This window comes from Chromobacterium sp. (genome assembly GCF_041912965.1).
Lineage (GTDB): Bacteria > Pseudomonadota > Gammaproteobacteria > Burkholderiales > Chromobacteriaceae > Chromobacterium > Chromobacterium aquaticum.
Window position 1 is genome coordinate 1 of record NZ_JAYSGF010000006.1, and the last position, 112965, is coordinate 112965.

97 protein-coding genes and 1 pseudogene (1 of these 98 only partly in view) are annotated in these 112965 nt (G+C 63.3%); 60 read left to right on the forward strand and 38 right to left on the reverse strand.

The annotated features are described in order from the left end of the window. Positions 1-366 precede the first annotated feature (366 nt). The 13 genes from ACE3QM_RS04520 (at position 367) to ACE3QM_RS04580 (ending at position 13067) form a co-directional block, all read left to right on the forward strand. Complete coding sequence (locus ACE3QM_RS04520; RefSeq protein ID WP_374420552.1) at positions 367-2376, forward strand: M13 family metallopeptidase; 2010 nt, start codon at positions 367-369, stop codon at positions 2374-2376. Positions 2377-2571: 195 nt separating this feature from the next. Beyond that, a complete protein-coding gene (locus ACE3QM_RS04525) occupies positions 2572-3837 on the forward strand; it encodes a nitronate monooxygenase (protein WP_374420553.1) in 1266 nt (421 codons plus the stop codon). Between the two features lie 638 nt (positions 3838-4475). Next, positions 4476-4745 carry a colicin immunity domain-containing protein gene (locus ACE3QM_RS04530; protein ID WP_374420555.1) on the forward strand — a complete coding sequence of 90 codons (270 nt, stop codon included), beginning with the start codon at positions 4476-4478 and terminating at the stop codon, positions 4743-4745. 445 nt (positions 4746-5190) lie between these two features. Beyond that, the gene (locus ACE3QM_RS04535; RefSeq protein ID WP_374420557.1) at positions 5191-5670 is read left to right on the forward strand and encodes a hypothetical protein; all 480 of its coding nucleotides are present in this window, start codon (positions 5191-5193) and stop codon (positions 5668-5670) included. Between the two features lie 634 nt (positions 5671-6304). Beyond that, positions 6305-6922: a hypothetical protein gene (locus ACE3QM_RS04540; RefSeq protein WP_374420559.1), complete on the forward strand. Its 618-nt coding sequence runs from the start codon at positions 6305-6307 to the stop codon at positions 6920-6922. A 126-nt stretch (positions 6923-7048) separates the two neighbouring features. Further along, on the forward strand, positions 7049-7528 hold the full coding sequence (locus ACE3QM_RS04545) for a hypothetical protein (protein WP_374420561.1): 480 nt from the start codon (positions 7049-7051) through the stop codon (positions 7526-7528). 12 nt (positions 7529-7540) lie between these two features. After that, entirely contained in the window at positions 7541-7939 is a 399-nt protein-coding gene (locus ACE3QM_RS04550) for a hypothetical protein (RefSeq protein ID WP_374420563.1), read from the forward strand. Positions 7940-8250: 311 nt separating this feature from the next. Then, entirely contained in the window at positions 8251-8445 is a 195-nt protein-coding gene (locus tag ACE3QM_RS04555; RefSeq protein ID WP_374420565.1) for a hypothetical protein, read from the forward strand. A 574-nt stretch (positions 8446-9019) separates the two neighbouring features. Continuing rightward, positions 9020-9487 carry a hypothetical protein gene (locus tag ACE3QM_RS04560; protein ID WP_374420567.1) on the forward strand — a complete coding sequence of 156 codons (468 nt, stop codon included), beginning with the start codon at positions 9020-9022 and terminating at the stop codon, positions 9485-9487. Between the two features lie 645 nt (positions 9488-10132). Then, entirely contained in the window at positions 10133-10669 is a 537-nt protein-coding gene (locus tag ACE3QM_RS04565; protein ID WP_374420569.1) for a hypothetical protein, read from the forward strand. Between the two features lie 113 nt (positions 10670-10782). After that, complete coding sequence (locus ACE3QM_RS04570; protein WP_374420571.1) at positions 10783-11286, forward strand: hypothetical protein; 504 nt, start codon at positions 10783-10785, stop codon at positions 11284-11286. A gap of 864 nt (positions 11287-12150) precedes the next feature. Then, a complete protein-coding gene (locus ACE3QM_RS04575; protein WP_374420573.1) occupies positions 12151-12558 on the forward strand; it encodes a toxin-antitoxin system YwqK family antitoxin in 408 nt (135 codons plus the stop codon). Between the two features lie 104 nt (positions 12559-12662). After that, positions 12663-13067, forward strand: coding sequence for a hypothetical protein (locus tag ACE3QM_RS04580; protein WP_374420575.1), 405 nt, complete (start codon positions 12663-12665; stop codon positions 13065-13067). Positions 13068-13148: 81 nt separating this feature from the next. Here ACE3QM_RS04580 and ACE3QM_RS04585 read toward each other — a convergent pair whose 3' ends face one another. Then, positions 13149-13583, reverse strand: coding sequence for a hypothetical protein (locus ACE3QM_RS04585; RefSeq protein ID WP_374420577.1), 435 nt, complete (start codon positions 13581-13583; stop codon positions 13149-13151). A 340-nt stretch (positions 13584-13923) separates the two neighbouring features. Here ACE3QM_RS04585 and ACE3QM_RS04590 point away from each other — a divergent pair, with 340 nt between their 5' ends. Then, the gene (locus ACE3QM_RS04590; RefSeq protein WP_374420579.1) at positions 13924-14472 is read left to right on the forward strand and encodes an ankyrin repeat domain-containing protein; all 549 of its coding nucleotides are present in this window, start codon (positions 13924-13926) and stop codon (positions 14470-14472) included. Between the two features lie 193 nt (positions 14473-14665). Here the strand turns inward: ACE3QM_RS04590 and ACE3QM_RS04595 are convergent, their stop codons facing one another. Together ACE3QM_RS04595 and ACE3QM_RS04600 are read right to left on the reverse strand one after the other, a co-directional pair. Further along, positions 14666-15502, reverse strand: a complete 837-nt coding sequence (locus tag ACE3QM_RS04595) for a hypothetical protein (protein WP_374420581.1) — start codon at positions 15500-15502, stop codon at positions 14666-14668. Between the two features lie 117 nt (positions 15503-15619). After that, a complete protein-coding gene (locus tag ACE3QM_RS04600) occupies positions 15620-16399 on the reverse strand; it encodes a helix-turn-helix transcriptional regulator (RefSeq protein WP_048411463.1) in 780 nt (259 codons plus the stop codon). A gap of 170 nt (positions 16400-16569) precedes the next feature. Between ACE3QM_RS04600 and leuC the strand changes: the two genes are divergently transcribed. The 15 genes from leuC (at position 16570) to accD (ending at position 33377) form a co-directional block, all read left to right on the forward strand. After that, on the forward strand, positions 16570-17976 hold the full coding sequence (gene leuC / locus ACE3QM_RS04605; RefSeq protein WP_374420583.1) for a 3-isopropylmalate dehydratase large subunit: 1407 nt from the start codon (positions 16570-16572) through the stop codon (positions 17974-17976). Between the two features lie 19 nt (positions 17977-17995). Further along, positions 17996-18133 (forward strand): entericidin A/B family lipoprotein, encoded by a 138-nt coding sequence (locus tag ACE3QM_RS04610; RefSeq protein WP_081544472.1) that lies wholly within the window; start codon positions 17996-17998, stop codon positions 18131-18133. A gap of 92 nt (positions 18134-18225) precedes the next feature. Continuing rightward, entirely contained in the window at positions 18226-18864 is a 639-nt protein-coding gene (leuD, locus tag ACE3QM_RS04615) for a 3-isopropylmalate dehydratase small subunit (RefSeq protein WP_048411465.1), read from the forward strand. A 13-nt stretch (positions 18865-18877) separates the two neighbouring features. Next, entirely contained in the window at positions 18878-19657 is a 780-nt protein-coding gene (locus ACE3QM_RS04620; RefSeq protein ID WP_374420585.1) for a class I SAM-dependent methyltransferase, read from the forward strand. Next, positions 19654-19962 carry a hypothetical protein gene (locus ACE3QM_RS04625; RefSeq protein ID WP_374420587.1) on the forward strand — a complete coding sequence of 103 codons (309 nt, stop codon included), beginning with the start codon at positions 19654-19656 and terminating at the stop codon, positions 19960-19962. Before ACE3QM_RS04620 ends, ACE3QM_RS04625 begins: the two co-directional genes overlap by 4 nt. Positions 19963-19975: 13 nt before the next feature. Then, a complete protein-coding gene (leuB, locus tag ACE3QM_RS04630) occupies positions 19976-21040 on the forward strand; it encodes a 3-isopropylmalate dehydrogenase (protein ID WP_374420589.1) in 1065 nt (354 codons plus the stop codon). A gap of 180 nt (positions 21041-21220) precedes the next feature. Then, positions 21221-22333: an aspartate-semialdehyde dehydrogenase gene (gene asd / locus ACE3QM_RS04635; RefSeq protein WP_048411469.1), complete on the forward strand. Its 1113-nt coding sequence runs from the start codon at positions 21221-21223 to the stop codon at positions 22331-22333. A 153-nt stretch (positions 22334-22486) separates the two neighbouring features. Next, the gene (locus ACE3QM_RS04640) at positions 22487-23497 is read left to right on the forward strand and encodes an aspartate-semialdehyde dehydrogenase (protein ID WP_374420592.1); all 1011 of its coding nucleotides are present in this window, start codon (positions 22487-22489) and stop codon (positions 23495-23497) included. A 406-nt stretch (positions 23498-23903) separates the two neighbouring features. Beyond that, positions 23904-26072: a FimV/HubP family polar landmark protein gene (locus ACE3QM_RS04645; RefSeq protein ID WP_374420721.1), complete on the forward strand. Its 2169-nt coding sequence runs from the start codon at positions 23904-23906 to the stop codon at positions 26070-26072. A 278-nt stretch (positions 26073-26350) separates the two neighbouring features. After that, positions 26351-28759: a FimV family protein gene (locus tag ACE3QM_RS04650; RefSeq protein WP_374420594.1), complete on the forward strand. Its 2409-nt coding sequence runs from the start codon at positions 26351-26353 to the stop codon at positions 28757-28759. Between the two features lie 263 nt (positions 28760-29022). Then, positions 29023-29814, forward strand: coding sequence for a tRNA pseudouridine(38-40) synthase TruA (gene truA, locus ACE3QM_RS04655; protein ID WP_048411472.1), 792 nt, complete (start codon positions 29023-29025; stop codon positions 29812-29814). Positions 29815-29816: 2 nt separating this feature from the next. Further along, complete coding sequence (locus ACE3QM_RS04660) at positions 29817-30446, forward strand: phosphoribosylanthranilate isomerase (protein WP_231461218.1); 630 nt, start codon at positions 29817-29819, stop codon at positions 30444-30446. Next, entirely contained in the window at positions 30433-31635 is a 1203-nt protein-coding gene (gene trpB, locus ACE3QM_RS04665; RefSeq protein ID WP_048411474.1) for a tryptophan synthase subunit beta, read from the forward strand. The genes ACE3QM_RS04660 and trpB overlap by 14 nt, the downstream gene beginning before the upstream one ends. 9 nt (positions 31636-31644) lie before the next feature. Beyond that, the gene (trpA, locus tag ACE3QM_RS04670) at positions 31645-32433 is read left to right on the forward strand and encodes a tryptophan synthase subunit alpha (RefSeq protein ID WP_374420597.1); all 789 of its coding nucleotides are present in this window, start codon (positions 31645-31647) and stop codon (positions 32431-32433) included. Positions 32434-32507: 74 nt separating this feature from the next. Next, positions 32508-33377, forward strand: coding sequence for an acetyl-CoA carboxylase, carboxyltransferase subunit beta (accD, locus tag ACE3QM_RS04675; protein WP_231461220.1), 870 nt, complete (start codon positions 32508-32510; stop codon positions 33375-33377). Between the two features lie 49 nt (positions 33378-33426). Here accD and ACE3QM_RS04680 read toward each other — a convergent pair whose 3' ends face one another. The 3 genes from ACE3QM_RS04680 to tsaD all read right to left on the reverse strand — a co-directional run bounded on the left by ACE3QM_RS04680 (position 33427) and on the right by tsaD (position 37379). Continuing rightward, entirely contained in the window at positions 33427-34101 is a 675-nt protein-coding gene (locus tag ACE3QM_RS04680; RefSeq protein WP_374420599.1) for a substrate-binding periplasmic protein, read from the reverse strand. 292 nt (positions 34102-34393) lie between these two features. Further along, positions 34394-36298: an ATP-binding cassette domain-containing protein gene (locus ACE3QM_RS04685; RefSeq protein ID WP_374420601.1), complete on the reverse strand. Its 1905-nt coding sequence runs from the start codon at positions 36296-36298 to the stop codon at positions 34394-34396. Positions 36299-36353: 55 nt separating this feature from the next. After that, positions 36354-37379 (reverse strand): tRNA (adenosine(37)-N6)-threonylcarbamoyltransferase complex transferase subunit TsaD, encoded by a 1026-nt coding sequence (gene tsaD, locus ACE3QM_RS04690; protein WP_374420603.1) that lies wholly within the window; start codon positions 37377-37379, stop codon positions 36354-36356. A 121-nt stretch (positions 37380-37500) separates the two neighbouring features. On the opposite strand from tsaD, the gene ACE3QM_RS04695 reads away from it, so the two are divergent. After that, a complete protein-coding gene (locus tag ACE3QM_RS04695; protein ID WP_048411480.1) occupies positions 37501-37917 on the forward strand; it encodes an OsmC family protein in 417 nt (138 codons plus the stop codon). Here the strand turns inward: ACE3QM_RS04695 and ACE3QM_RS04700 are convergent. After that, positions 37886-38344: a hypothetical protein gene (locus ACE3QM_RS04700; RefSeq protein ID WP_231461225.1), complete on the reverse strand. Its 459-nt coding sequence runs from the start codon at positions 38342-38344 to the stop codon at positions 37886-37888. The genes ACE3QM_RS04695 and ACE3QM_RS04700 overlap by 32 nt on opposite strands. Before the next feature lie 192 nt (positions 38345-38536). On the opposite strand from ACE3QM_RS04700, the gene ACE3QM_RS04705 reads away from it, so the two are divergent. From ACE3QM_RS04705 to ACE3QM_RS04715, 3 genes are all read left to right on the forward strand, one after another. Next, the gene (locus ACE3QM_RS04705) at positions 38537-39133 is read left to right on the forward strand and encodes an MFS transporter (protein WP_048411482.1); all 597 of its coding nucleotides are present in this window, start codon (positions 38537-38539) and stop codon (positions 39131-39133) included. Beyond that, the gene (hslO, locus tag ACE3QM_RS04710) at positions 39130-40011 is read left to right on the forward strand and encodes an Hsp33 family molecular chaperone HslO (protein ID WP_374420606.1); all 882 of its coding nucleotides are present in this window, start codon (positions 39130-39132) and stop codon (positions 40009-40011) included. Before ACE3QM_RS04705 ends, hslO begins: the two co-directional genes overlap by 4 nt. Before the next feature lie 223 nt (positions 40012-40234). Continuing rightward, a complete protein-coding gene (locus ACE3QM_RS04715) occupies positions 40235-42901 on the forward strand; it encodes a collagenase (protein ID WP_374420608.1) in 2667 nt (888 codons plus the stop codon). Between the two features lie 54 nt (positions 42902-42955). On the opposite strand, the gene ACE3QM_RS04720 is transcribed toward ACE3QM_RS04715, so the two are convergent. Continuing rightward, positions 42956-44104 carry a hypothetical protein gene (locus ACE3QM_RS04720; protein ID WP_374420610.1) on the reverse strand — a complete coding sequence of 383 codons (1149 nt, stop codon included), beginning with the start codon at positions 44102-44104 and terminating at the stop codon, positions 42956-42958. A gap of 38 nt (positions 44105-44142) precedes the next feature. On the opposite strand from ACE3QM_RS04720, the gene ACE3QM_RS04725 reads away from it, so the two are divergent. Continuing rightward, positions 44143-44868, forward strand: coding sequence for a GAF domain-containing protein (locus ACE3QM_RS04725; protein WP_231461230.1), 726 nt, complete (start codon positions 44143-44145; stop codon positions 44866-44868). A gap of 96 nt (positions 44869-44964) precedes the next feature. Then, on the forward strand, positions 44965-45546 hold the full coding sequence (gene ribA / locus ACE3QM_RS04730) for a GTP cyclohydrolase II (RefSeq protein WP_048411485.1): 582 nt from the start codon (positions 44965-44967) through the stop codon (positions 45544-45546). A gap of 61 nt (positions 45547-45607) precedes the next feature. Here the strand turns inward: ribA and ACE3QM_RS04735 are convergent, their stop codons facing one another. The 5 genes from ACE3QM_RS04735 to lptF form a co-directional block, all read right to left on the reverse strand. Beyond that, on the reverse strand, positions 45608-46252 hold the full coding sequence (locus ACE3QM_RS04735) for a HugZ family protein (protein ID WP_374420612.1): 645 nt from the start codon (positions 46250-46252) through the stop codon (positions 45608-45610). Positions 46253-46351: 99 nt separating this feature from the next. After that, on the reverse strand, positions 46352-47980 hold the full coding sequence (locus tag ACE3QM_RS04740) for a protease pro-enzyme activation domain-containing protein (protein WP_374420614.1): 1629 nt from the start codon (positions 47978-47980) through the stop codon (positions 46352-46354). Positions 47981-48422: 442 nt separating this feature from the next. Further along, a complete protein-coding gene (locus ACE3QM_RS04745) occupies positions 48423-50996 on the reverse strand; it encodes a [protein-PII] uridylyltransferase (protein WP_374420616.1) in 2574 nt (857 codons plus the stop codon). 1 nt (position 50997) lies between these two features. After that, on the reverse strand, positions 50998-52074 hold the full coding sequence (lptG, locus tag ACE3QM_RS04750) for an LPS export ABC transporter permease LptG (protein WP_231461234.1): 1077 nt from the start codon (positions 52072-52074) through the stop codon (positions 50998-51000). A 7-nt stretch (positions 52075-52081) separates the two neighbouring features. Continuing rightward, positions 52082-53182, reverse strand: coding sequence for an LPS export ABC transporter permease LptF (gene lptF / locus ACE3QM_RS04755; protein ID WP_048411490.1), 1101 nt, complete (start codon positions 53180-53182; stop codon positions 52082-52084). Positions 53183-53383: 201 nt separating this feature from the next. On the opposite strand from lptF, the gene ACE3QM_RS04760 reads away from it, so the two are divergent. The 4 genes from ACE3QM_RS04760 to ACE3QM_RS04775 are packed head-to-tail and all read left to right on the forward strand — an operon-like array spanning position 53384 to position 58211. Beyond that, positions 53384-54949, forward strand: a complete 1566-nt coding sequence (locus ACE3QM_RS04760) for a leucyl aminopeptidase (protein ID WP_048411491.1) — start codon at positions 53384-53386, stop codon at positions 54947-54949. After that, complete coding sequence (locus tag ACE3QM_RS04765; protein ID WP_048411492.1) at positions 54936-55358, forward strand: DNA polymerase III subunit chi; 423 nt, start codon at positions 54936-54938, stop codon at positions 55356-55358. The genes ACE3QM_RS04760 and ACE3QM_RS04765 overlap by 14 nt, the downstream gene beginning before the upstream one ends. 2 nt (positions 55359-55360) lie before the next feature. Further along, positions 55361-57658 (forward strand): hypothetical protein, encoded by a 2298-nt coding sequence (locus ACE3QM_RS04770; RefSeq protein WP_374420619.1) that lies wholly within the window; start codon positions 55361-55363, stop codon positions 57656-57658. After that, positions 57651-58211, forward strand: a complete 561-nt coding sequence (locus tag ACE3QM_RS04775) for a cob(I)yrinic acid a,c-diamide adenosyltransferase (RefSeq protein ID WP_048408591.1) — start codon at positions 57651-57653, stop codon at positions 58209-58211. The genes ACE3QM_RS04770 and ACE3QM_RS04775 overlap by 8 nt, the downstream gene beginning before the upstream one ends. A gap of 75 nt (positions 58212-58286) precedes the next feature. Here the strand turns inward: ACE3QM_RS04775 and ACE3QM_RS04780 are convergent, their stop codons facing one another. The 6 genes from ACE3QM_RS04780 to glnE all read right to left on the reverse strand — a co-directional run bounded on the left by ACE3QM_RS04780 (position 58287) and on the right by glnE (position 64779). Next, the gene (locus ACE3QM_RS04780) at positions 58287-58898 is read right to left on the reverse strand and encodes a hypothetical protein (protein WP_374420621.1); all 612 of its coding nucleotides are present in this window, start codon (positions 58896-58898) and stop codon (positions 58287-58289) included. Between the two features lie 123 nt (positions 58899-59021). Continuing rightward, on the reverse strand, positions 59022-59570 hold the full coding sequence (locus ACE3QM_RS04785) for a TetR/AcrR family transcriptional regulator (RefSeq protein WP_231580953.1): 549 nt from the start codon (positions 59568-59570) through the stop codon (positions 59022-59024). 82 nt (positions 59571-59652) lie between these two features. Then, the gene (waaF, locus tag ACE3QM_RS04790; protein WP_374420622.1) at positions 59653-60666 is read right to left on the reverse strand and encodes a lipopolysaccharide heptosyltransferase II; all 1014 of its coding nucleotides are present in this window, start codon (positions 60664-60666) and stop codon (positions 59653-59655) included. A 138-nt stretch (positions 60667-60804) separates the two neighbouring features. Continuing rightward, the gene (locus ACE3QM_RS04795; RefSeq protein WP_048408587.1) at positions 60805-61005 is read right to left on the reverse strand and encodes a zinc-finger domain-containing protein; all 201 of its coding nucleotides are present in this window, start codon (positions 61003-61005) and stop codon (positions 60805-60807) included. Between the two features lie 48 nt (positions 61006-61053). Then, positions 61054-61977 (reverse strand): branched-chain amino acid transaminase, encoded by a 924-nt coding sequence (locus tag ACE3QM_RS04800; RefSeq protein WP_374420624.1) that lies wholly within the window; start codon positions 61975-61977, stop codon positions 61054-61056. A gap of 105 nt (positions 61978-62082) precedes the next feature. After that, positions 62083-64779 (reverse strand): bifunctional [glutamate--ammonia ligase]-adenylyl-L-tyrosine phosphorylase/[glutamate--ammonia-ligase] adenylyltransferase, encoded by a 2697-nt coding sequence (glnE, locus tag ACE3QM_RS04805; protein ID WP_374420626.1) that lies wholly within the window; start codon positions 64777-64779, stop codon positions 62083-62085. Between the two features lie 57 nt (positions 64780-64836). Between glnE and ACE3QM_RS04810 the strand changes: the two genes are divergently transcribed. The 6 genes from ACE3QM_RS04810 (at position 64837) to ACE3QM_RS04835 (ending at position 73516) form a co-directional block, all read left to right on the forward strand. After that, on the forward strand, positions 64837-68697 hold the full coding sequence (locus ACE3QM_RS04810; RefSeq protein ID WP_374420628.1) for a YhdP family protein: 3861 nt from the start codon (positions 64837-64839) through the stop codon (positions 68695-68697). Then, positions 68694-69503, forward strand: a complete 810-nt coding sequence (locus ACE3QM_RS04815) for a carbon-nitrogen hydrolase family protein (protein ID WP_374420630.1) — start codon at positions 68694-68696, stop codon at positions 69501-69503. Before ACE3QM_RS04810 ends, ACE3QM_RS04815 begins: the two co-directional genes overlap by 4 nt. Before the next feature lie 14 nt (positions 69504-69517). Continuing rightward, complete coding sequence (tldD, locus tag ACE3QM_RS04820) at positions 69518-70960, forward strand: metalloprotease TldD (RefSeq protein WP_048408583.1); 1443 nt, start codon at positions 69518-69520, stop codon at positions 70958-70960. 329 nt (positions 70961-71289) lie between these two features. Then, positions 71290-71814 carry an ester cyclase gene (locus ACE3QM_RS04825; RefSeq protein ID WP_374420632.1) on the forward strand — a complete coding sequence of 175 codons (525 nt, stop codon included), beginning with the start codon at positions 71290-71292 and terminating at the stop codon, positions 71812-71814. Next, complete coding sequence (locus ACE3QM_RS04830; protein ID WP_374420634.1) at positions 71811-72518, forward strand: SDR family oxidoreductase; 708 nt, start codon at positions 71811-71813, stop codon at positions 72516-72518. Before ACE3QM_RS04825 ends, ACE3QM_RS04830 begins: the two co-directional genes overlap by 4 nt. Positions 72519-72544: 26 nt before the next feature. Beyond that, positions 72545-73516, forward strand: a complete 972-nt coding sequence (locus ACE3QM_RS04835) for a polysaccharide deacetylase family protein (RefSeq protein WP_374420636.1) — start codon at positions 72545-72547, stop codon at positions 73514-73516. Positions 73517-73715: 199 nt separating this feature from the next. Here the strand turns inward: ACE3QM_RS04835 and ACE3QM_RS04840 are convergent, their stop codons facing one another. Further along, on the reverse strand, positions 73716-74648 hold the full coding sequence (locus ACE3QM_RS04840) for a LysR family transcriptional regulator (RefSeq protein ID WP_048410846.1): 933 nt from the start codon (positions 74646-74648) through the stop codon (positions 73716-73718). 40 nt (positions 74649-74688) lie between these two features. After that, positions 74689-76476, reverse strand: coding sequence for a M24 family metallopeptidase (locus ACE3QM_RS04845; protein WP_374420724.1), 1788 nt, complete (start codon positions 76474-76476; stop codon positions 74689-74691). Between the two features lie 129 nt (positions 76477-76605). Here ACE3QM_RS04845 and ACE3QM_RS04850 point away from each other — a divergent pair, with 129 nt between their 5' ends. Both ACE3QM_RS04850 and ACE3QM_RS04855 read left to right on the forward strand, forming a co-directional pair. Next, a complete protein-coding gene (locus ACE3QM_RS04850) occupies positions 76606-76800 on the forward strand; it encodes a hypothetical protein (RefSeq protein ID WP_231461246.1) in 195 nt (64 codons plus the stop codon). Between the two features lie 296 nt (positions 76801-77096). Then, positions 77097-77462 carry a DOPA 4,5-dioxygenase family protein gene (locus ACE3QM_RS04855; protein WP_048410823.1) on the forward strand — a complete coding sequence of 122 codons (366 nt, stop codon included), beginning with the start codon at positions 77097-77099 and terminating at the stop codon, positions 77460-77462. 71 nt (positions 77463-77533) lie between these two features. On the opposite strand, the gene ACE3QM_RS04860 is transcribed toward ACE3QM_RS04855, so the two are convergent. Both ACE3QM_RS04860 and ACE3QM_RS04865 read right to left on the reverse strand, forming a co-directional pair. Beyond that, a complete protein-coding gene (locus ACE3QM_RS04860; RefSeq protein ID WP_231461247.1) occupies positions 77534-78712 on the reverse strand; it encodes an acetyl-CoA C-acetyltransferase in 1179 nt (392 codons plus the stop codon). A 312-nt stretch (positions 78713-79024) separates the two neighbouring features. Next, positions 79025-80725 carry a PHA/PHB synthase family protein gene (locus tag ACE3QM_RS04865; RefSeq protein WP_374420726.1) on the reverse strand — a complete coding sequence of 567 codons (1701 nt, stop codon included), beginning with the start codon at positions 80723-80725 and terminating at the stop codon, positions 79025-79027. A 343-nt stretch (positions 80726-81068) separates the two neighbouring features. Here ACE3QM_RS04865 and ACE3QM_RS04870 point away from each other — a divergent pair, with 343 nt between their 5' ends. The 3 genes from ACE3QM_RS04870 (at position 81069) to ACE3QM_RS04880 (ending at position 83379) form a co-directional block, all read left to right on the forward strand. Then, the gene (locus tag ACE3QM_RS04870) at positions 81069-81725 is read left to right on the forward strand and encodes a fumarylacetoacetate hydrolase family protein (protein WP_374420639.1); all 657 of its coding nucleotides are present in this window, start codon (positions 81069-81071) and stop codon (positions 81723-81725) included. Continuing rightward, a complete protein-coding gene (locus ACE3QM_RS04875; RefSeq protein ID WP_197081500.1) occupies positions 81710-82126 on the forward strand; it encodes an RNA-binding S4 domain-containing protein in 417 nt (138 codons plus the stop codon). The genes ACE3QM_RS04870 and ACE3QM_RS04875 overlap by 16 nt, the downstream gene beginning before the upstream one ends. Positions 82127-82206: 80 nt before the next feature. After that, positions 82207-83379 carry an MFS transporter gene (locus ACE3QM_RS04880; RefSeq protein WP_374420641.1) on the forward strand — a complete coding sequence of 391 codons (1173 nt, stop codon included), beginning with the start codon at positions 82207-82209 and terminating at the stop codon, positions 83377-83379. On the opposite strand, the gene ACE3QM_RS04885 is transcribed toward ACE3QM_RS04880, so the two are convergent. From ACE3QM_RS04885 to ACE3QM_RS04895, 3 genes are all read right to left on the reverse strand, one after another. Next, the gene (locus ACE3QM_RS04885; RefSeq protein ID WP_048410816.1) at positions 83367-83897 is read right to left on the reverse strand and encodes a GNAT family N-acetyltransferase; all 531 of its coding nucleotides are present in this window, start codon (positions 83895-83897) and stop codon (positions 83367-83369) included. The two genes, ACE3QM_RS04880 and ACE3QM_RS04885, sit on opposite strands and share 13 nt — an antisense overlap. An 85-nt stretch (positions 83898-83982) precedes the next feature. Further along, positions 83983-85383 (reverse strand): L-serine ammonia-lyase, encoded by a 1401-nt coding sequence (locus tag ACE3QM_RS04890; protein ID WP_374420644.1) that lies wholly within the window; start codon positions 85381-85383, stop codon positions 83983-83985. Positions 85384-85711: 328 nt separating this feature from the next. Beyond that, complete coding sequence (locus ACE3QM_RS04895; RefSeq protein WP_374420646.1) at positions 85712-86356, reverse strand: NAD(P)-dependent oxidoreductase; 645 nt, start codon at positions 86354-86356, stop codon at positions 85712-85714. A gap of 115 nt (positions 86357-86471) precedes the next feature. Between ACE3QM_RS04895 and ACE3QM_RS04900 the strand changes: the two genes are divergently transcribed. Beyond that, on the forward strand, positions 86472-87356 hold the full coding sequence (locus tag ACE3QM_RS04900; RefSeq protein ID WP_048410813.1) for a LysR family transcriptional regulator: 885 nt from the start codon (positions 86472-86474) through the stop codon (positions 87354-87356). Between the two features lie 332 nt (positions 87357-87688). On the opposite strand, the gene ACE3QM_RS04905 is transcribed toward ACE3QM_RS04900, so the two are convergent. The 4 genes and pseudogenes from ACE3QM_RS04905 to dinG all read right to left on the reverse strand — a co-directional run bounded on the left by ACE3QM_RS04905 (position 87689) and on the right by dinG (position 93085). Next, positions 87689-88837, reverse strand: coding sequence for a porin (locus ACE3QM_RS04905; protein ID WP_374420649.1), 1149 nt, complete (start codon positions 88835-88837; stop codon positions 87689-87691). A gap of 315 nt (positions 88838-89152) precedes the next feature. Continuing rightward, entirely contained in the window at positions 89153-90340 is a 1188-nt protein-coding gene (locus ACE3QM_RS04910) for a porin (RefSeq protein WP_231461255.1), read from the reverse strand. Between the two features lie 207 nt (positions 90341-90547). Further along, positions 90548-90832 (reverse strand): annotated as a pseudogene (locus ACE3QM_RS04915) (DUF3579 domain-containing protein); the annotation flags it as partial. A gap of 126 nt (positions 90833-90958) precedes the next feature. Next, complete coding sequence (dinG, locus tag ACE3QM_RS04920; protein ID WP_374420653.1) at positions 90959-93085, reverse strand: ATP-dependent DNA helicase DinG; 2127 nt, start codon at positions 93083-93085, stop codon at positions 90959-90961. 203 nt (positions 93086-93288) lie between these two features. Here dinG and ACE3QM_RS04925 point away from each other — a divergent pair, with 203 nt between their 5' ends. The 6 genes from ACE3QM_RS04925 to ACE3QM_RS04950 all read left to right on the forward strand — a co-directional run bounded on the left by ACE3QM_RS04925 (position 93289) and on the right by ACE3QM_RS04950 (position 101263). Further along, positions 93289-95247 carry an aminotransferase class I/II-fold pyridoxal phosphate-dependent enzyme gene (locus ACE3QM_RS04925; protein WP_231461257.1) on the forward strand — a complete coding sequence of 653 codons (1959 nt, stop codon included), beginning with the start codon at positions 93289-93291 and terminating at the stop codon, positions 95245-95247. A gap of 192 nt (positions 95248-95439) precedes the next feature. Continuing rightward, positions 95440-96363 carry an ornithine carbamoyltransferase gene (argF, locus tag ACE3QM_RS04930; RefSeq protein WP_048410808.1) on the forward strand — a complete coding sequence of 308 codons (924 nt, stop codon included), beginning with the start codon at positions 95440-95442 and terminating at the stop codon, positions 96361-96363. A 99-nt stretch (positions 96364-96462) separates the two neighbouring features. Then, entirely contained in the window at positions 96463-97689 is a 1227-nt protein-coding gene (locus ACE3QM_RS04935; protein ID WP_048410844.1) for an argininosuccinate synthase, read from the forward strand. A 56-nt stretch (positions 97690-97745) separates the two neighbouring features. Next, a complete protein-coding gene (locus ACE3QM_RS04940) occupies positions 97746-98633 on the forward strand; it encodes a DMT family transporter (protein ID WP_374420656.1) in 888 nt (295 codons plus the stop codon). Between the two features lie 118 nt (positions 98634-98751). Continuing rightward, on the forward strand, positions 98752-100950 hold the full coding sequence (locus tag ACE3QM_RS04945; RefSeq protein ID WP_374420657.1) for a TonB-dependent receptor: 2199 nt from the start codon (positions 98752-98754) through the stop codon (positions 100948-100950). A 109-nt stretch (positions 100951-101059) separates the two neighbouring features. Then, positions 101060-101263 carry a DUF2788 domain-containing protein gene (locus ACE3QM_RS04950; protein WP_019099892.1) on the forward strand — a complete coding sequence of 68 codons (204 nt, stop codon included), beginning with the start codon at positions 101060-101062 and terminating at the stop codon, positions 101261-101263. A 74-nt stretch (positions 101264-101337) separates the two neighbouring features. On the opposite strand, the gene ACE3QM_RS04955 is transcribed toward ACE3QM_RS04950, so the two are convergent. The 6 genes from ACE3QM_RS04955 to ACE3QM_RS04980 all read right to left on the reverse strand — a co-directional run bounded on the left by ACE3QM_RS04955 (position 101338) and on the right by ACE3QM_RS04980 (position 108358). Further along, positions 101338-101976 (reverse strand): LysE family translocator, encoded by a 639-nt coding sequence (locus tag ACE3QM_RS04955; RefSeq protein ID WP_374420659.1) that lies wholly within the window; start codon positions 101974-101976, stop codon positions 101338-101340. 99 nt (positions 101977-102075) lie between these two features. Further along, on the reverse strand, positions 102076-103614 hold the full coding sequence (locus ACE3QM_RS04960) for an amino acid permease (protein WP_374420661.1): 1539 nt from the start codon (positions 103612-103614) through the stop codon (positions 102076-102078). A gap of 145 nt (positions 103615-103759) precedes the next feature. Then, the gene (locus ACE3QM_RS04965) at positions 103760-104470 is read right to left on the reverse strand and encodes a gamma-glutamyl-gamma-aminobutyrate hydrolase family protein (protein ID WP_107799420.1); all 711 of its coding nucleotides are present in this window, start codon (positions 104468-104470) and stop codon (positions 103760-103762) included. After that, positions 104470-105630, reverse strand: coding sequence for an iron-containing alcohol dehydrogenase (locus tag ACE3QM_RS04970; protein ID WP_374420664.1), 1161 nt, complete (start codon positions 105628-105630; stop codon positions 104470-104472). The genes ACE3QM_RS04965 and ACE3QM_RS04970 overlap by 1 nt, the downstream gene beginning before the upstream one ends. A gap of 4 nt (positions 105631-105634) precedes the next feature. After that, the gene (locus tag ACE3QM_RS04975) at positions 105635-107020 is read right to left on the reverse strand and encodes an aldehyde dehydrogenase family protein (protein WP_374420666.1); all 1386 of its coding nucleotides are present in this window, start codon (positions 107018-107020) and stop codon (positions 105635-105637) included. Further along, entirely contained in the window at positions 107021-108358 is a 1338-nt protein-coding gene (locus ACE3QM_RS04980) for a glutamine synthetase family protein (RefSeq protein WP_374420668.1), read from the reverse strand. A 332-nt stretch (positions 108359-108690) separates the two neighbouring features. Between ACE3QM_RS04980 and ACE3QM_RS04985 the strand changes: the two genes are divergently transcribed. Together ACE3QM_RS04985 and ACE3QM_RS04990 are read left to right on the forward strand one after the other, a co-directional pair. Then, a complete protein-coding gene (locus tag ACE3QM_RS04985) occupies positions 108691-109572 on the forward strand; it encodes a MurR/RpiR family transcriptional regulator (RefSeq protein WP_158274281.1) in 882 nt (293 codons plus the stop codon). 55 nt (positions 109573-109627) lie between these two features. After that, positions 109628-110128, forward strand: a complete 501-nt coding sequence (locus ACE3QM_RS04990) for a YajQ family cyclic di-GMP-binding protein (RefSeq protein WP_019099884.1) — start codon at positions 109628-109630, stop codon at positions 110126-110128. Between the two features lie 76 nt (positions 110129-110204). On the opposite strand, the gene dapA is transcribed toward ACE3QM_RS04990, so the two are convergent. Together dapA and ACE3QM_RS05000 are read right to left on the reverse strand one after the other, a co-directional pair. Beyond that, the gene (dapA, locus tag ACE3QM_RS04995; protein WP_374420672.1) at positions 110205-111107 is read right to left on the reverse strand and encodes a 4-hydroxy-tetrahydrodipicolinate synthase; all 903 of its coding nucleotides are present in this window, start codon (positions 111105-111107) and stop codon (positions 110205-110207) included. A gap of 82 nt (positions 111108-111189) precedes the next feature. Further along, the gene (locus ACE3QM_RS05000) at positions 111190-111834 is read right to left on the reverse strand and encodes a TetR family transcriptional regulator (RefSeq protein ID WP_374420674.1); all 645 of its coding nucleotides are present in this window, start codon (positions 111832-111834) and stop codon (positions 111190-111192) included. Between the two features lie 57 nt (positions 111835-111891). Between ACE3QM_RS05000 and ACE3QM_RS05005 the strand changes: the two genes are divergently transcribed. Continuing rightward, positions 111892-112965: the 5' portion of an acyl-CoA dehydrogenase family protein gene (locus ACE3QM_RS05005; RefSeq protein WP_374420675.1), read on the forward strand. It continues 573 nt past the right edge of the window; the window shows 1074 of its 1647 coding nt (coding positions 1-1074); the start codon lies at positions 111892-111894; the stop codon falls past the right edge of the window.

Genomic DNA, 112965 nt, shown 5'->3' on the forward strand with positions numbered 1-112965 from the left:
CAGCGTTTGGGGGTGACCAAGCTGGGGATTGTAGGGTCGGAACAATTCGTGCAATAAGAGCGGCTAACCAAACTCCTGATGCTGCGTTGCGCCGACTTGCCGTACTCAATGTACTGTCTGTGTCGGCGCGCCTTGCCTCAGCCGTAAAACTGAGTTTTGTTAGCCACTCTAAGCCCCTCTAGGTCAGATCCTTTATAAGCTTGCGCATAAAGTTGTCTTTGTCATGAAAAGTGATACTGGACCGCTTTTTTGAAAAGGCAGCCCGCGGGCTGCCTTTGTTTTGCACCTGTGAGCCGGTCCCAACTTTCCGCCGGAACCAAAATAAGGAAAACAGGGCCGCAGAGAAATAGAGAGAAAGGAAACAACATGAAAATGAAGTTAGCCCTGCTTGCCGCCAGCCTGCTGCTGGCCTGGCAGGCGCAGGCCGGCGTTGCCACCGGCATCGACAAGCAGCATTTCGACAGCGCGGTGCGAGCGCAGGACGATATCTATCACGCGGTCAACGGCAACTGGGTCAAGCACGCGGTGTTGCCGGCGTCGGAAGACAACGACGGCGCCTTCAAGCAATTGCGCGACCTGAGCCTGGAGCGCAGCCGCAAGCTGATAGAAAGCGCCGCGGCTCAGCCGGGTGCTTCGCCGGAGGCGCAGAAGATAGGCGATCTGTATCACAGCTTCATGGACGAGGCCGCGCTGAACAAGCTGGGCCTGGTGCCGTTGCGCGGCGAGTTGGCGGAAATCGCCGCCTTGAAGGACAAGCGCGCGCTGGCGGCCTGGATGGGTTCGGCGCAAAGCCTGGGCGTGCAGCAGCCCCTGGCCTTCTATGTGGAAGCGGACGCCAAGGACGCGCGCCAGTACCTGGCCGGGCTGTACCAGAACGGCCTGAGCCTGCCGGACCGCGATTACTACCTGGGCAAGGACGCGCGCTTCGAGAAGGCGCGCCAGGCTTATCGCGGCTATCTGCTGAAGCTGTTCAAGCTGGGCGGCTATAGCGAGCCGGAGCGGCGCGCCCAACGCGTGTTCGCGCTGGAAACCAAGTTGGCGGAAGCGCAATGGAGCAAGGTGCAGAACCGCGATCCGCAGAAGACTTACAACAAGATGAGCGTGGTCGAGCTGAAAAAACAGGCGCCGGGCTTCGATTGGCAGGCCTTCCTGGACGCGGCCGAGGCCGGCGGCATCAGCGAGGTCAACGTCAACCAGCCCAGCTATGCGCAGGCCTGGGCCAAGCTGGCGGCGGAGCTGCCGCTGCAAGACTGGCAGGACTATCTGACGGTGCAGACGCTGGACGCTTACGCGCCTTATCTGGACGACACCCTGGCCCAGACCCGCTTCGACTTCCACGGCAAGGCGCTGGCCGGCACCCTGGAACAGCAGCCGCGCTGGAAGCGCGGCGTGAAGGCGGTGGAGGGCAATCTGGGCGAGGCGTTGGGCAAGCTCTATGTGCAAGCCTACTTCCCGCCGGAATCCAAGGCCAAGATGGAAGTGCTGGTGGGCAATCTGATGAAGGCTTACGCCCAGAGCATAGACACGCTCAGCTGGATGAGCCCGGCCACCAAGAAGGCCGCGCAGGACAAGCTGTCCAAATACATGCTGAAGATAGGCTACCCCAATAAGTGGCGCGACTACGGCGGCCTGGAGATCAAGCGCGACGATCTGGCGGGCAATATCAAGCGCGGCTCGATTTTTGAATACCGCCGCATGCTGGCCAGGCTGGGCAAACCGGTGGACCGCGAGGAGTGGGGCATGACGCCGCAGACCGTCAACGCCTACTACAACCCTTCGCTGAACGAAATCGTGTTCCCGGCCGCCATTCTGCAGCCGCCGTTCTTTGACGCCAAGGCCGACGACGCGGTCAACTACGGCGGCATCGGCGCGGTGATCGGCCATGAAATCAGCCACGGTTTCGATGATCAGGGCAGTCAGTTCGACGGCGATGGCAATATGCGCAACTGGTGGACGGCGGAAGACCGCGCTCGCTTCGACCAACTGACTGGCAAGCTGGTGGCGCAGTACAACGCCTACGAGCCGCTGCCGGGCAAGCACATCAACGGCGAGCTGACCTTGGGCGAAAACATTGCCGACAACGCCGGCCTGCAAATCGCCTACAAGGCCTACCAGCTGTCATTGGGCGGCAAGAGCGCGCCGGTGCTGGACGGCATGAACGGCGATCAGCGCTTCTTCTACGGCTTCGCCCAGGTGTGGCGCACCAAGATCCGAGACGAAGCCTTGCTGTCGCGCCTAGTGACCGACCCGCACTCGCCGGGCGAATTCCGCGCCATCGGCGCGGCGAGCAATAGCGATGCCTTCGTCGAAACCTTCGAAGTCAAACCGGGCGACAAGATGTTCAAGCCGCAGGATGAGCGCATCCGTATCTGGTAAGCGCGGAACCCAGGCAAGCCGGGGCATGCCCCGGCTTTTGCGCTGGGTCCTGCGTGTAGCGTGGCTGCAATCTGGCTGGGGCATAGTGCTTTGAGTCCGGCTTGGGTCCTCGGAGCAAAAACTCTAAAAAAATGGATTTTCCAAAGAGGCAGGCGGATAATGCCCGCCAGCATTCAGGAGAGATAGGCTGATTTAATGAAGTGCGTTGACGATTTCAGACTGCGGCTAGGCACGCAGGAACTGGTGCCCATCATGATAGGCGGCATGGGCGTGGACATCTCCACCTCGGCGCTGGCGCTGGAAGCGGCCAGGCTGGGTGGCGTGGGCCATATTTCCGACGCCATGGTGCCCACGGTGACCGACCGCCGCTTCAACACCAAATACGTCAAAGACAAGCTCAAGCAGTACAAATTCAATGTCGAGAACAGCGACAAGTCCGTCGTGCAGTTCGACTTGGGCCTGTTGGCCGAAGCCACCCGCATGCATGTGGGCAAGACCATGGAAGCCAAGCGCGGCGACGGCCTGGTCTTCATCAACTGCATGGAAAAGCTGACCATGAACGCGCCCAAGGACACCTTGCGCACGCGCATGCACGCCGCGCTGGACGCGGGCATCGACGGCATCACCCTGGCCGCCGGCCTGCACCTGGGTTCCTTCGCGCTGATGGAAGACCATCCGCGCTTTCGAGACGCCAAGCTTGGCATCATCGTCTCCTCCTTGCGCGCGCTGCAGCTATTCCTGAAAAAGAGCGCGCGCAGCAATCGCCTGCCGGACTACGTGGTGGTGGAAGGCCCGCTGGCCGGCGGCCACCTCGGCTTCGGCATGGACTGGGCGCAATACGACCTGGCCGCCATCGTCGTGGAAATCCGCGATTGGTTGCGGGCGGAGCAACTGGACATCCCCTTGATTCCGGCTGGTGGCGTGTTCACCGGCAGCGATGCGACCAACTTCCTGGAAATGGGTGCCGGCGCGGTGCAAGTGGCCACCCGCTTCACCGTGGCGCGCGAATGCGGCCTGCCGGAGAAAGTGCAGCAGGAATACTTCAAGGCCAATGAGGACGATATCGAAGTCAACCAGCTGTCTCCCACCGGCTATCCGATGCGGATGATCAAGCACTGCCCGGCCATCGGCGACGGCATCCGTCCCAACTGCGAGGCCTATGGCTATCTGCTGGATGCCAAGGGCGGCTGTTCCTATATCGATGCCTACAACCGCGAAGTGGCCGCCCATCCAGGCGAGCGTCGCATCAAGGTATGGGACAAGACCTGTCTGTGCACGCAGATGCGCAATTTCGATTGCTGGACCTGTGGCCACAATGCCTACCGTCTCAAGGACACCACAGTCCGGCGCGATGACGGCGGCTATCAACTGCTCAGCGCCGAGCACGTGTTCCACGACTACCAATACAGCAAGGATCACAAAATTGCCTTGCCGGAGCTGGAGAGCACAGTAATCGCATAAGTAGAGTAGTTTCAAGCAAAAGACGGGAGCATGTGCTCCCGTCTTTTTTTATTCATTACTAAGTGTTTGTACGTAGCTCATTACCAAGTATTTTTATTTAAAATCCAGATTGAATTGTATGTAAATAATTTAAAATAAACGCTCTAACTTGTCTCTTGATGCAGAAGGACTTGATTGCCGCCGCTACTGGCGGCTTTGTATTGCCTAGCGTTTAGACCCGCTAACAAAATCCCTGATCCTGCGTTGCGCCTCCTTATCGTACTACTGGTACTGCCTGCGTCGGCATGCCTTGTCCCGGGTGCGCTGCGCAGTTTTGTTAGCGGCTCTTAGGATGTCCACCTATCTGATTGTGTTCAAATCAATGGCTTAGAAGGTAATAGTGGCAGTTGAAGCGACAGCGACAAGGGGTGGGCAGCCGAATGCCATTCTCTTCCATTGCCCCTACGGTTAAGCCGAAAATTATCTAACAATTTTGGCAATAGAAGATATTACGTTCCCGTGCGAGGCTGTACGCGGGGTAGTGAACGGCGGATAGGCGTGGTTTGCTTGATATATATAGTATATTTTTCATGAGCGTTAATGCATGCTTGCCCTATTTTATAAATCTTATGGGAGCGTACAGGTGGTGGGGTTTTAGGATGAGTCTTTTGATATTAAGGTTTGCAAAGTCGTTTTTAAATGAAAGGCTGTCAGCGGCTGAGTTTGTTCCAGCCTATATGGAGCTATGGAGATTGGAAAGGGATGGTGGTGAAATCTTACAGGATGAGTTTAAACTTTCAGAGTGTTTGTCTAGCATATTTTGCCTGGCAGATCTCTATAACCCTGAAGCAGAAAAAGAAAACTATGAGTTTGATGAGCTGGAACTGCGCTGTAAAGTAGCTGACTTGGTTGGAAAGTTGGGGTATTGATTGGCGCTGGTTTATTCTGTTTGAAGCTTATTAGGATGGCTTGTGCTGAGATGGTTGGAGATTCGAGAGATAGTTTCGCTTTGCTTGGAGGCATATTTTTGATTAATAGGTAGGGGTGTGAAATTAATTTTAAGGGTCGTGTTGGAGAATTGTGGTGGGTAAGATATGTTGCATAGAAGATAATTTGATTGATGCGTATATTGTAATTTTGGTTTGTATGGTGAGTATTAATATTATGGCCTGCTTTATGCTTTGATTGTTGGGCTCTATGTTTCTATAAGTTCAAAAGAATATGGCGTTCTGGCTAAGTTGGGGCGTGTGGAAATAGTATTGTTTTAAGAGATAAATATTGAGTGGGAGGGGCTGGCTTTACTGTCATATAAGTCGAAAGGTGACTTTGTTGATGCAGTGAAGGGGCGGATGACTAGCTTTTCAAGGAGATAATGTGTTTGCCATGTCGTGTTTGGATGGCTTGTTAGGGGAAGATGTATACCTTTTTTCTGGGAGGCCGGTAGTGTATCTTGCTGCTGTTAAATTTTGTAATGACATTTTTGATTCGGAGTGGAGGTTGGCAGAACGAGACACTTATACGCCAGATCAGGTAAGCCATATATTTTGGTGGGTAATGAATGAGGCTTGGGACGTTTACTGCCAAGTTAACGCGAATCTTCCGGTTGCATGGTTGTCTATCGCCAAAAAAGCCTTGGAGTGGGACCACGTACCAATCAATTTTCACCCGTGGGCCTTGGCGATATTGGAGCACTTTGATCTGGAACGTTACCATGCGGCCTATCATTTGCCACGGGATGAGTACGAGGCGATTACTCGTGATTTGCCGGTTGTGTTGGAAGGTCTGCGCAACTATCCGGTGGAAAAGCTGGCTGCGCCGATAGATGAGGATAACTGGGGCTATATCGATTATTAGAGGCTGAAGTCTCTGGTCGTGAAAGAGGGATGCCAATCCGGTACGCCGCTTTTTTACAGCTTAGCTTTTGATTTGGCTAGCGATATGATGAGAGATGCCTCTGGAGGCTGGTGCCCATGTGTTCCTGCCGGCTACTAGACGGGTCTGGCCGAAAGGGTTAAAAATGGGGGTGTAAAGTGAGTAATAAAATAATTGAAGAATCATTTGGAATGGATTGTGTAACATCCGGAGAGACATCATTGGCAAGTTGGTGGTGCTGCGTACTTTTTGGTGAAGTTGTTGGCGAAGCATGGGAAGGTTTTAGCTGATTTTCTCAATAAATAGCTAGGGTTAGAGGCAAGGTGTTGGCTTGTGAATGGAAACATTTGTTGGCGAGATTGAAAGTAAACTATGCGGCTTTTATTTTGCTTAAAAATAAGAGGTGGAATGATCGCTAGATGAGGTTGTTTTGTGCGAAATCATTTTGGGTTGGATTTAGGTTGACTGTATTATGTTATGTGTGGACCGTTCCAGCTTAGGTTTCAATATGCCGTGCAAATTACAATAAATTAGGTAGAGCTTGCTTAGCTATGAGGGGCGACTGGTTGTAGTCGTCAATGTTTCACAGGGGTAGGCTTGATGGTGGAGAAGGCTTTTGAAACGGTTTACTTGGGATGCGCCAGTTATTCCATTTCAATCTTTGGCTGGAATTAAGTTGAGCACTCCGGTTGATGTTTTTGAGAGGGGTCTTGAACAATGTCGTTTGGGTGGCAGTGATAGGTTTCAGTTTGATCATGGTCCAGTGTTAAGGTTGGAGAAGTCGGGCTCTTATGTTTTTTATGTGGAGGAATCATTTGGTGACTATGAAAGCCTAGATATTCTTTTGTTTGTGGCTGTTGAGCAAGGTGTAATTGGTTGTGTGGAGGCAAGGCTGCCTAGTGTTTGTGGGGAGGAGGGAGTTAATCCTGTCGCTGAAGCGGTTTGCTATAAAGGAAAATGGTTTGACTGTGGATTCGGCGAGGGTGTGCAGAAAATTGTTGATCATTGTGAGTTGTACTACGATTCGGCTGACGAGTCACATGTGCCAGACTCTAGTGTAGGTGGGGTGTCTATTATGACCAATTTTTTAGCTAATGTAGATCTGTATCCTGATCAATATGTGACCAGAATCTCGGTTTTCAAAGAAGCAATCAATGAAGGTTGGCTGGAGGGGGCTAAAGAAGAGAAAAGGAGAATTCGGGAAAGTCAAGAGTGGAAGTGGCCAGGGGAGTGATGGTGTTACATGGTTAATCCTGGTAAGAATAGTTTCATTTGATTTGGTGGAAATAAAGGGTGTGTAATTTAGCTGGGTAGCGTCGGTGTGTGAGGTGTTTGCGGTGATTGCAATGATGGGGTGCTTATGTTTCCAGAGGTAAGGCTTAGTGATGTATTGATTGATCAGGTTTATAATTTTCCTGGTAGGAAATCACTTTATATTGAGTTTTTACAGTATTTTATTGACCTGTATGACTATCCAAGGGCGATAGCAATCTGGAACCAGTCCAGCGCTGAAGAAAGAAGTGGCAGATTGTGGTGGGTTATTAATGAGGCATGGGAGTCATATTGTAAGGTCAATGAAAATCTCCCTGTTATATGGTTGGCTACCGCAAAAAAAGCTTTGGAGTGGGACCACGTGCCGATCAATTTTCACCCGTGGGCCTTGGCGATATTGAAGCGCTTTGATCTGGAACGTTACCATGCGGCCTATCATTTGCCACGGGACGAGTATGAGGCGATTGCTAGCGATTTGCCGGTAGTGTTGGAAGGTCTGCGCAACTATCCGGTGGCAAAGCTGACTGCGCCGATAGATGAAGATAACTGGGGTTATATTGATTATTGATGTGGGGGTGGCGTGAATATTCTGTTGACAGAGTGTATGAATATTCTGGGTGCTGAAAGTGCAGTTGCATCAGAACGGGAGTCTCAGCAAATTTTAGAGGGTGTTCAAAATGGGTTTTTGTTTTCTGCTGCGGGTAGATTGTTGAAGGGGGCCATGGGCGAATGTGAGAAGATTGATGTTGAGATGGCTTTGGGGGCGTTTGATCCGGATGAGAGGGTTGCTCTGTTCTGGGATGATGCAAGAGTGCCAATTGTTTTTACTAGCTTGAGAAGAATCCGTGATGGATTGTTTGATGTTTTGGCTGTGGGTTTTTATGCCTATATATATTCAAAAGAACGCGGCTTTCTAATGGAGCTAACTGGCAGTGGAAGGGCTGTTGTTTGTAAGAATAAGAGTAGTGGTGGGGAGTGAACGTTAAGGGTGCTATTGTTAGTCAGGGGGGGAAGTGAAAGAATATGGTTTTTTAGAGAAAAAGGCTTTGAATTACGGTGTCGTGCTGATCGATGTGGTTGACTCTCCACGGCCTCAAGTCTTGAAAGCTAAGGTTGAGAAGGTTTACTCGGCTAGACACGGCGTTGAGCATGGTTTTTTTAAGTAGAGAAATTGAATTTGTCTGCTCACCTGGAACTTGGGGGAATGTTTCATTAGTTGTGGGGGAGCGTGCGATCTTGTTTATTTAAAAAATCCATAACGTGCTGTATGAGGATTCTTGGCGCGGGCATATGGTAGTGGAGGAGATTGATGCTGTTCAATATGCTATCTTCCCTCATAAAGAATTGTGGTTGAGCGAAGAAGTTCCACTTGAGATTCGAGGTGGTTCACGGCAAGATCCCAGTCGCCCCTATGCGACGGCAATAAGCCTTGATGTTGTTGAGTGTTACCTGCTTAAGCTGATTGAGAGAACTGAGGTCAAGTGATTTATGAATGAAGTGATGGTTTGTGTTTTATTTAGCTGAATTTTTGAAGAGATGATTAGGTGGAGTAAAGTTGGATTTGCCACCTTCTTTAAGTGTATGAGAAGGTTGGTATCTCAGTGGGTATGGGGAATGTGTTTTGAACTTCTTCATAATTTGGGAATAGCGCACTAGTCCGGTGCGCCTTTTTTTTGCTCAAATTATTGAGGTCGAGTGTTTTGTTTTTTTGCTTGGGTTTGATAAATTGCGTATTTTGTAGCGCATGCACGTGCTGGTGCACATGCAGCATCATCCGCTGTTGAAGATATTTGCCAAGCTGCTACTGGAGCATTGGGCGGGTGCCGATACTGAAGGAGTATGAAGCCAGGTCTTGGCTTGATCACAATAAGCGATATCAAAGATGTTGAAGGTGGCCATATCTGCAGCAAATAAGCTTGTTCGTCATGAGGATGGCCAGAAGAGATTAATTTTAGCTTGGTAGCTTACTCGCTGGCAATTTTGAAGGGTTCTGTGAAAGAAAGGCCATTTTTTAATTGTTGTAGTTGGCTAATGGTTTTTCTAAAAGGAGGTGGGCGGAGTGGTGCTGAATATTGATTGGATACCTGGGTTCGGTTCAGTATTTACCTGGTTTTGCATGGATAAGTATGGCCGGATAGCTATGATGGTTAATAATGGGTTTGGAAACTTGCCCAGGAGCTTGCTGCAGCTAGATAATGTAGAAAGTCGCTTGGATGAACTGAATGAGTTGGTTTGGGGGGGGTCGGAGAAATTTCAGCACGGCTTTCATCGTCCTGAAGCAAATTATGAGTTGGTTTTTTATTCTAAGTACAACAATAGAGGATTGGCTGATAGGGCTCAGGTGGAGGCGAGCCTGTTGCAGTCATTTGGCAGGGTTCCGGAAGGCTCGGATTTGAGTGTTCCAATCAAGCATGGGTTTTATCTTTATCATGCGGTTGAGGGTAGTTTTCAGGGGGGGATTTTCCCGTCGGCTACCAAGGTGCAGTTGAGATGGGGGATTGCTTTAAATTTCTGGCGCCGACAGTGAGCTCCTCAATTGAAGATCTACCCTTTGAGTTGAGGAGTGTTGTTTGTGTTTCCGATATGTTGGATTTTGAAGTTGAAAATATGCTGAGCAATGTTGAGATTAATGATTTTTTTGTTCGGCAGTATTGTTAGCGGCTTTTAATTAAAAGGAGCTTGCTCCTGATGTTGAGTTTTTATTGTGTTTGAGTTTGAGAAATGTGGGGGCAATATTAGGTGATGCTGTCAAGGAGTGGGTGAAGGCCTGACCAGAAAGTGGCGCTCTAACTGTTGTAATTGAGTAAGAGGTAGTGGTTTTGTTTGATAGGTCTCTTGGGAGGGAAAGTGAAGACAAAATTGTTATTGCCATCAGCAAGTGAGGACGAAATTTTCTTGTTTGAGCGGATTGTTCTTCAGTTGCAGGAGGACTATGGGTGTTCTGAGGGGTACGCGCTTGATCTGGTAAAGGGGTATTGTAGAAAATTTACTGACCCAGTGTTTTGCGCGAAATATGATTTATCCGTTCAAACAGTTGAATTTTTTTGCAGGGAAGAGTCTTTGTTAATGGCGGATAGGGTTCAATTTTATGAGGCTTTGGGCCATGAGCCTGACGAGAGGGCATTTACTCAATGGCATAGGGTGCAACGTTCTAAATAAAATGGAGTGATTGATGGCAGTATTAATTGAAGGTATATCGGTAGTTATTCGTTGTCGATCGATTGTTGAGAAGGTGCCTGGGGGTATTGCGTATTTTATGCGGATGCTCCCAAATAAAACACTCCGCTCGGATGGTGAACTGGCATGCGTTCACTTTGTGAGTCCTCATGAGACGCGAAGTTATGTAGAAGCTCTAAGCGGAATGGGCTTGAGGTACAAGGGCGATGATGGAGCCGCTGTGGATCTTGTGGTTGTTGATCAAATGCATGGGCCGATGGTTTCTTGTGACTGGTTAGGGTTCGGTTGTGCGGATTGGGATGATGATCCAAGGCAACCCGTTGCAGTTTGCTTTGCGCCTCCGGCTGTTAAAGCAAAAGTCATGGCGCCAGAAGGATGGCGTTATGCTGACTCTTTGAGTGCCAATGGCAAATTTGTGGCTGGTGTTGATGCTTCATCAAATTTGGTGTTTTTGCGACAAGATGATGGTGTGGATGTGTTTGTAGATAGAGAAACAGGAAAGGAGTTTTTTCTTCCAAAACTTAAAAGGTAGCTGTGTGCATGATCTGAATTTTGAGTGGCCGAAGATTGTTTACATAAAAATAGTCCGTGAGGATTTGAATGTGATTCGCTACTTTTTACGCCTTGGCAGAAGAGAGTGAACTGTTGAAAATAATAGGATTGAAACGAGACGAGAAGGTGGTCGCTGAATTTGGAGACTATCTTCCATTTAAATTTGATTTGACTGATGGAGAGAGTTGTAATTGTGTTTATTGGAGGCTGGGTAATTTTAAGAGTTCATTAATTGAAATAGGGGTTGATCGAAAAAGTGGGGTGGTGGCCAGCTTTTCTTTGGTGATTTTTGATTGTTTTGAGCGTGGTGTTCCTGAGCTGAGTACTTCATTGCGAGCAGAGGTTGGAGTGCCATGTTTTTCAGTTGATTGCTGGCATGAAGAGATGCTTTTGGATGAGAGGGCTGAGGTTCGGGTTTTCTATGATTCAAATAAGATAATGATTGCTTGGGCTGATGTTGACACGACGGAGTGGATTGTCGTGTCTGATTGTGTTGAATTTGGAATTGGATTTTCAGGAAGACTTTGCTGGGTTTTTGTAAGAGGGTTGCCCGAGGAAAGTATTAGCGGTTTGTCTTTGCTTCAGAGCACAAAGTAGTTTGTGAATTTATTGTGGGGCCTGGCTGCGGACGTGATAATTTTCATGGCGGCTTTAGGAGGGATCTTGGTGTTTTTGTAAGTGATGAAAGTGATATGTGTTGCCGGTGTGCAACGCTTTTATTTTAACCATTGGATGCTCATTTTTTTGTGGTGCAGTGGGGGTGAATGTTAAGGAGGGCCTTGGTTTGCTCATTATTGAATTTTTGCGGATGGTAAGTGTTTTTTGAGCCGCTTATTTCTAAAGTGCTAGTGGCACAGGTGTCGTTGATGCACGATCCTGGGGCTTGGCGCTTGCATGAGCCGAATGCTCTAAACTTTTATGTCCCACAAATTCAAAAAGGAGGGTTTTAGAGTGGATGGGTTCAGTTATCTGGAAGAGGAAAGAGCGTCGCAGGTTTTTAAGCGTCTGCTTGAGACAATAACCGTGAGGGGGTGGTTTTGCTCTGGGCCGTATGTGAAAGGAATTGATCAAGTATTATTTGTGTCATTTCATGTTCACCCGGATGATGCGACCCATATGTATGATTTGATTTCAGTGGCGGCAAAGGAAGAGTGTGCCGGTGTTTTTTGGAATTTTAAAAGAGTAATGCAGAATAGATTTTTTTGTGCCATGATATATTGAGCCATGCTTATGAAGTAACGGGTGAGTTTGGCTTGCTTGAAGAGGAAGTGTTGAAACAGCACCCGGATCTGGGTGTTCGTGCAGCCCAGAGCCTGAAGTTGCTGAGTAAAAAAATATATTCAGATTTTAAAAAATCAGGTAGGTCGCCTTTTGATTGTGTTGAGCGAGTGTGAATTGTTTCTGCGAGTTGTTCAGGTCTTGTTGTTTTGTAAGCGGATAAGGTTCGGAGAGGTGGGGTAAATGTTGAGGGTTGATGAGGGTGAGTTGGACTATTCGGTTGAGCAAATTTGTATTTATGCCGGCGTGCCTTTTAGTGGTGTGGCATATGAAGAGGTGGCGGGGGGTTTAATCAGCGAGGCTATGTATGTGGATGGTCTGCTAGATGGGACGGTCAAGATCTGGTATTCCTCTGGCAAGCCGTTTAAAGAAGAGTCGTATCGCAGGAATTATTTGCATGGATGCTGCGTTGAGTGGTTTGAGCATGGCGGGGTGAAGATCGCTTGTAGCTATGAGTGTGGAATTTTGATTAAAAGAAAAGAGTGGGATGTGATGGGGGGCTTGATTGGCGAATATGGCTTGACTCCATCTGCGGAAGGTTATGAATTGCTGGAGATTCGTCGGCATATGTGGAGCGAGGGCCGGCGCTAAGTTGGATATGTGGTGTGAGCCAGCATGTTGTAGGTAAGTGGAAGGGTGAGGGAGTGTGTCTTAGGGTGGTGCTACCTATTGAGGTGCCGCAGGAATGATTGATTTTGCAATGGGAAGCCGTGATGCCAGAAAAAAAGGCGGATTTTGAGTGTTATCGTACTTATGCAGCAGTGTTAAAGACAGTTGACTCTGAGTTTTCAAGAGGTGCTAGTTTTGGTTACGATCTTGGGCAGCAGTTTGCGTATGCTTATGATGAACTAGAGAGGCCGTGTAAACTTGGGTCACAATTTAGAAAGGTGGCTATTTATACTGCATTGTTTAAGCAGGTGAGAAGTATAAGTGATGGATTTACAGTGAATGATCCATTTGATCGGGATGTGTTGCATGAACTCAAGGATATTTATATTGGTGTGGGTGAGCAGTTTTTTGAAGCCTACCATGAAGAGGCGGATGGGCTGAGGGAGGATATGGAGTTGATTAGAGAAGTGTTTTTAACAAAGTTGGGCTGATTGAATTGCTGGGATTGAGGTTTTTAAATGGATGGGAATTTGAAAGCGGCGCGCCAATCTGGCGCGCCGCTTTTTTACGCCTTAGCTATTGCGGCCGGGCGTCTTGCCTTCCAGTTCGGTTTTGGCGATTAACGCGCGTTGCAGCGCGTGCACGCTGTCCACGTGCTGGAAGACGTCGCAGCGCAGCGCGCCCAACACCATCAACTGCTCCGCGTAGTTGAAGAAACCCACCCAATAGCCGCGGGCATGGTGAGGGTCACGGAAGTCGATGTCGTAGGCGATCTTGCCGAGCAGGCCCCTGTTGTGGCGTTCCAGATTGTCTTTCAGGTACTGGGCCAGGTGGGCGGCGCATTCACGGCCGTAGGCGCAGGCGTCGACGTAGTCGTCGGCGGGCGGCATCTGCCAATGGTGGGGCTGACCGCGTTGCGGCAGGTAGCGGACGAAGGGCAGTTGCGTGGCCTGGGTTTCGTGAGGCTTAGGCCGGTAATGACGGCGCGGGGGAAGTTCATGAGACATTTGCTATCTCCTTGAAGATACTAAGTTACCCGTTATCCGGTTCCAGTCGGGTGGCGGGAGCGAGATCACAGGCTGGAACTCCGGCTCTTCAAGAAACCGGTACGGCGTTGGCCGCACCTATGATCCGCCCCCGCCGTACAGGCGCGCGCGTCTCATCGGCATTGCCTGTTGCGGGCAATGCCTGTTCTCGAAGATCCATGGGGTTCCAGTCCCAGTGCCGGATGTAGGCCGGCACGCGGATGATTGTGGCGGCGCGGGCCGGTCGGGTCAAGGGCGCGGGGATGCCAAGCGGCGGGCTTGCGCTTATAGTGGCGGCTTTTAGCTGATTGGGAGGGGAGCCATGCGATTGAGAGGCTTGGCCGGCGTGGCGCTGGCCTTGTTCTGCGCGCAGGCGTCGGCGGCGTGCTCGGAGCAGGACTGGAAGACGGTGCTGCGCGGTTCGGAGCAGGCGATTGTCGAATATGCGCGGCAGCATCATTGTGATTTGAACCAGGGCCTGGACAACGGCGCCAGTTCGGCCATGGTGTACGCGATCCAGAGCGGCCGTCCGGCGGCGGTGGCGGCCTTGTTGGCGGCCGGCGCGGATGTGAACGCGGATGTCTACGACGGCAAGACGCCGCTGTTCTACGCGGCGGAGGCGCGCAATGCGCCGGCGGCGAAGCTGCTGCTGGAGCATGGCGCGGATGTGAATGTGTCGACGCGCTTTTCGCAGATGTCGCTGCTGATGGCGGCGGTGTTGAGCGGCGCGCCGCAGCTGGTGGCCGATCTGCTCAAGCACGGCGCCTCGCTGGAGGACAGGGACAAATACGATCAGTCGGCGCGGGACTATGTGGCCAAGCTGCCCAAGGCCCAACGACCGGCGATGTTGCGGGCCTTGGGCGGAGCGTGAACGCGGTTTGGGTCACCTGTTCAAAGCCCGCTGCGCGTCGTGAGAACCTGTCCATAGTCTGCCGCGCTTCGGCGATACGGCGTTGAAAACACCTTCGAAATGCTCATGTACCGTATGTACATTCCGCTTTCTCTGTTGTTTTCGCCTTGTTTCGCTCTTGCTCGCGAGACTTTGAACAGGCTCTGGGCCGCGCTTAAGCCGCGGAGCCGGTCATCCGTCTGAAGTTGATCTGGCGCGAATCGCGGTGAGACTGGAAGCGCTTGCTCTTGCCGCGTCGGAGGATGGCTTCGGCCTGCGGTAGCGGGGCGAGGCGGTCCTGTTCCGGCTTGGGCGCGGCGTGTTCGGACATGGCGTGCTCGGGCGCGTGGCTGCGCAGGTAGTCGCAGCGGGCTTGTTCCAGGGTGTCGCGCAGCGTCAGCGGGCTGAGCTGTTGCAGGCTGTTGGAGAGCTGGACGGCGCAGTGTTCGACCAGTTGTTTCAGCGCCGCCTGGTGTTGCGGGTTTTTGTCGTTCAGCCCGGCCTTGGTGCTGATGGCCCTGAGGTGGTTGTTGAGCAGGCTGGGGCCGGCTTGCTTGCGGAAGTATTCCGCCTGGCTGGGGAAGCGCGCGGCGGCGCTGTCTATGATGAAGGCACGGTAGTGCTTGGCCTGCTCCGCCAAGCGACTGCTGGGCGCCTGGGGCAGGCATTGCTTGACGGTGGCTTCGGCGCTGCTGTCGATATGGTCGTGCACCATGGAGGTGTAGTAGTTGCGCAGCAGGTTGTGGGCGTCTTCCTGCGTCCGGCCGGCCAGCCACAGGCTGAACTGGCGCTGCGATTGAGCCAGAGCGGCTTGCAGGGTGTCCGGGGCCAGGCGGCGCAGCGCTTCGGCCGGCTGCGCGCCGCGCGGGCTGGCGCGGCCGATGCTGGACGGGCGTTCGCTATTATTGACCGCGCTGCGGATGTCCGCGGCCAGCGCGGTTTGCGGCGGGGTGTCCGGATCGGCACAGCCGCGGGGGTGGATGCGGCTGAGCATGTCGTTGCTTATTTTCATTGGGCGTTCCTGAGCAAGGGCGGTGGCGTGCGCCGCCGCCGTGGTTGGGATGCGGCGCAGTGTGCCCAAGCCCGGGAAAGCTCAATATAAAGAATTGGTCATGTCGCCGGCATGGCGTCACAGCAGCATCACCAGTTTGTACTCCGGCGCCTGGGCCAGTTTGAGGGTGATTTGCTGGTGCTCGATGCGGCCGGCGCTGGGGTGGTGGAACACGCGGCTGCCGCCTTCGCGCTCCTGCACGTCTTGTTGCTGCCAGTATTGGCGGAATTCCGGGCTGCGCGTTTCCAAGGCGGCAATCATCGCGGCGACGGCGGGTTGGCCCAGCCGCGGGCTGATGTCGGCGCGCAGTTCAGCGACGATGCGGCTGGCGCGTTGCGGCCATTGGTCGATGAAGTGGCGGGCTTCCGGGGTGAGGAAGATGAAGTCCAGTAGGCTGCGGCTGGCGTCCGGCCGGCCCAGCCAGTCGCGGAACAGGCGTTCGGCCGGCGGGTTCCAGGCCACGGCGCGCCATTCGGCGTCCAGCACGTAGGCGGGGGAGTCGATATGGGCGGTGGCTTGCTTCAACAGGGCCTTGGCCTGTTCGGACGGGCCGCGCCATTCCGGCTCCGGATCTTTGAGGCCGGCCAGGTTAAACAGGTAGTCGCGCTCGGCGGCGGTGAGGCGCAGCGCCTCGGCCAGCCGGGCCAGGGTGGGCGCGGACACGGATTGGGTGCGGCCTTGTTCTATCCAGGTCAGCCAGGTGGTGCTGATATCGCACAAGGCGGCCACTTCTTCGCGGCGCAGGCCTTTGGCGCGGCGGCGCTGGCCGGGCGGCAGGCCGGCTTGTTCCGGGCTCAGCCGTTCGCGGTGGGCGCGGATGAATTGGCCCAGCGGCGCGCTGTCTTTGCTGGCGGTCATGGGCGTAGGGTTCTGGGTATTAGTATCGCTACTAGTATAAGCAACTGTCTTGTTGCCGGGAAAATTTGCTTCCAAGATAGCTTCACGGAACAGAGCCTTGTGGCTGGCGCGCGGAAACCCGCGGCGCCGGTGGCAGTCTGATATTGAGCAACCGGATTCGAGCAAAGACCATGACCGCACAGACCTTGTACGACAAATTATGGAATAGCCACGTGGTGCGCCAGGAGGCGGACGGCACGGCGCTGCTGTATATCGACCGCCACCTGGTGCACGAGGTGACCAGCCCGCAGGCGTTCGAGGGGTTGAAACTGGCGGGCCGCCCGCTGTGGCGGGTGGATTCGGTGGTGTCCACCGCGGACCACAACACGCCCACCGATCATTGGGACGAGGGCATCAAGGACCCGATCTCGCGCCAGCAGGTGGAAACGCTGGACGCCAATATCAAGGCCTTCGGCGCGCTGGCGTATTTCCCGTTCAAGGACAAGGGTCAGGGCATCGTGCATGTGATGGGGCCGGAGCAGGGCGCCACGCTGCCGGGCATGACCGTGGTGTGCGGCGACAGCCACACCTCCACCCACGGCGCTTTCGCCGCGCTGGCGCACGGCATCGGCACCTCCGAGGTGGAGCATGTGATGGCCACCCAGTGTCTGGTGGCCAAGAAATCCAAGAATATGCTGGTGCGGGTGGACGGCCAATTGGGCCGCGGCATCACCGGCAAGGATGTGGCGCTGGCCATCATCGGCAAGATCGGCACCGCCGGCGGCACCGGCTATGCGATCGAGTTCGCCGGCGCGGCGATCGAGAGCCTGTCGATGGAAGGCCGCATGAGCTTGTGCAATATGGCGATCGAGGCCGGCGCGCGCTCGGGCATGGTGGCGGTGGATCAGAAGACCATCGATTATGTAAAAGGCCGGCCGTTCGCGCCCAAGGGCGAGCAGTGGGAGCGGGCGGTGGCGTATTGGCGCACTTTGCGTTCCGATCCGGGCGCCGCGTTCGACGCGGAAGTGGTGCTGCGCGCCGAGGACATCCTGCCGCAGGTGACCTGGGGCACTTCGCCGGAGATGGTGGTGGATATCGACGGCGCGGTGCCGGACCCGGCGCGGGAAAGCGATCCGGTGAAGAAAAGCGGCATCGAGCGCGCGCTCAGCTATATGGGCTTGCAGGCCAATACCCCCATCCACGACATCGCGGTGGACATCGTGTTCATCGGTTCCTGTACCAATAGCCGCATCGAGGATTTGCGCGAGGCCGCCAGCGTGGCCAAGGGCCGCCACAAGGCCGCCAATGTGAAGCAGGTGCTGGTGGTGCCGGGCTCCGGCCTGGTGAAGGCGCAGGCGGAGGCCGAGGGCCTGGATCAAGTGTTCCTGGCCGCCGGCTTCGAGTGGCGCGAGCCGGGCTGCTCGATGTGCCTGGCGATGAACGCGGACCGCCTGCAGCCGGGCGAACGTTGCGCGTCCACTTCCAACCGCAATTTCGAAGGCCGCCAGGGTCAGGGCGGCCGCACCCATCTGGTCAGCCCGGCGATGGCGGCAGCCGCCGCCGTGGCCGGTCATTTCGTCGATGTGCGTTCGTTGTAACCGTTTCAAGGAGAGAAACATGCAAAAACTGTTGTTGCTGGTACTGGCCGCGCTGACCCTGAGCGCTTGCAATACGGTGAAGGGCGTGGGCCAGGATGTGTCCAAGGGCGGGCAGGCGATTGAAAACGCCGCCAAGGACGTGTCCAACAAAATGTGATGCGGCGGCCCGCCCCCGGCGTCCGCCGGGGCGGTTGTCTCCTCGCACTCTCTAATGAAGGCGGGCGCTAGCGCCCGGAAACGGCATTGACGATGAAAGCATTTACCACCCTGACCGGTTTGGCCTGTCCCTTGGACCGCGCCAATGTGGATACCGACGCCATCATTCCCAAGCAGTTCTTGAAATCGATCAAGCGCTCGGGCTTCGGCCCCAATCTGTTCGACGAATGGCGTTACCTGGACCACGGCGAGCCGGGCATGGACAACAGCAAGCGGCCGCTGAATCCGGACTTCGTGCTCAATCTGCCGCGCTATCAGGGCGCGCAGGTATTGCTGGCGCGCGAGAACTTCGGTTGCGGCTCCAGCCGCGAGCACGCGCCGTGGGCGCTGGACGACCAGGGCTTCCGCGTGGTGATCGCGCCCAGTTTCGCCGACATCTTCTTCAATAATTGCTACAAGAACGGCCTGCTGCCCATCGTGCTGGCGGCGGACGCGGTGGATCAGTTGTTCCGCGAATGCGCGGCCGCCGAAGGCTATCAGCTGACCGTGGACCTGGCGGCGCAGACGGTGAGCACGCCGGCCGGGCAGGTGTTCTCCTTCGACATCACCGAGCACCGCAAGCACTGCCTGCTGGGTGGCCTGGACGAGATCGGCCTGACCTTGCAGCACGCGGACGAGATCAAGGCTTTTGAAGCCAAGCGTCGCGGCGAGCAGCCGTGGCTGTTCGCCTGAACGGCGGCCGGCGATGAGCGCGCTACAGCAGGGCGGCCACGCGCATAAGCAGCACGTGGAGCAGCAGTTCGGCGGCCAGGCCGCCGCCTATCTGAGCAGCCAGGTGCATGCGGAGGGCGCGGAGTTCGCCGAGCTGCGCCAGGCCGCGGCGGAGCATGGCGCGGCGCGGGTGCTGGACCTGGGCTGCGGCGCCGGCCATGTCGGCTTTCAGGTGGCGGAGGCGGCAAGGGAGGTGGTGGCTTATGATCTGTCGGCGGCCATGTTGGAAGTGGTGGCGGCGGAAGCGGCCCGGCGCGGCCTGGACAATCTGGGCACGCGCCAGGGCGCGGCGGAGCGGCTGCCTTTCGCCGATGGCGACTTCGATCTGGTGTTCAGCCGCTATTCCGCCCATCACTGGGGTGATGTCGGCCTGGCGCTGCGCGAGGCGCGGCGGGTGTTGAGGCCGGGCGGCCGGCTGGCGCTGATAGATGTGATGTCGCCGGGACAGCCGCTGCTGGACACTTATTTGCAGGCGATGGAAGTGCTGCGCGATTCCAGCCATGTGCGCGATTACAGCGCCGGAGAATGGCTGGCGATGCTGGCCGAGGCTGGCTTCGCGGTGGATAGCCTGCGCCGCCAGCGGCTGCGGCTGGACTTCGACACCTGGATTGCGCGCATGCGCACGCCGCCGGAGATGGCCGCGGCCATCCGCCTGCTGCAACAGCGCATGGGGAAAGAGGTGCGCGATTATTTCGCCATCGAGGCGGACGGCAGTTTCTGCGCCGACGTGATGGTGCTGTGGGCCAGCACATGAACGCCGCTGGCGAGGGCAGGCGCGGCGCGATGGCCTGGCTGCATCGCCACCCCTGCTGGGCCTTCACGCTGCTGGGCTTGAGCTTTCTGGTGTTCGGCGCCGGCACGGTCAATCTGGCTCTGTTATTGCAATTGAATTTCAAGCTGTGGCTGGACGCGGGCTGGCAGGCGGCGATGGACGGCGCGTTGCGCCAGTTGCTGGAACTGCTGGCGTCCGGCTATGCCGCGATGGCGGCTTATATCGTATTCAAATGCTGCGAGCGGGCGCTGGTGGAGCGGCTGACCCGGCGCGGTGATCAAGACTGAAAAGGAAAACAGTATGAAAATCGCCATTCTGCCGGGTGACGGCATCGGTCCGGAAATCGTTGCCCAGGCGCAGCGCGTGCTGGAAGTGCTGCGCAAGGACGGCCTGCCCATCGAAACCGAACAGGCGCCCTTGGGCGGCGCCGGCTACGACGCTTTCGGCCAGCCCTATCCGGAATTCACCCAGAAGCTGTGCCGCGAATCCGACGCGGTGCTGCTGGGCGCGGTAGGCGGCCCGGCCTATGACAAGCTGGAGCGTCCGCTGCGGCCGGAGCGCGGCCTGCTGGCCATTCGCAAGGATTTGAACCTGTTCGCCAATCTGCGGCCGGCCATTCTGTACCCGGAGCTGGCCAATGCCTCCACGCTGAAGCCGGAAGTGGTGTCCGGCCTGGACATCATGATCGTGCGCGAACTGACCGGCGACATTTACTTTGGCCAGCCACGTGGCATCGCCGTCAACGAGCTGGGCGAGCGCGAGGCCTACAACACCATGCGCTATAGCGAAGGCGAGGTGCGCCGCATCGCCCACGTCGCCTTCGGCATCGCGATGAAGCGCAACAAGCGCTTGTGCTCGGTGGACAAGGCCAATGTGCTGGAAACCACCGAGTTCTGGAAAGAGGTGATGATAGACGTGGCCAAGGAGTACCCGCAGGTGGAGTTGTCCCATATGTACGTGGACAACGCGGCGATGCAACTGGTGCGCAATCCCAAGCAGTTCGACGTGATGGTGACCGGCAATATCTTCGGCGACATCCTGTCGGACGAGGCCTCGATGCTGACCGGCTCCATCGGCATGCTGCCGTCGGCCTCGCTGGATGAAAACAACAAGGGTCTGTATGAGCCCTCGCATGGCTCGGCGCCGGACATCGCCGGCCAGAATCTGGCCAATCCGCTGGCCACCATCCTGTCCGCGGCGATGATGCTGCGCTACACCTTTGGCCGGGAAGACGCGGCGCAGCGGGTGGAGGACGCGGTGAAAACCGTGCTGGCGCGCGGCCTGCGCACCGCCGACATTTACGAGGCCGGCTGCGAGAAGGTCAGCTGCTCGGCGATGGGGGATGCGGTGGTATCGGCGCTGTAAATGGCAGTGCTTCGCCCGGCTCGCGCCGGGCGAACCCTCTGTTCTGGTTTGAATACAATAAAAACGAAATACCCCATTGCCTGACGCTTTATCGCGCTGCACAATGGGGTGACAACATTACAGCCGCCCGCCGCCATGGCGGGCGCGACGATTTGACAGACAGATACCAGGAGAAACCCAGTGAGAGTAGGTTTTGTTGGCTGGCGCGGCATGGTGGGTTCCGTGCTGATGCAGCGCATGCGCGAAGAGAACGATTTTGCGGCGATCGCCGAGCCGGTGTTCTTCACCACCTCCAATGTGGGCGGCAAGGCTCCCGACATCGGCCGCGACACCCCCGCCTTGAAGGACGCGAAGGACATCGCCGAACTCAAGACCATGGATGTGATCGTCACCTGCCAGGGCGGCGATTACACCAATGCCGTCTATCCGCAGCTGCGCGCCGCCGGCTGGAGCGGCTACTGGGTGGATGCGGCGTCCGCGCTGCGCATGGAAGACAATGCCATCATTATCCTGGATCCGGTGAATAAGGCGGTGATCGAGCAGGGTCTGGCGCGCGGCGTCAAGGACTACGTCGGCGGCAACTGTACCGTGTCGCTGATGCTGATGGCGCTGGGCGGCTTGTTCCAGAACGATCTGGTGGAGTGGACCACCTCCATGACCTACCAGGCCGCCTCCGGCGCCGGCGCGCAGAATATGCGCGAATTGCTGTCCGGCATGGGCGCGATCAACGCCCAGGTGTCCGGCCTGCTGGCCGATCCGGCCTCCGCCATTCTCGACATCGACCGCCGCGTGTCGGACTTCCTGCGTTCCGACGCCTTCCCCAGCCAGAACTTCGGCGTGCCGCTGGCCGGCAGCCTGATTCCGTGGATAGACAAGGATCTGGGCAACGGCCAGTCCAAGGAAGAATGGAAGGGCGGCGCGGAAACCAACAAGATCCTGGGTCGCTCCGCCAATCCGGTGCCGGTGGACGGCTTGTGCGTGCGCGTGGGCGCGATGCGCTGCCACAGTCAGGCCTTGACCATCAAGCTCAAGCGCGATGTGCCGCTGGACGAGATCGAATCCATGCTGGCTGCCGCCAATCCCTGGGCCAAGGTGGTACCCAATACCCGCGAGGCCTCGATGGCCGAGCTGACCCCGGCGGCGGTGACCGGCACGCTGAGCACCCCGGTGGGACGTCTGCGCAAAATGGCGATGGGCGGCGAATACCTGTCCGCCTTCACCGTGGGCGACCAACTGCTGTGGGGCGCGGCCGAGCCGCTGCGCCGCATGTTGCGTATCCTGATCGAGCGCTGACAGGGTAGAATGGCGGCAGCCTGGGATTCGCGTTGGCGGGTTCCTACTGCCAAAGCCGCGCGCTCGGCGCGCGGCCTAGCAAAAAAGGGCACGATGGTGCCCTTTTTTGCGTGCGGTCTTCTGTTTGCAATGATTGATTGAGAAAGTAAAGCGATGTCGAACTCTATTCAGCTTGCCGTAGTCGGCGCCACCAGCCTGGTGGGCCAGGCGGTACTGGAACTGCTGGCCCAGCGCCAGTTGCCCGTGGGCCGGGTCTTTGCCGTGGACGCGGCGGACAAGGAAGGCGAAACCGCCGCCTATGGCAATCTGGAGCTGGACGTGCATCCCATCGACGGCTTTGCCTTCGAAAACGTGGCCTTGGCCATCTTCGCCGCCGGCAGCGAACTGGCGCGCGAGTACGCGCCGCAGGCGCGCGCGGCCGGCGCGGCGGTGGTGGATTTCAGCTCCGCCTTCCGCAACGACGACAGCGTGCCGCTGGTGATCCCCGCCATCAACGGCGCCTTACTGGCGGATGCCGGCGAAGCCGCGCTGGTCTCGGTGCCCAATTGCACGGTGACGCCGCTGGCGCTGGCGCTGGCCGCCCTGCGCCCGCTGGGCTTGCAACGGGTGTCGGTGGCCACTTATCAATCGGTGTCCGGCAGTGGCCAGGCGGCGATGGAAGAGTTGGCGGACCAGACCACGGCGCTGTTCTCCCAGCGCGAAACCGAGAGCAGGGTCTACGACAAGCGCATCGCCTTCAATGTGCTGCCGCAGATCGGCGCGTTGGACGCGGACGGTGTGTCCGAGGAAGAGCGCTCGGTGGAGAGCGAGCTCACGCGGCTGCTGGATCTGCCGCAGCTGCAAGTGGAGGCCACTTGTGTGCGGGTGCCGGTATTCTTCGGCCATGCCTGGGCGGTGAACGTGGCATTCGAACATGAATTTGACATGGAGCAAGCCCGCAAGCGCCTGCTTGCGGCAGGCTTGCAAGTGGTGGCCGCGGACAAGCTGGGTGGCTATGTGACGCCGATGGAAGCCACCGGCAACGAGGCTGTATGGGTCAGCCGCCTGCGCGGCAAGGGCCGGACGCTGAGTTTCTGGCTGGCGGCCGATAATGTGAAAGCCGGCGCGGCGCTCAATTGCGTGAATATCGCCGAGGCGCTGCTAAAGCAAAATGGCTTGATTTAAACAAAGGGAGTATTCCGGGGAGATTCCCGTGTTCTCCTGCCGGCGCGGCTTAGAACGGCACGCCGGCGCAGGGGGATGGGGCGCGCTTGGCGCGTCGCCATCCCCCTTAATTATTTACCGGCTCGTTTAAACATTGCGGATAGGCTTGTCATTATGAAATCTAGCTAAAAACTGCGACAAGGCCTAAGATTGCAACAGTTACCGACTGAGCTCCCCGCGAGCCAGCGCAAATAAGATCAAGATAAACCGTGCCGGAAGGTTGACAGTGACAAATCAGGCAAAAATCAGAATCGGCGTCCTGGCGGTGGCTTTGGCCTGCTGCGCCAACGCTTGGGCGGGACTGGGGAAAATCAATGTCAGGTCTAATCTGGGCGAACCATTCCGCGCCGATATTGAATTGACCGGAGTGCGGTCGGCGGAGCTGGAAAGCGCCAGAATAGGGCTGGCCGGCGCCGATACCTTCCAGGATTTGAATGTCGATTACGCCACGGTGCTCAGCATGCTGCGCTTCAGCGTGGCGCCAAGCTCGCGCGGCGCGATGATACGCATCAGCTCTTCCGGCCCGATCAACGATCCCTATCTGCGCTTCGTGGTGGAGGCCAAGACCTCCTCTGGCCGCGCGGTGCGCGAATACACGGTGTTGCTGGACCCTAGCAATTATTCGATGGCCTCGCCGTCCGCCAACATCGTGCAGGACGTGCCCAGCTACGCCGACAACAATCTTTCCAGCCGCTACCGCGGCAATGCCGCGCCCATCGCGCGGCCGCAACCCGGCATTCTCAAGGTGAAGTCCGGCTCCACCCTGCGTGGCCTGGCCGGCAAGGTGCGGCCGCGCGGCGCCACGCTGGACCAGACCATGGCGGCGCTGGCCCAGGCCAACCCGGATGCCTTCGTCGATGGCGACGTCAGCCGCCTCAAGCTGGGCGCGGTGCTGAAAGTGCCGACCAGCCGCAAGATCAAATCGCTGAGCGCCTCCCAGGTGGCCAGTATCCTGGGCGGGCAGCCGGCGGCGCCAGCGGCCGAGGCCAAGGCCGGCGCCGATGTGCTCAAGCTGGTGCCCAGTGAGGCTGGCGGCGGCAATGCCAAGCTATCGGATCTGGAACAACAGGTGGCGGCGCGCGAGCAGGCCTTGAAGAGCGCGGAAGCGCGCATCTCCGCCCTGGAAGATCAATTGAAGGCCTTGCAAGCCGGCAAACCGCTGCCGGCCATGACCAGTCCCAGCTCCGCGCCGGCGGCTGTGCCGGCCGCTGCCAGCGCTCCCGTTGCCGCCGCCAGCGCGCCGGCGGCGGAAGCCGCGCCCAAGCCGGCGCCGGCCGAGCACAAGCCCGCGCCTAAACCGGCTGCGCCGCCGCCCCCGCCGGCGCCGTCGCTGCTGGACAAGATCATAGATCACCTGCCGCTGATTGGCGGCGGCGTGGCAGGAGTGGGCTTGCTGGGCGCGCTGGGCCTGCTGCTGGCGCGTCGACGCAAGGGCGGCGCATCGCTGGCCTTGTCCGCCAGCAATACCAGCATGGCGCTGAGCCGCGGCGCTTCGTCGGGCATGGATGCGCCCTCGGTAGGCGCCGGCCATTCCTTCATGAGCAACTTCACCCAGGCGGCCGGCGCCATCGACGCGGCCGAGGTCGACCCGGTGGCGGAGGCCGAGGTGTACATCGCCTATGGCCGCGACGTGCAGGCCGAGGACATCCTCAAGGATGCGCTGGCCAAGGATCCATCGCGTCAGGAAGTGCGCTTGAAGTTGATGGAAATCTACGCCGCCAGGCCTGACGTCGCCAGCTTCGAGAAGCTGGCGCGGGAGATGCACGCGACCTTCGACGGCCATGGTCCGATCTGGGCCAAGGCCGCGGCGATGGGGCGTTCCATCGATCCGACCAACTCTCTGTATCTGTCCGATGGCGAGGGCGAGGAAATCGAGGCCGCCGCGGCGCCGGCTGCAGCCGCGGGCGAGGGCGAGGGCGGCATCGATCTGGATCAAGAGCTGTTCGGCGCGCAAAACGCTGACTTGCCGGCCGCGGCAGAGGCCGCCGCGCCAGCCGTCGAGCCGGCCGCGCCGCCGGAAGCGCCGCAGGACGACCCGTTGGCCGCTCTGTTGGAAGAGCCAAAGCCGGAGCCCGCGGCGGCGGCGGAGAGCAATCTGCTCGATTTCGACCTGGACGCCGAATTGACGCCGGCGGCGGAAGCCAAGCCGGAAGCGGCGGCCGAGCCGGCCGCGGCGCCGGCGGAGAACAATCTGCTGGACTTCGATTTCAATCTGGACAGCCTGGCGGCCGAAGCGCCGGCCGCGGCGGAAACGCAGCCGGCCGCAGCCGCCGAGCTGGCCGGTTTCGAATCGCTGTACGAGGACATGCTGGCCGAAACACCCGCAGCCGCGCCTGCCGCGCCAACAGCGCCGGCGCAAGCCGAAGGGATGTCGGTGCTGGATGATCCGCTGGCCACCAAGCTGGATTTGGCCAAGGTTTATCTGGACATGGGCGACCGCGACGGGGCCAAGGAAGTGCTGCAGGACTTGATCGCCGAGGCGCAGGGGCCGCTCAAGGCGGAGGCGGAGGCCTTGCTGGCAAGCATCAGCGCCTGAGGTGGGCGCGACGGCGCTGCGCGGCGGGACGAGTACTCGTCCCGCCGTTTGAGTGTCTGAGCCGGCATAAATGCCGGGTTCGCGCCGAATGCGCCGCAAACCGCGGCCGAAGTGTGGTTTTTTTGACTATGGCCGCGGTGCAATGGCGCGTAGATGTTTGATTTATCTTCGCTAAGTGGTTGTTGCGCGGTTTCGTTGCAATAATTAAAACGTTGTAAGAGCCTGTTGACGATCTGGCGCCGGCGGCTTCGAAAGAATGAGGATGGGGATAGCCTTCCATGTCTGTTAAGACGCGCATGAGTCATATCGCGGTGCTGCTGGCCGGCCTTGGTCTGGCCGCCGTCGCCTCCGCCGGCCTGGGGCCGATACGGGTGCTGTCCGCCGAAGGCGAACCCTTGCTGGCGGAAATTCCGGTGGTGGACGAAGAGCCATCCGACAATGTGCTGGTGGGGCTGGCGGACCGCAACCGCTATCCCTTGCTGTCCACTTACAGCCCATCCGCCGGCAATCTGCAGTTTTCCATCGTGCGCAAGCCTGACGGCAGCGTTCAGAAAATCCTGGTCAAGGGCGCGGCCGCCTATCCGGAGCCGCTGCTGCGCTTCGCCGTGGACTTGAGCTGGCCGGCCGGCAGGCTGGTGCGCGAGTTCGAAGTGGATTACCGCCGCGACGGCCCGCGCAACAAGCCGGCGCCGACAAGGGAGGATGGCAAGAAGCATGTTGCCAGCGTCGACGCCTCGCCGAGGCTGGATTCACTGGGCTTGAGCGATGTGCGCTTGCGCTCGCGGCTGGGCGAGCCGCTGTTGCTGGAGCTGACCTTGCAGGGCAGCGCGTTGGAACAGGCCGATCCGCCGCGGCTGGCCTTGTTCGCGGTGGCGGCGCAGGGCGAGCCCAGCGAGCAGCAGGCGCGCTTGGTGGCCTCCATTCTTCCCCAGCTCGAAAAAGTGGCCAAGGGCAAGTTCAAGGTGCAATTGCGCACCGAACAGCCGGTGACCGAACCGATGCTGGCATTCCGGCTGGAAGTCAGCGCGGGCAAGCTCAAGGCGCAAAAGAATTATTCGGTGCTGCTGGATCCGCAGGCGGCGGCCAAGCCGGCATCCGCCAAGCGCGCCTTGAAAGTCTATCGCGTGCTCAAGGGCGATACCTTGTCCGGCATCGCCAGCCGCATGCGCGGCGGCGGCGCGGCCGGCGCGGTCAGCCAGCAACTGCTGCACGATAACCCTGAAGCTTTCATCGACGGCAACGCCAATCTGCTGCGCGCAGGCGTGGCGCTGGAATATCCGGCGGAATGGCGTCTGCGCGGCCAGGCCGGCGTGGCGCCGGCCAAAGCGCCCGAGCTCAAGCCTGCCGCGGCCGAACCTAAAGCGTCCAAGTCCGCTGCGGTCGAGGCCAAGGCGCCCTCGGCGGACAAGGCCAAGGAATCTATGCCCAAGCCCGTGATCGGCAAGGGCGAGACCCGCGCCGCGCCAGCGGAGCCGCCGCGAGCGGTTGCGCCGCCCAAGCCGGCAATGGTCAAGGGCGAGACAGCCGCGCCGGCGCCCGCCGAGCGCAAGCCGGGCGCATCGTCGCCGCAGGAGCAGCATTTGCAGCAAATGCTGCAACGGCAGGATCAGGCGCTGAAGCAGGCGGAACAGCGGGCCAAGGCGTTGGAGCAGAAGATACAAGATTACCAGCGCAATCTGGCGGCCAAGTCCGCGGCGCCGGCTTCCGCACCGGCTCCGGCGATGACGGAGAACCGCGTGGCGGCGACCGAGACCGGGCACGAGACCAAGACCGCGCCCAAGGTGGCCGCGGTCAGCTCTATGCCGGTGGCGGCGTCCGCGCCGCAGGCTGCGCTTGAACACGAAGCGCCGCCGCATGCGGCGGAACCCGCTCCGGCGATCAAGCCGGCGTCCGAGCTGAAGACGCCGCCCGCCGAAGCGGCCGCCGGAGGCTGGAGCGATGAATTGGGCGCGATGCTGGCGGATGAATCGCTGCGCTGGAAATTGGGCGGCGCGGCGGCGGCGCTGGGCTTGGTGGCCTTGCTGCTGGCTCGGCGCAAGCGTCAGCAGGGCAAGGCCGATGCGGCCGTCCCGGTGGCGGGCGCGGCCGTGGGTGGCGCGTCCATGCTGGGGCCGCTGACCACCTTGATGAGCTCCTTGAAGAAGGGCGATGGCATCGATTTGTCCTCGGTGGACCGAGTGGCCGAGGCCGATGTCTATCTGGCCTATGGCCGCGACGATCAGGCGCTGGAGATCCTGCGCGAAGGCCTGGCCAACGAGCCGATGCGGCAGGATTTGCGTTATAAGCTGTTGGAAGTGCTGTCCGCCCAGCAGGACAAGCAGCTATTCATCGCAGAGGCCACCACCGCCAAAGGCGTGTTCGGCAAGGACAGCACTTTGTGGATGCGGGTGTGCGAGATCGGTCAGACCGTCGCGCCCGGCCATCCCTTGTTCGCGATGGCCGCGCCCGTGGTCGCGGAAGTGACGCCCGCCGCGCCGGCTGCGCCGATGCCGGCAATGGATGAGCCCGTTGCGGAGCGCGCAAGCGAGCCGGCGGCGCCTCCGCGGCCAAGCGCGCCCCCGCCGCCTGCTCCTCCGTCCACAGCGACCAGCCCGGCCGAGGAAAAAATGGAGCTGGCCAAGCTGTACCTGGAAATGGGCGACAAGGAAACCGCGGATGCGCTGATGAAGGAAGCAAGCGGCGGTTGATAGCCGGGTTTAGGGCCGGATGGAGTCAAGGCGCCGACGCGTTCAAGATGCGTCGGCGCTGTTTTTTTTGCGAAAGTTCGCGAGTTGGGCGCTCATGTTGGCAGGGGTTGGCGGTTTTTCTTGAGAATTCGCAGCAAAAGCCGTGATTGGGGCGTGGCGCAAACCGGGCAGGATAAGGTAGAGTGAGTGCTTTACTGAACTTGGTCGCGTCGACCGGCGCTTGTCGGCGCGGAGCGGCGTGGTGTTTTGATTAAGGTGTGGGCATGAGGATAGCGCTCGGCATCGAGTATGACGGTCGGGCGTTCGCCGGCTGGCAGACTCAGCCGCATGGCAATACGGTGCAGGACAGGTTGAACCAGGCGATCGCGCAGATCGCCGGTGTCGAGGAGGTCGGCACCCTGGCCGCCGGCAGGACAGATGCCGGCGTGCACGCGGCGATGCAGGTGGTGCATTTCGACAGCCCGGCGCAGCGGCCGCTGAACGCCTGGGTGCGTGGCGTCAACGCGGTGCTGCCGGCCGAGGTGGCGGTGGTATGGGCGCGCGAGGTGTCGGACGATTTTCACGCGCGGTTTTCGGCGTTTTCCCGCAGCTACAGCTATTTCCTGCTGACCAGCCCGGTGCGGCCCTGCTTGCTGGCCGGCAAGATGGGCTGGTTCCACCAGCCGCTGGATGTGGCGGCGATGCGGGAGGCGGCGGCTCATCTGTTGGGACGGCATGATTTTTCCAGCTTTCGCGCGTCCGAATGCCAGGCCAAGTCGCCGCTCAAGGATTTGCAGCGCTTGGACATCAGCGAGCAAGACGGCCTGATCCGCTTCGATTTGCTGGCGGACGCCTTCCTGCATCACATGGTGCGCAATATCGTCGGCGCGCTGGTTTATGTCGGCAAGGGCGCTTTGCGCCCCGAGGAGATGGCGGGCTTGCTGGCCGCGCGCGACCGCACCTTCGCGCCGCCCACCTTCATGCCGGATGGTCTGTACCTGACCGGCGTGGGCTATCCGGAAATATACGATTTGCCGTCGCAGGCGGACGCCGCGCGACTGGCCTTGTGGAGATGAGAGTGGGCGGCACGACCCGAATCAAGATTTGCGGCATTACCCGGCCCGAGGATGGCGCCGAGGCGGCGCGGCTGGGCGCCGACGCCATCGGTCTGGTGTTCTACGCCAAGAGCCCGCGCCATGTCGACGTCGAGCAGGCGCGCGCGGTGATCGCGGCGCTGCCGCCCTTCGTCAGCGTGGTGGCCTTGTTCGTCAACCCGGAGCCGGAATACGTGCGCGAAGTGTTGGCCGCCTGCGCGATCGACATCTTGCAGTTCCACGGCGAGGAAGACGCCGCTTTCTGCCGCTCTTTCCAGCGTCCTTATCTGAAGGCGATACGGGTGAAGCCGGGCGTGGATCTGGCCGAGATCGCCGCGGAGTACCCGGACGCGCGCGCGCTATTGAGCGACGCCTTCGTCGAGGGCGCGCATGGCGGCACCGGCGCCACCTTCGACTGGAAGCTGCTGCCGGAGGCCTTGCCTCTGCCGCTGATCCTGTCCGGCGGCCTGGACGAACACAATGTGGCGGCGGCGGTGGCGCAGGTGCGCCCGGCCGCGGTCGACGTCTCCAGTGGAGTGGAGGCGTCCAAGGGAATTAAAGATGCCGCCAGAATGGCGGCGTTCATATCAGGAGTTAGACATGGATCGTTATGACCTGCCGGACGCCCAGGGCCATTTTGGCCCGCATGGCGGCGTCTATGTCGCCGAAACCTTGATGGCGGCGCTGGACGAGCTGAAAAACGAATACGCTCGCGTCAAGGCCGACCCGTCGTTCTGGGAAGAATTCCGTCACGAGCTCAAGCATTATGTCGGTCGGCCCAGCCCGGTCTATCACGCCAAGCGCTGGTCCGAGCAACTGGGCGGCGCGCAGATCTATCTGAAGCGCGAGGACTTGAACCACACCGGCGCGCACAAGATCAACAACGCCATCGGCCAGGCGCTGCTGGCGCGGCGCATGGGCAAGAAGCGGGTGATCGCCGAAACCGGCGCCGGCCAGCACGGCGTGGCTTCCGCCACCGTGGCGGCGCGCTACGGCATGGAGTGCGTGGTGTACATGGGCGCCGAGGACATCAAGCGTCAATCGCCCAATGTGTTCCGCATGAAGCTGCTGGGCGCCACCGTGGTGCCGGTGGAGTCCGGTTCCAAGACGCTGAAGGACGCCTTGAACGAGGCGATGCGAGACTGGGTGACCAATATCGACAGCACCTTCTACATCCTGGGCACCGCGGCCGGCCCGCATCCGTACCCGATGCTGGTGCGCGACTTCGTGTCGGTGATCGGCGAGGAGGCCAAGGTGCAGATGCCGGAAGTGATCGGTCGTCAGCCGGACGTGGTGGTGGCTTGTGTTGGCGGCGGCTCCAACGCCATCGGCATGTTCTATCCCTATATCGGCGTTGACGGCGTGCGCATGGTCGGCGTCGAGGCCGGCGGCCTGGGTCTGGCTTCCGGCAAGCACGCGGCGCCGATTTCCGGTGGCGCGCCCCTGGGCGTGCTGCACGGCGCCAAGAGCTATCTGATGCAGGACGAGAATGGCCAGGTGGTGGAAACCCATTCGGTGTCCGCCGGCCTGGACTATCCGGGCGTGGGGCCGGAGCACAGTCATCTGAAGGACATTGGCCGCGCAGACTACGTGGCGATCAACGACGACGAGGCTTTGCGCGCCTTCCACGACTGCTGTCACTTCGAAGGCATCATCCCGGCGCTGGAATCCAGCCATGCGCTGGCCTGGGCCGCCAAGGAAGCGCCGAAGATGGGCAAGGATCAGGTGATTCTGGTCAATCTGTCAGGCCGCGGCGACAAGGACATCAACACCGTGGCCGGCTTGGCCGGCATCACCTTGTAAGGAGGCGCTATGTCACGCATCGCCAAATGTTTTGAAGCGCTGGCCGGCGGCAAGGCGCTGATTCCCTTCATCACCGCCGGCGACCCGTCGCCGCAGCTGACCGTGTCGCTGATGCACGGCCTGGTGGAGGGCGGCGCCGACATCATCGAGCTGGGGGTGCCGTTTTCCGACCCGATGGCCGACGGTCCGGTGATCCAGCGCGCCTCCGAGCGCGCTCTGGTCCACAAAGTGGGCCTGCGCCAGGTGCTGCAGCTGGTGGCGGAGTTCCGCCGCGACAATGATCACACCCCGGTGGTGCTGATGGGCTATCTGAACCCGGTGTTCGCCATGGGCTACCAGGACTTCGCCGCCGCGGCCAAGGCCGCCGGCGTCGACGGGGTGCTGACCGTGGACAGCCCGCCGGAGGAATCGGCGGATTTGTCCGCCGCCTTGAGCGCCAACGGCCTGGACCCGGTCTTCCTGATCGCGCCGACCACGCCGCCGCAACGTGTGGCGGAAATCGCCAAATTGGCGCGTGGTTACGTCTATTATGTGTCTTTGAAGGGGGTGACTGGCGCCGGGCATCTGGACATTGACGACGTAGCGCGTAAAATTGCTGCCCTTAGAGAATATTTGACCGTGCCGATCGGCGTCGGCTTTGGCATTCGCGACGGCGCGACCGCCAAGGCGATCTCTGCTGCCGCTGACGCGGTGGTGGTAGGCAGCCGCTTGGTGCAGGAAATTGAGGCGGCGACACCCGAAACCGCCAAAGAGCGGTTAACCCGTCTGGTGGCCGAACTGAAGGCCGCCATCCGATAGAACGAAGCGGGGGCTCAGCCCCCGTTTTACTGTGTCCGCCGTTTACGCGGCGGGCCATGAATCAAGGAGTCAGCATGAGCTGGTTGAATAAGCTCCTGCCGCCGAAGATCAAGCGCGACAACCGCGCCGATAAACCTTCCGCGGTACCGGAGGGGCTTTGGAGCAAGTGCCCGGAATGCGAAGCCGTGTTGTATTACACCGACCTGGAGAGCAATCTGCAGGTGTGTCCCAAGTGTAATCACCACCATCCGCTGACCGCGCGCGAACGTCTGAACCTGCTGCTGGATGAAGAAGGCCGCCGCGAGCTGGGCGAAGAGGTCAAGCCGGTGGATATCCTGAAGTTCAAGGATAGCAAGAAGTACCCGGACCGCTTGACCGCCGCCAAGACCGATACCGGCGAGGACGACGCGCTGGTGGTGATGCAGGGCAGCATGGAATCGATGCCGGTGGTGGTGGCCGCGTTTGAATTCAAATTCATCGGCGGCTCCATGGGCTCGGTGGTGGGCGAGCGCTTCGTGCGCGGCGTGCGCGCCGCGGTGGAGGCCAAGGCGCCCTTCGTCTGCGTGGCGGCCTCGGGCGGCGCGCGGATGCAGGAAGGCCTGAACTCGTTGATGCAGATGGCCAAGACCAGCGCCGCGCTGCAGTTGCTGAGCGATGCCAAGCTGCCCTTCATTTCGATCCTGACCGATCCGACCATGGGTGGCGTGTCCGCATCCTTCGCCTTCCTGGGCGATGTGGTGCTGGCCGAGCCGCGCGCGCGCATCGGTTTCGCCGGCGCGCGCGTGATCGAGCAGACCGTGCGTGAAACGCTGCCGGAAGGCTTCCAGCGCGCCGAGTTCTTGCTGAGCAAGGGCGCGGTGGACATGGTGGTGGACCGGCGCGAGCTGAAGCGTAAGCTGGCGGAGTTGAGCGCCTTGCTGATGAAGGAGCCGGCGCCGGTTTGACCCGCCGCAGCCTAGCCGCATCGAAAAGCCGCCAGTGATGGCGGCTTTTTTATTTGGCGCGGCAGGTTTGCACCGCGTGGTTGAACTGTGTCAGGAATTGCGGCGATTCGCGCGCGAGGAAGGCCTTGCCGAAGTAGACGCCGAAGGGCAGGCTTTGCGCCAGTTCGCTGCGCAGTTGCTCCTGCACGCCCATCTTGGCGATCAGCGCGTCAACCACGTAGGCGTTGCCCAGAATGGCGTCGACGCGGTGGTTCAGCAGCATCCTGACCAACTGTTCGCTATTGGGCGGGGTGGAGGTGAGCTGGTAGCCATGTTCGCGCAGCCAGTCGTCCATATTGGAGCCATTGAAGGCGGCGGTGCGCGCCTGCAGCTTGAAATCGCCGCTGCTGGGCGACAACGGGTAGTCCTTCAGCAGATACCAGCGCCGCTCATAGGGCAGGATGGAGGCGGACAAGACCGCGTAGCCGTCGCGCTCCGCCGACGGGGTGGCGGTGAAGAAGGCGTCGGCCTGTTGGTGTTGCACCTGCCATTGCGCGCGCGGCCAGGGCAGGAAGGCGATGGTGTAGGAGCGTTGCAGTTGTTTGAGCGCGCATTGCACCACTTGCACCGCCAGGCCGTCGGCGGCGCCGTTGTCCTTGCGGAAGGACAGCGGCGCTTGCTGATGGGTGTTCAGCCGTATCGGCGCGTCGGCGAAGACGGCGCCGGCCAATAGCAGGCCGGCCAAGGCCAGGCGCGGCGTCGGCAGGAGGCGCCTGGTCCTGCGTCGGCTCGAAGGCCGCTGGGTGGCGCTTAAAAAATAGGCGGAGATCATTTATGTTTTGCAATCAGCGGTTTGAAGGCTTTATCCACACTCTGTCACCAGATTTGCTCATCGGCGGAGTGGGAAAGTTCCCTGAATTTGCCTTTTTTATAAGCGTAAGAGGCAAGTGGCTAATTGCAAAAGTTTTTTTGCCTTACGGGCGGGGTTATCCACATAGTTATCCGGTGATTGCTGTGGACAAGCCCGTGCCGCGGCCTTACTCCTCCTGTTCCAGCGCCTCCATCTCGGCCTGGGCTTCCAGCCAGGCTTCCTCTACTTCGGCCAGGCGCGAGCTCACCTCGCCCTGACGGCGCACCGCGTCGGTCAGCCGTTGCCGGTTGGCGTCCTCGTAGGCGTCGGCGGAGGCCATGAAGCCGTCCAGCTCGGCCTTCTCCGCGCTGAGCTGGTCCAGCTCCTTCTCCAGCTTGTTCAGGCGCGTCTGCAACGGTTTGCGCAGCTGGGACAGCCGCTGCCGCGCTTCCGCCTCCTGGCGTTTCTGCTCCTTGCGATTCAGGCCCTGGGCGTCGCCGGCGGAGGGCTTGCCGGCGTCGGCCAGCTGCGCCAGCCGCCACTGGCGGTAGTCTTCCAGGTCGCCGTCGAAGGGCTGCACCTTGCCGTGGCTGATCAGCCAGAAGGTGTCGGTGGTGGCTTCCAGCAGGCTGCGGTCATGGGACACCACGATCAGCGCGCCGCTGAAGTCCTGCAAGGCCATGGTCAGCGCGTGGCGCATTTCCAGGTCCAGGTGGTTGGTGGGTTCGTCCAGCAGCAGCAGATTGGGCTTTTGCCAGACTATCATCGCCAGCGCCAACCGCGCCTTTTCGCCGCCGGACATCGGGCCCACCGGGTCGGAGGCGGCGTCGCCGCGGAAATTGAAGCCACCGAGGAAGCTGCGCAGTTCCAGTTCGCGCGCATTGGGCGCCAGCCGCTGCATGTGCTGCAGCGGGCTGTCGTCCTCGCGCAGGGTTTCCAGCGTGTGCTGGGCGAAATAGCCTATCTTCAGCGTCTGCGCGGCGATGACCTCGCCGCGCAAGGGCGCGAGATCGCCGGACAGCAGCTTGACCAAGGTGGATTTGCCGGCGCCGTTGACGCCGAGCAGGCCGATGCGGGCGCCGGATTCCACCGATAGATTGAGGCCGCCGAGTATGGTGGCGGCGCCATAGCCGGCATCGGCCTGTTCCAGTTTCAGCAGCGGATTGGGCAGATTGTCCGGGCTGTCGAAATGGAAGTCGAACGGCGAGGCCACATGGGCCGGCGCGATGCGCTCCAGCTTTTCCAGCGCCTTGACCCGGCTCTGCGCCTGGCGCGCCTTGGACGCCTTGGCCTTGAAGCGGTTGACGAAGGATTCCAGGTGGGCGATCTGGCGTTGCTGCTTCTCGTACTCGCCTTGCTGGCGCGCCAGTTTCTCCGCGCGCATCACTTCGTACTGGCTGTAATTGCCGGTGTACAGCGTCAGCTCCTGGTTGGCGACTTCGATGATGTGGTCGCAGACGCTGTCCAGGAAGTCGCGGTCGTGGGAAATCATCAGCAGGGTGCCGGGATAGCCTTGCAGCCAGTCTTCCAGCCACAGCACGGTTTCCAGGTCCAGGTGGTTGGTGGGCTCGTCCAGCAGCAGCAGGTCGGAGCGGCACATCAGCGCCTGCGCCAGATTCAGACGCATGCGCCAGCCGCCGGAGAAGCTGGCCACCGGCCGCAGTTGGGCGTCCACGTCGAAGCCGAGGCCGGTCAGCAATTTGCCGGCGCGCGCCGGCGCGGCGTAGGCGTCGATGCGCGCCAGTTCGCCGTGCAGATGGCCGATGGCGTTGCCGTCGTGGCGGTCTTCGGCCTGTTGCAGCGCCTGTTCCAGCTGGCGCAGCTCATGGTCGCCGTCCAGCACGTAGTCCAGCGCCGAGCGCTGCAGCGCCGGGGTTTCCTGCGCCACGTGGGCGATGGTCCAGTGCGGCGGCAGCAGCACATCGCCGCCGTCGGCGTGCAGTTCGCCCATCAATAGCGCGAACAGGCTGGACTTGCCGGCACCGTTGGCGCCGGTGAGGCCGGTCTTGTAGCCGGGGTTGAGGGTGAGGTTGGCGCTGAGCAGCAATTCTTTCAGGCCGCGGCGCAGATTGAGGTTCTTGAGTTGAATCATAGGAGTCCGAACGGCCGCGCCGGCGCGTGTGGCCGGCGCGGCGCATGGGTGTGGGTCAGGCCGGCGGCAGCGAGCCGAGGTCCCAGCGCGGCTTGATCGAGTAGCTGCCGGGGGCTTGAGCGTGTTGCAGCCGCATCGCGCCGGCGAAGGCGATCATCGCGCCGTTGTCGGTGCACAGCGCCAGCGGCGGATAGAAGACTTCGAAGCGGCGGCGGCGCGCGGCCTCGTCCAGCGCGGCGCGCAGCTGCTTGTTGGCGCCGACGCCGCCGGCCACCACCAGCCGCTTCATGCCGCACTGCTTGAGCGCGGCCAGCGATTTCTTGGTCAGCACTTCGACGATGGCTTCCTGGAAGGCGCGGCAGATGTCCTTGCGCGTTTGCTCGTCGATATGGCCGTCGGCGTCCGCCACTTGCTTGCTCAGCGTCAGCACCGCGGTTTTCAGGCCGGAGAAGCTCATGTCCAGATCGCCGGAATTCAGCATCGGCCGCGGCAGGGTGAAGCGGGTCGGATCGCCTTCCTCGGCCTGTCGCGACAGCAGCGGGCCGCCGGGATAGGGCAGGCCCAGCAGCTTGGCGGTCTTGTCGAAGGCTTCGCCGGCGGCGTCGTCCAGGGTTTCGCCCAGGATCTGGTAGTCGCCGACGCCGCGCACCGCCATCAACTGCGTGTGGCCGCCGGAAACCAGCAGGGCCAGGAAGGGGAATTCGGGCTTGGGCTCGGCCAGCAGCGGCGACAGCAGATGGCCTTCCAGGTGGTGGACGCCCAGCACCGGGATGTTCAGGCCGAAGGCCAGCGCATTGGCGACGCTGGCGCCCACCAGCAGGGCGCCGCCCAGGCCGGGGCCCTGGGTGTAGGCGATGGCGTCGAGGTCGGCCAGGGTCTTGCCGGCCTCGGCCAGGCAGGCCTCGGTCAGCGGGATGGCGCGGCGGATGTGGTCGCGGCTGGCCAACTCCGGCACCACGCCGCCGTATTCGGCGTGCATGGCCATTTGAGTGTGCAATTGGTGGGCCAGCAGGCCGCCGTCGGTGTCATACAGCGCGACTCCGGTTTCGTCGCAGGAAGATTCAATACCTAGTACCAGCATGTTTGGGCGCAGCTCGGATATAGCGGGACAATCTTTCTATTTTACCGGTGAATCTTTGTTCGCCCAAATCCGGATGTTAGGCTAGCCGTTTTCGATAGCGTGACGGTGAAAGGTGGGGGCGATGAAAGCCAGGCTGAAATGGGTGGACGGCGTGTGTTTCCTGGGCGAGAGCGGCAGCGGCCACGCGGTGGTGATGGACGGCGCTCCAGAGGGCGGCGGCCGCAATCTGGGGCCGCGGCCGATGGAATTGCTATTGCTGGGCACCGCCGGCTGCACCAGTTACGACGTGATCACCATTCTGAAGAAGTCTCGGCAGCAGGTCAGCGATTGCTGGGTGGAGATCGAGGCCGAGCGCGCCGAGGAAGAGCCCAAGGTATTCACCCGCATCCATTTCCACTTTGTGGTGAGCGGGCGCGAACTGAAGGCCGACGCGGTGGAGCGGGCGATCAAGCTGTCGGCGGAGAAATACTGCTCAGCGTCCATCATGCTGGGCAAGACCGCCGACATCAGCCACGATTTCGAACTGCGCGACGCCTGAGGGCGGCGGGCGGCCCGGCCAGCAATTCCGCCGCCAGGCACAGCGCGGCATCGTGGTCCGGCTGGTGGCGCAGCGGATAGCCCCAAAACTTTTCGAAGCGCGGCGCGAACTCGTCCAGGTCGCGCTGTTGCTCCGGTCGCGGCGCGATCACGATGGTGGCGCGAATCAGCTGGCGGATCTGCAGGCGGTTGTCCTTGACCCATAGCGCCGCCATCTTGCGGACGATGCGCGCGTGCAGGTCGAGCTCGGTCGGCGCCGGCTCGCGGGCGATGAACACGAAGGGCCGTTGCTGGCTCAGCAACTGGTCCAGGGTGGCGAAGATATCGGTGGGCTGCTGTCCATCCGGGCGGTGGCGATCCAGCCAGACGATGGGAAAGTCCTGAGCGTGGAATTGCATGGTTTCTTTGTAAATGAGAATCAATATCATTATATCGTCATGTGTTCACCTTGTCATCCGTCCCGGCTTGCATGGCCATCATTGAAAACCGTCCGCCGGCCCCCATCTAGCCGACTGGCCCAGCTTGCGGCGCTGGGCTTGGGTTGCCCGGCGTAAGCCGATACAATAGACGGTTTTGCGCGGCCTCACGCGGGCGCCGCGATACGACGAAAAGGCGCGGGGATGACTACCATCGTGGCGGTAAGAAAGGGCGATCAGATTGCGATCGCCGCCGATAGCCAGACCACTTTTGGCGACGACCAGAAGCTGTTGGCCGGCTACGACTGTTTTCACAACAAGATTTTCCAGCACGGCGACAGCTATCTGGCCATTTCCGGCTCCGCCGCGCACGACCTGGTGCTGCAAGGCGCGTTGAAGGAATTGAAGAAAAAGGACCTGAGCAGCCGCCAGGGCATTTTCGAGACCTTCCGCAAGCTGCATCCCAAGCTGAAGGACGGTTTCTATCTGCGTCCCGAGGAGGACGAGGAAGACCCGTACGAATCCAGCCAGATGATGGTGGTGATCGCCAACCGTCACGGCATTTTCGGGGTTTATCCGATGCGCGAGATCTATGAGTTCTCCCGCATCTGGGCGATAGGCTCCGGTCGCAAGTTCGCGATGGGCGCGATGTACGCGGTTTACGATCAAGCGCTGAGCGCGCGCGAAATCGCCGAAATCGGCGTGCGCGCCGGCTGCGAGTTCGACGTCAGTTCTGCCATGCCGATGACGGTCTATACCGTAGAACTGGCGGCGGACAAGGACAAGAAAGACATAGCATGAGCACACAAGACAGATTGCAACGGTTTTTATTCGACGGCGCGCCGGTGCGCGGCGCCCTGGTGAGGCTGGACGGCGCCTGGCAGCAGGTGCTGGCTCGGCGCAGCTACCCGCCTGCTTTGAAGAAGATCATCGGCGAGATGATGGCGGCGGCCGAACTGATGGCCGCCAATCTCAAGTTCGACGGCGCGCTGATCCTTCAGATCCATGGCACCGGGCCGCTGAGGCTGGCGGTGGTGGAGTGCAATAACGATCGCACCATCCGCGCCACCGCCAAGTGGGATGAAGCCATGCCGGAAAACGCGCCCATCCAGGCGCTGCTGGGCGCCAATGCCCGCTTCGTGGTGACGCTGGAGCCGCGCGTGGACAAGGCGCAAACCTGGCAGGGCATCGTGGCGCTGGAGGGGGATAGCGTCGGCGAGATGCTGGAAAACTACATGCGCCGCTCCGAGCAGCTGGAAACCCGGCTGCTCCTGGCTTCCAGCGACGACACCGCCGCCGGCATGCTATTGCAGAAGCTGCCGGAAGGGCATGGCGATCCGGAAGGCTGGGAGCGCATCCAGATGCTGGGCGCCACCCTGCGCGAAGATGAGCTGTTGGGCTTGCCGGCGGAAGATATCCTGCATCGCTTGTTCCACGAGGAAACGGTGCGGGTGTTCGATCAGGAAACGGTGAGCTTCGCCTGCAATTGCAGCCGCGAGCGCGTTGGCGACATGCTGAAGATGCTGGGCGGCCAGGAAGTGGGCGAGGTGCTGCTGGAGCAGGGCAGCGTGGAAATCGTCTGCGATTACTGTAACCAGCACTATGTCTATGACGAGGACGATGCCAACCGCTTGTTCGACTACGATGTCGTCGCCGCGGTGCGCGAGGCCCGGCATTGATTTCATATCATTAGTTTGGCAACAAACTATCAATGAGCCGCGAAAGCGGCTTTTTTTACGCCTTTTTCTTGGCAAAAAACAGGGTAAAAATACCAATGTTGTAATTATGGTTTAAATTGGCTGTTTTATTTTAAACTGAATTCTCATGACGATGGCTATTCGATATGATTTGAAATGCGCATCATATTATTGATAACGCATCAACAATGAATTGGATAGCGTCATGATAAAAACAGCTTCGCTCAGCGGCGCGCGCGCGCTGAGTCTTTCCGTGATGACCGCCGCCTTATTGGCCGGCTGCGTCAGCGATTCCGAAAAATCCGCGCTTAGCCAGCCGGCGCCGCAGGCCAATCTGCCGCAGGCCAGCCATTCCGCGCACTCTCCGGCCTTGTCGGAAAAGCCGTCCTACCCGCATGGCTTGCCGCCTGGCGCGCCGACCGACGCCGCCGGTCCCGGCGCCAAGCCGCAAGGGCCGATGCAGCAGACCGGCGTGCGCCGCGCCAAGGAGGCCGCGGCCGCGCCGCAATACGCCGCCTGCGACGAGACCAAGCTGGGCCAGTTGTCCGGCGCGGCCTTGGCGCGCTATGTTGCCAGCGTGCAGGGCACGTGCATGAACCGCCTGTTCCAGGCGGACGCCTTCAGCTACCGGGTGGTGTCGCCGGCGAATATGCGTGAAGTGGCGGCCGAGGCCCGCGCTCGCGCGCAAGGCTGGGACGGCAAGAGCGCCAATGGCTTGTGGCCGCTGGCGGTGTTCCTGAAAGCCGGTTACTTCACCCAGTACAGCCACGCCGCGGAAGTGGGTGATTACGGCCGTCCGGTGGATGAGCCGGTGATGCAAGTGGTGAGCGCGCTGGCGGAAAACCCGGCGCTGTGGAGCGAGCCGGTGCGCGATGGCAGCGGCGACCGCGACGCCTGGTACCTAGCGACCGATCTGCGTCAGTCGGTGGCGGAAACCATGATCCTGGCGGATTCGGTGCGCAAGCAGGAATACGCCTTGCCGCTGCTGCAACGCTTCTTCGGCCGCTACAACGCCGCGGTGAAGAGCAATTGGGCGCGCATCGCGCTGCATCCGATGCAGACCACCCTGTTCAATATGCATTACACCGAGGGCTTCGCCGCCAAGGCGGGCGCCGGGCAGCTGGATGCGCTGGTGTCCAGCCTGGCAGGGCTGACCCGCGCCGGCCAGCCGGCCTTCGCCGATGAACAGATGTATCTGAACACCGTGCGCGAAACCGGCCGCTTCATGCAATACCCGCGCACCGCCAAACTGGCGGAAGACGCGGTGGCCGGCCTGCTGGGCGGCGAGAAGTTCGGCCCCTCGTGGGCGGAAGCGGTGTACGCCTTGAAGAAACTGGGCAAGGTGCCGTGCGAGCGTTACGGCATCTGCCAGGCGGAGCAGGAGCTGAAAGCGCATCTGTTCCCGCATAGCTGGAGTTTCGATAACGGCAATTTGGTGTTCGAAACGCCGCTGGCGCTGGCCGAAGTGGAGCCGCTGTACTACGCGATGAAGCAGGTGCAGGCGCAACTGGGCCGGGTCAGCGGCATCAGTCAGCCGGTGGCCGGCGACACCAACGCTAAACTGCGCATGGTGATCTACGGCAGCAAGACCGCCTACCAGCGCTTCCAGGGCCTGCTCAATGAATTGTCCACCGACAACGGCGGCATTTACATCGAGAAGGACGGCACCTTCTACACCTTCCAGCGCGAAGTGCCGCGCGAGAGCTATCTGAGCCTGGAGGAACTGGTGCGCCACGAGTACGTGCACTATCTGTCCGGCCGCTTCATCCAGCCGGGCATGTGGGGCAGCTCGGAGTTCTACCGCGACGACCGCCGCATGGCCTGGTATGACGAGGGCTTCGCCGAGTTCATGGCCTGGAGCACATCGCGCGACGGCATCAAGGTGCGCGGCCATGTGGTGGACGTGGTGGCCAACGGCTGGCCGCAAAGCTATCTGGAACCATCCCGCATCATGCGCTCCAGCTATAGCGACGGCTGGGACTTCTACAGTCATTCCGCCTTGTGGTTCTACTACCTGAACCAGCAACAGCCGGGCCGCATCGCCGAGATCCTGGCCGCGCTGCGCGCCGACGACGTCAAGCGCTTCGACGCACTGGTGGTGGAAATGGGCCGTGACGCCGGCCTGGTGCAGGGCTTCCACGACTATGTGGGTCGCCAGGTGGAGGCGCAGCGCGCCGGCCAACTGGGCAATACCTCGACCGAACAAGGCGTGGATTGGCTGAAGCAAGCGCAGTGGCAGGCCGGCGAGATCGGCGCGATAGAAGGCGCGATGCGCCGCTACCTGCCGGTGGCGTGCCGCGTCTGGGCCGACGGCGAACGCAGCGCTCTGCGCCGCTTCGAATGCGACGGCGTGTTGCCCTTGCGCTCCGGCACCGCCACCATGGCGCGCCAGGAGCTGGACAAGACCCTGGACTCCGCCTTGCAGAACCTGCTGCGCGGCAGCGGCATCAACAATATGATGGCGCTCAACTGCGCGGCCACCGACTACGACTTCAAGGCCAAGCGCGCCGCGCTGCGCTGCGAAGGCCCGCTGGGTCCGGCCGCGTCGCAGCCGTCGCAGCCGGGCGGCGGCGACGCCCAGCTGGGCTTGGCCAAGCTCAGCTATTCCAGCCCTGTGCGCTGCCTGCGCGGCCAGCTGCAAGGCGTGGGCGAGCCGGACGGCTATAGCCTGGTGAGCGGTCCCAAGCTGGGCCGCGCCGTCATGGCCGACCACGGCGCGTTCAACTACCGCCGCGACCAGGACCAGCCGGGCGTGGCCGACCAGATCACCGTGCGCGTGCGCAAGGGCGCGCAAACGCGGGATGTGGTGGTGCAGTTGCTGGCGACGCCGGTGAATATGTCGGACGAGGCGTGCTGGGCCCGCGCCGGTTGAGGCGTGTCTGAGGCATGAATGAAAAGAGCCGGGAGATTCCCGGCTCTTTTTGTTTTAGAGCGCTTGAACCTGGCCCAGGTCCGGCCGCTCCAGCCACGCCATGAAGGCGTCGCCCAGCCTTTGGCTCTCGGCGGTGGCCTGGCGCCAAACCTGTTGGCGCTGAGCGTCCCGGCCCAGATAGCGGTGGAAGTCCTGACGGTCTGGCAGCTTGCCGCCGGGCAGCCGCGCCAGATAGTCGCGCGACGGCGCGATCAGCACGGTGTTGGCGTGGTGGGCCGGGCTGGAGCCGCGCCAGGGCAGGAATTTGTCGAACCAGCCGGGCACGATGCGCTCGGTGAAATGAGGGTAGAGCACGATGTCGTCGCCGTGGGCGAAGGGGAAATCCAGATGGTAATCGGTCAGGCCGCCATCGCGATAAGTGGCCGCCGGCGCGCCCGGCAGTTGCACGCCGCTGAGCACGCCGGGAATGGCGATGGTGCCCATCAGCGCGGCATCCAGATTGTCCATTCCCAGCGGCTGGCACAGCGTGGGGATGCTGTCCTCGGGCTTGAAGCGCAAGTCGCTGCGCGGATCGTGGCAGATCACCCGGCTGAAGGCGTGGCGCAGCAAGCCGCGCGACAAGGTGTTAAGCGCGGCGCTCAGCGCCAGGCCGCCCAGCAGCGCCGTGCGCGCCTCGCTGGCGAGCAGGCCGTGGGAACGCACCAGCAACAGGCTAAGCTGATAGTGCGGATGATTGATCAGCGCGGCGCGCGCGCTCGGCGGCAGCACCTCGTCCAGCATCAGCCGGGTCTGGCGGGTGATGTCGGCCACGCCGACCTTGGCCGCATAGGTTTCGTCGGTGTAGCGCTCCGCCAGCCGGGCCAGCGCCTGGCGCGGTTCGGCCTGCATCGCGCAGGCGAAGCGCCAGCCGCCGATGGAGGCGCCGACCAGCTCGCGCCGGCGCGGGCTGCGGTTCAGCCATTCGAACACCGCCTGGTCCAGGCCGGTGATGCCTATCGCCTTGGGACCGCCGGCGGCGCCGGGCAGGGTGGTCACGCTGGCGGCGGGCAGGCCCTGGCGCGCCAGCAGCTTGCGTGCGTGCGCGCCGGCCTTGATCACAAGGGGCGGGTAGGGAATATGGATGGCGGGCATGATGTCGTATTCTGGACTGGGGTTGGCCAGCGCGGGGCGGTTTTTGGTATCCTGCTGAGCTTTGATATTCATTCGCATCGGGCGGCGGCGCCGCCTTCAGGAGCACAGTCATGATACCCGTAAGCCAACTGTCCGACTATCTGCGCGAGCAGAGCCTGGAACTGGACCGCACCGAACTGCAGATCGCGGTGCTGACCCTGTCCGCGGTCTTGAGTGCGGACAAGCCGGCGGCGCGCCAGGACCTGTACCGCTACCGGGTGCCCAAATTGAGCGAGGACGGCAGCTGCTCGCTGTTCGAAGAGCTGGCGGAGGAGCCTTATGATCTGGCGCCGCTGTTCGGCGGCGAAAGCCCGGAGGCGACGGCGGCGCTGCGCAATCTGCTGGCGCTGGTGGAGTCGGTGAACCTCAAGGTGGGTGCGGACTGGTTGGGCGTGTACCGCAAGATAGGCAAGGGCCAGCAGGCCAAGCTGGTCAAGCTGGCCTATCAGGGCGTGCCCAGCCGCGCCGAGTTTCCGCTGACCGAGGCCTTCGCCGAGTACAGCAACAATAGCCGGGTGGGCCTGACCGGCTGGGCGGTGCTGATCGAGGACGTCAAAGCCTGGCGCGCCGAGGGCGGCGGCTATTACGAGTGCGACCCCAAGGTGATGAGCGAGGTGTGCCTGCCGGTGCTGGGCCAGGACGATAATGTGCTGGGCATTCTGGACGCCGAGGCGTCCAGCGCCGGTTTCTTCACGCCGGAGAGGCTGGTGTGGCTGGCCGCGTTGGCCATCGTGCTGGCCGAGCCCTTCGCCGCCTTGCCGCTGGCGCTTGAAAATCCGGAAGCCGACCACAGTTAATAAAGATTATCGCGCGCGGATTCAGGCGCGCTTACCAGGTTTAGCGGAGAAACAATGTCATTGCCTGCTGTCGAGCTCAGCGTGGATGAGCCGAGGATGGAATACGTCGCCAGTTGCAAGCTGCCCACCCCGTGGGGTGAGTTCACCATGCATGGTTTTGAGGAAGTGGGCGGCCGCGAGCACGTCGCGCTGACCCTGGGCACGATAGATGACGGCGAGCCGGTGCTGTCGCGCCTGCATTCGGAGTGCTTGACCGGCGATGCGCTGTTTTCCTTGCGCTGCGACTGCGGCTTCCAGCTGGAAGCGGCCTTGTCCGCCATCGCCGCCGAAGGCCGCGGCGCGCTGCTGTATCTGCGCCAGGAAGGCCGCGGCATCGGGCTGATCAACAAGATCCGCGCCTACCAGCTGCAGGACGGCGGCGCCGATACCGTCGAGGCCAATGAGCGCTTGGGCTTCCCCGCCGACATGCGCGATTTCCGCATCGCCCGTCATATGCTGGACCAACTGGGCGTGTCGCGAGTGCGGGTGATGACCAATAATCCGCGCAAGATCGAAACCCTGCGCAGCGCCGGCATCGACGTGGTGGAGCGGGTGCCGCTGGAAGTGGGGCGCAATCCGCACAACGACCGCTATCTGGACACCAAGGCCAGCAAACTGGGCCATATGTTGTTCAAGTGAGCGGCCGCGCCGGAACGGCGCAGTCGGGGATGTACGAACGGGAGCCCATGGCTCCCGTTTTTCATGCCAGCGCCGCGCAGAGTTCCGGCCAGCGGGCGAACAGCTCGGCCGCCGTCAGCGCATCGGGAAAAGCCAGCCGTCGGCGCTCGGCGGCGATCTCGTAATCGATGCCGTGGCAGTCGGCGCCGAGTAGCCGGACGTCGGCGGGCACGGCGGAGCTTTGGGTCAGCAACTCCGCCTCTTGCTCCGGCTCCAGCGTCGGGCCGTCCAGCCACTGCTCGGCTTCCAGCCAGCCCATGCGGCCGAAGCCCTCGATATAGCGCAGCCGTTGCGGCCGCAGCCGGTAAAAGGCGAAGTCCAGCTGCAGCCAGTTCTCGGCCTCAGGCTGGTAGCGCAGATGGCGCGCCAGCTCCAGCGGCGTGGGTTGGAAGGCTTCCATATCGCCCAACAGCGTCAGGCGCGCGCCGCTCTGGCTGGACGCCGCCGCCGGGTCCAGCAGCGCCACGCTGCAACGAGGATCGGCCTGCAGGTTCTTGCTGTGTTCGGCCAGCGCGCTGAGGCAGAGCGTGGGCCGGTGGCGGGCGTCGGGCACGCAGGGTATCGGCGTGGCGTAGGGGTAGCCGGCCAGCTGGGTGCTGTGGCTGGCCAGGCTGGCGTGGACGCAGCGGTGCAGCAGATGGATGGCGGCTGAGGGCGGGATTCTCATGTTTGGGTTCCGGCGCGAAGTGGGCTCATCTTAGCCGGCGTCGCGGCCAGGCGCAAAAAAGCCCCGGCGTAGCGGGGCTCAAGGCGAGAGGGCGCTGCTTTAAAAACCAGGGGTCCGCGCGATGAAGGCGTTCAGATTGGCGATGTTCAGGCTGCCCCAGCCGGTGGTGTAGTCCCAGCCCTTGGCGGCGCTGTAGGCGCCGTTGCTGCCGCTGGTGACGTCATGGTACAGCGAGGGATTGGCCTTGAAGTATTTGTAGATCGACGGCGCCGGCGAGTTGATGTTGTTGCCGTTGGCCGATTCGATCCGCGCCCAGAAGCCGGTGAACAGCGGCGCCGCCAGGCTGGTGCCGCCGATCTGCGAAGTGCTGCCGTTGACCAGTACCAGCGCGCCGCTATTGGGGTCGGCGTCGAAGGAGACGTCGGGCACGCCGCGCTTGGTCTTGGAAATGGTCAGTACGCCGGCGCTGGTCTGCCAGGCCGGAGCATTTTCGGTATAGCTGGGGCCGCCGCCGCCGCCGTTCCAGGTGCTTTCCGACAGATAGCCGGTCTGGCCGCTGGTGGACAGCGTGGTGCCGCCCACCGCGATCACGTATGGCGATACCGCCGGATAGCTCTGACGCGCGGTGCGGCCGCCGCACTCGTAGGAGCCGGAATCGCCAGTGGACACCGAGAAGGTCTGGCCCTGGGCCACCGCCGCCTGGAAGATCTGGTCGGCGCTGGCGGTCATGCCGTCGCTCTGCGCGCTGGTCTCGCATTCGCCCAGCGAAACGTTGACCACCTTGGCGGTGCCGTCGCTGACCGCGGAGTTGAAGGCGGCGGTGATGTCGGCATTGGTCATCGACGGCGCGACGTAGAAGTTCATCTGCTGCACCGCGCCGCCGGCGGCGGCGAGAATGTCCTGGCTGTCCAGGTTCCATTCCTCGGTGCCGGAGGTGTCGCTGGTGGGCGTACCGCTATTGATCACCGAGGTGGCCACCGTGCCGTAGCCGGCGCCGCTGGCGAAGTCCTGCAGATCGTTCAGCGTCTGGGTCAGGTCGCCCTCGGCGATGATGCCCACCGTGGTGTTGCTGGCCGGCGGCAGGCTGTTCGCGTTGTAGATGGACGGGAAATCGGTGGGGGAATGGCCGCTGACGCTGGCGGTCTTGAAGGCCTGCGGCGTCGGGTGGCGCAGCGCGGTGTGGAATTGATGCACGTTCTGCAGGCCGTGCACCGCCAGCACGATGTCGGCCAACTGGCTGGGCACCTGGGCGTTGGCGACATTGGCGAAGGCCTGGCGGCCGTTGATGTTGTAGCGGTGCAGCGAGGTCTGGAAGCCGGCCTTGACCGTGGCGGCGCTGCCGTCGGCGGTGATCAGCAGGCGGTTGGGCGCCACCTTGATATTGCGGAAGCCGCTGGCCTGCAAATGCTTGACCACGGTCTGCGCTTGCGCCTCGGTGGGCGAGAAGCGGTTCAGGAACTCGGTCTTGCTCAGGTAGTGCTTGCTGCCGCCTTGCAGAATGCTCTGCGTCAGCGCGTCCAGCTGTGCCTTGTTGCGCACTTTCAGCGCCACCGCGATGTGCACGCTCTGGCCGGCCGCGACTTCGCCGCTGTCTTGCGCTTGCGGGATCAGGCTTTGTACCGGGTGGGCCAGGGTGCTGGTCGATTGCCAGTTGAGGGTTGCTGCTTGCGCCGCGATGCTGAAGAAGGCGGCGGACACCAGTGCGGCCGTGTATTGCTTGGCAAACATTCACTTCTCCTTTGAAGAAGTACCGCGCGGGCCTGCGGTTAGGCAGAGCCCTTGGATCAGGCTTGTAGTCGCTCGATGGCGAGCCTTTGATCCAGGTTGGTTGCCCTTGGTGCGGAAGGGCTGCTCCCGATGGGGAACGCTGAATGTGTAATCCCAAACCGCAAGTAATGACAAGTAAATTATTGATCAGCGTCAAATCTGTATGCAAAACGCAAAAAAAATACAAGAGAGATGAGTTTGTTTGATGGTGGCAATGAGTATGCCTAATGGATTTGAGCTTGCGCTTTGGATGTATGCAAGGCCTGTCGCGCATGAGCGGAGAAGTAGCGAGCAGTTTTGCTCATGGAGCGCATGAGTATTTTAAAGAGGGCGGGAACTGGACAGCCGTCATGCGCGGTAAGCGCTTTGTATCGCCGAAGCGCAGCAGGCTTTGAATGGGTTCTTACAGCCGCAAGGCCGCCAGCAGCGCGCTCTCCAGCGCCAGCACGGTCTTGTCGTCGCCGAGGCCAGGCCCGGAAATCAGGAAGGAGTCCTCGGCGCGGCTGCCCAGGGTCATGATCTTGGCGGACTGCACATTCATCCGGTAGTCGGACAGTACCTTGGCGATGCGCGCCAGCAGGCCGGGACGGTCGCCGGCGACGATGGACAATACGTAGAAACTGGCCTTGTCGTCCGGGCGGATCAGGATTTGCGGCGTGATCGGGAAGTGCTTGAGATGGCGGCTGATGCGGCCTTGGGCCGGCAGGCTCAGCTCGCCTTCCTGGCGCAGGCACTCCGCCAGTTCGAATTCGATGAAGTTGATCATGTCGCGGTAATCGCCGTCATGATGCTCGGGCACGAAGACGTGAAAGGTGTCCAGCGCGTAGCCGTGGCGAGTGGTGTAGACCTTGGCGTCGGCGATGCTGTAATGGGTGCGGCCGAAGAAGGCGCAGGCGCGGGCGAACAGCTCCGGGCGGTCCCGGGTGTAGATCAGCACCTGTATGCCTTCGTGGTCGTCGGACAGCCGCGCGCGCACCAGGGGCTGCTCGGCGTGGACGAAGCGGTTGAGCAGGCGCGCGTGCCAGGCGATTTCCTTGGCCTCATGGCGCAGAAAGTAGACGGTGTCCAACTGCTGCCACAAGGCGGCTTCCACGCCGTTCGGCACCGCGTGCAGGCGCAGCAGCGTCTGGGCCTGGTGTTTGCGTTCCTCCAGCTCCGAGGCGACGTCCAATTGCCCGCCGCGCACCAGTTGGCGCATTGCCGCGTGGTAGAGGTCCTCCAGCAGCTTGGCCTTCCACGCATTCCAGACCTTGGGGCTGGTGCCGCGGATATCGGCCACGGTCAGCAGGTAGAGCGCGGTCAGCCTGCGCGGGGTGCCGACCAGTTCGGCGAAGCGGCTCACGGTTTCCGGGTCGTAGATGTCCTGTTTCTGCGCGACGCTGGACATGGTCAGGTGCTGGCCCACCAGCCAAGCCACCAGTTCGCCGTCTTGCGGCGGCAGGCCGTGCTGGCGGCAGAACTCCAGCGCATCGACCATGCCGAGCGCCGAGTGATCGCCGCCGCGGCCCTTGGCGATGTCGTGGAACAGGCCGGCGAGGTACAGGGTTTCCGGGCGCTCGAAGTCGTTGATCAATCGCGACATCAACGGATATTCGTGGGTGAAGGCGCTGCTAGCGAAGCGGCGCAGATTGCGCACCACCATCAGGATGTGTTCGTCCACGGTGTAGACGTGGAACAGATCGTGCTGCATCTGGCCGACGATGTGGCCGAAATTGGGCAGGTAGCGGCCGAGCACGCCGTATAGATTCATCCGCCGCAGGCCGCGGGTCAGGCCATTGGGCTCGCGGAACATCTGCAGGAACAGTTCGCGGTTGCGCGGATTGGCGCGGAAGCGTTCATTGATATGGCTGCGCGCATGCCACAGCGCGCGCAGCATGCGCGGCGCGAAGCCGCTCAGCTCCGGGTGGCGCTGCAAGGTCAGGAAGGCTTCCAGAATCGCGGACGGGTGTTTTTCGAACACATCGGGCTGGCGGATGCCCAGCATGCCGTTGACTGAGTAGAAGCGCTCGTTCAGGTTCTGGGTGACGCGTGGTACCTGGGAGTAGATGCGCCCACGCAGATTGGGCAGCAGGATGCCGTTGAGTTGATTGACGGTCTTGGCGGCGCGGTAATACAGCTGCATCGCCTGCTCGCTGGCGCGCTTGGCCGGCGTGTCCTGCAGGCCCAGCGCGCGGCCCAGCTGCTGCTGCAGATCGAAGATCAGCCGGTCTTCGCGCCGGCGCGCCAGCAGGTGCAGCTCGATGCGCAGGCTAAGCAACTGGCGTTCGCTGTGCTTGATCAGCCGCGCCTCGGCGAGGGTCAGGATGCCGCGGCGCACCAGCGCGTCCCAGTTGTCGCCCAGGCCTATCGCCTTGCTGATCCATAGAATGGTGTGCAGATCGCGCAGCCCGCCCGGGCTTTCCTTGAGATTGGGCTCCAGATTGTTGCCGACGCCGAAGTGGCGGGTATGGCGCTGCTGCTGTTCCAGGGTCTTGCCCTCGAAGAAGGCCAGCGGGTCGCGCTGGCGCTCCAGCAGCGCGCTCAAGCGCCGCCATGGCGCGGCATCGCCGGCGATCAGCCGGTTTTCCAGCAGATTGGTCTCGATGGTGATGTCGCCGCTGGCCTCGGACAGGCATTCGTCCACGGTGCGCACGCTATGGCCGATTTCCAGGCCCACATCCCACAGCAAGCTGATGAAGGCGCCGATGCGCTCGCCCAGTTCCGATGACGGCGCTTGGGAAAGCAGCACCAGCAGATCGATGTCGGAATAGGGGAACAGTTGACCGCGGCCGTAGCCGCCAACCGCGATCAAGCTGGCGGCGCCGTCCAGGCCGGACTGCGCCCACAGCGTTTGCAGCATGGCGTCCACCGCCTGGCTATGGCGCTTCAGATACTCCTGCGGATTATGTTGCTGGCGGTATTGCTCCGCCAGCGCCTGACGCTTGCCGACCAGGTCCTGGCGCCATTGGGCGAGGGCTTCCGTGGTCGGCAAGCCCATCTCAGCGCCTTTCCTGTCTGGCGATGATGGCGACGCCGGCTATCAGGAACAGCAGGGTGGGCAGGGTGGCGGACAGGATGGGGTTCCAGTCGTAGAGCAGGCCCAGATGGCCGAACAAGCGGTTGACGAAGTGGAAGGCCACGCCCAGGCAGATGCCGGCGAACAAGCGTATGCCCAGCTGGCCGTGGCGGCGTTGCTGCGGGGTGAAGGCCAGAGCCACCAGCGCCATCGAAATGCAGGCCAGCGGGTAGAACAGCTTGCTCCACAGCGCGATCTCGTAGCGTTGGGTCTGCTGTTTATTGCTGCGCAAGTGCTCCAGATAGGTCAGCAGCGCGGTGGCCGACATCTGCTCCGGCACCACCAGCAGCACCGACAGGATTTCCGGCTCGACGATGGATTTCCACGCCAGCGACGGATAGTGGCGGCTGACCGTTTGTTCGGCGCCCAGCGTGGTTTCGCGCACATTGATCAACTGCCATTGCTGCTCGTCCTTGGAGAAGGAGCCGCGTTCGGCGTAACGGGTGCGCACCAGGCGGAAATTGTCGTCGTAAGTGTAGATGCGCACGCCCAGCAAGGAGGTGTCCGGCAGCATCTCGTGGACATTGATGAAGTTCTGATTGTCCTTGACCCAGATGCCGGAGCGGAATTCCTGCGCCACCATGGAGTGGGTGGCGGACAGCTTCAGGCTTTGCGCCTGTTGGCCGGTGCGCGGCGCCACCACCTCGCCCAGCAGCACGGTGAGCAGCGCGAAGCCAAGGCCGAATTTCAGCAGGGTGGCGGCGATTTGCGGCAGCGTCACGCCGCTGGTGCGGATCACAGTGTATTCGCTGCTGGTGGCCAGTTGGGTCATCGCCACCATGCCGCCGATCAGCACCGCCAGCGGCATCAATTCATAAGCGTGGCCGGGGATCAGCAGCGCGACATAGCCCAGCATCTTGGCCAGGGTATAGCTGCCCTTGCCCAGGCTGGGGACTTCGGCCAGCAGGTCGAAGAAGCCGTACAGGCCCAGCAGGGCCAGCAGGGTGAACAGGGTCGCCTGGCTCAGGGTGACGACGATGTAGCGATGAATCAGTTTCATGACGGGATCAGGATTTACGGAACAGCAGGGACAGGGCCTGGCCGATGGGGCGGGCGGGCCGGTTGCGATAACTCAGCAGCGCCAGCGCCAGCGCCAGCATGGCCAGGTGCACCAGCAGCACCAGCCAGACGCCGGCCTTGCCCTGGGCCACCCAGTTGCGAGCCACGGTCAGCCCGTTCTGATAAACGAAGAAAACCAGCAGCGCCAGCAAGAGATTGTAGGTTTGGCCGCTGCGTGGGTTGAAATAGGACATCGGTATCGCCAGCAGCGCCAGGATCACGCAACTGATCGGCATCGACAGCCGCCACGCCAGTTCGGCGCGGTAGTCGGCGGAGTCCTGGCTCAACAGTTGAGCGGTGGGGATGGCCTGGCGGTTGCCGGACGGTCCCGGCATTTGCTGGCTTTCGCCGATGCCGGCGGTGTAGCGCTGGAATTCCGCGACCTCGTAATTGGCGCTGCCAGGCTCGCCGACGTAGCGCTGGCCGTGCTCCAGCACCACCACGCGCTCGCCGTCCGGCTTGGTGGTAATAAAACCGGACTTGGCGAAAATCGTCGCCACTTTGCCGTCGGTGATTTCCTGCATGAAGATATTGGTGGCCGCGCCGTGCTCGCCGGAATAGTTCTCGATGAAGTACACCTTGTTGGACGAGGACGATTCCTTGAACACGCCGGGGGAGATGGCGGAAACTTCTTCGCGTCGTTTGATCTGTTCGGCATAGTCCTGGCTGCGCTGGTCCGCCCATGGACCGATGAACAGGGTGACGCCGGCGATCAGCGCCGCCAGCGGCAGGGTGAAGCGCATCACCGGCCATACCCAGTCGCCGAGAGACAGGCCGGAACTGAGCCAGACCACCATCTCATGATCACGCCAGATACGGGTCAAAACCACCAGAATGGTGGCGAAAACCGTCAAAATCATCAATACCGGGAAGAAGCCCAGCGTAGTGAAACCCAGCACCGCGGCAACGGCTTCGTTGGCCATCTGCCCTTCGGCGGCGCGCCCCAGCAGATTGACCGCCTGGGTGGAAACGATAATCGCCAGCAACACGATGAAAACGCCTAATGCGCTCAAAGTCAGCTCGCGTGTCAGGCTTTTTTGAAAAACCATTTATTCAGTGCCTTTTTGACTTTTCATGAAAAGCATTGTGATAATTCCGGGGACCATCCAGAAACGTCAAAATTGGACGATTTCGGAATCAACAACAAAATCCGTCTTCACCGGAAGGCCGGGCCGTCAGGATTCTACCCGTGCATCGACGGCCGGTTAAGAGGTGGAGCAACAGACACTCGCTCTACACGGGAGTTCTCAATGGAATTTAACATAAAAAGCGGCAGTCCGGAAAAGCAAAGGGTTGCTTGCGTTATCGTCGGCGTATACGAATCCCGCAAGCTGACCTTCGCCGCCGATCTGCTGGATCGCATCTCCAACGGCTTCATCAGCGAAGTGCTGCGCCACGGTGATATGGAAGGCAAACTGGGCAGCACGCTGGTGCTGCATTCGGTGCCGCACACTCTGTGCGACAGGGTGATGTTGGTGGGTCTGGGCAAGGAGCGCGAGTTCCGCGCCAAGGAATACCGCGAGGCGGTGCGCGCCTCGATCAAGGCCTTGACCCAGACCTCGGCGGTGGAAGCGGTCAGCTACCTGAGCGAACTGACAGTCAAGAAGCACGATGTCGAGTGGATGATTGAGCAGGCGGCGGTGGTGACGCTGGACGCGCTGTACCGCTTTGACCGCTTCAAGAGCAAATCCGAGGAGCCGGTGCGCGAGCCGCGCAAACTGACGCTGGCGGTGCCGCGCCGCAGCGACTTGGCCGACGGCGAAAAAGGCCTGCAGCGCGGCCTGGCCATTGGCGGCGGCATGAAGCTGGCCAAGGACCTGGGCAATTTGCCGGGCAATGTCTGCACCCCGAGCTATCTGGGCGAAGAAGCGCGCCAGCTGGCCGCGGCCTTCGGCGCCGACGCCGAGATCCTGGGGCCCAAGGAAATCGCCGAACTGGGCATGGGCTCCTTCCTGTCCGTGGCCAAGGGCAGCGTGGAAGAGGCGCGGCTGATCGTGCTGCGCCACCACGGCGCCAAGGACAAGGCCGACAAGCCCATCGTGCTGGTGGGCAAGGGCATTACCTTCGACTCCGGTGGTATCTCGCTGAAACCGGGCGAGGGCATGGACGAGATGAAGTACGATATGTGCGGCGCGGCCACGGTGCTGGGCGCCTTCCGCGCGGCGGTGGAAATGAATCTGCCGCTGAACCTGGTGGCCATTGTGCCGACTTGCGAGAACATGCCCAATGGCAATGCCTTGAAGCCGGGCGACATCGTCACCTCCATGTCCGGCCAGACCATCGAGATTCTCAATACCGACGCCGAGGGCCGGCTGATCCTGTGCGATGCGCTGACCTATGCCGAGCGCTTCGATCCTGCGACGGTGATCGACGTGGCCACCTTGACCGGCGCTTGCGTGATCGCGCTCGGCCACATCGCCACCGCGCTGTACAGCAATCAGGACAGCCTGGCGCGCGAACTGCTGGCCGCCGGCGAGGAAGTGGCTGATCGCGCCTGGCACATGCCGCTGTGGGACGAATACCAGGACATGCTGAAGAGCCCGTTCGCCGACATGGCCAATATCGGCGGTCGTCCGGGCGGCAGCGTCACCGCGGCCTGCTTCCTGTCGCGCTATGCCAAGGCTTACGACTGGGCGCATCTGGACATCGCCGGCACCGCCTGGAAGGGCGGCAAGGACAAGGGCGCCACCGCGCGTCCGGTGCCGCTGCTGGTGCAGTTCCTGCAGGATCGCGCGGATATCGCCTTGGGCAATGTGGTGCGTCGCGGCCGGCCTCGCCGCGAAGCCCCGGAAGCGGTGGACGATGAGCAGGATTGATTTTTACACCAAGGTGGCCGATCCGCAGGGCTTTGCCTGCCTGCTGGCGGCCACGGTGATGCGCAAGGGGGAACGGCTGCTGATCTGGTTCGACAGCGAGCAGCAGCTGGAAACCTTCAGCCGGCAGTTGTGGAGCTTTGGCGATACCCGCTTTGTTCCGCATTGCCGGCTGGGCGCCGACGAGGCGGCGGACACGCCGATCTGGCTGACCGCCCGCCTGCCGGACACGCTGGAACACCCGGTATTGTTGAACCTGGGTTCGCATTTGCCGGAGCGGATGGAGCGCTTTGAGCGTATTCTGGAGATAGTCGGACGCGATGAGGCGTCACTGGCCACGGCGCGCCAGCGGTTCAAGGCGTATCGCGAGCGCGGTTATGCAATCGAACATCACGACATGAGCAATAAGTGACCATGAGCGAGCCGTCAAAGCCCAAAGAGCCTGATTGGTCCGGCCTCAACCTGCCGGTGTTGACCGAGGTGGTGGACGAGTCGCAAGTGCCCACCTTGGGCGACGAAGTCATCGACATCCCCGATTTTGATTTTTCCAGTGAAATGGACGCGCTGGCCGACCAACTGGGCGCGCAGCGCGAAGAACTTCCCGCCGAGCTGGAAATTCCCGAACTGAGCCTTGAAGACCTGATCGCGGAAGCGCCCGCCAGCGAGGAGCCCTTGCTGGACCTGACCTCGCTGCCCTCGCTGGACCTGAGCGATGTTTCCGCCTCCGAGCCGGGCCTGGACCAGGCGCTGCCGGGCTGGGACGCGCCCATGCCGGCAGGGGCTGGCGATTTTGAATTTTCGCTGACGCCGGCGGAAGAGGAACTGGCCGTGGCAAGCCCGGAGCCACGGCTTGAGCAGATGGTCGAACCGCCGCTGGCGGCCGCGGCTGAGCCCGCATCGGCAGTCGCTGCCGACTTCGAGTCGTTGGCGCTGCCGGAGGACTCTTTCCCTGTTGCCTCGCTGGAGGCCGCTGCGTCGGAGCCGGCTGATGCCCCGGTACTGCAAGCGGAGGCGGCGCAGCCCGCCGACGCTGCGTTCGACCAAGCCACCGAGGTCCAGCCAGGGCCCGTGCCAATGCCGCCGGCCGCGACGCCGTTTACCTCGATTTCCCTGGATAGCCTGCCCACCGGCGTGCTTGGCGGAGGGGTGGGGCCGGAAACCAAGGTGGACAGCCTGCTGCCGAACTGGCCGGAAAGCGCCGGGTTCGAGCCAGCCGCGCCGCAAGCTGTTGCTGAGGCCGCGCCGGCCTTGTCGCTGCAGCCGGAGCAGGAGCCGGAATTGGGGATTCCCGAGGCGCTTGTCGGCGTGGAAACGCCGGCCGCCGAGCCGGCGCTGGATATGCCAGCGGCGGGTTTCGCCGCGGAAGAACTGGCGCTTGAAGCCGAGCTGGAGCCGTCGGAAACCGCTGTTGCTGTTCAGGAGCCGGTGCCGGATACGGTATTGGAGATGCCGGCCGCGGACTTTGCCGCCGAGCCGTCAGCGGTGGAGCAAGCGCTGGAGCAGATCTGGGAACAGCCGCAACAGGCGGCGGAGTTACCGTTGGCGGAGCCTGTTCAGGAGTCGCCCGAGTCAGCCGTCGCCGCCGAGGCATTGGTGCCGGAAGTCGCTGCCGAGGAATCGCTGGTCGAGCCATCGGCCTTGTCGGCGGAAGAACCCGCTCTGGAACAGCCAGAGCCTGTCGCCGCAGCCGAGGCATTGGTGCCGGAAGTCGCTGCCGAGGAATCGCTGGCCGAGCCATCGCTGGCCGAGCCATCGGCCTTGTCGATGGAAGAATCCGCTCTGGAACAGTCCGAGCCCGCTGTTGCCGCCGAGGCGGGGGAAGCCATGACGGAGCTGCTGGCAGAGCCGAGCCTGGAGCCTGTTGCGCCTGATTTCGTCGCCGAGGAACTGGCGCCGGAGGCGGTGTCGGCTATTCCCGCTACGGATTTCATGGTGGAGTCGCCTGAATTGGCGCAGATCTGGGCGCCGCCGCCGGAGGGGGAGCTGGAGCTGCCCGAGGCCGTTTTCGACGCTGAGGCGTTGGCGCAGGAGGCTGTGCCGGATATCGCCGCCGCGGATTCGCAGGCGGAACCGCCGGTGCTCGAGCAGATCTGGGAACCGTCGCAAGAGGTGTTTGAGGCCGAGCCAGCTACCGGCGCGCCCGCGCTGGCGGAGGAGCATGTGCCTGAGCCTGGGCTGGAGTCGTCGGGCCAGGATATTCCAGAGCTGGCGTTTGCCGCGGAGGAGGCCGTTGCGGATGAAGTCGCGACTCCTGAGCCGGACACGTTGGAGAGCGCCGCTGTAGTGGGCGCTGGCGTATTGGCGGCCGGTGTGGCCGCGGTGGCGATGTCGTCCACGGCTGAAGCGGAACCGGCGCCAGCCGCGCCGCGCGCGGTGGAAGTGCTGAATGTGTCCGAAGTGGCGTCGGCCGCCGCTGCTGCCGCGATGATGGCGCCGCAGGCGGTCAATGCGCCGCCGGGCACTGTTGCAGTGATAGACGAGCAAGCGCTATTGCAGTCGATGTACGAGAAAATGCTGCCGCGCATGAAGGTGGAGTTGTCCTTGTGGCTGCAGGATGCGTTGGAATTGCAGGCCAAGCAGATGCTGTCCGGGGTGATGCATCAGCTCAAGGAGGATTACGAGATGCTGTTCGGCGAAGCCTTGAAGGAGAGCTTGCGCCAGACCATCAATTCTTTGGGCAAGATTGAAAAGGATGGAAAACGCGATGAGTGATAGGTTGTCGCATATCGTCACCCGTACCGGCGACGACGGCAGCACCGGTCTGGGCGACGGCAGCCGGGTGGGCAAGGACAGCTTGCGCATCCGCGCGCTGGGCGAGGTGGATGAACTGAACTCGGTGCTGGGGGTGTTGCTGGCGGAAACGCTGCCGGACGAGGCCAGGGCCTGGCTCTCCGAGTCGCAGCACGATTTGTTCGATCTGGGCTCGGAGTTGGCGGTGCCCGGCTACAGCGCTTTGGGCGCCGAGCACGTGCAGGCGCTGGAGGCCGTGGTGGCGTTTCTGAACGAGGACTTGCCGCCGCTGCAGGAGTTCATCCTGCCCGGTGGAACCCGGGCGGCGGCGTTGACGCACCAGGCGCGCTCGGTCTGTCGTCGCGCCGAGCGCGCGGTGGTGGCGCTGGCGCAGCAAGAGGCGGTTTCCGATGCGGCACGTCGCTATCTGAACCGCCTGTCCGATCTGCTGTTCGTGTTGTCACGCTATCTGAACCGCCAGGCCGGCGTGGCGGATGTGTTGTGGCGGCCAGGGCGCAAGACCGACCAGGCTTGAAAGCAAAACGGCAATCCGCAAGGATTGCCGTTTGTATTTAGCGCTCACGAACTGGAGCGCATCATGAACCGTGTCTTAAGCGACTTCCGATACCCGTGGCTTATTGGTGCTGCTCTGCAGCAGCGACTGGGTCGCCTGATACTGGGTCACCGCTAATTGGCCGCTAGCATTCTGCTGCTGCGAGCGGGTCACCGCGCTGGCGGCCTGGTCGTTCTGCTGTTCCGCCTGGTTGTTCACCGCCTGCTGCTCATTGGCGGCCTGCACCGTTGCGGTGTTGGGGCGCTGCTGAGCTTGCGGCGGCGGCGCGCTGGCTGCGCGGTTGGCGCTGGCCGCTTCCGCGGCGCGCTGCTGAATTTGGGGCGCATTGCTGGCGGCGTTGTTGGGCACGGCTGTCGCGGTACTGGCCAGGGTAGCCGCCTGGGCCTGCTCCTGTCCAACGCGTTGCTGCTCGCTGTTGCGGGTTTGCGCGGCATTGGTCTGCGCGGTGTTCAACTGCCGCTGCAGCTGCTGTTCGACGCGCGCGGTGTCGGGATTCTGCCGGACCGCGGTCTGGCTGACGTTTTGCTGTGAAACCGCTGGAGTGGCGGAGCGCGGTTCTTCCAGCGTTCTTTGCTCAGGCCGCGTGTTCTGCAGCGATTGCAATTGCTGCAGAGAGTTGAGGCTGCCTATGCTGCCAGTGCTTGCCATGTCGCTCTCTCCAAACCGTGGATACTGTTGCCGCCGCCCAGGACGGTATAGAGCCCAGTTGCCCTATATCGCTGATTCTAGAATCTTTTTCGGTCGATTGCCGAATTTTTTCTGTCCCAAGGGTCAGGTTTGTGGCAGCAATACCAAATCCAGCATGTGTTCGGCCAGTTGATCGACGCTCAGCGCTCCCTCGGAGCGATACCATTGCACCGACCAATGCAGGCTGCCCAACAGGGTGCGGCGCAGCAGCGCGGTGTCGCGCTTGATCAGGCCGGCGGCGGCGGCTTCGTCCAATACTTGCTGCCACAGCGCCTCGTAGCGGTCGCGCAGCACGATCAGGCCGGGCCGGGCGGCGGCGGACACGCTGCGCCATTCGTAGAGCATCACCTCCAGCGCCGCCTGGTTGTCCCCCAGCAGCGAATTGAGATGGACGCGGAACAGCGCGGCCAGTTTGGCGCGCGGGGTGATGGCTTCGTCGATGGCGCGCTTCAGTTGCTCGGTGGTGCTGGTGATGCCCAGCGCCATCACCGCGACCAGGATCTCCTCCTTGGTGCGGAAGTGGTAGAACAGGCTGCCGGACTGCATGCCGACCGCATTGCCCAGATCGCGCACCGTGGTGCGCTCATAGCCCTGGTCGCGGAACAGCATCGCCGCGGCGCGTATCAACTCCATGCGGCGGCTGTTTTCTTCGGCGGGTGCGGTGTGGTCTGTGGTCATTATTATTGGGCTTGTAGTGAGGGCTGGAGGGCTGTGCTTAGGGTAGCAGCGGTTGCGCGGCCTGCCAGACGCGCTCGGGTTCCATCTTTTCCAGGCAATCGGTATGGCCGTAGGGGCAGGTCCGCTCGAAACAGGGGCTGCAATCCAGGTTGAGAGAGACGATGGCGGCTTGTTCGGACAGCGGCGGGGTGAAGTCGGGGCTGGAGGAGCCGTATAACGCCACCAGCGGCTTGCCCAGCGCCGCCGCCACGTGCATCAGCCCGGAGTCGTTGCAGACGGCGAGCGTGCTCAGGCCCATCAGGTCTATCGCTTCTTCCAGGCCGGTGGCGCCACAGAGGTTGACGGCCAGGCCGCCGGACAGGCGGCTGATGTCGTCGCCGACTTCGCGGTCCTTGGCGGAGCCGAACAGCCACACCGCGTAGCCGGCGGCGTCGAAGCGGCGCGCCAGTTCGGCGAAGTGCCTGGCCGGCCAGCGCTTGGCCGGGCCGTACTCGGCGCCGGGACAGAAGGCGACCGCCGGGCGGCTGGCGTCGAGCTTGAGCTTGGCCAGGACGGCCTGCTGGCTGGTGGCATTGGTGGCCAGCCGCGGGTGACTGAGCGGCCGCGGCAAGGCCGCGCCCTTGTCTTCCGCCAGCGCGCAGAAGCGTTCCACCATCATCGGCAGCGCCTGCTCGTCCAGTTCGCGCGCGTCGTTGAGAATCCAGTAGCGCGATTCGCCGAGGAAGCCGGTGCGCAGCGGGATGCCGGCGAACAACGGGATCAGCGCCGATTTCAGCGAGTTGGGCAGCACGATGGCCTGATCGAAGCGCTCGGCGGCCAGCTTGCGCGCCACTTTCCAGCGTTCGCCCAGGCGCAGCGCGCCATGGCCGAAGGGGTTGAGGTGGGCCTTGGCCACTTCCGGCATCCGCGCCAGCAAGGGCAGGGTCCAGGCTGGCGCGAACACGTGCAGTTCCAGCTCGGGATGGTGTTGGTGCAGTCTTTGGTACAGCGGTTGCGCCATGACGCTGTCGCCGACCCAGGAGGGGCCGATGACCAGAATTTTCTTCTTCATTGCAGATGTTCCGATTGCAAACCGAAACCGGGTCGCGACAGGGCGGCCCGGCTTGGGTTTGCCGACGAAGCGGGTCGGCAAGCAAAAAAGGTGCGGCTCGCGCCACACCTTAGCTGCGTTGCCGGCGCGGAGCCAGGCTTAGTGGTGGCTGCCTGCCGGGCCGTTCAGCTTGTAGCGGGTGCCACAGTAGGGGCACAGCGCTTCGCCGGTCTTGTGCACGGGCAGGAACACGCGCGGGTGGGAGTTCCAGGACACCATGTCCGGCATCGGGCAATGCAGCGGCAGGTCGTGCTGGGTGACTTCAATCACGCGTTGGGTGTTTTCTTTCAGTTCAGCCATTCTGTATTCCTTGCGGGCCGCTCGCGCGGGCGGGCGGCTTCGCTTTTCTCAATTGACGTAGGTCAGCCAGTGCTGGTGTTCGGCATCCAGTCCTTTGACGATGCCGAAGTAGCGCTTCTGGATTTCGGCGGTGATGGTACCACGATTGCCGTCGCCGATCGCGCGTCTGTCGAGCTCGCGGATCGGGGTCACTTCGGCGGCGGTGCCGGTGAAGAAGGCTTCGTCCGCGCTGTAGACTTCGTCGCGGGTGATGCGTTTCTCTATCAGTTCCAGCCCCATTTCCTTGGCGATCTGCACCACGGTATCGCGGGTGATGCCCTCCAGCGCGCTGGTCAGGTCCGGAGTGTACAGCTTGCCCTTGCGGATGATGAAGATGTTTTCACCGGAACCTTCCGCCACGAAACCGTCCACGTCCAGCAGCAGCGCCTCGTCGTAGCCGTCGGCGGTGGCTTCGTTGTTGGCCAGGATGGAGTTCATGTAGTTGCCGTTGGCCTTGGCCTTGCACATGGTGATGTTGACGTGGTGGCGGGTGAAGGAGGAGGTCTTCACGCGTATGCCTTTTTCCAGGCCTTCGTCGCCCAGGTAGGCGCCCCAGGGCCAGGCGGCCACGATCACGCGCACGTCGTTCTTCAGCGGCGCCACGCCCAGCTTGCCGGAGCCGTAGAAGGCCATCGGGCGGAAATAGCAGGATTTCAGGCCGTTGGCCTTGACCACGTCCAGATGGGCCTGGCTGATCTGCTCCGGCGTGAACGGCAGCTGCATGCCCAGGATCTTGGCGGAGCGGAACAGCCGCGCGGTATGGTCTTCCAGACGGAAGATGGCCGGGCCCTTGGGGGTTTCGTAGGCGCGCACGCCTTCGAACACGCCCATGCCGTAGTGCAGGGTGTGGGTCAGTACATGGGTGGTGGCGTCGCGCCAGTCAACCAGTTTGCCGTCATACCAGATATATCCGTCACGATCAGCCATCGACATCTTGGTGTTCTCCAATATTGTGTTTTCGTTTTGCGGGTTGGGCCGGATGCGGTCCGGCCTTATCCAATGAGTTTATCTCGCCGCCATGACGCTGTGAACCGTTTGTCAGGAAAAATTGAGCGCTTGCTCGAATACGCGTTGCCACAACGCTCGGCATTGGCTGTAGTCCTCCAGCAAGGCGGCGTCCGGCGCCACGGTCTGGCGTTCGTTGAGCCGGGCGGAGTGCTGCAGCCGGCGGTAGTGGCGGTAGGCGTCGCGCGCGGCTTCGGCGTCGGCGGCGGGGATCAACCCGGCTTCGGCGGCGGTGGCCAGCAGCGCGATATTGCCGGCGTTGGCGGTCAGCGCCGGCAGCGCGTGGGCGTGGGCCAGAATCAGGTATTGGACCAGGAATTCGATGTCTATGATGCCGCCGCGCGCGTTCTTGGGGTCTTCATCGCGGGCGGGGTGGCTGTCCAGCATGCGCTGGCGCATCGCCAGCACTTCATCGCGCAGCGTGGAGAGATCGCGCCTGCGGGTCAGGATGGCGTGGCGCTCCTGCTCGAACTGGGCGCCGACTTCGGCGTCGCCGGCCACGTAGCGGGCGCGGGTCAGCGCCTGGTGTTCCCAAACCCAGGCCTGCTGCTCCTGATACTGACGGAAGGCGTTGACCGAGCTGACCAGCAGGCCGCTGGCGCCGTTGGGGCGCAGCCGCAGGTCGATGTCGTAGAGCACGCCGGCGGCGGTGGCGCTGGTCAGCCAGGTGGACATCTTGCGCGCCAGCCGCGAGTACAGCTCGGCGGCGTCCGGATGTTCGTCGTCGTAGAGGAAGATCAGGTCCAGGTCCGAGGCGTAGCCCAGTTCTTTGCCGCCCAGCTTGCCGTAACCGATGATGGCGAAGCGCGGCGTGTCGCAGTGGCGGCTGGGGATGTCCAGCCAGGCGTGGCGCAGCGTGGCCGCCAGCACGATGTCGGCGAGCAGCGACAGTTGGTCGGACAGCGCCTCCACCGTCCACATGCCGGCCAGGTCTTGCGCCACCAGGCGGAAGGATTGCGCGTGTTGGAAATGGCGCAGCGCGTCCATCTTGGCTTCCACGTCGCCGTGGGCCTGGCTCAGTTGCTGTTCCAGCTGTGCTTCCAGCTGCGGCCAGTCCGGCGTGGCGTAGAGCACGCGCGCGTCCAGCAGTTCGTCCAGCAGTATCGGGTGGCGGGTCAGATAGCCGGAGACCCAGGCGCTGGACGAGTAGAGCGAGGCCAGCCGCTGCAGGGTCTGCGGGTATTCGGTCAGCAGCGCCAGGTAGGAGGCGCGGCGGCTGATCGCTTCCATCAGCGCGATGATGCGCGCCAGCGTGGCGTCGGCGTTGTCGAAGCGGGAAGCGACCTCGATCAGCGCTGGCATCAATTGGTCGAACTGCTTGCGGCCGTTCAGCGGCATCTGCTGGTAGCGCTGTCCCTGGGCCAGGCTTTGTAACTGGCGCGCCACTTGTTCCGGTTCAGAGAAGCCCAGCGCTTGCAGTTTTTCCACCGGCAGGCAGTCGGCGATGTCCAGCCACAGCTCGGAGAGCGGATGATCGGCGGCGCCCTCGGTGGGCAGGATGAACACTTGCTCGAAGTGGCGGGTGACCTTGCGGCGCTGCTGGTTGAGCCGATTCATGAACTGTTCCCAGTCGGCGCAGCCCATGCTGGCGGCGATGCGGGCGCGGTTGTCGGCGCCGCTGGGCAAGGTTTGGGTTTGTTGATCGTCCAGATATTGCAGCCGGTGTTCCAGATTGCGCAGAAAGGCATAGGCCTCGAGCAGCTCGGTGACGGCGGCGGGCTCCAGCAGCCGCAGTTCGCCCAGCCGGCGCAGCGTTTCGCGAGTGCCGCGCAGTTGCAGGCTGCGGTCGCGGCCGCCGCGTATCAGCTGGAACACTTGGGCGATGAACTCCACTTCGCGGATGCCGCCGGGCCCCAGCTTGATGTTGTCGGCCATGTCGCGGCGCGCCACTTCGCGGCGAATCTGCGCATGCAGTTCACGCATCGCGCCGTAGGCGCTGTAGTCCAGGTATTTGCGGTAGATGAAGGGCCGGGCCATGTCGGCCAGCGCCGCCGCGTCGCCGCTGAGCGCCCTGGCCTTGATCCAGGCGTAGCGCTCCCATTCCCGGCCCTGGCTCAGCAGGTAGTTTTCCAGCGCGGCGAAACTCATCGCCAGCGGGCCGGAATCGCCGTAGGGCCGCAGCCGCATGTCGACGCGGAACACCTGGCCGTCGGCGGTGACGTCGTTGAGCAGGGCGATCAGCTTCTTGCCCATCTGAGTGAAGTATTCGTGGTTGCTGATGCTGCGGCCGCCATGGTGGCCGCCGTCGGTGTCGCCGCTCTCGGGGTAGATGAAGATCAGGTCGATGTCGGAGCTGACGTTGAGCTCGCCGCCGCCCAGCTTGCCCATGCCGATGACGATCAACTGCTGGACCTCGCCGCTATCCTCGCCTATCGGCTGGCCGTAGTGGGCGAGGCCGGCGCGCGCCGAGGCCAGCGCCCGTTCTACGGCGAAATCGGCCAGCGCGCTGACGGTGGACACCACCTCGTCCAGGCTTGCCAGGCCGTTGAGGTCGCGGCAGATCAGCCGCGCCACCACCGCCTGGCGCAGCCGCCGCAGCGCCGGCGCCAGCCCTTCGGCGTCGCTCAGCGCCTGCCAGTCGGCGAAGGCTTCCATCTCAGCCGCGTCAAAAGGCTGGCCTAGCCGGGCTTGCAGCCGCTTCAGCTCCTCGGGGCGGGCGGTCAGCAAACGCTGCAGATAGTGGGAGAACTCGCGGCTGCGGGCAATGGCAGCGGCCGTGTTTGCTGGCATAATAGGCCTCTACGGCATGTCAATTCTTGATGGCCACATTGTAACGGTTTGCCGCATTTGGAAAAGCTCTTCTCCGTTCTGTCCCATATCCATGTGATCAAGGTCCTGAAACGGACCTGTGCGCTGTTGGGAATGGCCATCGCCGCCGCCTTGACGCTGCTGCTGGTAGCGTTCTGCGCGTTCACTTTCTGGGTGCTGCCCAATCTGGCCCAGTTTCGCCAGCCGCTGGAGCGCTATCTGAGCCAGTCGCTGGGACGGCCGGTGCAGGTGGCGGCCTTGTCCGGCGAGTGGCTGACCGTGGGGCCGCGTTTCGAGCTGGGCGGCGTCACCATCGCCAATCCGCAGGACGGCAAGGCGCTGACCTTGCGCCAGGTATCGCTGGAGCCGTCGTGGCGTTCCTTGCTGGCCTTGGAGCCGCGGCTGGCCAGCGTGGTGGTCAAGGGGCCGACGGTGGAGCTGCTGCGCTCGCGCCAGGGCGTGATCTATCTGAACGGTTTCGATCTGACTTCCGGCCCGTCCGACAGCGGCCTGGGCAATTGGCTGCTGCGTCAGCCCAGCCTGGAAATCAGCGATGCGCGGCTGAGCTGGCAGGATGAGCTGCTGGGCCTGCCGCGGCTGGACCTGAGCCAGGGCCAGCTCAAGCTGAGCGCCGGCCTGCTCGGTCACAACCTGAAGCTGTCGGGCCAGCCGGCGGCGTCCTTGGGCAAGGGCTTTGATCTGACTGCGTCCTGGCGCGGCGACGACATCGCCGCCTGGCAGCAGTGGTCGGGCTCGCTCAAGGTGGCGCTGGACGGCGCCAAGGTGGGCTCGTGGACGCGTTATCTGCAGCAATTGGGCATGCTGCGCAGCGGCGAGGGCAGTGGCACGGTGGAGATGTCCTTCTCCGACGGCGCCATCGATGGGCTGACCGCCAATGTCAATGTCCACGACGCAGCGTACACGCCGCCGGATTCGCATGAATTGGTGCTGCCGCGGTTGCAGGGCGAATTGCAGCTGACGCGCCAACTCAGTGGCAGCTACAAGGTCAAGGCCAGCCGGCTCACCCTGGCCAGCGCCAGCGGCCTGGCCTTCGACAACTCCAATATCGACGGCGAGTGGCGCTATGGCGCGCAGGGTTTCGGCCAGCTGACGCTGGACAATGTCGATCTAGGTCATCTGACCCCCTTCATTCACGCGCTGGGCGCCGATCGCAACCCGCTGTTCGCGCGTTTCTCGCCCAGCGGCGCCTTGCGCGACCTGACCGTCAGCTGGAAGGGCGCGCTGGAAGCTCCCAAGGCGTTCAAGCTCAAGTCCCGCTTCGAGAAACTGGCCTGGCAGCCTTTCGATGGCCTGCCCGGCGTGGCTGGCGTCAGCGGCGCGATCAACTTCGACGAAAACGGCGGCCGGCTGCAGCTGGACACCGGCAAGTCCCAGGTCAGCTATCCCTCGGTGTTCGTCGCGCCGCTGGCTTTCGACAAGCTGACCGCCGATGTGGGCTGGCAGCGGCAGGGACAGGCCGTGACCTTGGATTTCCGCCGGGTCGATTTCTCCAACGCCGAGCTGTCCGGCAGCCTGCAGGGCAGTTACCGCCATCAGGGCGAAGGCGCCGGCGTCGCCGATTTGCGCGCCAGCATCGCCGGGGTGCCGGCGGCCAGGGTGGTGGATTATCTGCCGACCGAGGTCGGCGAACACACCATGCGCTGGCTGCGCCAGGCGCTACAGGGCGGGCAGCTGCGCCAGGCGACAATGAAGCTGCGCGGCGATCTGGAGCAGTTTCCCTTCGTCGGCGGCAAGGGCGGCGAGTTTCTGGTGGAAGCCGAAGTGGAGCGCGCGCGTCTCAGCTATCAGCCGGGCTGGCCGCGCATTGACGACATTGATGCCCAATTGCTGTTCCACAATGAGCGCATGGAAGTGAACGCGCGCCATGCCAGCACCGTGGGCGTGCCGCTGAGTGGCGTCAAGGCGGTGATCGCCCATCTGGGCGCCGAGGTGCCCATGCTGACGGTGGAGGGCCGCGCGGCCGATCGCCTGCAGCGCATGCTGGCCTTCACCACCCAAAGCCCGGTGGATGGTTGGCTGGACGGCTTCACCGGCCAGATCGAGGCCGGCGGCGACGCCAGCCTTGATCTGAAATTGACGATACCGCTGGCCGGAGAGCAAGGCGTGGCGGTGCGCGGCGATCTTCACTTCGCCGACAACGCGCTGCGCTTCAAGTCCCTGCCGATTCCGCCGCTGAGCAAGACGCGCGGCCGGCTGACCTTTACCGAGCGCGGCGTGGACAGTCCCGGCCTGCAGTTCGTCGGCTTTGGCGGGCCGTTCCAGCTGAAGGCCAATACCGGCGTCGATAAGCGCATGCGTTTCGAACTGACCGGCCAGGCCGATTCGCGCCAAGTGTTGCAACAATATCTGCCGGCGCTGGCGCCGCGGGCGGCGGGCAAGTCAGGCTATCGCGCGCAGTTCGTCGTCAAGCAGGGCCTGGAAAGCTTGGCCGTGAGCTCGGATCTGCAAGGCACCGGCTTCGATTTGCCAGCGCCGCTGGCCAAGGCCGCCGCCGCGGCGCTGCCTTTGCAATTGCAGCTGCGGCCGCAGCAGATGCGCGGCGTCCAGACCCAGCGGCTGGAGTTCAGCCTGGACGGCATGCTCAGCGGCCGCTTGCGGTTGGACGAGCACGGCGAGTTGCAAGCCGGCGCGCTGGGCGTCGGCCGCGCGCCGGGAGAGCCGGTGGCGACTGGATTGGCGGTGCGGGTGGCGCAGCCCAAGGTGGTGCTGGAGGATTGGCTGAAGCTGGCCGACGGCGCTCAATCCGCGAGCGGAGAGCCAGCGGCGCTGCCGGCGGTGCAGCTGGAACTGGATACGCCGGAGCTGGTGTTGCCCGGCCTGAGCCTGCATAAGGTGAACGCCAAGCTGGGCAACCGCGAATTGTCCAAGGCCTGGACCATACAGCTGCGTTCCAATGAGATGAGCGGCGATGCCAGTTATCGGCCGGAAGGCGACGGCCTGCTGCAGGCCAATCTCAGCCGGCTGGCCTTGAGCCTGCCGGCGGACAAGAAGGAGGGCGCGGCTGACAGCAAGGCGACGGACGAGGCGTCGATGCTGAACCGCAAATTGCCGGACATGAAGGTGCGCGTCGGCGAACTGGTGCTGCAAGGACGCTCGGTGGGCCGGCTGGAGCTGGAGGCGCGCCGCGACGGCAGTGTCTGGCAGATGGCCCCGCTGCGGCTGACCACCAACGACGGCACGCTGAAGGCCACGGTGCGTTCGGACGCGCGCGGCGCCGGCAATGTCGACGCCCGTTTCGAACTGAATGTCAGCGATGCCGGCAAGCTGCTGACGCGGCTGGGCCAGGGCGAGATTTTCCGCAACGGCCAGGGCACGCTCAGCGGCCGCTTGAATTGGCCCGGCGGCCTGGGGGATCTGGATTTGGCCAAAGTGTCCGGCGAATTGGCGCTAGACTTCAAGGATGGACGCTTCGCCAAGGTGGACCCGGGCGTGGTCAAGCTTTTGGGCGCGCTCAGCCTGCAGTCGCTGCCGCGCCGCATCCGCCTGGACTTCACCGATGTGTTCAGCGACGGTTTCGCCTTCGACACCCTCAAGGGCGAGGCGCAGGCGCGCAACGGCCTGTTCACCTCCCCCAAGGTGGAGATGAAGGGGCCGGGCGCGGAAGTGACGATTTCCGGAGTGCTGGATCTGGGCAAGGAGAGCCAGGCCTTGAAGGTGCATGTGCTGCCGCGCTTGGCTGAGAGCGTGGCGCTGGCGGCGGGCGCGGCCCTGCTCAATCCGGTGGTGGGCATCGCCACGCTGGCGGCGCAGAAAGTGCTGCGCGATCCGGTGGGCCGCATCCTGTCGGTGGATTACGAAGTGAGCGGCTCACTGCGCGATCCCAAGGTGGTGCGCACCGCGATCGGTCCGATACAGCAGAACAAAGGGGGAAAACCATGAAGCAGAAATTTTTGGCGGCGGCGGTGCAGATGGTGTCCGGCTCCGACGTGGACGCCAATGTGCGCCGCGCCGCGCATTGGGTGGCGGAAGCCGCGGCCCAGGGCGCGCGGCTGGTGGTCCTGCCCGAGTATTTTTGCCTGATGGGACGGCAGGAAACCGACAAGGTGGCCGTGTGCGAAGCCTATGGCGACGGTCCCATCCAGCAGGCGCTGGCGCGGATGGCGCGGGAGAACCGCGTGTGGCTGGCCGCCGGCACCGTGCCACTGCGCAGCCCGGAGCCGCAGCGGGTGTTGAACACCACCTTGCTGTTCGACCCGGACGGCGAGGTGCGCGCGCGCTACGACAAGATCCATCTGTTCGGCTTCTCCGGCCTGGGCGAGAGTTATTGCGAATCCAACACCATCCGTCCGGGCGAGCAGCCGGTGAAAGCGGACCTGGGCTTCGCCGAGATGGCCTTCGGCATCTGCTACGATCTGCGCTTTCCCGAGCTGTTCCGCCAGTTGTCGCCCTATGATCTGATGATTTTGCCGGCGGCCTTCACCGCCACCACCGGCGAGGCGCATTGGGAGCCCTTGCTGCGCGCGCGCGCGATAGAGAATCAGAGCTATGTGCTGGCCTCGGCGCAGGGCGGAGAACACGACAACGGCCGCAAGACCCACGGGCATTCGATGATCATCGATCCCTGGGGCCGCGTGCTGGCCGAAATAGACAAGGGCGAGGGCGTGATCCTCGCCGAAATCGACCCGACATTGATCCAGTCGGTGCGCACCCGCCTGCCGGCGCTGGCGCACCGCGTACTCGCGTGAAAGAACCCGACACTATGCAAGATGCTTTCTCCGCGGCAGACAGCCTGCTGCTCAAGCCTTACGGTCTGGACGAGGCGGCTTTGGAAGCCACGCTGGCGCGCATGCGCCACCACGCCATCGACTACGCCGACCTCTATTTTCAATACACCCGCAGCGAGGCCTGGAGCCTGGAAGAGGGCATCGTCAAGTCCGGAAGCTTCAGCATCGATCAAGGCGTGGGCGTGCGCGCGGTGGCCGGCGACAAGACCGCCTTCGCCTATTCCGACGCCATCAGCCTGGAGGCCCTGAGCCGCTCCGCCGACGCGGTGCGCGCCATCGGCCAGGCGGGCGGCGACGGTTCCGCCGGCGCGCAGACCCTGCGCGCGCCCAAGCCGCTGTATCCGGCGCTGGACCCGTGTCACAGCCTGGAAGCGGCGGCCAAGGTGGCCTTGCTGGAAAAAGTGGAGCGGATGGCCCGCGCCTTGGACCCGCGGGTGATCCAGGTGATGGCCGGCATGGCCAGCGAATACGATGTGGTCTACGTGGCGCGCCACGACGGCGTGCGCGCCGCCGACGTGCGGCCGTTGGTGCGGCTGTCGGTGTTGGTGATCGCCGAACAAAACGGCCGCCGCGAGCAGGGCTCCAGCGGCGGCGGCGGCCGCTTCGACCTGGCCTACTTCGACGACGAGGTGCTGGAGCGCTATGCGCGCCAGGCGGTGCATCAGGCGCTGACCAATCTGGATTCGCGGCCGGCGCCGGCCGGCCAGATGACCGTGGTGCTGGGGTCGGGCTGGCCCGGCGTGTTGTTGCACGAGGCGATAGGTCATGGCCTGGAAGGCGATTTCAACCGCAAGGGCACTTCGGCCTTTTCCGGCAAGATCGGCCAGCGGGTGGCGGCGAAGGGCGTCACGGTGGTGGACGACGGGGTGATGGAGGAGCGGCGCGGCTCGCTGGCGATAGACGACGAGGGCAATCCCACTCAGCGCACCGTGCTGATCGAGGATGGCGTGCTCAAGGGCTATATGCAGGATGCGATGAATTCGCGCCTGATGCAGGTGGGCGCCACCGGCAACGGCCGTCGCGAGTCCTACGCCCACATCCCGATGCCGCGGATGACCAATACCTATATGCTGGCCGGCCAGCACGATCCGCAGGAAATCATCGCCTCGGTCAAGGACGGCTTGTACGCGGTCAATTTCGGCGGCGGCCAGGTGGACATCACCAGCGGCAAGTTCGTGTTTTCGGCGTCGGAAGCCTGGCGCATCGAAAACGGCAAGCTCAGCTACCCGGTCAAGGGCGCCACCCTGATAGGCAACGGGCCGGACGTGCTCAACTACGTCAGCATGATAGGCAATGATTTGCAGCTGGATCAGGGCGTCGGCGTCTGCGGCAAGGAAGGCCAGAGCGTGCCGGTGGGCGTGGGCCAGCCCACGCTGCGCATAGACGGAGGGCTGACCGTGGGCGGCACCGGCGGCTAAGAACCTGTTCAAAGTCTGCTGCGCTTCGGCGATACGGCGTTGAAAACGAGCTCAAAATGCTCATGTACCACTTGTACATTCCGCTTTTTCACTCGTTTTCGCCTTGTCTCGCTCTTGCTCGCGAGACTTTGAACAGGCTCAAAGAACCTATGTAAACAGGTTCTTTGAGAAAGGCGAAGCGCTGGAGCTTCGCCTTTTTTTTGGGTCTATTTTCAAATTGAACAAGCAGATCATCCAAATTTAAAGCCAATTATCAAATTCCTTGGGCGGCGACACAATGCGCTGGTCCGGTGTCGCCGTGTTGGCGACGCCGCAATCGGGAGACGATGATGAAAGCTTTGACCTTGGCGCTGGGCTTTGGCCTGGCCTTGAGCACGGCCTTCGCCGGCGCGGCGGAAAACCTGCCGCAGCCGGCACGGGTGTGGGCGGACCGCCCGGCCGGCAGCGTGGCGGCGGTGAAACTGGCCGCATTGCGCTACGCGGCATTCTGGAACAGCGGCGATCCGCGCTACGCCGAGCTGGCGCTGGACCCCGACTTCATCGACCGCACTCTGCCCGCCGGCCGTCAGCAGGGCGTGGCCGGGCCCTTGCAGGCTTCGCGCCAGTTCCGTGCCGCGGTGCCGGATTTGAAGGTGGACGTCACCGATATGGTGCTGGCCGGCGACCGCGTCGCGCTGCGCCTGCATTTCCAGGGCCATTTCAGCGGCCGCTTCGGCGATGTGCAAGGCCAGGGCCAACCGGTGGAGTTCCAGGCCTTCGACCTGTACCGCGTCAAGAACGGCCGCATCGCCGAGAACTGGCACCTGGAAGACAATCTGACCCTGATGCAGCAATTGGGCGTGGTGAAGCCATGAGCGCGGCGGCCTTTTCTTTCCACGGCCAGGTCGTGGCGGTGCTGGGCGGCGGCTCCGGCATCGGTCGAGCGGTGGCGGACGCGGCCGTGGCGGCCGGCGCGAGGGTCTATGTGCTGGGACGTAGCGCCCAATCCGAGGCGGATCGCGAAGGTATACAGGCGGACATTACCGACAGCCGGGCATTGGCCCGGGCCTTCGCCGACATCGGCCGCATCGATCACCTGGTGCTGACCGCAGGCGCCCGGGTCGGCGCGCCGGCCTTGGCCGAGTTGAGCGAGGAGGCCTTGCGGCAGACTTTCGACGTCAAGCTGTTCGGTAGCCTGCTGGCGCTGCGCGAGGCCTTGCCCTATCTGGCGGAGCGGGCGTCGGTGACCTTCACCTCCGGCCTGTTGGCGCGCAAATTCTCCAGCGGCGGCCTGCTGAAAAGCACGGTCAACGCCGCGCTGGAGGCGGCGGCCAAGAATCTGGCCAAGGAGCTGGCGCCGCGCCGCGTCAACGTGGTCAGCCCCGGCGTGGTGGACACCGAGCTATGGGGCGAGGCCGGCTCGGCCGCGCGTCAGGCGACGCTGGCCCGCATCGGCCAGGGCCTGCCCGTCGGCCGCGTCGGTCAGCCGCGGGAATTGGCGCAAGCCTATCTGCTGGCGATGGCCAACGGCTTCATCACTGGCGCGGTGCTGGACGTGGAGGGTGGGGCCTTGTTGTAGGCCCGCCCCAAGAGAGAGGACTCGAGATGTCCGATACCCTACCCATCAATCGTCGCCAGTTCCTGGCCGGCGCGGCCGCGGGCAGTACCGCGCTGATGCTGGCGCACGGCGCGGCGCTGGCGGCGACAGGAGCAAGCAAGATGACGGCAACTTCAACAAGCGACGGCGCTTTCTGGCCGAATGGCGCCCGCCTGGCGATTTCGATTTCCATGCAGTTCGAGGCCGGCGCGCAGCCGGAGCGCGGCGCCAGTGGGCCGTTTCCGCCGCTGGACCCCAAGTACGCGGATCTGCCGATGCAAAGCTGGTACGACTATGGCGTGAAGGAGGGCATTCCGCGGTTGCTGGATTTGTGGGACCGCACCGGGGTCAAGGTGACTTCGCACATGGTGGGGCAGGCGGTGGACCGCAGCCCGCGGCTGGCGCGCGAGATCGTGGCGCGTGGCCACGAGGCGGCGGCGCACGGCCAAACCTGGGAGCCACAATACCCGATGACGCCGGAGCAGGAACTGGCGGCCTACAGCGCCAATATCGCCAGCATCGAGCGCGCCACCGGCACGCGGCCGGTGGGCTTCAACGCCTTCTGGCTGCGCGGCACGCCCAATACCCTGAGCATTCTGCAGCAGCTGGGCTTTCTCTATCACATCGACAACGTCAGCCGCGACGAGCCGTTCACGGTGGCGGTCAAGGGCAAGCCGTTCGTGGTGGTGCCCTATACCTTGCGCAACAACGACATCGTGCGTTTCGATTCGCCGGCGTTGAGCAATGAGGCTTATCTGTCGGACCTGAAGGCCGAATTCGACGTGCTCTACGCCGAGGCGGGTTCGCGGCGGCGGATGATGTCGATCAGCACCCACGACCGCATTTCCGGCTCGCCGGCGCGGGTCAAGGCGCTGGAGCAGTTCATCCGCTATGCGCAGGGCCATGCTGGCGTCGCCTTCATGCGCAAGGATGAGATCGCGCGCTACGCCTTGCAGGCGGACAAGGTGCCGGCGGACTGAGTTCTTGAGTCGCGTTCCCAAACCGCGGGACGGCCATTGGCCGCGCCGCGGTTTTCTTAGAACCTGTTTACGATCTCGCGAGCTAAGGCGAGACAAGGCGAAAACGGTTGAAGAAGCGGAATGTACAGGTGGTACATGAGCATTCTGAAAGCGTTTTCAACGCCGTATCGCCGACGCGCAGCAGATCGTAAACAGGTGCTTACAATTGGGCGCCGGCCTCCGGCAGCAGGGCGGTGGCCGGCAGCGTCGACAGCCGCTCGCGCAGGAAGTCGATCAGCCGGCGGATGCGCAGCGGTTGGCCGCGCTGGCCGGGGTAGAGCAGGTGCAGCGGCGCGCTGTCGGTGAAGTATTCGTCCAGCACCGTGAGCAGGCGGCCCTGGCGCAGATCGTCGGTGATGTCCAGCAGCGATTTGTAGGCGAAGCCCTGGCCTTGCAGCGCCCAGCGGCGGATGACCTCGCCGTCGTTGCTCTGCTGCGCGCGCTCCAGCCGCAGCGCGCGGCGCTGGCCGTGCTCACGATAAGGCCATTCGTGCATCGGGCCGTCGCCGGTGACCAGGGTCAGCGTCGGCAGTTCGGTCAATTGCCGCGGATGGCTGGGCATGCCGGTGCGCGCCAGCAGCGCCGGCGCGGCGCAGACCACGCGGCGGCTGGCGGCCAGTTCGCGCGCGATCAGGCCGCTGTCCGCCGGCTGGCCGTAGCGGATGGCGATGTCGATGTCCTCGCCGATCAAGTCGGCCGGGGTGTCGTCCAGCTGCAAGGCGAAATGCACCGCCGGGTGCAGGCGGCGGAATTCGTCCAGGCAGTCCAGCAAGGCGTGGCGGCCCAGGTCCGAAGGCGCCGACAGCCGGATCAGGCCGCTGAGTTCGCGCTGCTCGCGCTGCAGCCGGTCCTGGCCTTGCTGCAGGGTGTCCAGCGCGCGCTGGCAGTGGTCGCGGAACACTTCGCCGGCCTCGGTCAGCCGCAGCTGGCGGGTGGTGCGCTGGAACAGCCGGCTGTCCAGCGCGGCCTCAAGCCGCTGGATGCAGGCGCTGGCGGCGGCGGGGGACAGGCCTTGCTTGCGGCCGGCGGCGGAGAAGCTGCCCAGCTGGGCGGCGTCGAGGAAGAGGCGTAGGTCGTTGAGTCGATCGAGCATGAGCATGGCCGGGCGCGGCTGCGCCCGGGCGGGGAGGGGTTTAAATGGTTTCGGTATTGGCCAGCAGCCATTCGCGCGCCGCGCTGTCCACCAGCGGCAGCAAGCGCGCGCGCACTTCCTCGTGGTATTGGTTCAGCCAGTCCATCTCGGCGCGGGACAGCAGGTTGAAGTCCAGGCAGCGGGTGTCGATGGGGCACAGGGTCAAGGTTTCGAAGCGCAGGAAGTCGCCGAACTCGTTCTGCGACGAGGCCACGTTCAGCACCAGGTTCTCGATGCGCACACCCCAGCGGCCCGGGCGATAGACGCCGGGTTCGATCGAGGTGACCATGCCTTCCTGCATCGCCATATTGGCGTCCGGCACCGCGCGGGAAATGCTTTGCGGGCCTTCGTGCACATTGAGGAAATAGCCGACGCCGTGGCCGGTGCCGTGGCCGAAGTCGATGTCCTGCTGCCACAGCGGCGCGCGCGCCAGCGCGTCCAGCATAGGCGACAGGGTGCCGCGCGGGAAATGGGCCATGGACAGGCCTATGGTGCCTTTCAGCACCAGGGTGAAGTCGCGCTTCTGCTCGGCGGACGGCGCGCCGACCGCCACCACGCGGGTGATGTCGGTGGTGCCGCCCAGGTATTGGCCGCCGGAGTCTATCAGCAGCAGGCCGTCGCCCTTGATGTCGCTGTGGGCGGCTGCGGTGGCGTGGTAGTGCGGCAGCGCGCCGTTGGCGTTGAAGCCGGCGATGGTGCCGAAGCTGGGCGACACGAAGCCGGGCCGGCGCGCGCGCGCGGCGGTGATTTCCTCGTCTATGGTCAGCTCGGTGACGCGGCTGCGGTTGACCTCGCCTTCGAACCAGGCGAAGAACTCGCACAGCGCCGCGCCGTCCTGTTCCATCGCGCGGCGGATGTGGGCGGCCTCTTCCTCCGTCTTGCAGGACTTGAACAGGGTGCTGGGATTGATCGCCTCGATCACGCGGGCGGCCGGATTGACCGCCTGGCGCAGGCCCAGGGTCACGCGGCGCGGGTCCAGCAGCAGGCTGGCGCCGGCCGGCAAGGCGGCGAGCGCCGGCTTGGCCTGGGCGTAAGGCCGCACTTCGACGCCGTCGGCCGCCAGTTGGGCGCGCAGCTCGGCGGAAACCTTGCCTTCGCCGACGAAGAGGGTGGCCTGCTGACGGCTCAGCAGCGCGTGGCTGATGAAGACCGGATTGTAGTTGACGTCGCTGCCGCGCAGATTGAAGCTCCAGGCGATGTCGTCCAGCGTGGACAGGAAGTGCCAGTCGGCGCCGGCCTCGTCCATGGCGGCGCGTAAGCGCGCCAGCTTGTCGGCGCGGCTTTGCGGCGCGAAGGCCGGTTCATGCTGATAGACCGGCGCGTCCGGCAGCGGCGGGCGCTGCGGGTCGATGGCGTCTATCAGGTCCAGATCGGTGCGCAGCCGGGCGCCGGCCTGCTCCAGCGCGGCTTGCAGCGCCTTGGCCGCGGCCAGGCCCAGCGAATCGCCGTCCACCGCCAGCGTCTGGCCGGTGCTCAGGGTCTTGGCGATCCAGCCCAGGTGATCGGCGCTGGCGGCGCTGACGATCTTGACCAACTGGATGCCGCTGCCGGCCAATTCGGCCTCCGCTTGAACCCAGTAGCGGCTGTCGGCCCAGACGCCGGCGAAGTTGTGGGTGACGATCAGCGTGCCCATGGAGCCGGTGAAGCCGGACAGCCATTGGCGGGCCTGCCAGCGCGCCGGCAGGTATTCCGACAGATGCGGGTCCGAGGAGGGCACCAGACAGGCGTCGACGCCGGCGTTCTTCATGGCGGCGCGCAAGGAGGCGATGCGTTGCGGAATGGTGTCCAATTGCGGGGTTGCGAGGGTGTTCATGCCGGCTCCGGGGGATGTATGCCATGCATTCTGTGGCTAATGAAACCGGGGCGCAAGAGTATGAGCATAGCTGATGATTGCCATGTCATTTTTTGAGCCGGCACGATGGCCGCCGACAGGTCTATACTGGAGCCGGCATCGGCGCCGCCGATGCACGCCAAGGAGCTGATCATGAGTAAATCAAGACACAGCAGCAAGGAAGCCAAAAAACAGCCGTTGCTGACGCCCAAGGAAAAACGGGCAGCCAAGCATCAGAAGAAACACGGGCCGGATGGCGCGCCCATCATTGTGCCTCACTAAGGCGAGCGCCGCGGCGATGCGGCTGCCTTGATGTGCTGAGCGCCTCGCTGATTTTGATCCGTGCGCTGTTTCCATTCACGGTCCATGCGACCGTCCACGCCGGCCAGCGGGCCGGCCAATCGCCCAAACCTCCTGCCGCTGTGGTCAGGAGGTTTTTGTTTGCTGCGTTGAGTCAGGGCGAAGGCATGCACGCGCGGCCAAAATATGCCTTCTTGATTTTTTGCGGCGGAGACGATAGCTTTACTGGCTTTATTCGGGGCCGGCCGCAGTGAGCGCGGCAGGGGTAAGGGAAAGCGATGCAACAAGCCATCGAGGCGGCGGGTTATCACGCCCATGTGTATTTCGACACGGCGCAGCAAGCCGCGGCGCGGCGGCTGCGCGAGGCGGTGGCGCAGCGCTTTGCCGTGGAATTGGGACGCTGGCGCGAGCAGGCTTACGGGCCGCATCCGGTGGGCGCGTATCAGATCGCTTTCGCACCGGCCTTGTTCGGCCAGATCGTGCCGTGGCTGATGCTGAACCGGGAGGGGCTGAGCGTGTTGTTGCATCCGCTGACCGGCGACGATGTCGAGGACCACAGCGATTTCGCCATGTGGCTGGGCGCGCCGCTGGAATTGAACATGGACTTTCTACGCCAGCACGGCGACAACGGGCGCTCGGGCTAGTCCGACGGGCGCGGCCAAAACAAAACCCACCGGCCTGAGCCGGTGGGTTTTGTGATTGACGGGTACCGGTTTTAGCGCCGTTCCACCGCCAGCGCCACGCCCATGCCGCCGCCTATGCACAGCGTGGCCAGGCCCTTCTTGGCGTCGCGACGCTGCATTTCATGCAGCAGGGTGACCAGCACGCGGCAGCCGGAGGCGCCGATCGGGTGGCCCAGCGCGATGGCGCCGCCGTTGACGTTGACCTTGTCCGGGCCCCAGCCCAGTTCGCGCGCCACGCCCAGCGCCTGGGCGGCGAAGGCTTCGTTGGCTTCCACCAAATCCAGCTCTTCCACGGTCCAGCCGGCCTTGTCCAGTGCCTTGCGGGTGGCGGCCACCGGGCCTATGCCCATGATTTCCGGCGCGCAGCCGGTCAGCGCGTAGCCCTTGATCGCGGCCAGCGGCTTCAGACCCAGCTGGTCCGCCTTCTGCGCCGACATCAGCAGCACCGCGGCGGCGCCGTCATTGATGCCGGAAGCGTTGCCGGCGGTGACGGTGCCTTCCTTCTTGAAAGCGGCGCGCAACTTGGCCAGGCCCTCGGCGCTGGCGTCGTGCTTGATGAACTCGTCGCTGTCGAAGGCCAGCGGATCGCCCTTGCGCTGCGGCACCAGCACCGGCGTGATCTCGTCCTTGAACTTGCCGGCTTGCTGCGCGGCGGCGGCGCGTTGCTGCGAGGCCAGCGCCAGCGCATCCTGCTCTTCGCGGCCGATGCCGTACTTTTCCGCCACGTTTTCAGCGGTGATGCCCATGTGGTAGGCATTGTAGGCGTCGGTCAGGCCGTCGTTGACCATGGTGTCGATCAGCTGGGCGTTGCCCATGCGGAAGCCGTCGCGCGAGCCGGGCAGGATGTGCGGCGACAAGGACATGCTTTCCTGGCCGCCGGCGATGACGATGTCGGCGTCGCCGTTGGCGATGGCCTGGGCGCCCAGGTGCACGGCGCGCAGGCCGGAACCGCAGACCACGTTGAGGGTGGTGGCCGGGGTGGTGACCGGCAGGCCGGCCTTGATCAGCGCCTGGCGCGCCGGGTTCTGGCCGCTGCCGGCGGTCAGCACTTGGCCGAGGATGACTTCGCTGACGTCTTCCGGTTTCAGGCCGGTTTTGGCCAGCAGCGATTTGATGACGGTGGCGCCCAATTCCGGGGCCGGGATCTTGGCCAGCGCGCCGCCAAAGCTGCCGATGGCGGTGCGGGTTGCTGCGACAATCACGACTTCCATGTTTTTCTCCGTCTCTCTCTTCAATGTGACCGCGAAGGTCGGTGTGCCGGCCAGCGCGCCGGCGGCGGGGCGGGGAGACCGCTAAAGCGCTTCGAAGCGGCTTTCAATCCCTTGCCCAAGCATCCCGCCGAAGCGCGGCAGACTTTGAACCGTTTTTCTTAGAGCCTGTTTATGATCTCGCGAGCTAGGGCGAGACAAGGCGAACACGAGCGAAAAAGCGGAATGTACTCGTGGTACATGAGCATTTTGAGCTCGGTTTCAACGCCCATGTCTATCCATCCCGCCGACGCGCAGCAGAGCGTAAACAGGTTCTTATTGCAGGCTGGCCACCACGCTGGGCATGGCCTTGGCCAGCACATAGCTGCCCGGCGCCGCTTGCAGCGGCGGGAAGTCCTTGCTGCCCAAGGCCTTGGGCGCTGCGACTTTCTTGCCGGATTGCGGCGCCAGCCAGGCATCCCAGTCCTTCCACCAGCTGCCGGGGCGGCTTTCCGCGGTTTCCAGCCAGGTGTCGGCGTGTTCGGGCAGCTTGTCGTTGACCCAGTAATTGCGCTTGTCCTTGGTCACCGGATTGATCGAGCCGGCGATGTGGCCGGAAGCGCCCAGCACGAAGCGCCGCGACGGCGCGCCGGTCAGGTAGTGGATGCCGGAGTAGGCCGAGCTCCACAGCACGATGTGGTCTTCGCGCGCGGCGAAGATATAGACCGGGATATTGATCTTGGAGATGTCGATGGGCACGCCGCACAGGGTGATGGAACCCGGCTTGGTCAGCGCGTTGTTCATGTAGAACTGGCGCAGCAGGAAGGTGTGCATCGGCAGCGGCAGGTCCACCGCGTCGTTGTTCCAGTAGAGCAGGTCGAACGGCGCCGGCGTCTTGCCCAGCAGATAGTTGTTGACCACATAGTTCCACACCAGATCGTTGGCGCGCAGGCTGGCGAAGGTGCGGCCTATCTCCTTGCCGCTGATGATGCCGCCGGCGGCGATCTTGGCTTCGCGGCTGGCCACCAGGTTCTCGTCGATGAAGTAGGAGATCTCGCCCGGCTCGGCGTGATCTATCAGCGAGGTCATGAAGGTGGTGGAGTCGAAGTACTTGAGCCCGCGCGCCTGCAGCACGCACTGGGTGGTGGTCAGGATCACGCCGCCGACACAGAAGCCCAGCGCGTTCATGCTGTCCTGCTTGCTGATCTTGCGCACGGTTTCCGCCGCGGCGATCACGCCTTTCTCGATATAGCTTTCCCAGGTGAAGTGCTTCATCTCCGGTTCCGCCGAGCGCCAACTGATCAGGAACACGCGGTAGCCCTGGGCGACGAAGTGACGGACCATGGAATTGTCCGGCTGCAGGTCCATCAGGTAGTACTTGTTGATGCAGGGCGGCACGATCAGCAGCGGCTTTTCATAGACCTGGCCGGTGGTGGGGGTGTACTGGATCAGTTCGATCAAGTCGTTGCGGAACACCACTTCGCCGGGGGTGACCACGATGTTCTTGCCGATCTCGAACTGACTTTCGTCCGACATCGAGATATGGCCCTTCTGGAAGTCCTCCAGCATGTTCTTCATGCCGTCGACCAGGCTTTCGCCCTTGGTCTCTATCGCCCGTTTCATCACGTCCGGGTTGGTCAGCATGAAGTTGCTGGGGGAGACCGCGTCCAGGTATTGGCGGGTGGCGAAGGCCAGCTTGTCCTTGGCTTCTTCCTCCAACTGGGCGTTGTCCACCAGCTCGGTCATCCATTTGCTGGTGAGCAGATAGCCTTGCTTGAGGAAGTGGTAGAACGGGTGCTCGTCCCATTCCGGCGAGGCGAAGCGGCGGTCGCCCTTTTTCGCCGAGGCGTCGCCGTTGGCGGCGGGCGCCTGGCCCAGGAATTGCGACCACAGATTCATCTGCTGCTGATACAGGCTGCTTTGCCAGGCGAACAGCTGGCCGGCGTTGCTGAGCATGGCGCCCCAGGCGTTGGCCAGCGGCAGTTCAGCATTTCCAGGTTGCGGCGGCAGCGGCAGGTTGTTGACGAACTGCTGCATCCATTGTTGGTTGGCCTCGGATAGGCTGGAGAAGAAACTATCCAGCGGATTTGTACTTTCTTGGGTCAAAGCTGTCTCCTGAAACGTGCCGAAGCGTTATCGAAGCTTTCCTGCATTGGACCGTGTAACAAAATGTGCGGTCGCAAGGTACGCCATGACTGTAACAGGGTTGCATGACATTTTCACCGGGAGGAGGACGATAAGGCGCGTCGAAAGCCGCATCTTGTTGCCGCGGTGCACAATCTGCCTAGCTGTCCTTTTGGCCTGGCATGCCGAGGGGGTGGAATTTATGGGATAATCGCGAAGATTCGATTGGGGTTGAACAGAACGGGAAAGGATAGTCATGCCGGCATTCAAGGCGCGTTTGGGCGATCAGGAAGTCGCGGTGGGCAATGTCTTCTGCATCGGGCGCAATTACGCCGCGCACGCGGCGGAGTTGAACAATCCGCTGGAAGACGAGCCGCTGGTGTTCCTGAAACCGACGTCGGCGCTGGTCGGCGAGGGCGAGCCCTTGAGGCTGCCCGATTATTCCAGCGATGTTCACCACGAGTGCGAACTGGTGCTGCTGATAGGCAAGGACGGCCGCGATATCGCGGAAGCGGAAGCGCTAGGCCATGTGGCCGGCTACGGCATCGGCCTGGACATGACCGCGCGCGACGTGCAATCGGCGGCCAAGAGCAAGGGCCATCCGTGGACCAAGGCCAAGGGTTTCCCCACCGCCGCCAGCCTGTCGCGCTTGGTTCCTGCGGAACGAGTGGCCGATCCGCAGCGGCTGAGCTTTGAATTGCGCGTCAACGGCGAACTGCGCCAACAGGGCGACACCGGCTTGATGCTGTTCCCGGTGGCCGCCATCATCGCCTATCTGTCGCGGACCTATGGCCTGCAGGCTGGCGATTTGATTTATACCGGCACGCCGGAGGGCGTGGCGGCGGTGCGTTCCGGCGACCGGCTCAGCCTGAAGCTGGAGGGCCTGGCCGCCGCGGAATGGAGCGTGCTCTGATGGCGGTCGGCGCCGAGGACGACGGCAAGGTCCGTCTCGACAAATGGCTGTGGGCCGCCCGTTTCTTCAAGACCCGGCAGCTGGCGCATGAGGCGTTGGAGCTGGGGCGGGTGCTGGTCAACGGCGACCGGGTCAAGGCGTCGCGGGTGGTCAAGGAGGGCGACCAGCTGGCGATGCGCATCAATCAGCTGGAGTACCGCGTCGAGGTGCTGGCGCTGAGCACCCAGCGTCGGCCGGCGCAGGAGGCGCGGCTGCTCTACCGCGAGGAAGAGGCTTCTCAGCGCGCGCGCGAAGAGCAGGTGCTGCTATTGAAGGCGGAGCGCGCCAGTTTTCCGCATGGCGATGGCCGCCCCACCAAGAAGGCGCGCCGCGAGATCAGCAAGTTCAAAGGGCAATTTTAAGAGGCGGTTCAAAGCCCGCCGCGCCCCGCGCGCCATTCACGTTTTCAACCAGGAGCCCGTCTAGGGCCGAGCTTCAGATCATGTCGTCTTCCGCGTCACCCGCCGTATCCCTGCTGCCGTTCAGCCTGTTCTATTTCAGTTATTTCGCCTTCCAGGGCCTGTTCAGCCCGTTCTGGGGACTGTATCTGCAGTCGCTGTCCTTCTCCGCCTGGCAGATCTCGGTGCTGATGGCCTTGTCCACGCTGGCGCGCATCGTGGCGCCCGGCTTCTGGGGCTGGCTGGCGGACCGGCGCGGCCGCCGGCGCGCCATCATTCTGACGACTTCGCTGCTGTCGGCTGCGGCCTTCCTGCTGGTGGGGATGGACCGCGCTTTCTGGTGGGTGTTCGTCAGCCTGGCGGTGTCGCATTTCTTCTGGGCGGCGGCGCTGCCGCTGGTGGAGGCCAGCACCGCCCACCTGACGCGCGCTCAGCCGGGGCGTTACAGCCGGGTGCGGGTCTGGGGCTCGATAGGCTTCGTCTGTCTGGCGATGAGCGGCGGCCTGCTGCTGGACGGCATAGGCATAGGCAATCTGCCGTGGGCGCTGTGCGCGCTGCTGGCCCTGGTGGCCGTGGCGGCCTGGCGGGTGCCGGAAGTGGCCGCCGAGCGCAAGGGCGGACCATCGGTGCCGATAGCGGCCACGCTGCGGCGGCCGGAGGTGATGGCCTTGTTCGGCTGCTGCTTCCTGATGGCCTTCGCCCACGGCCCTTACTACACCTTTTTCTCCATCGGCCTGAAACAGGCGGCTTATGAGCAGGGCGCCATCGGCATGTTGTGGGGGCTGGGCGTGGTCAGCGAGGTGGCGGTATTCCTGCTGATGCCCAAGATCATGGCGCGCGCGCGTTTGGAAACGTTGATGCTGTTGTCGCTATTGGCGGCGGTGCTGCGTTTCGCGCTGATCGCCGCCGCGGCGCAGCTGGCCTGGGTGGCGATAGGCGCTCAGCTATTGCACGCGCTGACTTTTGGTCTGCACCACGCCGCTTCGGTGGGGTTGATCCACCGCATGTTCGACCAACATCACCACGGTCGCGCCCAGGGTCTGTACATCATCGCCTCCTTTGGCGTCGGCGGCAGCGCCGGTGGCCTGATCGGCGGGCTGGTATGGCCGCACGGCGGCATGGCGACGACGTTCGCGATGTCGACGGCCGCCGCCGCGCTGGGCGTGTTGCTGTGCTGGCGCTGGCTGCGGCCGGCGGCGCCTGTTCAGGCGGGCTGATCTTTCAACAGGGCCGGCGGCACGAAGTAACAGCTGTCGCCGTCGATGCCGGGCAGCTCGATTCGGCCCTGATAAAACAGGCCGATTTTCTCCAGCACGCGGATGGACGCCTGGTTGTGCGGCGCGGTGATGCCCACCACCACCGCGTGGCCCAGTTGTTCGCGGCCATGTTCAATGGCGGCCAGCGCGGCTTCGCTGGCGTAGCCGCAGCCCCAGTATTGTTCCAGGAAGGCGTAGCCTATGTCCGGGTAGGCCAGGCCATCGCGCTTGACCAGGCCGCAGATGCCGACCGGGGCGCCATCGTCCAGCCGCTCCACCAGCAAGAGGCCGTGGCCGTGCTTGCGGTAGCTGGCCTGCGGGCCTTCCTCGATATAGCGCAGCGCGCCGAGCAGGTCGTGGGCGTTCTTGTCGCCGATATTGGCGATGAAGGCTGGTTCGTTCAGCAGCTTGAGCATGAAGGGGGCGTCGCTGGCGTGCAGCGGGCGCAGTTGCAGTCTGGCGGTGGCGATGTGATGCATGGCTGGTTCGGATTTCGCGGGATGTGGTCGTAAAAAAAGCCGACGGCGCAAGCGCCATCGGCTTCGATGCTAACAGGGTGGGGGCTCAGCACTCAACAATATTCACCGGCACTTCGATGACGTTGATGGCCAGGCCGCCACGCGCGGTTTCCTTGTACTTGGTGCTCATGTCCATGCCGGTGTCGCGCATGGTCTTGATCACCCGGTCCAGCGACACGAAGTGCTGGCCGTCGCCGCGCAGCGCCATGCGCGCCGCGTTGATGGCCTTGACCGAGGCCATGGCGTTGCGTTCGATGCAGGGCACTTGCACCAGGCCGCCCACCGGATCGCAGGTCAGGCCCAGATTGTGCTCCATGCCGATCTCGGCGGCGTTTTCAACTTGTTCCGGGGTGCCGCCCAGCACTTCGGCCAAGGCGCCGGCCGCCATCGAGCAGGCCGAGCCCACTTCGCCCTGGCAGCCCACTTCCGCGCCGGAGATGGAGGCGTTGAGCTTGAACAGCACGCCGATGGCGCCGGCGGTGAGCAGGAAGCGCACGATGCCGTCGTCGCTGGCGCCGGGCACGAAGCGGGCGTAATAGTGCATCACCGCCGGGATGATGCCGGCCGCGCCGTTGGTGGGCGCGGTGACCACGCGGCCGCCGCCGGCGTTTTCCTCGTTCACCGCCAAGGCGTACAGATTGACCCAGTCCATCACCGTCAGCGGGTCGCGCAGCGCCGCCTCGGGCGAGGCCAGCAGCTTGCGGTGCATGTCGGCGGCGCGGCGCTTCACCTTCATGCCGCCGGGCAGGATGCCTTCGCGCTCGCAGCCGCGCTTGACGCAGTCCTGCATCACTTGCCAGATCTTCAGCAGCTCGGAGCGCACTTGTTCTTCGCTGCGCCAGGCCAGTTCGTTCTCCAGCATGATCTGGCTGATGGATTTGCCGTGGCGCTGACACAAGGCCAGCAATTCCGCCGCGCTCTTGAACGGATGCTTGAGTTCGGTGACGCCCGGCGGCACGAAGCCGGCGTCGATGGCGGCCTCGTCAACCACGAAACCGCCGCCCACCGAGTAATAAGCACGCTTGGACAAGCTGGCGCCAGCGGCGTCGAAGGCTTCGAAAATCATGCCGTTGGGGTGGTAGGGCAGGGTTTTCTTCTTGTGCAGCACCAGGTGCTCGCCTTCGATGAAAGGCACGGTGTGCTTGCCCAGCAGCGCGATGGCCTTGTCGGCGCGGATGGCGGCCAGCATGCCGTCCACCGCATCGGTATCGACCAGGTCGGGCTGTTCGCCCTGCAAGCCCAGCAAGACCGCGACATCGGTGCCGTGGCCCTTGCCGGTGGCGCCCAGCGAGCCGAACATTTCGGCGCGCACGCTGGCGGTCTGCGTCAGCAAGCCGTCTTTTTCCAGCCGGGCGATGAATTGGCGCGCGGCGCGCATCGGTCCGACCGTGTGGGAGCTGGACGGGCCGATGCCAATCTTGAACAAATCAAAAACACTGATGGCCATAATGCTTCTCTTAAGGGGTGTGTCCCGGCGGGCGGGTTATTGTGAGAACGGCCTGGACCGTCCTTATTATTGGCGTTGTCATGGTTTCGCATGGCCTGAGCTAGAGGCCGGCCTGCGTGTTGCCATCTTGCGGCAGCCGGGCAATCTAGACAAGCCGGCGGCCGCTGTCAATTTAGAATTATAGAGTCAGGACTAAGTTGCGTCAGGGATTCGACGGGCGGAAGCTGTCTGGCATCCGGATGGCATGATTCGGAAGGACGGAAGGCCCTTTGGGCAAGGCGAAGAGGGGGGCGGACGTGAAAAAGCCCGGACGCACCGGGCTTGGGGTTTAGATCGCGGCGGCGGTGAAGCGGCGGCGCAGATGTTGTGGTTTTTCCAGTTCGTCGACGATGGCCACGGCCAGGTCTTCCACGCTGATGTCGGCCGGCTTGTCGCCGTTGAACAGCAATTGATCGCCGCCCAGCCGGTATTTGCCGCTGCGTTCGCCAGGGTGGAGGAAGGCCGGCGGCGAAACGAAGGTCCAGTCCAAGGTGTTTTCTTCGCGCAGGCGGCGCAACGCTTCGCGCACGCCCAGCGCGCCTTCCTTCCATTCCGCCGGGAATTCCGGGGTGTCCACCAGTTGCACGCCGGGCGCCACTTCCAGGCTGCCGGCGCCGCCGACTTCCAGGAAGCGCTTGACGCCGGCCTGCTTGACGCCGGCGACGATGGCGTCGTGGCCCTTGACCGCCAGCGCCTGGATGTCTGCCTTGTCCCAGCCGGGGTTGAAGGCGCTGACCACGGCGTCGTGGCCGGCGACGGCCGCGGCGATCTGGCCGGCCTGGTAGGCGTCGGCGGCCACGCCGCTCAGCTGCGGGTGTTGCGGCAGCTTGGACAGATTGGTGACGATGGCGCTGACTTGATGCTTGCGAGCCAGCAGTTCTTGCAGGATGGCCGAGCCGACAAAGCCGCTAGCGCCGATCAGAGCGATTTTCATGGGGATTCCTTTCCGCGATAAACATAATGAAGTTTGATGGCGTTCAGAATAGCAGCTTGATTATAGGGTGATAATCCAGCAAAAATAAGATTGATAGTTTAGTTGGACTTAACAAATGGACGCATTGAGACGGATGGCGGTTTTCGCCATGGTGGTGGACAAAGGCTCGATGAACGGCGCGGCGCGTGAACTGGGCATGACGCCGTCGGCGGTCAGTCAGCACATCAGCAAGCTGGAGCAGCAGCACGGCGTCAGTCTGCTGCACCGGACCACGCGCAAGCTGACGCTGACCGAGGCCGGCAGCCTGTTCTACCAGGGCTGCGCCGATATGTTGGCGGCGGCGCAATTGGCCGAACAGCGTCTGTTGGAACTGCGCGACGCGCCGGTAGGCGAGCTGCGCATCGCCGCGCCCACCGGCTTTGCCGGCGCGCTGTTGAGCGAGGCGCTGGCGCCGCTGCTGAGCGCGCATTCCGGCCTCAAGCTACGGCTGTTCTTCCACGATGAGATGATAGATCTGGTGGAGAACCGCATTGATCTGGCGCTGCGCGCTGGCGTGCTAAAGGATTCCAGCTTGGTGGCGCGCCACTTGGCGGACTGGCCGAACGTGCTGTGCGCGTCGCCGGCTTATCTGGCGCGCCAGCCTGGGATCACGCGACCGGAGCAGTTGCCCGGCCTGCAATGGGTGGCCTTGTCCGATCGCAAGCTGGGCAGCCTGGAGTTCGAGCATGTCGACGGCGGCCGTTTCGCGATGGAGCCGGACGCGCGCTTGATCAGCAATAATATCGTCGCCGCGCGTCAATTCGTGCTGGCCGGCATGGGGGTGTCGGTGCAGCCGGAGCCTGAGATCCGGCAGGAACTGGCCGATGGCCGCCTGCTGCGGCTGCTGCCGGAATGGCACTTGCCGCCGCTGGCGATCTACGCGGTGACGCCGCGTCGCGATATCCAGCCGGCGAAAGTGCGCTACGCGATCGAGGCCTTGCGCGCCAGCCTGGGCAAGTGATGAGCCTTCCGCTGTTCGAGCAAAGACGCAAGGGGGCTCAGAGCCTGTTTACGATCTCGCGAGCTAAGGCGAGACAAGGCGAAAACGGTTGAAGAAGCGGAATGTACAGGTGGTGCATGAGCACTGAGCTTGGTTTCAACGCCCATTTCTATCCATCCCGCCGGCGCGCAGCAGATCGGGGACAGGTTCTCAGAGTCTGTTCAAAGTCTCGCGAGCAAGAGCGAGACAAGGCGAAAACGGCTGAGAAAGCGGAATGTACACACGGTACATGAGCATTTCGAAGTCGTTTTCAACGCCGTATCGCCGAAGCACAGCAGACTATGAACAGGTTCTCAGAACGCGATGCTGAGCCCCAGGCCCATGGCCTGCGGGTCCGAACCGGCGCTGAGCGAGGCCTTGGGCGTGCCGAGGGCTTGGTCGTAGAGCGGGTTGACGGAAAAGTTGGCGCTGGCCTTGGCGTGGTTGCGGATCCGGGTGTAGTAGGCGAATGCCTGCGTGGTCTTGGACAGCCGGTAGCCGCCGCCCAGCAGCCATTGGCTGGCGCGGAAGTCCTTGCCGTCGGCGCCGGCGCCCAGTTGTTTCAAGGCGCCCAACTGGCCGTAGGACAGCTTGAGCTCGGCCGCGCCGAAGGGCTGGCTCAGCGCGATCAGCCAATCGTCCTGGCGCAGTCTCTCACCGCCAGGCGGGTCCAGCCGCCCCCATTCGTAATTGCCGCCTATCAAGGTGCCCGTGTCGAAGCGATAGCTGGCGGCAAGGCTGTGGTAGCTAAGGCTTTTGCCGGCAACGGCGCTTGGAGGGGTGTTGCCGGCCGGCGCGATCGCGGTATCGTAGCGGCGGTCCCAGGCCGCCGCCAGCGTCAGGCCGCGCCAGACGTAGCCTAGGCCCAGCGACAAGCGCTTGGCGTTGCCGCCGCCTTGGCGCGTTTCATCCATGGCCCAGGTGGCGCCGAGTTTGAAGCCGTTCCAATTGGGAGAGTAGTAATGGAGGGAGTTGTTGAGCCGGGCTTCGCCGCGGCTGTTGACCGCGCTCGGGCCGAACTGATTTGCCGTGGCGTTGGGCATCAAGGCGGTGCCCAGCGTCGGGTTGCCGCTGCCGGTGAACATCTTGTAAGCGGAATCGTGGTGGCCCAACAAGATGCGGCCGATGGCGGCATGCTCCAGTCCGATGAAACTGTTGCGGGTGGCGAACGCCGCGTTTTGACCGCGGTCGTCCACGCCGCCTTGCTCGAAGTGGCGCAGCCCGCTTTCCAACTGCCATAGCGCGCTATTGCCGTTGCCCAGGTCTTCGCGGCCTTTGAAACCCAGGCGCGACACATGGTCGACGACGCGGGTCCGGCTGGCGTAGCCGGGAGCTTGCCCGCCGCTGGCCTTGTTGGATTCGATGCCGCCGCTGATGAAACCGTAGAAAGTGGTGTCGGACTTCGCGTCCAGGGGCAGGATGGAGAGCGAGCCTATCAGCGTTGCCAAGCCTGTCTTCTGCATTTGATGCTCCTTTGAGGGCGGTCTGTGGCGGAAGGCGTCGGGGCAGGTCCGCCGCTGAGATGGGTTGGCGTAGGCGTGGCGGTCTGCGTCCGGGCCGGCTGACTCGCCAGATCGTGAACAGGCCCTTGCCGGATGGGAAGGGTGCGATGCGCGAATGCCCGCGTTGGCGGCTATCGACGCATGTCGATCAATGTAGGGAGCTTGGCTGCGGGATGACCAGCGATCGTGGTCTGGGCGAAGGCAGGAAGAACTGCGAGGATGTAAAAACGCCGCCGGCAGGGCCGGCGGCGTGATTGGAACGGCAGTCGTTCAGGATCAGAAAGCGATCTTGAAGCCTACGCCGAAGGCTTGCGGGTCATTGCCGGCGGACAGAGAAGCATTGCTGGCGCCCAGATTACTATCGTATACCGGGTTGTTGGCGAAGTTGGCCTTGGCCTTGGCGTTGTTGCTGATCTTGGTGTAGTAAGCCAGCAACTGGGTGGTTTTGGACAGATTGTAAGTGCCGCCCAGAATCCACTGCTTGGCCTTGAAGTCGTCGCCGTTGACGCCAGCGGAGGTATTCTTCAGCGTGCCCAGTTGACCGTAGGACAGCTTGACCGAAGCCGCGCCGAAGTCCTGACCCAGAGCGATCAGCCAGTCGTCTTGCTTAACTTGGCCGCCGCCTACCTGGTCGTAAGTGCCCCATTCGTAGTTGCCGCCGACGAAGGTGCCGGTGTCGAATTTGTAGCTGGCGGCAATGCTGTAGAAGGTGACGTTCTTGCCGGAGTTCAGCGACAGCACCGCGGGGCTATTGCTGCTGGAGGTGTTGTAGGAGTTGCTGTTGGGCGTAACCGCCATGTCGTACTGACGATCCCAGCCGGCGGCCAGGTTCAGGCCCTGCCAGGTGTAGCCCAGGCCCAAGGAGATGCGCTTGGAGTCATTGCCGGACACGCGGTTTTCATCCACGCCCCAGGACGCGCCCAGCTTGAAGCCGGCCCAGCTTGGGGAGAAGTAGTGCACCGAGTTGGCTAGACGCGCTTCGCCGCGGCTGTTGACCGAGCTGCTGCCGAAGTTGTCGGCGGTGGTGTTGACCATCAGGTCGGTGCCCAGCGCGCTGTTGCTGCTGCCGGCGAACATCTTGTAGGCGGAGTCGTGTTGGCCCAGCACTACGCGGCCGAAGTCGTTGTTGTCGATGCCGATGAAGGTGTTGCGAGTGGCGAAGGACGCGGTTTGGCCCTTGTCGTTGGTACCGCCCTGCTCGAAGTTGCGCAGGCTGTTTTCCACCTGCCAGATCGCCTTGGTGCCGCCGCCGATGTCTTCAAAACCCTTGAAGCCGATGCGGGAGTTGTGGTCGACGATGCGAGTGCGGCTGCTATATTCGGTGCCGCCAGCGCTGGCGCCGGAGGCTTTGGTCGATTCGATGCCGCCGCTCATGAAACCGTAGATGGTGACGTCAGCGTGGGCGACAACGGGCAAGGCGAACATCGCGGCAACCAGGGCTGCCAGATTTTTCTTCTGCATCATGAATACTCCAAGTCTGTTTTGCTTTAATTAATCCAGGTGCCGGCTTCGTGCAGCGCAAGGTTTGTTAACAAACCAGACTGCGGTGTCGCCACAACACTTGTCTTAGTTTAGCCACAAAATATGACGAGGATGTTGCCAATCTGTTGCTTAAAGATAAATCGGACAGGTGCGGTGTTGCAATTACGCCAAGAATTGATTCGGGTAGACCTCGTCCAGCAGGGTGCGGCAGTCGACGATGCGCAAGTCGTTGTCCTTGGCAAAGTCCATCAGGAAGCAAAACACTTGCGGGCTGATTTTTTCCAGCTTCTTGTCCACCGCGACGCAGCGCACGCCATCCAGCATCATCGGACGGACATGGGCGTGGTAGTGCAGTTTTTGGTCGTCGAAGGAGGCGAGGATGCCGGCCAGGCGTTCGGCCCAGTCGCTGGGACGGAAAGTGCGGCCTTCGGAAGTGACGCCCTGGATGACTATTTCGTATGGATTGCAGATCATGGCGGTGGACCGGAGTGTTTGCTTTTGGTTTAGCCTGTTTTTTATCGTCTGCTAAGCGATTTGCGCTTGGCGTTTTATATTCAGGTGTTTTGTTTGTTGCTGAATATTTAGTATTTTACCCGAAAATCAGATGCGCTTGAACGGCGGCAGCGAGGCGAGCAGCCGCTTGCCGTAGCTTTGCTTTTGCAGCCGGTTGTCCAGGATGGTGACGCGGCCGTAGTCGCGTTCGGTGCGGATCAGTCGGCCGACGGCCTGCACTAGCTTGATCGAGGCTTCGGGCACGGTCAGTTCGATGAAGGGATTGCCGCCGCGTTTCTCTATCCAGCGCGACAGGGTTTTGCCCACCGGATCGTCCGGCATCGCGAACGGCAGTTTGGCAATAATCACGTGCACACAGCTTTCGCCGGGCAGGTCCAGGCCTTCGGAGAAGGAGTCCAGGCCGAAGATCACGCTGGGCTCGCCCTGTTTCAGCCGTTGATGGTGCTGTTCTATCAGCAGGCTCTTGGGGATTTCGCCCTGGATCAGCAGCCGCTCGCGCAGCGTGGACGGCAGGCCGGCGGCGACGTCCTGCATCTGTTTGCGCGAGGAAAACAGCACCAGGGTGCCGACCGCTTCTTTCACATCGATCAGCTTGGGCAGCCATTCCACGATTTCGCGGGTATGGCCGCCGGCGTCCTTGGGGCTGGCCAGCATAGGCGGCAGATACAGCTCGCCCTGCTCGTCGAAATTGAAAGGGGAGTCCAACGCCACGCAGCTGACTTCCGGCATCCACTTCAGGCCGGTCTGCGACAGCAGCAGCTCGAATTCGCCCAGCGAGCGCAGCGTGGCCGAGGTCAGGATGGCGCCGGCGGCGCGGCGCCACAGCGTGGCGGCCAGGCTGGCGGCGGCGCTGACCGGCGAGGCGGAGAACAGGTAATCGCCCTTGCCCTCGGCGCGGCGGGTGATCCATTTGGCGATGGGCGGGCTGGCGGGCTCGGTTTCTTTTTCAAACAACTCCCACACCGCCAGCAGTTGCTCGGCGCGCGCGGTCAGAAAACCCAGATCGGAGGCGGTCTTGTCGACTTGCGCCGCTTCGCCGCCCTTGTCCTTGCGCGCCTCGCCCAGCGCGTCGCTCAGCAGGCTCAGCTGTTTGAACAGCGAGCGCGCCGAGGTGGCCATATTGGCGGTGGGGCCCTGGAAGCGTTCCGGCAGCACGCCGTCCTCTATCAGCCAGGTGGGCTCCAGATTGTCGCTGGAAGCGGCCAGCGCGTCTTCGCCCTCCAGCAGCCACAGCCATTCGGTCAGCGTTTCGGAGCAGGCGCTGGCGGCTTCTATCGCCTGGCTGACGATTTCCACCTTGTCGGTCAGCGCTTCCACGCGGATGGCGGTGGCGGCCACTTTATCCAGCCAGGACATGGCCTGGACCAGCGAATGCTCGGCGGAAAACTGGTTGACCGCCTTTTTGGCCAGGTGGTGCGCCTCGTCGATACAGTAGTAACTTTCTTCCGGCGCCGGCAGGATCACGCCGCCGCCCATGGATACGTCGGCCAGCATCAGGTCATGGTTGGCCACCACCACGTCCACGTTTTCCAGCACGTCGCGCGCCAGGTAGAACGGGCATTCCGGCCGGTTGGGGCAGGCGGCTTTCAAACAGCCGTGGCGGTCGTTGGTGACGCGCGACCAGAGGCCGTCGTCGATCACGCTGTCCCAGGTATCGCGGTCGCCGTTCCATTTGCGGTAGTAGAAGGCGTCGGCCAACTGGCGCAGGGTCTCGATCTCACCGGCTTCCGGCTTGCGGTCCCATAGCGCCAGCGTCGGATCCAGGTCCAGCAGCTGGCCCTGGGCGGTTTCGGCGGTCAGCGCGAAGATGCGTTGCGGACACAGATAGCGGCCGCGGCCCTTGGCCAGCGCGAAGGTCAGCGGCAGGCCGCTGTTCTCGACGACGAAGGGCAGGTCGCGGTTGACCAGTTGCTCCTGCAGCGCGATGGTGGCGCTGGTGACCACCAGCTTCTTGGCGCGCGACTTGGCCATCAAGCCGCCGGCCAGCAGATAGGCCAGGCTTTTGCCGACGCCGGTGGGGCCTTCGATCACGGCGATGCTTTCGCCGCACCGTTCCGGCCAGTCGTCGCCTTCCTTGTCTTTGCTGCGCGACAGCGCATTGGCGATTTCCGCCAGCATGCGGCGTTGCGCGGCGCGCGGGCGAAAGCCAGGCAGATTGTCGGCTATGGTCCGGTAATGGTCGCGGATCGCGTCTTTTTCAGCATCGGTCAACATGGCGGCGATTGTACCGCATGGGGGCAGGATTGTCTGGCCGCGCCGAACATGGGGAAACCCTGATGTGCGACTGCAAAATGACGGCGAGGCGCCGATGTGGATAGGATAGGCAAATATAAAAACAAGCGAAATTGCGCGAGCGAATCAGACAGACAAAACCATCGATAACAGCGCAAAGCAATATCAACAGGAGAAACCCGATCATGACACCCGTTAGCCGAGTGCTGGTGGTCAGCGACGACGCCAAATGGCAGGCCGATGTGCTGGCCGGACTGGGCGCCGCCGCTGTGCGGCTGGAAAACCCCTATGGCCTGACTTTCGTCGGCGTCGCGCGCAGTCAGGACGCGCTGGATCTGATCGCCCGCGATGGCGATGTCCAGGTGGTGCTGGTGGACAAGCAGTTGCAGGAGAAGGGCGTCAGTCAGGCGGCGGCGCAGCTGGCCAACCGCATCAGCGCCTTCCGTCCGGAAATTTCGCTGTACGTGCTGTTGTTCGACGATGACGAGCGCGCGCTGGTGGAAGACCTGGCCAGCCACGCGGTGGACGGTTATTTCTATCGCGACGAGCTGGATTTCCACGGCTGGTTCCGCATTCTGTCGGCGGAACTGGCGGAAAAGTCCGCGACGCCGTTCTACGACAAGCTCAAGCAATATGTGCGCATGGCCAAGGATTCCTGGCACACGCCCGGCCATTCCGGCGGGGACTCCTTGAAGGGCAGCCCCTGGGTCGGCGATTTTCACGACTTCGTCGGCGAGAGCATGCTGCGCGCCGACCTGTCGGTGTCGGTGCCGATGCTGGACTCGCTGCTGCATCCCACCGGGGTGATAGAGGAGGCGCAGATGCTGGCGGCCAAGGCCTTCGGCGCCAAGCGCACCTACTTCGCCACCAATGGCACTTCCACTTCCAACAAGGTGATTTTCCAGACCCTATTGGCGCCCGGCGACAAGCTGCTGCTGGATCGCAACTGTCACAAATCGGTGCATCACGGCGTGATCCTGTCCGGCGCGCTGCCGGTGTATCTGGATTCCTCGATCAACAAGCAGTTCGGCATTTTCGGGCCGGTGCCCAAGGAAACCATCTTCGCCGCGATCGCCGCCAATCCCGACGCGCGGGTGCTGATCCTGACTTCCTGCACCTATGATGGCCTGCGCTACGATCTGAATCCCATCATCGAAGCCGCGCACGAGCAGGGCATCAAGGTCATCGTCGACGAGGCCTGGTACGGCTTCGCCCGTTTCCACCCGGCGTTCCGGCCGACGGCGCTGGAATCCGGCGCCGACTATGTGACCCAGAGCACGCACAAGGTGCTGTCGGCGTTCTCGCAGGCCAGCATGATTCATGTCAACGACCCCGGTTTCGACGCCCACTTGTTCCGCGAGAACTTCAATATGCACGCGTCGACCAGCCCGCAGTACAACCTGATCGCCAGCCTGGACGTGGCGCGCAAGCAGGCGGTGATGGAGGGCTACCGGCTGTTGGACCGCACGCTGAAGCTGGCGCAGGAGCTGCGCGACAAGATCAATTCCACCGGCGCTTTCCGGGTGCTGGGGCTGGCGGACCTGCTGCCGGACGAGGTGCGCGAGGACGGCATCCAGCTGGACCCGACCAAGCTGACCGTGGACATCACCCAGTCCGGCTTCACCGCCGACGAGCTGCAGCAGGCGCTGTTCGAGCGTTACAACGTCCAGGTGGAGAAGTCCACTTTCAGCACCATCACCCTGCTGCTGACCCTGGGCACCACTCGCAGCAAGGTGTCGCGGCTGTATGACGCGATGCTGCGGCTGGCCAAGGAAAAGCGCCCGCCGCGTCCGCTGGGGCGGATGCCGGAAATCCCGCGCTTTTCCCGGCTGGCCAGTCTGCCGCGCGACGCTTTTTACGAGGCCGGCGAGCGGCTGCCGCTGCTGGACGACGACGGCCGCCCCAATGCGGCGCTGGTCGGACGCGTCTGCTGCGACCAGATCGTGCCGTATCCGCCCGGCATTCCGGTGCTGGTGCCCGGCCAGGTGATAGACGACACCATCCTCGCTTATTTGGCGCGACTGCAAAAAACCCAGAAATCCATAGAAATGCACGGTTTGGCCGAGGATGGCGGCGAGTTTTTGCTGCGGGTGCTCAAAGAAGGGGAGCTGGCGCAACTGCCTGGACGCGCCTTGTTCAAATGAATGCTTGTCAGACAGGCTGATTTCCGATAAATATAACTCTTGTCGCAATTATGTAAATCATGCGCTTTGCGTAGGCATGCTTGCGACGCCTGTGAATGACTTGAGACCTGCGTGTAGTAATGTGCCATCGCGCATGAAGGACACCGAAACGGTGTCGAACGCGCGGTGGCCTTTTTTTTGAAATGGAGCACCATGACGTCCCCTAGGCATTACCTGCAATTCAGCGACCTGACCCACGAGGAATATCGCCACCTCTTCGAGCGCAGCAAGGTCCTGAAGCGACGACGTAGCGACGGCCAGTTGTACCAGCCGCTCGTCGGCAAGGTGATGTCCATGGTGTTCGAGAAGAATTCCACCCGCACCCGCGTCTCTTTCGAGGCGGGCATGGCGCAACTGGGCGGCCACGCGATGTTCCTGGACACGCAAAGCTCGCAGATGGGCCGCGGCGAGCCCATCGAGGACACCGCGCGCGTGCTGTCCCGGATGAGCGACATCATCATGATCCGCACCTATGAGCAGGCGTTGGTGCAGCGGCTGGCCGCGCATTCCAAGGTGCCGGTGATCAACGGCCTGACCAATGAATACCACCCGTGCCAGATCCTGGCGGACATCTTCACCTTTATCGAGCAGCGCGGCTCGATCAAGGGCAAGACCGTGGCCTGGATAGGCGATGGCAACAATGTCTGCCGCACCTGGCTGCAGGCGGCCAAAATCCTGGGCTTCAAGCTCAAGGTGGCGACGCCGGTGGGTTTCGAACTGAAGGCCTTGGACGGCCAGCATTACGGCCCCGAGCACTTCGAGCCCAGCCACAGCGCCAGCCACGCGGCGGCCGGCGCGGACCTGGTGACCACCGACGTGTTCACCAGCATGGGTTTCGAGGCGGAGAAGGAAGCGCGGCTGGAAGCCTTCCGCGACTACCAGGTGACGCCGGAGCTGATGAAGCTGGCCAAGCCGGACGCCTTGTTCATGCACTGTTTGCCGGCGCACCGGGGCGAGGAAGTGGCCGCCGCGGTGATAGACGGGCCGCAGAGCGTGGTCTGGGACGAGGCGGAAAACCGCATGCACGTGCAGAAGGCGCTGATCGAGTTCCTGCTGCTGGGCCAGCGTTACGACTGAACTGAACGACGCGGGCGAGCGTCCGCCGTTTACGCGATTCGGCAAGGCCGCGCCAGCGCGGGCCGGATCCGGCAATCAATGGATTTGAAAGAATACAAAATGTCTGACATCAAGAAAGTGGTACTGGCTTACTCCGGCGGTCTGGATACTTCGGTGATTCTCAAGTGGCTGCAGGACACCTATCAGTGCGAGGTGGTGACCTTCACCGCCGACATCGGCCAGGGCGAAGAGGTGGAGCCGGCGCGCAAGAAGGCGGTGTCGCTGGGCATCAAGCCGGAAAACATCTTCATCGACGATCTGCGCGAGGAATTCGTCCGCGATTTCGTGTTCCCGATGTTCCGCGCCAACGCCGTCTATGAGGGCGAATACCTGCTGGGCACCTCGATTGCGCGGCCGCTGATCGCCAAGCGTCAGATCGAGATCGCCAATCAGGTGGGTGCCGACGCGGTGTCGCACGGCGCCACCGGCAAGGGCAATGACCAGGTGCGTTTCGAGCTGGGCTATTACGCGCTGAAGCCGGACGTCAAGGTGATCGCGCCGTGGCGGGAATGGGATCTGCTGTCGCGGGAAAAACTGCTGAACTACGCGGAAACCCACGGCATCGACATCAGCAAGAAAAAGAACGGCGGCAGCCCGTACTCGATGGACGCCAACCTGCTGCACATCTCCTACGAAGGCACGGTGCTGGAAGACCCGGCGGCGGAGCCGGAAGAGGATATGTGGCTGTGGACGGTGAGCCCGGAGAACGCGCCGGACCAGGCCGAATACATCGAGCTCAGCTATGAGAAGGGCGACATCACCGCCATCAACGGCGTGACGATGAGCCCGGCCCAGGTGCTGACCGAGCTGAACCGCCTTGGCGGCAAGCACGGCATCGGCCGGCTGGACATCGTGGAAAACCGTTATGTGGGCATGAAATCCCGCGGTTGCTACGAAACCCCGGGCGGCTCCATCATGCTGAAGGCGCACCGCGCGATAGAATCCATCACCCTGGACCGCGAAGTGGCTCATCTGAAGGACGAGTTGATGCCCAAGTACGCCAAACTGGTCTACACCGGCTACTGGTGGAGCCCGGAGCGCCTGATGTTGCAAGGCATGATCGACGCCTCCCAGGCCACGGTCAACGGCTGGGTGCGGCTGAAGCTGTACAAGGGCAATGTGATCGTGGTGGGCCGCGAATCCAAGACCGATTCGCTGTTCGACCCCACCATCGCCACCTTCGACGAAGACGGCGGCGCCTACAATCACGCCGACGCGGCCGGTTTCATCCGCCTGAACGCGCTGCGGATGCGGATTGCCGGCAACGCCAAACTGAAACGCGGCTAAAGCCCCGCGCTTGGCCCAATAAGCCCCCGCTGGGGGCTTTTTTCATGAAACAAGATATGGAAATCAATAGTCATCGATCCAATGCCTGGATCCCCTGGGCCTTTGTGCTGCTGTGGAGCACCGGCTTCATCGGCGCCAAGCTGGGCCTGCCTTTCATCGGCCCATTCACCTTTTTGGCGATACGTATGGGCCTGACCCTGCTGTGCTTCGGCGCGCTGATCGCCTGCTTCCGGCCCGCCTGGCCCGGGCTGGCGGCGGCCAAGCATCAATGGGCTTGCGGCGCGATGCTGCACGGCCTCTATCTGGGCGCCAGCTTCGCCGGCATCAAGCTGGCGGTGCCGGCCGGCATCACCGCGCTGATCGTCGGCCTGCAGCCGATACTGACCGCGATATTGAGCTGGCTGATGGGCGAGCAGCGGCTGAGCCGCATGCAATGGCTGGGCCTGGCGATAGGCTTTGGAGGCGCGCTGCTGGTGGTGCAGGGTGGCAAGGGCTTGCAGTTAGGCGCCAATCCCGGCTTGTGGCTGACCGCGCTGGCCTTGTGCGCGATCACCGCCGGCACCTTGTACCAGAAACGCTTCGGCCAGGGCGTGCATCCGCTGACCGGCGCCTTCCATCAATACTTGGCGGCCTTCCTGATCACCGGCGCGTTGGCGCTGGGGCTGGAGCGCGGCGACGCCATCCACTGGAACGCGCAACTGGCGCTGGCCCTGGGCTGGAGCGTGCTGGCGCTGTCGGTGCTGGCCATCCTGCTGCTGATGCGCATGCTGAAGGACGGCGATGTCAGCAAGGTGGCCAGCTATTTCTACCTGACGCCGGGCCTGGCCGCGGTGCAGGCCTGGTGGCTGTTCGACGAACAGCTGAGCCTGCTGGCGGTGGCCGGCATGTTGTTGGCCGCGCTGGGCGTGGCCCTGGTGTTGCAGCGGCTGCGCAGGGCGTGGTAATTCCGCCACGCGCTTAGCGCGGCGGCTTGGCAGCCGGACCATGGCGCGTTGTTGGGACTCGGACGGGTCCTTACTCTATGTGAAAAATAATAATTCTCATTCTCATATGGAGCCCGTCATGAAGCTTAGCATTGTTTCCCGCGCCCATCTGCGTCCGCCCAGCCTGTATTCCGCCCTGGCCATGGCGACATCCTTCGCCGCGCCAGCCTGGGCGGAAGCCGAGCGTTCCGCGGCATCGCCGCTCACGCTGGGCACGGTCACGGTAACGGCCGCGCCAGACGCAGGGCCCAAGGTCGATCGTTCCGGTTCCGCCAAGATTCCGGTGCCGCTGCTGGATGTGCCGCAGACCATTACCGTGCTGCCACAGCGCCTGTTGCAGGAGCAGAACGCGCAAAGCCTGCGCCAGGCTTTGTCGAATGTGCCCGGCATCACCTTCAACGCCGGGGAGGGCGGCGCCGGTTCGGGCGATAGCATCAATATCCGTGGCTTCAGCGCCAATGCCAATATGCAGCTGGACGGTTTGCGCGACAGCGCGCAAAGCTATCGCTCCGATTTGTTCAATCTGGAAGCGGTTGAGGTAATCAAGGGGCCTAACTCAGTGTTCGGCGGCGCCGGCACCACCGGCGGCAGCATCAATATGGTCAGCAAGCAGCCCAAGCCGGATGCTTTCACGGAACTGAGCGCGGGCCTGGGAACTGATCAGTACCGTCGGCTCACCATGGACAGCAATCAGCGGCTGAGCGAGGCCGCCGCCCTGCGTCTGAACCTGATGGCGCACCGGAACGATGTGCCGGGCCGGGATTTCATCGATGCCAAACGTTGGGGCGTCGCGCCGTCGTTGAGCTTGGGCATTGATGGACCCACCAAGCTGACGCTCAGCTATCTGCACCAATACGACGACAAGTTGCCGGACAACGGCGTGCCCGCGCTCAACGGCAAGCGCTTGGCCGGGGTATCGCGCAACGCTTATTACGGCTGGCGCAATCTGGACAAGGACCAAGCCACGGCGGATGCCGTGACCGTGAAACTGGAACATCGTTTCGCCAACGAGGTCGAGCTGCAGAACCTGATGCGTCATGCCCGCTTGGAGCGCGATACGGTGTTCTCCGGCGCTCGCGTCAGCGTGGGCGGCAAGCTGCCGCCAGACCGCTATTTGCCGGCTGGGCCTCAGGGCTACGGCCGGGAAACCAACAATACGATGTGGATCAACCAGACCAATATCACCACGCGTTTCGCCAGCGGCAGCTGGCGGCACACGCTGGTGTCCGGCGTGGAGATCTCCCGCGAGACATATGATCGCCAAGGCTATGGCTATGCGCTGAGCGCGCTGTTCCCGGCCGATGGTTATCCGTTGAGCAATCCTCCCGGTTATTGGAGCGGCCCGGTTCGGCGCGAGTCCACCGACCGCTTGGACGCTAGTTTGGAGGTCAAGGCCTTGTACGCGCTGGATCATATCGAGCTGAGCCCGCGCTGGGATCTCGGCCTGGGTTTGCGTTATGACTGGATGGACGGCAAGGTCAACACGGTTTCGGCCGCCGGCGCGGCGAGCGAGGCGAGCAGTTCCGACCGCAAGCTCAGTGGCCGGGCAGGGCTGGTGTTCAAGCCGGCGGAAGCAGGCCGGGTTTATCTCTCTTACGGTACGTCCTTCAATCCTTCGGCTGAGTTTCTGGCTGCCAATGGCAGCGGCCTGGACCGGGCGACCGCCAATCTCGAGCCGGAAAAAAACCAGACGGTGGAGCTGGGTAGCAAATGGGAGGTGCTGGATGGCGGACTGGCGCTGACCGGAGCGTTGTTCCAAGTGGACAAGGACAATGCGCGCGAGCGGCTGGCCGACAATAGCTATGCGATGACGCGCAAGCAGCGGGTGCGCGGGCTGGAACTGGGCGCCAGCGGCAAGCTGACCGGGAATTGGGGCTTGTTCGCCAACTACGCCTACCTGGACGGCAAGACGCTGCAGGCCGATGCGGCCAGCGGGCAGGCCGGCGAGGCGCTCGCCAATACGCCGCGCCATGCCTTCAATCTATGGACGACGTATGCGCTGCCCGCCGGTTGGAGTCTAGCCTACGGCGCGCGCTATATTGGCGAGCGCAAGGTCACTTCCGCCGGAGGCGGCAGCCTGGATGCTTATTGGGTGCACAGCGCGATGCTGGGATATAAGCTGAACCGCCGGCTGAGTTTCCAGCTCAATCTGGAGAATCTGGGCGACAAGGCCTATGTCGAGCGCGTGCGCCAACAGGCGGGGGGCGGCGCCCAGACTTCCTTGATCGAGTACGGCGACGGCCGCTCCGCGGTCTTGTCCGCCGTGTACAAGTTCTGAGGAGGCATTGAGCCGGAGGGCGATGGCGAGTATCTTATTACGGCCAGGTGGGGCTGAGGCTCAAAGACCCCGCCGGCTCGTGATTGGCTGTGGACTCAAAGGACAACAAGTGTCGGAAGAACAATTCACCAATATTTCCATGATCGTGTGCCTGGGCGGCCTGATCATTTTCATGGGCTTCATCATCTGGGACCTGGGCAAGAAGGCTCAGGCCGGCAAGATGGGCATGTTCATCCTGTTCCTGGTGCTGGGCTTCGGCGTGTCCGGCTTCCTGTTCAAGAATGTGCTGGTGGAGTTCCTGATCCAGAAGTGAAGACCCGCGATAGCGCGAACAGCCGGCAAGCTTGCTTGCCGGCTTTTTTATGGCCCTGGAAAACTCGCTAGCCGCTAGTGACCGCGGTCCAGTATCAGCTTCAAGCCCAGCGCGATGAACACGCTGCCGGCGATGCGGTCCAGCCACTGGCTGGCGCGGCGGCTCTTGGACAGCCATTGGCCGATGGTGCCGGAGAAATAGCCGAGGCAGCCGAAAATCAGCGCGCCTTGCAGCGTGAAAACCAGGCCGAGCACGGCGATCTGCAGCCCGGCCGGACCCTGGGCCGGATTGACGAATTGCGGCAGGAAGGCGAGGAAGAACAGCACCACCTTGGGGTTGATCGCATTGGCGATCAGGCCTTTGCGGAAGGTGACGGCCAGCGGCGCGGCGTCCCGCCCGGCGGCGCCGGCCTGGAAGCTGGCGCCGGGGCTGCGCAGCGCCTGCCAGCCCAGATAGATCAGATAGCCGCCGCCGGCGAATTTCAGCAGCGTGAAGGCCAGCGGGGAGGCGGCGATCAGCGCGCTGACGCCGAGCGCGGCCAGCACCGTGTGGTTCAGGCAGCCCAAGGCGCAGCCCAGGCCGAAGGCCATGCCCTGGCGGCGGCCGCGGGCGATGCCCTGGCTCAGCACCATCAGATTGTCCGGGCCGGGCGACAGGGTGATCAGCATCGCGGCGGCGGTGAAGGCGAGCAATTGTTCCGGGGTGACGAGCATGGGCTTCTCTAGCGGTGGTTCGTGTCCGGATGATTCCGCATTTGCCGCCGGGAGACAAGCGCTTTGTCCGGCCGCGCCGGTCTCCCTTGGACTGCGCGTTCAGCCGGCCTCGTCCAGCGCGCTTTCGATTTCGCGGATATGCGCTTGATGGCCCTGAATGCGCTGGCCGGTGGGCGGTCCCTTGAATTGCTTGCGCACGCCCAGCGCGAACCAGAACAAGGCCAGCACCAGCAGCAGCGCGACGGTCAGGTACAAGACCTTCTCATTCGGCGGCTGGATGCCGACGAAGACCAGCACCGCGCCGCCCAGGGTGGCCAGCGCGGCGATGGGCTTGGACGCCCGGCCCAGATCGAACGGCCCCTTGTGGGTCCAGCTGCGGCCCTCGGCGAACAGGCCGGCGGCGGACGGCAGGATGTAGGAGATGTACAGGAACACCGCGGCGCCGGTGGACAGCACCAGGAAGGCGTCGCCGTACAAGGTGGCGGCGATGGCGAGCGCGGCGCTGACCCAGATCGCCGGGCCCGGGGTGCGGTGTTGCGGATGCACCTGGCGCAGCCAGCGCGAGGCCGGCAGGCCGCCGTCGCGGGCGAAGGCGTACATCATGCGCGAGGTGGAGGTCAGGCAAGCCAGGCCGCACAGATAGTTGACCAGAAAGATGCCTATGCCCAGCGCCGCCTTCAAGGCCGGCGGCAGCGCGCTCAGCAGCAGATCGAAAAAGCCCATGCCGGCCTTGACCCCGGCGCCCAGGTCCGGCAGCACCAGCACGAAGGCGCAGATCATCAGATAGCCGAACACGCCGGACCACAGCACCGAGCGCAAGATGCCCTTGGGCACATTGCGCGCCGCTTCGCGGGTTTCCTCCGAGGTGTGGGCGGAAGCGTCGTAGCCGGTCAGGGTATAGACGGTGAGCAGCAGGCCGGCCAGGAACACCATCACCGTGTTGTCCATCCGCGGCCAGGCGCCGCCGTCGGCGCCGCTATAGTTGTGGAAGGTCCACAAGCGGGAGAAATCCAGCGGCCCTGGCGCGTAGATCAGCAGCGACACCACCAGGGCCAGGGTGACGACGAAGATCAGATAGCCGGACAGATCGGTCAGCCGGGTGGTGAGCTTGATGCCCAGATGGTTGAGCCAGGCCTGGCTCAGCGCCACCACGGCGAGGAACAAGGTCTGCTGGCCCCAGCCCAGCTGTTCCGGATTCAGGCCAAGCAGCGGCGCGACCAGGGTTTTGAAGAAGGGATCGTAAACGCCGAAATTGACCGCGGCGGTGACGAAGATCAGTCCCAGCAGATTGATCCAGGCGGTGGTCCAGCCCAGGCCCTTGCCGCCCAGGATGGACGCCCAGTGGTAAAGCCCGCCGGCGGTGGGGTAGGCGGAGGCGATCTGGGCCATGGCCGCGGCGACGATGGCGGCGAAGAGCGCGCCCAGCGGCCAGCCTATGCCGATGGCCGCGCCGCCGCCGGCGCTGAGTCCGGCCGGGAAGGCGGTGATGCCGCCGGCCAGCACGCAGATGATGGAAAAGGAGATGGCGAAGTTGGAAAAGCCGCTCATGCGTCGGGACAACTCCTGAGCGTAACCCATGCTGTGCAACAGTTTCTCGTCCTCGCCGACGGGCGCGGACTCATGCCGAACTGGTTCCATGATGTTCCTCTCTCATTGTGCATGTCTGTGGTTTTCCGCCTGGGCGCGCGTGCGCGCCGGCGCCCGAACGGCGGCGGAGGCCGGCCGGGCCCTGGCCCGGTGATCCGGGCTTCGTGTCTATTTCAGAAGCGAGGCGCGGCGGCGCTCAGCCGGGCGGCGGCGTTCCGCTCATGGTGACCAGCGCGTCGAACAGCCTTTGCTGGCCGCTGTCGCGCTCGGCGGAGAGCTCGGGGTGCCATTGCACCGCGATCAACTGGGGAAAATCGGCGATTTCTATCGCCTCTATCACGCCGTCCGGCGCCCAGGCCACCGGCACCACGCCGTGGCCGGGGCGGTCTATCGCCTGGTGGTGCCAGGACTGGGTGAGGACCTCGGTGCCGATCAGGCCCGCCAGGCAGGAATCGGCGGCGACGCGCACCGGGTGCGGCGTCGGCACGCGCGGCGGCGCGCGATGGGGCACGGCCTCGCCCACCACGTCCGGCAGGTGCAGGTGCAGGCTGCCGCCCAGCACGGTGTTGAGGATTTGCAGGCCGCGGCAGATCGCCAGCGTCGGCAGCTTGCGTTGCAGCAGCGCGCGCGCCAGCGCGATTTCGGTGGCGTCGCGCTCCGGGCTGAGGTTGTAAATGGTCGGGTGGCCGTCGCGGTCGAAGCGGGCCGGATCGATGTCGCCGCCGCCGATCAGCACCACGCCGTCCAGCTTGTCCAGCCAGCCGTCCACCATCTCCGGGCCCAGCGCCGGCAATTGCACCGGCGCGCCGCCGGCGCGCACCACCGCCGCCACGTATTCCAGAGGCGTGTGGTAGCCGTGCTCGGGCGTGGCCGGGTAGGTGGTCAGGCCGATCAGCGGGCGCCTCATCACAGCCTGCCTTGCTGCGCGGCGAGGAAGATCGCGCGGTAGTCGTCGGCGGACAGGGGCAAGGGGTTGCCGCCGTCGCTGGGGTCGGCCTTGGCCATGCGGCCGATGTCGGTGGCGGCGTCCGCGCCGATGCCGATCTCCGCCAGGGTGTGCGGAATGCCCAGGCCGGCGCGCAATTGCAGCACCCAAGTGAGGAAACCGTCGAAGCTGGCGTCGGCCAGGCCCAGGTAGCGGGCGGCGGCGCTCAGCCGTTCGGCTATCGCCGGCCGGTTGCGCACCAGCACATAGGGCAGCAGCACGGCGTTGGCCAGGCCGTGGTGGGTGTCGAACACCGCGCCGATGGGATGCGCCAGCGCGTGCACGCCGCCCAGGCCTTTCTGGAAGGCGGTGGCGCCCATGATGGAACAGGACAGCATCTGGGCGCGGGCCTCCAGATTGCCGCCGTCGGCGTGGGCCGCCGGCAGCCAGTCGTGCGCCAGCCGCATGCCTTCCAGCGCCACGCCCTGGGCGATGGGGTGGTAGAACGGGGAGCAGAAGGCTTCCAGATTGTGCACCAGCGCGTCGACACCGGTGGCGGCGGTCAGCGCCGGCGGCAGGCCGACGGTCAGTTCCGGATCCGCCAGCACCAGCTTGGGCAGCATGGACGGATGGAAGATGATGACCTTGCGGTGCGCGGCTTCGTCGATGATCAAGGACGCTCGGCCCACCTCGGAACCGGTGCCGGCGGTGGTGGGCACAGCCAGCGTGGGCGCGACGCCGGCGGGATCCACGCGCAGCCAGTTGTCGCCCACGTCCTCGAAGTCCCACAGCGGGCGTTTTTGTCCGGACATCAAAGCGATGGCCTTGCCCACGTCCAGCGCGCTGCCGCCGCCGACGGCGACCACCCCGTCGTGGCGGCCGTCGCGGAAGGCGGCGACCCCGGCGTCGATGTCGCGGCCCACCGGATTGGGGCGCATATCGCTGAACAAGGCCGTCTCCAGACCGGCGTCGCTCAGCAAGCTCCGCAGCCGGGCCAGCATCGGCAGCCGGGCCAGGCCGGGGTCGGTGACCAGCAGCGGGCGGCGCATGCCCAGTTCGCGGCACAGCGCCGGCAGCTCCACGGCGCGGCCGGCGCCGAAGCGGATGCTGGTCGGATAATTCCAGTTGCCTTGCAGTTGCATCGGCTTACCCCTTGAGATGGAAGGATTTGACCCGGGTCAGCTGCTGATAGCCCAACACGGACAAGGACACGCCGCGGCCGGTGTCCTTGACCCCGGTCCAGGCCAGTGCTGGGTCCAGGTAGTCGCAGCGGTTCATGAACACGGTGCCGGTCTCCAGTTGCTGGCCCAGGCGGACGGCGGCGTCGCGGTCCGCGGTCCAGATCGATGCGGTCAGGCCGTAGGCGCTGTCGTTCATCAGCCGCAGCGCCTCCTCGTCGGAGTCCACGGCCATGATGCCGATCACCGGGCCGAAGCTCTCCTCGCGCATCACGCTCATGGCGTGGTCCACGTCCACCAGCACCTGCGGCGCCAGATAGGCGCTGCCCGGCGCGTCGGCGGCGAAATGGCCGGCCGGAATCAGCGCGCGCGCGCCGGCGGCCAGCGCCGCCTGGATCTGGCCGCGCACGAAGTCGGCGGCGCCGGCGCGCACCATGGGTCCCAGATTGGTGTCCGGGTCCAGCGGATGGCCGAAGCGATAGGTCCGGGTCAGCTCGACGAAGCCGTCGACGAAGTCGCGGTAGCGTCCGCGCTGCACATAGATGCGTTCGATGCCGCAGCAGGACTGGCCGGAATTGAAGAAGGCGCCGTCCACCAGGTTTTCTATCGCCGCCGGCAGGTCGGCGTCGGCGCGCACATAGGCCGGGTCCTTGCCGCCCAGTTCCAGGCCGACGCCGATGAAGCGCTCGGCGGCCGCCCTTTGCACCGCGCGGCCGCCGCTCACCGAGCCGGTGAAGGCGACGAAGTCGATCTCCGGTGCGGCCGTCAGTTTCAAGGTGGCGGCATGGTCCAGCTCCAGGGTCTGGAACACGCCGATGGGCAGGCCGGTGGCGGCGCAGGCCTGGCGGAACAGATCGGCGATCAGCGGGGTTTGCGAGGAATGCTTGAGCAGCACGCAGTTGCCGGCGGCCAGCGCCGGCGCGATGGTGTTGATGGCGGTGAGGAAGGGGTAGTTCCACGGCGCCAGCACCAGCACCGTGCCCAGCGGTTCGCGGCGCAGCCAGCGTTCGAAGCCGGGCTTGGGCGCGGGGTGGAGGTCGGCCAGCGCTTCCTCGGCGATGTCCAGCATATGGCGCGCGCGCTCGGCCAGGCCGCCGATCTCGCCGGGGGACTGGCGGATGGGCCGGCCTATCTGGCGGGTGATGGCGTCGGCGCAGTCGCTCTTATGGGCGATCAGCCAGTCCACCGCCCGGCCGATCAAAGCCTTGCGTTCGGCCAGCGGCGTGGCGCGCCAGCCGGCCTGGGCGGCGCGGGCGGCGTCCAGCGCGGCCTGGGTCTGGACCGGGCTGGTGTAGCCGCGCTGCAGCAGGCTGGAACCGTCCAGCGGGGTGATGACGGAGTAGTTTTCGCTCATTTAGATGATCTCGAAGTAGCGTTTCAATTCCCAGTCGGTGACATGGCGCTGGAACTCGCGTTCCTCCCATTCGCGGGTGGCGGCGAAGTGATCGACGAAGTCGTCGCCGAACCAGTCGCGGGCGGCGGCGGAGCCGCGCAGCGCCTGAGCGGCCTCCCACAAGGTGCGGTGAAGTTTCAAATGGGGCGGCGCGTCCAGCAGATAGCCGTTGGCGCTGACCGGTTCTTCCGGCTCGATCCGGTGTTCGATGCCGTAGAGGCCGGCGGCCAGGCCGCTGGCCAGCGCCAGATAGGGGTTGCTGTCGGCGCCGGGCAGGCGGTATTCGACGCGTTGCGATTTGGCGCTGCCGGGAATCGCGCGGATGGCCACGGTGCGGTTGTCCACGCCCCATAGCGAGCTGGTGGGCGCCCAATAGCCGGGCACCAGCCGGCGGAAGCTGTTGACCGTGGGCGCGGCCAGGCTCATGAATTCCGGCATCAGCCGCTGGATGCCGCCGATGAAGTGGCGCATCGCGTCGCTGATCGCGTGCTCGCGGCCCGGTTGGTGGAAGGCGCTGTCGCCGCCGTCGCGGCGGCGCAGCGAGATATGGATGTGGCCGCCCTGGCCGGATTGTTCCTGGTGCCACTTGGCCATATAGCAGAGCATGCGGCCCTGTTTCTCCGCCAGCACCTTGGAGAAGGTCTTGAAACAGACGGCGTTGTCGGCGGCGCGCAAGGCGTTGTCCACGCACAGCGCGGCTTCCAGCGCGCCGGGTCCGGTTTCCTCGTGCAGGCCTTCGATCGGCATCTGCATCCGCTCGCACAGGTCCAGCAGCGCGCGGTAGAAGTCGGTGTTCACCGAGCTGCGCAGAATGGAGTAGCCGAAGGCGCCGCTGCCCAGCGGCTTGGGTTCTTGGTACAGCCGCTGCCGCAGTGCTTCGTGTTCTTCATCGACCGCCAGAAACTCGTATTCGAAGCCGGCCAGCACGTCGAAGCCCATGGCGCGCGCGCGCTCCAGCACCCGGCGCAGCAGGCCGCGCGGACAGAGGCTTTCCAGCCGGCCCACCACCTCGCCCTGGACGAAGATCATATCGCCTTCCAGCGGCAGGTCGCGGCAGGATTCGGGAATCAGCCTCACCTCGGCGTCGCCGTAGCCGCGGCCCCAACCGGTGAGCAGGGTGTTGTCGTACAACTTGTCGCCCACGTCCCAGCCGAACACCACGTCGCAGAAGCCGAAGCCGCCTTCCAGCGCGCACAGGAATTTGTCGCGCGACATGTATTTGCCGCACATCACCCCGTCCATGTCCACCAGGCCCACCTTGATCTGACTCAGGCGGCGTTCTTCGATCAAAACCTTCAAATCCGCGATTGTCTTTACGTCGCGTGCTTCCATCGCTGTCTCTCCCTGATTGCCGCGGTCTGACTTCCCCGATACCGGCAGAGCGTTCATCGTCTGGCTTGCAACTGTCTGTTTTGGCGGTGGTTTGTCGCTGCCTTGTGGGCTGCTTTCTTGTCGCCTTCATGTTGTTTGGGTAGTATTATTCGTTAAAAAAAAATGAATCAAGCCAAATTTGTAATAAATATTAGAATCAGGGCGGCGGTGTGGGCGCAATGACACAATGCCGTTTTTACACCGGCGCTGTTATGCTGCGCGGCACGAGGGCAGTCGTGCATCGCCAAAGGGGCAACAGAATGAGCCAAAGCCGCTCGATAGCGGAGCAAGTCCGCGCGCTGTTCGAAGCGCTGACCCCCACCGAACGCAAGGTGGGACGGGCGCTGCTGGCCAACTATCCGGTGGCCGGCCTGGAAACCATCGCGCAATGGGCGCAGCGCGCCGACGTCAGCGGCCCGACGGTGCTGCGCTTGATCGGCAAGCTGGGTTTCGACAATTACGCCGCTTTCCAGTCCGCGCTGCGCGCAGAGCTGGAATTGCGTTTGCAATCGCCGCTGATGCGCCATGATCCGGGGCAGTTGCAGGGCGATCACGATTTTCTGGCCAGCCACGCCGAGCGTATCGCCGAGCTGATGCGCCAGACCGCGGCCCAGGTGCCGCGCGCCGAGTTCGACGGCGCGGTGGACCTGCTGGGCGAGCGCAAGCACCGGATCTGGCTGCTGGGCGGGCGGTTGACCGATCCGCTGGCGGCCTATCTTTGCCACCATCTGAAAGTGGTGCGGCCGGACGTGGTGCATTTGCGCGGGGTGCCGGCAAGCTGGGCGGATTCGCTGGTGGACATGGGCCGGCCGGATGTGCTGGTGATCTTCGACATCCGCCGCTACTGGGACGACGCGCTGCGCATCGCGGAAATGGCGGCGCAACGCAAGGCCAGCGTGCTGCTGTTCACTGACCAGTGGCTGTCGCCGGTGGCGCGCGTGGCGCGCTACACCTTGGCGGCGCACACCGCCGGTCCGGCCGGCTGGGACAGCAACACGCCGCTGATGATGCTGGTGGACGCGGTGATCGCCGCCTTGAACGCGCGGCACTGGGACCGCATCAGCGGCCGGCTCAAGGAGGTGGAGGCGATGCGGGCGCGTTTGGGCGAAGGCGGCGAGGGCAACCAACGGGCGGCCGAGTGACAAGGGCGGAGCCAGCCTCTAAAATGTCGGCATCAAGCATTATTAGGAATATTTCATGCCGTCTTTCGATATCGTGTCCGAAGTGAACAAGGTGGAAGTGCGCAACGCCGTGGAGCAGGCCAATAAAGAGGTGTCCACCCGTTACGACTTCAAGGGCAGCGACGCCCGCATCGAAACCGGGGACAAGGAACTGACCTTGTACGCCGACGCCGAGTTTCAACTGGACCAGGTCAACGACATTCTGGTGAACAAGCTGTCCAAGCGCGGCGTGGACGTGCGTTGCATGGAGTACGGCAAGCTGGAAAAAGTCAGCGGCAACAAGGTGAAGAAAGTGCTGACGGTGAAGGAAGGGCTGGAATCCGACCTGGCCAAGAAAATCGTCAAGCTGATCAAGGACGCCAAGCTCAAGGTGCAGGCCAGCATCCAGGGCGAGGCGGTGCGCGTGTCCGGCGCCAAGCGCGACGTGCTGCAGGAATGCATCGCGTTGATGCGCAAGGAAATCGCCGACGACAAGGAAAACGGCTTCCCGCTGCAGTTCAACAACTTCCGCGATTGAACGCCGCCGCGCGACATGAACACGCGCGAAATGAAAAAAGGAGCCGACAGGCTCCTTTTTTCATGACTGCTCCGCTTTAACAGGCTGCGGCGCGGCGTAGCTGCAGCCGCTCCCATACCAGCCGCGCCTGCTGCTCCTCGGCGGCGCCGGTGGGCGGCAGCGGCAGCCGGCATTGGCCCACCGGCAGACCCTGCACCCGCAGCATGGCTTTCACCGACATCGAAAACACCGAGGCGTCAGTGTTGGAGAAGGCGAAGGACTCCTGCAGGCCGGCGTTGACGCGCCGCGCCTGCGCCACGTCGCCCTGTTCGAAGGCGGCGATCATGCGGGCGAACTCCGGCCCGGTCCAGTGGGTGGAGGTGCCGACCACGCCCACCGCGCCCACCGCCAGCAAGGGCAGGGTCAGCGCGTCGTCGCCGGAATAGAGCGAGAAGTGCTCGCCGGCGGCGGCCAGCAGCGCGGCCGCCGCGGCCGGGTCGCCGGTGGCGTCCTTGAAGGCGACGATATTGTCCACCTCGCGGAACAGCCGCAGCAGCACATCGGCGGCGATGCGGCGGCCGGTGCGGCCCGGCACGTCGTAGACCATCAGCGGCAGGCGGGTGGCCGCGGCCACCGCGCGGAAATGGGCTTCGATGCCGGCTTGCGGCGGGCGGTTGTAATAGGGGCCGACCACGAAGACGCCGGCGGCGCCCAGGCCGGCGGCCTCGCGCGTCAGCGCGATCGCGTGTTCGGTGTGGCTGCTGCCGGTGCCGGCCAGCACCGGGATGGTGACCGCCTCGCTGACCGCGCGCACCAGATCGCGGCGTTCCTCGTCGCTCAGCGTCGGCGCCTCGCCGGTGGTGGCCGCCACCACCAGGCCGTCGCTGCCGTTGGCTGCCAGATGTCTGGCCAGTTGCCGCGCCGCGTCCAGATTCAGCCGGCCGGCCTCGTCGAAGGGCGTGACCATGGCGGTCAGCACCTTGCCCCAATGTTCTGTCATTTTGCTTCCTTTGTTCTTCTTGGCCGCCTTGGCGGCGGCTGCGGCCGATTCTACTCCTTATTGCGACGCCTTTCCCGCGGTTTCAGCCCAGGCAGGCCTTGAGCGCCGCTTCCAATTCCGGGCGCAGCGCCGCGAGATCCGCGCTCGGCCCTTGGGTCAGCAAGGCCTGCGAAATGCTTCCGTAGCAAAGACAGTGAGCCATGCGCGCGGCGGCGTCCAGCCGCGGCGGCGGCTCGGCGGCGGCGGCCAATGCGGCGCGCCAGATGTCCACGTATTGCTGGTAGTGGCGGCGGTAGGCGTCCATCGGGGAGACCCGGCGCTCCAGCAGGAACAGCGCGTTCCAGGCCGGCGCCTGGCGTTGGATCGTGTCCAGTTGCAAGGCCAGCAGCGCGGCGGCGATATCGCGACGATCCGCGCCGCGGCGGGCGGCGGCGCATTGGCGCAGCGCGCCGGCCAGCGCGTGCACATGCTGATGGATGCACAGCGCGGCCAGGCCGTCCATATTGCGCACGTACTGATAAAAGGTGCCGACCGCCACGCCGGCGACGGCGGCCACCTCGCGCACCGTGGTTTTGGCGTAGCCGCGCGTGAGCAAAACCTGAACAAAGGCCTGTTGCAGCGCGATCAGGCTGGCGCGCGAACGCGACTGGCGCGGACGCCGGCGCGTGGTCGGCGCGGCCTGTTCGGCTTGCTGAGCCGCGGTGGGGGAAACCCGAACATGTCGCATCGCCGCTTTCCTTATACTTTCGTCATGGCCGCGAACGCGGCGCGAGGAGACGGAACGATGATCTGGCAAACCCATGAAGTGAGCAACCAGTACGAAGAACTGGCGGATTACTCGCTGTACGACAGCGACCCGGCTTTGCGCGAGGCGCTGCGGCGCGCCGACGCGGGCTGGGCCGAGGCCGGGCTCAGCGCCTACGGCGAGCGCCTGGGGCGGGCGGACAGCTTCGAACTGGCCGAGCAAGCCAACCGCCATGCGCCGGAGTTGCGGGCTTTCGACCGCCGCGGCCGTCGCGTCGACCAGGTGGATTCCCACCCGGCCTGGCACCAGTTCTTGGCGCTGTATCGTGAGCAAGGCCTGGTGAGCATGCCTTTCGACAGCCAGCGGCCGGGCCGCTGGACCGCGGCGATGGCCGGCCTCTATCTGCATGGCCAGGTGGAGGCAGGCAGCTTGTGCCCGGCGACGATGACCCAGGCCGCGATTCCCTTGCTGCGGCGCGAGCCGGCGCTGTGGGCGCAGTTGGGCGACAAGCTGTTCAGCCGCGTTCACGACAGCCGCGACCTGCCGCTGGAGCGTAAGGCATCGGCCTGGATAGGCATGGGCATGACCGAGAAGCAGGGCGGTTCCGACGTGCGCGCCAATACCACCCAGGCGACGCCCTTGGGCGCCGGCGGGCGCGGCGGAGAATACCTGTTGCGCGGCCATAAGTGGTTCTGGTCGGCGCCGATGTGCGACGCCCACCTGGTGGTGGCCAAGACCGCCGACGGCGCGCCGTGCTGCTTTTATCTGCCGCGCTGGCGGCCGGACGGCGAGCGCAACGCGGTGAGGATCCAGCGTCTGAAGGACAAGGTGGGCAATCGCAGCAACGCCGGTTGCGAGGTGGAGTTCCAGGACGCCTGGGGCGTGCTGATCGGCGAGGAGGGCCGCGGTATTCCCACCATCATTGAAATGGCCGGCTACACCCGGCTCAACTGCGTGATCGGCAGCGCCGCGCTGCTGCGCCAGGGCGCGGTGCAGGCGCTGGCTTATGCGCGGCGGCGCATGGCCTTCGGCAGGCGGCTGGCCGAGCAGCCGCTGATGCGCGCGGTGCTGGCGGACCTGGCGCTGGAAAGCGAGGCGGCGCTGCAATTGGCG

Excerpts from the sequence above, each read along its gene's own strand:
- ACE3QM_RS04520 (WP_374420552.1), top strand. The coding sequence starts at position 367 with ATGAAAATGAAGTTAGCCCTGCTTGCCGCCAGCCTGCTGCTGGCCTGG.
- ACE3QM_RS04525 (WP_374420553.1), top strand. The coding sequence starts at position 2,572 with ATGAAGTGCGTTGACGATTTCAGACTGCGGCTAGGCACGCAGGAACTG.
- ACE3QM_RS04530 (WP_374420555.1), top strand. The coding sequence starts at position 4,476 with ATGAGTCTTTTGATATTAAGGTTTGCAAAGTCGTTTTTAAATGAAAGG.
- ACE3QM_RS04545 (WP_374420561.1), top strand. The coding sequence starts at position 7,049 with ATGTTTCCAGAGGTAAGGCTTAGTGATGTATTGATTGATCAGGTTTAT.
- ACE3QM_RS04555 (WP_374420565.1), top strand. The coding sequence starts at position 8,251 with ATGGTAGTGGAGGAGATTGATGCTGTTCAATATGCTATCTTCCCTCAT.
- ACE3QM_RS04565 (WP_374420569.1), top strand. The coding sequence starts at position 10,133 with ATGGCAGTATTAATTGAAGGTATATCGGTAGTTATTCGTTGTCGATCG.
- ACE3QM_RS04575 (WP_374420573.1), top strand. The coding sequence starts at position 12,151 with ATGTTGAGGGTTGATGAGGGTGAGTTGGACTATTCGGTTGAGCAAATT.
- ACE3QM_RS04585 (WP_374420577.1), bottom strand. The coding sequence starts at position 13,583 with ATGTCTCATGAACTTCCCCCGCGCCGTCATTACCGGCCTAAGCCTCAC.
- ACE3QM_RS04590 (WP_374420579.1), top strand. The coding sequence starts at position 13,924 with ATGCGATTGAGAGGCTTGGCCGGCGTGGCGCTGGCCTTGTTCTGCGCG.
- ACE3QM_RS04595 (WP_374420581.1), bottom strand. The coding sequence starts at position 15,502 with ATGAAAATAAGCAACGACATGCTCAGCCGCATCCACCCCCGCGGCTGT.
- ACE3QM_RS04600 (WP_048411463.1), bottom strand. The coding sequence starts at position 16,399 with ATGACCGCCAGCAAAGACAGCGCGCCGCTGGGCCAATTCATCCGCGCC.
- leuC (WP_374420583.1), top strand. The coding sequence starts at position 16,570 with ATGACCGCACAGACCTTGTACGACAAATTATGGAATAGCCACGTGGTG.
- ACE3QM_RS04610 (WP_081544472.1), top strand. The coding sequence starts at position 17,996 with ATGCAAAAACTGTTGTTGCTGGTACTGGCCGCGCTGACCCTGAGCGCT.
- leuD (WP_048411465.1), top strand. The coding sequence starts at position 18,226 with ATGAAAGCATTTACCACCCTGACCGGTTTGGCCTGTCCCTTGGACCGC.
- ACE3QM_RS04620 (WP_374420585.1), top strand. The coding sequence starts at position 18,878 with ATGAGCGCGCTACAGCAGGGCGGCCACGCGCATAAGCAGCACGTGGAG.
- ACE3QM_RS04625 (WP_374420587.1), top strand. The coding sequence starts at position 19,654 with ATGAACGCCGCTGGCGAGGGCAGGCGCGGCGCGATGGCCTGGCTGCAT.
- leuB (WP_374420589.1), top strand. The coding sequence starts at position 19,976 with ATGAAAATCGCCATTCTGCCGGGTGACGGCATCGGTCCGGAAATCGTT.
- ACE3QM_RS04640 (WP_374420592.1), top strand. The coding sequence starts at position 22,487 with ATGTCGAACTCTATTCAGCTTGCCGTAGTCGGCGCCACCAGCCTGGTG.
- ACE3QM_RS04650 (WP_374420594.1), top strand. The coding sequence starts at position 26,351 with ATGTCTGTTAAGACGCGCATGAGTCATATCGCGGTGCTGCTGGCCGGC.
- truA (WP_048411472.1), top strand. The coding sequence starts at position 29,023 with ATGAGGATAGCGCTCGGCATCGAGTATGACGGTCGGGCGTTCGCCGGC.
- trpB (WP_048411474.1), top strand. The coding sequence starts at position 30,433 with ATGGATCGTTATGACCTGCCGGACGCCCAGGGCCATTTTGGCCCGCAT.
- trpA (WP_374420597.1), top strand. The coding sequence starts at position 31,645 with ATGTCACGCATCGCCAAATGTTTTGAAGCGCTGGCCGGCGGCAAGGCG.
- accD (WP_231461220.1), top strand. The coding sequence starts at position 32,508 with ATGAGCTGGTTGAATAAGCTCCTGCCGCCGAAGATCAAGCGCGACAAC.
- ACE3QM_RS04685 (WP_374420601.1), bottom strand. The coding sequence starts at position 36,298 with ATGATTCAACTCAAGAACCTCAATCTGCGCCGCGGCCTGAAAGAATTG.
- tsaD (WP_374420603.1), bottom strand. The coding sequence starts at position 37,379 with ATGCTGGTACTAGGTATTGAATCTTCCTGCGACGAAACCGGAGTCGCG.
- ACE3QM_RS04695 (WP_048411480.1), top strand. The coding sequence starts at position 37,501 with ATGAAAGCCAGGCTGAAATGGGTGGACGGCGTGTGTTTCCTGGGCGAG.
- ACE3QM_RS04700 (WP_231461225.1), bottom strand. The coding sequence starts at position 38,344 with ATGATATTGATTCTCATTTACAAAGAAACCATGCAATTCCACGCTCAG.
- ACE3QM_RS04705 (WP_048411482.1), top strand. The coding sequence starts at position 38,537 with ATGACTACCATCGTGGCGGTAAGAAAGGGCGATCAGATTGCGATCGCC.
- hslO (WP_374420606.1), top strand. The coding sequence starts at position 39,130 with ATGAGCACACAAGACAGATTGCAACGGTTTTTATTCGACGGCGCGCCG.
- ACE3QM_RS04715 (WP_374420608.1), top strand. The coding sequence starts at position 40,235 with ATGATAAAAACAGCTTCGCTCAGCGGCGCGCGCGCGCTGAGTCTTTCC.
- ACE3QM_RS04720 (WP_374420610.1), bottom strand. The coding sequence starts at position 44,104 with ATGAATATCAAAGCTCAGCAGGATACCAAAAACCGCCCCGCGCTGGCC.
- ACE3QM_RS04725 (WP_231461230.1), top strand. The coding sequence starts at position 44,143 with ATGATACCCGTAAGCCAACTGTCCGACTATCTGCGCGAGCAGAGCCTG.
- ribA (WP_048411485.1), top strand. The coding sequence starts at position 44,965 with ATGGAATACGTCGCCAGTTGCAAGCTGCCCACCCCGTGGGGTGAGTTC.
- ACE3QM_RS04735 (WP_374420612.1), bottom strand. The coding sequence starts at position 46,252 with ATGAGAATCCCGCCCTCAGCCGCCATCCATCTGCTGCACCGCTGCGTC.
- ACE3QM_RS04740 (WP_374420614.1), bottom strand. The coding sequence starts at position 47,980 with ATGTTTGCCAAGCAATACACGGCCGCACTGGTGTCCGCCGCCTTCTTC.
- ACE3QM_RS04745 (WP_374420616.1), bottom strand. The coding sequence starts at position 50,996 with ATGGGCTTGCCGACCACGGAAGCCCTCGCCCAATGGCGCCAGGACCTG.
- lptG (WP_231461234.1), bottom strand. The coding sequence starts at position 52,074 with ATGAAACTGATTCATCGCTACATCGTCGTCACCCTGAGCCAGGCGACC.
- lptF (WP_048411490.1), bottom strand. The coding sequence starts at position 53,182 with ATGGTTTTTCAAAAAAGCCTGACACGCGAGCTGACTTTGAGCGCATTA.
- ACE3QM_RS04760 (WP_048411491.1), top strand. The coding sequence starts at position 53,384 with ATGGAATTTAACATAAAAAGCGGCAGTCCGGAAAAGCAAAGGGTTGCT.
- ACE3QM_RS04765 (WP_048411492.1), top strand. The coding sequence starts at position 54,936 with ATGAGCAGGATTGATTTTTACACCAAGGTGGCCGATCCGCAGGGCTTT.
- ACE3QM_RS04770 (WP_374420619.1), top strand. The coding sequence starts at position 55,361 with ATGAGCGAGCCGTCAAAGCCCAAAGAGCCTGATTGGTCCGGCCTCAAC.
- ACE3QM_RS04775 (WP_048408591.1), top strand. The coding sequence starts at position 57,651 with ATGAGTGATAGGTTGTCGCATATCGTCACCCGTACCGGCGACGACGGC.
- ACE3QM_RS04780 (WP_374420621.1), bottom strand. The coding sequence starts at position 58,898 with ATGGCAAGCACTGGCAGCATAGGCAGCCTCAACTCTCTGCAGCAATTG.
- ACE3QM_RS04785 (WP_231580953.1), bottom strand. The coding sequence starts at position 59,570 with ATGGAGTTGATACGCGCCGCGGCGATGCTGTTCCGCGACCAGGGCTAT.
- waaF (WP_374420622.1), bottom strand. The coding sequence starts at position 60,666 with ATGAAGAAGAAAATTCTGGTCATCGGCCCCTCCTGGGTCGGCGACAGC.
- ACE3QM_RS04795 (WP_048408587.1), bottom strand. The coding sequence starts at position 61,005 with ATGGCTGAACTGAAAGAAAACACCCAACGCGTGATTGAAGTCACCCAG.
- ACE3QM_RS04800 (WP_374420624.1), bottom strand. The coding sequence starts at position 61,977 with ATGTCGATGGCTGATCGTGACGGATATATCTGGTATGACGGCAAACTG.
- glnE (WP_374420626.1), bottom strand. The coding sequence starts at position 64,779 with ATGCCAGCAAACACGGCCGCTGCCATTGCCCGCAGCCGCGAGTTCTCC.
- ACE3QM_RS04815 (WP_374420630.1), top strand. The coding sequence starts at position 68,694 with ATGAAGCAGAAATTTTTGGCGGCGGCGGTGCAGATGGTGTCCGGCTCC.
- tldD (WP_048408583.1), top strand. The coding sequence starts at position 69,518 with ATGCAAGATGCTTTCTCCGCGGCAGACAGCCTGCTGCTCAAGCCTTAC.
- ACE3QM_RS04825 (WP_374420632.1), top strand. The coding sequence starts at position 71,290 with ATGAAAGCTTTGACCTTGGCGCTGGGCTTTGGCCTGGCCTTGAGCACG.
- ACE3QM_RS04830 (WP_374420634.1), top strand. The coding sequence starts at position 71,811 with ATGAGCGCGGCGGCCTTTTCTTTCCACGGCCAGGTCGTGGCGGTGCTG.
- ACE3QM_RS04835 (WP_374420636.1), top strand. The coding sequence starts at position 72,545 with ATGTCCGATACCCTACCCATCAATCGTCGCCAGTTCCTGGCCGGCGCG.
- ACE3QM_RS04840 (WP_048410846.1), bottom strand. The coding sequence starts at position 74,648 with ATGCTCGATCGACTCAACGACCTACGCCTCTTCCTCGACGCCGCCCAG.
- ACE3QM_RS04850 (WP_231461246.1), top strand. The coding sequence starts at position 76,606 with ATGGCCGCCGACAGGTCTATACTGGAGCCGGCATCGGCGCCGCCGATG.
- ACE3QM_RS04855 (WP_048410823.1), top strand. The coding sequence starts at position 77,097 with ATGCAACAAGCCATCGAGGCGGCGGGTTATCACGCCCATGTGTATTTC.
- ACE3QM_RS04860 (WP_231461247.1), bottom strand. The coding sequence starts at position 78,712 with ATGGAAGTCGTGATTGTCGCAGCAACCCGCACCGCCATCGGCAGCTTT.
- ACE3QM_RS04865 (WP_374420726.1), bottom strand. The coding sequence starts at position 80,725 with ATGCAGCAGTTCGTCAACAACCTGCCGCTGCCGCCGCAACCTGGAAAT.
- ACE3QM_RS04870 (WP_374420639.1), top strand. The coding sequence starts at position 81,069 with ATGCCGGCATTCAAGGCGCGTTTGGGCGATCAGGAAGTCGCGGTGGGC.
- ACE3QM_RS04875 (WP_197081500.1), top strand. The coding sequence starts at position 81,710 with ATGGAGCGTGCTCTGATGGCGGTCGGCGCCGAGGACGACGGCAAGGTC.
- ACE3QM_RS04880 (WP_374420641.1), top strand. The coding sequence starts at position 82,207 with ATGTCGTCTTCCGCGTCACCCGCCGTATCCCTGCTGCCGTTCAGCCTG.
- ACE3QM_RS04885 (WP_048410816.1), bottom strand. The coding sequence starts at position 83,897 with ATGCATCACATCGCCACCGCCAGACTGCAACTGCGCCCGCTGCACGCC.
- ACE3QM_RS04890 (WP_374420644.1), bottom strand. The coding sequence starts at position 85,383 with ATGGCCATCAGTGTTTTTGATTTGTTCAAGATTGGCATCGGCCCGTCC.
- ACE3QM_RS04895 (WP_374420646.1), bottom strand. The coding sequence starts at position 86,356 with ATGAAAATCGCTCTGATCGGCGCTAGCGGCTTTGTCGGCTCGGCCATC.
- ACE3QM_RS04900 (WP_048410813.1), top strand. The coding sequence starts at position 86,472 with ATGGACGCATTGAGACGGATGGCGGTTTTCGCCATGGTGGTGGACAAA.
- ACE3QM_RS04905 (WP_374420649.1), bottom strand. The coding sequence starts at position 88,837 with ATGCAGAAGACAGGCTTGGCAACGCTGATAGGCTCGCTCTCCATCCTG.
- ACE3QM_RS04910 (WP_231461255.1), bottom strand. The coding sequence starts at position 90,340 with ATGATGCAGAAGAAAAATCTGGCAGCCCTGGTTGCCGCGATGTTCGCC.
- dinG (WP_374420653.1), bottom strand. The coding sequence starts at position 93,085 with ATGTTGACCGATGCTGAAAAAGACGCGATCCGCGACCATTACCGGACC.
- ACE3QM_RS04925 (WP_231461257.1), top strand. The coding sequence starts at position 93,289 with ATGACACCCGTTAGCCGAGTGCTGGTGGTCAGCGACGACGCCAAATGG.
- argF (WP_048410808.1), top strand. The coding sequence starts at position 95,440 with ATGACGTCCCCTAGGCATTACCTGCAATTCAGCGACCTGACCCACGAG.
- ACE3QM_RS04935 (WP_048410844.1), top strand. The coding sequence starts at position 96,463 with ATGTCTGACATCAAGAAAGTGGTACTGGCTTACTCCGGCGGTCTGGAT.
- ACE3QM_RS04940 (WP_374420656.1), top strand. The coding sequence starts at position 97,746 with ATGGAAATCAATAGTCATCGATCCAATGCCTGGATCCCCTGGGCCTTT.
- ACE3QM_RS04945 (WP_374420657.1), top strand. The coding sequence starts at position 98,752 with ATGAAGCTTAGCATTGTTTCCCGCGCCCATCTGCGTCCGCCCAGCCTG.
- ACE3QM_RS04955 (WP_374420659.1), bottom strand. The coding sequence starts at position 101,976 with ATGCTCGTCACCCCGGAACAATTGCTCGCCTTCACCGCCGCCGCGATG.
- ACE3QM_RS04960 (WP_374420661.1), bottom strand. The coding sequence starts at position 103,614 with ATGGAACCAGTTCGGCATGAGTCCGCGCCCGTCGGCGAGGACGAGAAA.
- ACE3QM_RS04965 (WP_107799420.1), bottom strand. The coding sequence starts at position 104,470 with ATGAGGCGCCCGCTGATCGGCCTGACCACCTACCCGGCCACGCCCGAG.
- ACE3QM_RS04970 (WP_374420664.1), bottom strand. The coding sequence starts at position 105,630 with ATGCAACTGCAAGGCAACTGGAATTATCCGACCAGCATCCGCTTCGGC.
- ACE3QM_RS04975 (WP_374420666.1), bottom strand. The coding sequence starts at position 107,020 with ATGAGCGAAAACTACTCCGTCATCACCCCGCTGGACGGTTCCAGCCTG.
- ACE3QM_RS04985 (WP_158274281.1), top strand. The coding sequence starts at position 108,691 with ATGAGCCAAAGCCGCTCGATAGCGGAGCAAGTCCGCGCGCTGTTCGAA.
- ACE3QM_RS04990 (WP_019099884.1), top strand. The coding sequence starts at position 109,628 with ATGCCGTCTTTCGATATCGTGTCCGAAGTGAACAAGGTGGAAGTGCGC.
- dapA (WP_374420672.1), bottom strand. The coding sequence starts at position 111,107 with ATGACAGAACATTGGGGCAAGGTGCTGACCGCCATGGTCACGCCCTTC.
- ACE3QM_RS05000 (WP_374420674.1), bottom strand. The coding sequence starts at position 111,834 with ATGCGACATGTTCGGGTTTCCCCCACCGCGGCTCAGCAAGCCGAACAG.